Source organism: Psychrobacillus sp. NPDC096389 (assembly GCF_044762855.1).
Lineage (GTDB): Bacteria > Bacillota > Bacilli > Bacillales_A > Planococcaceae > Psychrobacillus.
The window spans coordinates 461,373-576,715 of record NZ_JBIWFB010000001.1; the positions used below are offsets into that span (position 1 = coordinate 461,373).

92 protein-coding genes and 1 pseudogene (2 of these 93 cut by a window edge) are annotated in these 115,343 nt (G+C 36.2%); 79 read left to right on the forward strand and 14 right to left on the reverse strand.

The features are described 5' to 3' along the window. The 8 genes from ACIQ38_RS02295 to ACIQ38_RS02330 all read left to right on the forward strand — a co-directional run. Positions 1–925, forward strand: the 3' portion of a protein-coding gene (locus ACIQ38_RS02295; protein WP_402817419.1) for a bifunctional aldolase/short-chain dehydrogenase. Its footprint begins 1,124 nt before the window's first position; the window shows 925 of its 2,049 coding nt (coding positions 1,125–2,049); its start codon lies beyond the left edge, outside the window; its stop codon occupies positions 923–925. A gap of 178 nt (positions 926–1,103) precedes the next feature. Next, on the forward strand, positions 1,104–1,829 hold the full coding sequence (locus ACIQ38_RS02300) for a (Fe-S)-binding protein (protein WP_402817421.1): 726 nt from the start codon (positions 1,104–1,106) through the stop codon (positions 1,827–1,829). A 2-nt stretch (positions 1,830–1,831) separates the two neighbouring features. Continuing rightward, positions 1,832–3,256, forward strand: a complete 1,425-nt coding sequence (locus tag ACIQ38_RS02305; protein WP_402817423.1) for a LutB/LldF family L-lactate oxidation iron-sulfur protein — start codon at positions 1,832–1,834, stop codon at positions 3,254–3,256. Further along, entirely contained in the window at positions 3,253–3,873 is a 621-nt protein-coding gene (locus ACIQ38_RS02310; protein ID WP_402817425.1) for a LutC/YkgG family protein, read from the forward strand. Before ACIQ38_RS02305 ends, ACIQ38_RS02310 begins: the two co-directional genes overlap by 4 nt. A gap of 119 nt (positions 3,874–3,992) precedes the next feature. After that, on the forward strand, positions 3,993–4,853 hold the full coding sequence (locus ACIQ38_RS02315) for an ROK family protein (RefSeq protein WP_402817427.1): 861 nt from the start codon (positions 3,993–3,995) through the stop codon (positions 4,851–4,853). Beyond that, the gene (locus ACIQ38_RS02320; RefSeq protein WP_402817429.1) at positions 4,837–5,031 is read left to right on the forward strand and encodes a hypothetical protein; all 195 of its coding nucleotides are present in this window, start codon (positions 4,837–4,839) and stop codon (positions 5,029–5,031) included. Before ACIQ38_RS02315 ends, ACIQ38_RS02320 begins: the two co-directional genes overlap by 17 nt. Before the next feature lie 408 nt (positions 5,032–5,439). Then, entirely contained in the window at positions 5,440–8,676 is a 3,237-nt protein-coding gene (locus ACIQ38_RS02325; RefSeq protein ID WP_402817431.1) for an immunoglobulin-like domain-containing protein, read from the forward strand. A gap of 491 nt (positions 8,677–9,167) precedes the next feature. After that, positions 9,168–9,344: a JAB domain-containing protein gene (locus tag ACIQ38_RS02330; protein WP_402817433.1), complete on the forward strand. Its 177-nt coding sequence runs from the start codon at positions 9,168–9,170 to the stop codon at positions 9,342–9,344. 18 nt (positions 9,345–9,362) lie between these two features. Here ACIQ38_RS02330 and ACIQ38_RS02335 read toward each other — a convergent pair whose 3' ends face one another. Continuing rightward, positions 9,363–9,713: a hypothetical protein gene (locus ACIQ38_RS02335; RefSeq protein ID WP_402817435.1), complete on the reverse strand. Its 351-nt coding sequence runs from the start codon at positions 9,711–9,713 to the stop codon at positions 9,363–9,365. A 137-nt stretch (positions 9,714–9,850) separates the two neighbouring features. Between ACIQ38_RS02335 and ACIQ38_RS02340 the strand changes: the two genes are divergently transcribed. The 15 genes from ACIQ38_RS02340 to ACIQ38_RS02410 all read left to right on the forward strand — a co-directional run bounded on the left by ACIQ38_RS02340 (position 9,851) and on the right by ACIQ38_RS02410 (position 41,170). Continuing rightward, positions 9,851–11,524, forward strand: a complete 1,674-nt coding sequence (locus ACIQ38_RS02340) for a DUF262 domain-containing protein (protein WP_402817437.1) — start codon at positions 9,851–9,853, stop codon at positions 11,522–11,524. Positions 11,525–11,536: 12 nt separating this feature from the next. Continuing rightward, positions 11,537–13,684 carry a GmrSD restriction endonuclease domain-containing protein gene (locus ACIQ38_RS02345; protein ID WP_402817439.1) on the forward strand — a complete coding sequence of 716 codons (2,148 nt, stop codon included), beginning with the start codon at positions 11,537–11,539 and terminating at the stop codon, positions 13,682–13,684. A gap of 351 nt (positions 13,685–14,035) precedes the next feature. Further along, positions 14,036–17,041 (forward strand): ATP-binding protein, encoded by a 3,006-nt coding sequence (locus ACIQ38_RS02350; RefSeq protein WP_402817441.1) that lies wholly within the window; start codon positions 14,036–14,038, stop codon positions 17,039–17,041. Continuing rightward, positions 17,042–18,127: a response regulator gene (locus ACIQ38_RS02355; RefSeq protein WP_402817443.1), complete on the forward strand. Its 1,086-nt coding sequence runs from the start codon at positions 17,042–17,044 to the stop codon at positions 18,125–18,127. Positions 18,128–18,265: 138 nt separating this feature from the next. Further along, on the forward strand, positions 18,266–21,730 hold the full coding sequence (locus tag ACIQ38_RS02360) for an immunoglobulin-like domain-containing protein (protein ID WP_402817445.1): 3,465 nt from the start codon (positions 18,266–18,268) through the stop codon (positions 21,728–21,730). Between the two features lie 451 nt (positions 21,731–22,181). Next, complete coding sequence (locus ACIQ38_RS02365) at positions 22,182–24,767, forward strand: bifunctional 2',3'-cyclic-nucleotide 2'-phosphodiesterase/3'-nucleotidase (protein ID WP_402817447.1); 2,586 nt, start codon at positions 22,182–22,184, stop codon at positions 24,765–24,767. Between the two features lie 724 nt (positions 24,768–25,491). Next, complete coding sequence (locus ACIQ38_RS02370) at positions 25,492–30,846, forward strand: S8 family serine peptidase (protein ID WP_483880205.1); 5,355 nt, start codon at positions 25,492–25,494, stop codon at positions 30,844–30,846. Positions 30,847–31,157: 311 nt separating this feature from the next. Continuing rightward, positions 31,158–32,642, forward strand: a complete 1,485-nt coding sequence (locus tag ACIQ38_RS02375) for a hypothetical protein (protein ID WP_402817449.1) — start codon at positions 31,158–31,160, stop codon at positions 32,640–32,642. A gap of 74 nt (positions 32,643–32,716) precedes the next feature. Continuing rightward, positions 32,717–34,267 (forward strand): stalk domain-containing protein, encoded by a 1,551-nt coding sequence (locus ACIQ38_RS02380; RefSeq protein WP_402817451.1) that lies wholly within the window; start codon positions 32,717–32,719, stop codon positions 34,265–34,267. Positions 34,268–34,665: 398 nt separating this feature from the next. Beyond that, positions 34,666–35,883 carry an Nramp family divalent metal transporter gene (locus tag ACIQ38_RS02385; protein WP_402817452.1) on the forward strand — a complete coding sequence of 406 codons (1,218 nt, stop codon included), beginning with the start codon at positions 34,666–34,668 and terminating at the stop codon, positions 35,881–35,883. A 21-nt stretch (positions 35,884–35,904) separates the two neighbouring features. Then, positions 35,905–36,921 carry an NAD-dependent epimerase/dehydratase family protein gene (locus tag ACIQ38_RS02390; protein ID WP_402817454.1) on the forward strand — a complete coding sequence of 339 codons (1,017 nt, stop codon included), beginning with the start codon at positions 35,905–35,907 and terminating at the stop codon, positions 36,919–36,921. Then, on the forward strand, positions 36,922–37,980 hold the full coding sequence (locus tag ACIQ38_RS02395; protein WP_402817456.1) for a dihydrodipicolinate synthase family protein: 1,059 nt from the start codon (positions 36,922–36,924) through the stop codon (positions 37,978–37,980). Between the two features lie 58 nt (positions 37,981–38,038). Further along, on the forward strand, positions 38,039–39,361 hold the full coding sequence (locus ACIQ38_RS02400) for a GTP cyclohydrolase IIa (protein WP_402817458.1): 1,323 nt from the start codon (positions 38,039–38,041) through the stop codon (positions 39,359–39,361). After that, positions 39,358–40,227: a Gfo/Idh/MocA family oxidoreductase gene (locus tag ACIQ38_RS02405; RefSeq protein WP_402817460.1), complete on the forward strand. Its 870-nt coding sequence runs from the start codon at positions 39,358–39,360 to the stop codon at positions 40,225–40,227. The genes ACIQ38_RS02400 and ACIQ38_RS02405 overlap by 4 nt, the downstream gene beginning before the upstream one ends. A gap of 100 nt (positions 40,228–40,327) precedes the next feature. Beyond that, positions 40,328–41,170, forward strand: coding sequence for an SLAP domain-containing protein (locus ACIQ38_RS02410; RefSeq protein WP_402817462.1), 843 nt, complete (start codon positions 40,328–40,330; stop codon positions 41,168–41,170). 699 nt (positions 41,171–41,869) lie between these two features. Here the strand turns inward: ACIQ38_RS02410 and ACIQ38_RS02415 are convergent. Beyond that, positions 41,870–43,555 carry a methyl-accepting chemotaxis protein gene (locus ACIQ38_RS02415; RefSeq protein WP_402817464.1) on the reverse strand — a complete coding sequence of 562 codons (1,686 nt, stop codon included), beginning with the start codon at positions 43,553–43,555 and terminating at the stop codon, positions 41,870–41,872. Positions 43,556–43,896: 341 nt separating this feature from the next. Here ACIQ38_RS02415 and ACIQ38_RS02420 point away from each other — a divergent pair, with 341 nt between their 5' ends. The 15 genes from ACIQ38_RS02420 to ACIQ38_RS02490 all read left to right on the forward strand — a co-directional run bounded on the left by ACIQ38_RS02420 (position 43,897) and on the right by ACIQ38_RS02490 (position 63,861). Next, a complete protein-coding gene (locus ACIQ38_RS02420; protein ID WP_402817466.1) occupies positions 43,897–46,146 on the forward strand; it encodes a 5'-nucleotidase C-terminal domain-containing protein in 2,250 nt (749 codons plus the stop codon). Positions 46,147–46,539: 393 nt separating this feature from the next. Next, positions 46,540–48,291 (forward strand): methyl-accepting chemotaxis protein, encoded by a 1,752-nt coding sequence (locus ACIQ38_RS02425; RefSeq protein WP_402817468.1) that lies wholly within the window; start codon positions 46,540–46,542, stop codon positions 48,289–48,291. A 743-nt stretch (positions 48,292–49,034) separates the two neighbouring features. Further along, complete coding sequence (locus ACIQ38_RS02430; protein ID WP_402817470.1) at positions 49,035–50,081, forward strand: YecA family protein; 1,047 nt, start codon at positions 49,035–49,037, stop codon at positions 50,079–50,081. Positions 50,082–50,577: 496 nt separating this feature from the next. Beyond that, the gene (locus tag ACIQ38_RS02435) at positions 50,578–51,720 is read left to right on the forward strand and encodes a hypothetical protein (RefSeq protein WP_402817472.1); all 1,143 of its coding nucleotides are present in this window, start codon (positions 50,578–50,580) and stop codon (positions 51,718–51,720) included. A gap of 917 nt (positions 51,721–52,637) precedes the next feature. Further along, positions 52,638–53,258 (forward strand): hypothetical protein, encoded by a 621-nt coding sequence (locus ACIQ38_RS02440; protein WP_402817474.1) that lies wholly within the window; start codon positions 52,638–52,640, stop codon positions 53,256–53,258. Between the two features lie 131 nt (positions 53,259–53,389). Beyond that, entirely contained in the window at positions 53,390–54,115 is a 726-nt protein-coding gene (locus ACIQ38_RS02445; RefSeq protein WP_402817476.1) for a YveK family protein, read from the forward strand. Positions 54,116–54,119: 4 nt separating this feature from the next. Continuing rightward, positions 54,120–54,830, forward strand: a complete 711-nt coding sequence (locus tag ACIQ38_RS02450) for a CpsD/CapB family tyrosine-protein kinase (protein WP_402817478.1) — start codon at positions 54,120–54,122, stop codon at positions 54,828–54,830. 64 nt (positions 54,831–54,894) lie between these two features. After that, on the forward strand, positions 54,895–55,662 hold the full coding sequence (locus ACIQ38_RS02455) for a tyrosine-protein phosphatase (protein WP_402817480.1): 768 nt from the start codon (positions 54,895–54,897) through the stop codon (positions 55,660–55,662). A 147-nt stretch (positions 55,663–55,809) separates the two neighbouring features. Continuing rightward, complete coding sequence (locus tag ACIQ38_RS02460) at positions 55,810–57,627, forward strand: polysaccharide biosynthesis protein (protein WP_402817482.1); 1,818 nt, start codon at positions 55,810–55,812, stop codon at positions 57,625–57,627. Between the two features lie 91 nt (positions 57,628–57,718). Then, positions 57,719–58,984 (forward strand): lipopolysaccharide biosynthesis protein, encoded by a 1,266-nt coding sequence (locus ACIQ38_RS02465; protein ID WP_402817484.1) that lies wholly within the window; start codon positions 57,719–57,721, stop codon positions 58,982–58,984. Beyond that, positions 58,971–60,185 (forward strand): O-antigen ligase family protein, encoded by a 1,215-nt coding sequence (locus tag ACIQ38_RS02470; protein ID WP_402817486.1) that lies wholly within the window; start codon positions 58,971–58,973, stop codon positions 60,183–60,185. Before ACIQ38_RS02465 ends, ACIQ38_RS02470 begins: the two co-directional genes overlap by 14 nt. Continuing rightward, positions 60,186–61,406 (forward strand): glycosyltransferase family 4 protein, encoded by a 1,221-nt coding sequence (locus tag ACIQ38_RS02475; RefSeq protein ID WP_402817488.1) that lies wholly within the window; start codon positions 60,186–60,188, stop codon positions 61,404–61,406. It begins immediately after the preceding gene. Positions 61,407–61,447: 41 nt separating this feature from the next. After that, the gene (locus tag ACIQ38_RS02480) at positions 61,448–62,077 is read left to right on the forward strand and encodes a sugar transferase (protein WP_402817490.1); all 630 of its coding nucleotides are present in this window, start codon (positions 61,448–61,450) and stop codon (positions 62,075–62,077) included. Then, positions 62,074–62,721, forward strand: coding sequence for an acetyltransferase (locus ACIQ38_RS02485; protein WP_402817492.1), 648 nt, complete (start codon positions 62,074–62,076; stop codon positions 62,719–62,721). Before ACIQ38_RS02480 ends, ACIQ38_RS02485 begins: the two co-directional genes overlap by 4 nt. Then, positions 62,722–63,861, forward strand: a complete 1,140-nt coding sequence (locus ACIQ38_RS02490) for an aminotransferase class I/II-fold pyridoxal phosphate-dependent enzyme (RefSeq protein ID WP_402817494.1) — start codon at positions 62,722–62,724, stop codon at positions 63,859–63,861. It abuts the gene before it with no gap. Positions 63,862–63,891: 30 nt separating this feature from the next. Here the strand turns inward: ACIQ38_RS02490 and ACIQ38_RS02495 are convergent, their stop codons facing one another. Together ACIQ38_RS02495 and ACIQ38_RS02500 are read right to left on the reverse strand one after the other, a co-directional pair. After that, the gene (locus ACIQ38_RS02495; RefSeq protein WP_402817496.1) at positions 63,892–64,068 is read right to left on the reverse strand and encodes an acyltransferase; all 177 of its coding nucleotides are present in this window, start codon (positions 64,066–64,068) and stop codon (positions 63,892–63,894) included. A gap of 328 nt (positions 64,069–64,396) precedes the next feature. Beyond that, positions 64,397–65,209 carry a DUF2599 domain-containing protein gene (locus ACIQ38_RS02500; protein WP_402817498.1) on the reverse strand — a complete coding sequence of 271 codons (813 nt, stop codon included), beginning with the start codon at positions 65,207–65,209 and terminating at the stop codon, positions 64,397–64,399. Positions 65,210–65,816: 607 nt separating this feature from the next. Between ACIQ38_RS02500 and ACIQ38_RS02505 the strand changes: the two genes are divergently transcribed. Together ACIQ38_RS02505 and ACIQ38_RS02510 are read left to right on the forward strand one after the other, a co-directional pair. Further along, the gene (locus tag ACIQ38_RS02505) at positions 65,817–65,972 is read left to right on the forward strand and encodes a hypothetical protein (protein ID WP_402817500.1); all 156 of its coding nucleotides are present in this window, start codon (positions 65,817–65,819) and stop codon (positions 65,970–65,972) included. Between the two features lie 73 nt (positions 65,973–66,045). Next, positions 66,046–66,555, forward strand: a complete 510-nt coding sequence (locus ACIQ38_RS02510) for a YdcF family protein (protein ID WP_402817502.1) — start codon at positions 66,046–66,048, stop codon at positions 66,553–66,555. A 645-nt stretch (positions 66,556–67,200) separates the two neighbouring features. Here ACIQ38_RS02510 and ACIQ38_RS02515 read toward each other — a convergent pair. Continuing rightward, positions 67,201–67,452, reverse strand: a complete 252-nt coding sequence (locus ACIQ38_RS02515; protein ID WP_402817504.1) for a hypothetical protein — start codon at positions 67,450–67,452, stop codon at positions 67,201–67,203. A gap of 225 nt (positions 67,453–67,677) precedes the next feature. On the opposite strand from ACIQ38_RS02515, the gene ACIQ38_RS02520 reads away from it, so the two are divergent. The 16 genes from ACIQ38_RS02520 (at position 67,678) to ACIQ38_RS02595 (ending at position 82,042) form a co-directional block, all read left to right on the forward strand. Beyond that, entirely contained in the window at positions 67,678–69,030 is a 1,353-nt protein-coding gene (locus tag ACIQ38_RS02520) for a TRAP transporter large permease subunit (protein WP_402817506.1), read from the forward strand. A gap of 12 nt (positions 69,031–69,042) precedes the next feature. After that, entirely contained in the window at positions 69,043–69,327 is a 285-nt protein-coding gene (locus tag ACIQ38_RS02525; protein WP_402817508.1) for a hypothetical protein, read from the forward strand. Positions 69,328–69,347: 20 nt separating this feature from the next. Beyond that, entirely contained in the window at positions 69,348–70,010 is a 663-nt protein-coding gene (locus tag ACIQ38_RS02530) for a FadR/GntR family transcriptional regulator (RefSeq protein WP_402817510.1), read from the forward strand. Positions 70,011–70,047: 37 nt separating this feature from the next. Then, complete coding sequence (locus tag ACIQ38_RS02535) at positions 70,048–70,983, forward strand: HpcH/HpaI aldolase/citrate lyase family protein (protein WP_402817512.1); 936 nt, start codon at positions 70,048–70,050, stop codon at positions 70,981–70,983. Positions 70,984–70,987: 4 nt separating this feature from the next. Continuing rightward, positions 70,988–72,181, forward strand: coding sequence for a CaiB/BaiF CoA transferase family protein (locus ACIQ38_RS02540; protein WP_402817514.1), 1,194 nt, complete (start codon positions 70,988–70,990; stop codon positions 72,179–72,181). Positions 72,182–72,479: 298 nt separating this feature from the next. Continuing rightward, the gene (locus ACIQ38_RS02545; protein WP_402817516.1) at positions 72,480–72,989 is read left to right on the forward strand and encodes a fumarate hydratase C-terminal domain-containing protein; all 510 of its coding nucleotides are present in this window, start codon (positions 72,480–72,482) and stop codon (positions 72,987–72,989) included. Between the two features lie 2 nt (positions 72,990–72,991). Beyond that, a complete protein-coding gene (locus ACIQ38_RS02550) occupies positions 72,992–73,849 on the forward strand; it encodes a fumarate hydratase (protein WP_402817518.1) in 858 nt (285 codons plus the stop codon). Between the two features lie 101 nt (positions 73,850–73,950). Then, the gene (locus tag ACIQ38_RS02555; RefSeq protein WP_402817520.1) at positions 73,951–74,835 is read left to right on the forward strand and encodes a DUF6282 family protein; all 885 of its coding nucleotides are present in this window, start codon (positions 73,951–73,953) and stop codon (positions 74,833–74,835) included. A 10-nt stretch (positions 74,836–74,845) separates the two neighbouring features. Further along, positions 74,846–75,568, forward strand: a complete 723-nt coding sequence (locus tag ACIQ38_RS02560) for a PIG-L deacetylase family protein (protein ID WP_402817522.1) — start codon at positions 74,846–74,848, stop codon at positions 75,566–75,568. Further along, on the forward strand, positions 75,565–76,263 hold the full coding sequence (locus ACIQ38_RS02565; protein WP_402817524.1) for a 4-carboxy-4-hydroxy-2-oxoadipate aldolase/oxaloacetate decarboxylase: 699 nt from the start codon (positions 75,565–75,567) through the stop codon (positions 76,261–76,263). Before ACIQ38_RS02560 ends, ACIQ38_RS02565 begins: the two co-directional genes overlap by 4 nt. Beyond that, the gene (locus ACIQ38_RS02570; RefSeq protein ID WP_402817527.1) at positions 76,256–77,164 is read left to right on the forward strand and encodes a DUF1932 domain-containing protein; all 909 of its coding nucleotides are present in this window, start codon (positions 76,256–76,258) and stop codon (positions 77,162–77,164) included. Before ACIQ38_RS02565 ends, ACIQ38_RS02570 begins: the two co-directional genes overlap by 8 nt. Beyond that, positions 77,151–78,203: a tripartite tricarboxylate transporter substrate binding protein gene (locus ACIQ38_RS02575; RefSeq protein ID WP_402817530.1), complete on the forward strand. Its 1,053-nt coding sequence runs from the start codon at positions 77,151–77,153 to the stop codon at positions 78,201–78,203. Before ACIQ38_RS02570 ends, ACIQ38_RS02575 begins: the two co-directional genes overlap by 14 nt. A 59-nt stretch (positions 78,204–78,262) precedes the next feature. Further along, a complete protein-coding gene (locus tag ACIQ38_RS02580) occupies positions 78,263–78,721 on the forward strand; it encodes a tripartite tricarboxylate transporter TctB family protein (protein ID WP_402817532.1) in 459 nt (152 codons plus the stop codon). A gap of 10 nt (positions 78,722–78,731) precedes the next feature. Next, a complete protein-coding gene (locus tag ACIQ38_RS02585) occupies positions 78,732–80,258 on the forward strand; it encodes a tripartite tricarboxylate transporter permease (protein WP_402817535.1) in 1,527 nt (508 codons plus the stop codon). A 4-nt stretch (positions 80,259–80,262) separates the two neighbouring features. Beyond that, complete coding sequence (locus ACIQ38_RS02590; protein ID WP_402817538.1) at positions 80,263–81,399, forward strand: MFS transporter; 1,137 nt, start codon at positions 80,263–80,265, stop codon at positions 81,397–81,399. A gap of 16 nt (positions 81,400–81,415) precedes the next feature. Then, positions 81,416–82,042 carry a GntR family transcriptional regulator gene (locus ACIQ38_RS02595; protein ID WP_402819567.1) on the forward strand — a complete coding sequence of 209 codons (627 nt, stop codon included), beginning with the start codon at positions 81,416–81,418 and terminating at the stop codon, positions 82,040–82,042. 670 nt (positions 82,043–82,712) lie between these two features. Here ACIQ38_RS02595 and ACIQ38_RS02600 read toward each other — a convergent pair. Further along, positions 82,713–82,964, reverse strand: a complete 252-nt coding sequence (locus ACIQ38_RS02600; protein WP_402817541.1) for a hypothetical protein — start codon at positions 82,962–82,964, stop codon at positions 82,713–82,715. Between the two features lie 257 nt (positions 82,965–83,221). Between ACIQ38_RS02600 and ACIQ38_RS02605 the strand changes: the two genes are divergently transcribed. The 4 genes and pseudogenes from ACIQ38_RS02605 to ACIQ38_RS02620 all read left to right on the forward strand — a co-directional run. Further along, complete coding sequence (locus ACIQ38_RS02605) at positions 83,222–83,881, forward strand: ABC transporter ATP-binding protein (protein ID WP_402817543.1); 660 nt, start codon at positions 83,222–83,224, stop codon at positions 83,879–83,881. Continuing rightward, positions 83,878–85,200 (forward strand): ABC transporter permease, encoded by a 1,323-nt coding sequence (locus tag ACIQ38_RS02610; protein WP_402817546.1) that lies wholly within the window; start codon positions 83,878–83,880, stop codon positions 85,198–85,200. Before ACIQ38_RS02605 ends, ACIQ38_RS02610 begins: the two co-directional genes overlap by 4 nt. A 163-nt stretch (positions 85,201–85,363) precedes the next feature. Then, positions 85,364–85,513: a YwzD family small protein gene (locus ACIQ38_RS02615; RefSeq protein WP_402817549.1), complete on the forward strand. Its 150-nt coding sequence runs from the start codon at positions 85,364–85,366 to the stop codon at positions 85,511–85,513. A gap of 52 nt (positions 85,514–85,565) precedes the next feature. Then, positions 85,566–85,688, forward strand: a pseudogene (locus ACIQ38_RS02620) (undecaprenyl diphosphate synthase family protein); the annotation flags it as partial. 89 nt (positions 85,689–85,777) lie between these two features. Here the strand turns inward: ACIQ38_RS02620 and ACIQ38_RS02625 are convergent. Both ACIQ38_RS02625 and ACIQ38_RS02630 read right to left on the reverse strand, forming a co-directional pair. Next, positions 85,778–86,497 carry an ATP-binding protein gene (locus ACIQ38_RS02625; RefSeq protein ID WP_402817552.1) on the reverse strand — a complete coding sequence of 240 codons (720 nt, stop codon included), beginning with the start codon at positions 86,495–86,497 and terminating at the stop codon, positions 85,778–85,780. Between the two features lie 30 nt (positions 86,498–86,527). Beyond that, on the reverse strand, positions 86,528–87,700 hold the full coding sequence (locus tag ACIQ38_RS02630) for a hypothetical protein (RefSeq protein ID WP_402817555.1): 1,173 nt from the start codon (positions 87,698–87,700) through the stop codon (positions 86,528–86,530). Between the two features lie 264 nt (positions 87,701–87,964). On the opposite strand from ACIQ38_RS02630, the gene ACIQ38_RS02635 reads away from it, so the two are divergent. The 3 genes from ACIQ38_RS02635 to ACIQ38_RS02645 all read left to right on the forward strand — a co-directional run bounded on the left by ACIQ38_RS02635 (position 87,965) and on the right by ACIQ38_RS02645 (position 90,895). After that, the gene (locus ACIQ38_RS02635) at positions 87,965–88,321 is read left to right on the forward strand and encodes a response regulator (protein ID WP_402817558.1); all 357 of its coding nucleotides are present in this window, start codon (positions 87,965–87,967) and stop codon (positions 88,319–88,321) included. Positions 88,322–88,448: 127 nt separating this feature from the next. Continuing rightward, positions 88,449–89,381, forward strand: coding sequence for a ketopantoate reductase family protein (locus ACIQ38_RS02640; RefSeq protein ID WP_402817561.1), 933 nt, complete (start codon positions 88,449–88,451; stop codon positions 89,379–89,381). A 209-nt stretch (positions 89,382–89,590) separates the two neighbouring features. Next, positions 89,591–90,895, forward strand: a complete 1,305-nt coding sequence (locus tag ACIQ38_RS02645; protein ID WP_402817564.1) for a PDDEXK-like family protein — start codon at positions 89,591–89,593, stop codon at positions 90,893–90,895. A 158-nt stretch (positions 90,896–91,053) separates the two neighbouring features. On the opposite strand, the gene ACIQ38_RS02650 is transcribed toward ACIQ38_RS02645, so the two are convergent. Continuing rightward, on the reverse strand, positions 91,054–91,668 hold the full coding sequence (locus tag ACIQ38_RS02650) for a TetR/AcrR family transcriptional regulator (RefSeq protein ID WP_402817567.1): 615 nt from the start codon (positions 91,666–91,668) through the stop codon (positions 91,054–91,056). 216 nt (positions 91,669–91,884) lie between these two features. On the opposite strand from ACIQ38_RS02650, the gene ACIQ38_RS02655 reads away from it, so the two are divergent. Genes ACIQ38_RS02655 through ACIQ38_RS02665 form a run of 3 tightly spaced genes read left to right on the forward strand, consistent with a single transcriptional unit; the run spans position 91,885 to position 95,614 of the window. After that, positions 91,885–93,195, forward strand: coding sequence for a GntP family permease (locus tag ACIQ38_RS02655; RefSeq protein WP_402817570.1), 1,311 nt, complete (start codon positions 91,885–91,887; stop codon positions 93,193–93,195). 17 nt (positions 93,196–93,212) lie between these two features. Continuing rightward, a complete protein-coding gene (locus ACIQ38_RS02660; RefSeq protein WP_402817572.1) occupies positions 93,213–94,106 on the forward strand; it encodes an NAD(P)-dependent oxidoreductase in 894 nt (297 codons plus the stop codon). Continuing rightward, a complete protein-coding gene (locus ACIQ38_RS02665; protein ID WP_402817575.1) occupies positions 94,103–95,614 on the forward strand; it encodes a CoA-acylating methylmalonate-semialdehyde dehydrogenase in 1,512 nt (503 codons plus the stop codon). Before ACIQ38_RS02660 ends, ACIQ38_RS02665 begins: the two co-directional genes overlap by 4 nt. A 153-nt stretch (positions 95,615–95,767) precedes the next feature. Here ACIQ38_RS02665 and ACIQ38_RS02670 read toward each other — a convergent pair whose 3' ends face one another. Then, positions 95,768–96,517 carry a helix-turn-helix transcriptional regulator gene (locus ACIQ38_RS02670; RefSeq protein ID WP_402817578.1) on the reverse strand — a complete coding sequence of 250 codons (750 nt, stop codon included), beginning with the start codon at positions 96,515–96,517 and terminating at the stop codon, positions 95,768–95,770. 134 nt (positions 96,518–96,651) lie between these two features. Between ACIQ38_RS02670 and ACIQ38_RS02675 the strand changes: the two genes are divergently transcribed. Continuing rightward, positions 96,652–98,109 (forward strand): amidase, encoded by a 1,458-nt coding sequence (locus ACIQ38_RS02675; RefSeq protein ID WP_402817581.1) that lies wholly within the window; start codon positions 96,652–96,654, stop codon positions 98,107–98,109. A gap of 184 nt (positions 98,110–98,293) precedes the next feature. On the opposite strand, the gene ACIQ38_RS02680 is transcribed toward ACIQ38_RS02675, so the two are convergent. The 3 genes from ACIQ38_RS02680 to ACIQ38_RS02690 are packed head-to-tail and all read right to left on the reverse strand — an operon-like array spanning position 98,294 to position 102,554. Then, on the reverse strand, positions 98,294–98,671 hold the full coding sequence (locus ACIQ38_RS02680) for a carboxymuconolactone decarboxylase family protein (RefSeq protein ID WP_402817584.1): 378 nt from the start codon (positions 98,669–98,671) through the stop codon (positions 98,294–98,296). Between the two features lies 1 nt (position 98,672). Further along, positions 98,673–100,307 (reverse strand): thiamine pyrophosphate-binding protein, encoded by a 1,635-nt coding sequence (locus ACIQ38_RS02685; RefSeq protein WP_402817587.1) that lies wholly within the window; start codon positions 100,305–100,307, stop codon positions 98,673–98,675. 21 nt (positions 100,308–100,328) lie between these two features. Further along, positions 100,329–102,554 (reverse strand): EAL domain-containing protein, encoded by a 2,226-nt coding sequence (locus ACIQ38_RS02690; RefSeq protein WP_402817590.1) that lies wholly within the window; start codon positions 102,552–102,554, stop codon positions 100,329–100,331. A 717-nt stretch (positions 102,555–103,271) separates the two neighbouring features. On the opposite strand from ACIQ38_RS02690, the gene kdgD reads away from it, so the two are divergent. The 8 genes from kdgD (at position 103,272) to ACIQ38_RS02730 (ending at position 110,979) form a co-directional block, all read left to right on the forward strand. Next, the gene (gene kdgD / locus ACIQ38_RS02695; RefSeq protein ID WP_402819570.1) at positions 103,272–104,195 is read left to right on the forward strand and encodes a 5-dehydro-4-deoxyglucarate dehydratase; all 924 of its coding nucleotides are present in this window, start codon (positions 103,272–103,274) and stop codon (positions 104,193–104,195) included. A gap of 17 nt (positions 104,196–104,212) precedes the next feature. After that, positions 104,213–105,673 (forward strand): alpha-ketoglutaric semialdehyde dehydrogenase GucD, encoded by a 1,461-nt coding sequence (gene gucD / locus ACIQ38_RS02700; RefSeq protein ID WP_402817593.1) that lies wholly within the window; start codon positions 104,213–104,215, stop codon positions 105,671–105,673. A 29-nt stretch (positions 105,674–105,702) separates the two neighbouring features. After that, the gene (locus ACIQ38_RS02705; protein ID WP_402817596.1) at positions 105,703–106,155 is read left to right on the forward strand and encodes a RidA family protein; all 453 of its coding nucleotides are present in this window, start codon (positions 105,703–105,705) and stop codon (positions 106,153–106,155) included. 43 nt (positions 106,156–106,198) lie between these two features. Continuing rightward, positions 106,199–107,170: an aminopeptidase gene (locus tag ACIQ38_RS02710; RefSeq protein ID WP_402817599.1), complete on the forward strand. Its 972-nt coding sequence runs from the start codon at positions 106,199–106,201 to the stop codon at positions 107,168–107,170. Positions 107,171–107,322: 152 nt separating this feature from the next. Then, positions 107,323–108,333, forward strand: a complete 1,011-nt coding sequence (locus ACIQ38_RS02715; RefSeq protein WP_402817602.1) for a TRAP transporter substrate-binding protein — start codon at positions 107,323–107,325, stop codon at positions 108,331–108,333. A gap of 14 nt (positions 108,334–108,347) precedes the next feature. Then, complete coding sequence (locus ACIQ38_RS02720; RefSeq protein WP_402817605.1) at positions 108,348–108,842, forward strand: TRAP transporter small permease; 495 nt, start codon at positions 108,348–108,350, stop codon at positions 108,840–108,842. After that, positions 108,839–110,146, forward strand: a complete 1,308-nt coding sequence (locus ACIQ38_RS02725; RefSeq protein ID WP_402817608.1) for a TRAP transporter large permease — start codon at positions 108,839–108,841, stop codon at positions 110,144–110,146. The genes ACIQ38_RS02720 and ACIQ38_RS02725 overlap by 4 nt, the downstream gene beginning before the upstream one ends. Positions 110,147–110,301: 155 nt before the next feature. Then, positions 110,302–110,979, forward strand: a complete 678-nt coding sequence (locus ACIQ38_RS02730; protein WP_402817611.1) for a FadR/GntR family transcriptional regulator — start codon at positions 110,302–110,304, stop codon at positions 110,977–110,979. Between the two features lie 233 nt (positions 110,980–111,212). Here ACIQ38_RS02730 and ACIQ38_RS02735 read toward each other — a convergent pair whose 3' ends face one another. Continuing rightward, positions 111,213–111,488, reverse strand: coding sequence for a DUF1292 domain-containing protein (locus ACIQ38_RS02735; protein WP_402819573.1), 276 nt, complete (start codon positions 111,486–111,488; stop codon positions 111,213–111,215). Between the two features lie 468 nt (positions 111,489–111,956). On the opposite strand from ACIQ38_RS02735, the gene ACIQ38_RS02740 reads away from it, so the two are divergent. The 4 genes from ACIQ38_RS02740 to ACIQ38_RS02755 form a co-directional block, all read left to right on the forward strand. Beyond that, positions 111,957–112,631, forward strand: a complete 675-nt coding sequence (locus ACIQ38_RS02740; protein WP_402817614.1) for a CAP domain-containing protein — start codon at positions 111,957–111,959, stop codon at positions 112,629–112,631. Between the two features lie 643 nt (positions 112,632–113,274). Continuing rightward, positions 113,275–113,874, forward strand: a complete 600-nt coding sequence (locus tag ACIQ38_RS02745) for a transposase (RefSeq protein ID WP_402817617.1) — start codon at positions 113,275–113,277, stop codon at positions 113,872–113,874. A gap of 102 nt (positions 113,875–113,976) precedes the next feature. Beyond that, positions 113,977–114,828: an STAS domain-containing protein gene (locus ACIQ38_RS02750; protein WP_402817619.1), complete on the forward strand. Its 852-nt coding sequence runs from the start codon at positions 113,977–113,979 to the stop codon at positions 114,826–114,828. 372 nt (positions 114,829–115,200) lie between these two features. After that, on the forward strand, positions 115,201–115,343 hold the 5' portion of the coding sequence (locus ACIQ38_RS02755) for a YifB family Mg chelatase-like AAA ATPase (protein ID WP_402817622.1). It continues 1,393 nt past the right edge of the window; the window shows 143 of its 1,536 coding nt (coding positions 1–143); it begins with the start codon at positions 115,201–115,203; its stop codon lies beyond the right edge, outside the window.

The window sequence follows — 115,343 nt, forward strand, 5'->3', positions numbered from 1 at the left end:
GATCACCGTCATGAAAGGCTCAGATGCACTGGGAGGATTCACGTCACTTACTGAAGCAGAATCATTCGCCATCGAGTACTGGCCATTAGAGCTATACAAACTATCACTTGCGCCAAAAGAAGCCGAGTTTTCTAGAAAAGTAGCATTCGTCACGGGTGGAGCAGGAGGAATCGGAAGTGAAACATGCCGCCTACTAGCATCCCAAGGGGCTCATGTCGTCCTCGCCGACTTAAATGTAGAAGGTGCGCAAAAAATAGCTAGTGAAATAAACGAAGCATACGGCGAAGGTAGAGCAACCGCAGTGCAGATGGACGTGACAAGCGAAGAACAAATCATTTCCGCATTTCAACAAGTAACCCGCACATACGGCGGAGTAGACATACTAGTAAACAATGCAGGTCTAGCAACATCTAGTCCATTCGAAGAGACAACGCTAAAAGAATGGAATCTCAATATGAACGTACTCGGAACAGGATACTTCCTCGTCTCCAGAGAAGCATTCAAACTCATGAAAACCCAAGGCATAGGAGGCAGCATGATATTCATCGGCTCCAAAAACTCCATCTATGCCGGCAAAAATGCATCCGCATACAGCGCAGTAAAAGCACTGGAAGTACATCTGGCACGCTGCATAGCTACAGAAGGAGGAGACTTCGGCATCCGTGCCAACTCAGTACTACCAGACGCAGTCCTACAAGGCTCAGCTATCTGGGGATCCAAATGGCGTGAAGAACGAGCAACTGCATACGGCATCGAACCAGATGAACTAGAAGAACATTACCGCAAGCGAACCGTTCTGAAAGAAAATATCTATCCAAGAGACATAGCCGAAGCAATCGTCTTCTTCGCCTCATCCAAAGCAACCAAAACAACCGGCTGCATGCTAACAGTAGACGGCGGAGTAGCCGCAGCTTTCACAAGATAATTGTTACGGGTGCCAGGCACCCGTAACAATCCTGTAACAAAACTCTAAAATCCAGATCAATCGGACTGCAAGTTCAACAAACAGGACACCGAGTCCCACAAAGCGACCCACCAGTCCAACAAACTCAAAAAAAGTCGCTTCCAACCGAAGCGACTTTTTTCAGAAAGGAAGAACGAACATGCGCGTAACTCTATTCTCCACATGCCTAGTCGACCTATTCCAGCCAAACGTCGGCATCGCAACGGTGGAACTACTCGAAAAACTAGGCTGCGAAATTGACTACCCAACTGGTCAAATCTGCTGTGGTCAACCCGCCTACAACAGCGGCTACCTTCACGAAGCAAAACCAGCAATGAAGCATTTGCTCGAAACGTTCCAACACGCCGAATATATCGTCACACCATCCGGCTCATGCGCACTCATGCTAAAAGAATATGAACATATTTTCCGAGACGACCCAATATGGCACACAATCGCCAAACAAGTAGCAGACAAAACGTACGAACTCACCCAATTCATCGTCCATGTGCTAGGTGTCACCAAAGTAGACACATCCCTACCAGGAAAAGCCGTATTCCACACATCATGCCACATGACCAGACTTTTAAAAGCAAAAGAAGAGGCAAAAACGCTTTTAAACAATGTCGATAATCTGGAAATAAAACCACTAAAAGGACAAGAACAATGTTGCGGTTTCGGAGGGACCTTCTCCGTCAAAATGGGGGATATCTCCGCCGAAATGGTCAAAGAAAAAGTAACCAACATCATGACTGCAGATATCGATTACTTAATAGGAGCAGATTGTGGTTGTCTCATGAACATAGGAGGTCGCCTATCACGCGAAAGCCAACCCGTCCAAGTGCTCCATATTGCCGAAGTATTAAACCGAGGAATGGAGGAATAACAATGTCCATCAAAATAAAGCAAGGACCATTCAAAAAACGTCTAGAATCCGAACTCCAAAATGACTTTATGCGTAAAGCCGTATCTAATGCCCAAGATGGCCTTGGAGCACGAAGAAACCTCGCAACCGAACAACTAGGCGAATGGGAAAAATGGAGAGAAGCAGGACAAGAAATCCGCCAACATACCGTAGACAATCTTGCGCACTACTTAGAACAATTCAGCGAGCAAGTAACGAAAAGTGGCGGACATGTCTTTTTCGCGAAAGACGACAAAGAAGCTACCCAATACATCCAACAAGTCGTACAACAAAAGAACGCCCAAAAAATCGTCAAATCCAAATCGATGGTCACCGAAGAAATCAGCCTAAACCAAGCACTCGAAGCGATTGGCTGTGAGGTGGTTGAAACGGACCTAGGAGAATACATTCTGCAAATCGACGATCACGACCCACCATCCCATATCGTCGCACCCGCATTACATAAAAAGAAAGAACAAATCCGAGACGTCTTCGTCGAAAAACTCGGCTACACAAAATCCGCCGATCCAGACGAACTCGCAAAACACGCCCGCTATACATTGAGAGAAAAGTTTCTAGAAGCTGAAGTCGGTATCACAGGCTGTAACTTCGGAGTAGCAGAAAGCGGCACTATCTGTCTTGTTACTAATGAAGGAAATGCTCGCTTAGTCACAACCATCCCTAAAACACAAATTACCGTCATGGGAATGGAGCGGCTCGTACCAACATTCGAAGATTTAGACATTATGGTTAGCCTCCTTACTAGAGCTGCTGTCGGCCAGCGCCTTACAAGCTATATCACGCTACTCACAGGACCGAAAAAGCAAGAAGAAATAGATGGTCCGGAAGAATTGCACGTCGTAATCGTAGACAATGGGCGCTCAAAAATACTCGGTACAGACTTTCAGGAAATACTACAATGTATCCGATGCGGAGCCTGTTTAAACGTCTGCCCAGTTTACCGTCATATCGGAGGACACTCATACGGCTCCATTTACCCAGGACCTGTCGGAGCAGTACTGACACCACTACTCGACGGATACGAAGACCATAAAGAATTACCATACGCTTCAACCCTTTGTGGAGCATGCACAGACGTCTGCCCAGTGAAAATACCGTTACACAATTTACTATTAAAACATCGTCAAAAAATCGTAGAAACAGAAGGAAAAGCACCTATTAGCGAAAGGCTCATGATGAAAGCATTTGGCTTCGGCGCATCTACAAACGCGGTATATACAGGTGGTTCCAAAATGGCAGCAGTCAGCCTCAAAATGCTATTAAAAAACAAACAAAAAATCTCGAACGGTCCAGGACTCCTAAAAGAATGGACGAACAGTCGAGACTTCCCAACACCTAAACAAAGCCGGTTCCGTGATTGGATGAAAGAAAGAGAGGAGACCCAATGACTAAACTAGCAAGAAAGCAAATAGAAGGTCCCGTATCGAGCGTCTACAGTGCAATCGAAACAAACTCTCTCAAACAAGTATTTATCGAATCGGCTAAACTAATCCGAGCAGAAATCATCGAAACAACACCAACCAATCTAATAAACGAATTAAATAATATAATAGAAGGAACTCCTGTAAATGAAATACTATCATCCATTCATGGAGCAACCGATTCACTAGAAACCTGGCTCGATAATAACACAAACAAATGGAATCCAATTCTTGGTGATCAAAACATCACCAATGCCGAACGAGCAAAAATAGGCATCACATACTGCGACCAAGCATTAGCAGAATCCGGCACAGTAGTACTCCTAAACGAAAACAACAAAGGAAGATCTGTCAGTCTACTTCCAGAAATCCATATCGTACTTATTCCAGTAGAAGTAATCGTCCCACGCTTAAAAGAAAGCATGAGGGACCTGCACGAACGCGTAAAACAAGGAAAGTCGATCCCATCCTGTGTTAACTATATAACAGGTCCAAGCAATTCCGCCGACATAGAAAGCTATCTAGTAGTCGGCGTACATGGACCTTTACGCACAATATATATCATCATTGACGAAGAAACATAACAATTTGTTTACAATAGAAATGAAAGCTTAATACTACAAAAAATTTTGACAAAAATAATGCTAAGACGATTTAACTAGTATATACAACTTTTCTACTCTATTAAAAAGGAGGCTTTAAAATGCTAGGATCTATAGAAGCAGGTGGTACAAAGATGAACTGTGCAATCGGCGATGAAAACGGCAATATCATAAAACAAGCACAATTCCAAACAACTTCACCAGCTGAAAACATGCCACAACTCACCAACTTTTTCATAGAAAACCGAGTAACAGCAATCGGAATCGGCGCTTTCGGTCCAGTAAGCATTGACCGAGAAAGCGAATTATATGGAACAATACTAGACACACCAAAACTAGCATGGCGCTTCTTTCCATTCCTTAAAACATTAAAAGATAACCTAAACATCCCAATCGAACTGCAAAGCGACGTAAACGTAGCCGCGCTAGGAGAAGCGGTATATGGTGCGGGAACTGAAGATAAAACCGTCCTATACATCACAATAGGGACAGGAATCGGCGGGGGAGTAGTCGTAAACAAACAATTCCTACCTACCGCCCAACACCCCGAAATGGGTCATGTATGGATTAAACGAATACCTAAAGACACAGCGCCAAGCAATTGCCCATTCCATACAGACTGCTTCGAAGGACTAGCATCCGGTCCAGCAATCGAAAAAAGGTGGAATACAAACGCAAAAAATCTCCCAGCAAACCATATTGCATGGGAGACGGAAGCAAACTATATCGCACAAGGGGTCTACCAAATGATGCTCGCCCACGCACCCGACCGTATTATCATTGGTGGAGGGGTAATGAAACAACCTCAACTCCTCCCGAAAATAAAACAAAACATGAAAGATCAACTAAATGGCTACACTTACTATCCAGCACTTGCTAATCTAGATGAAACAATTGTCTTACCAGCATTAGGGGAGAATGCGGGGCTGATCGGAGGATTAGTGTTTGCTTCTCAAATATAAAAAAACGCCTTCTGCATTAACAAAAGGCGATAAAATAAGAAAAGAAGCATCCGAAGTTCAGATGCTTCTTTTCTTGAGCGATAAAACGAAGGAAGTAGAAGGCTGCACACTAATGAATGTACAAACAAGTTTACGGCGTTACACGTCTGTAAGTAACCTTCTATACTGTACATCATAACATAAATTTTAAAAAATGCACGCATTTACACAAAGAAATTTAAAATAAATTAATTCATTAAGAGAAATCTACTATAATATTAAACAAAAAAATAGCAAGAAAATTCTATTTAACGAAAAAAACAAGTATGGGTAATCTAACCTTCTAAAAATGGTAATAATTATTCAGAAAAAAAGGTAGCATAAATTTTAATATTCCTGTAATATGGAACATGTAATAGAGTCCTTGGTGCTTTCAAAACATCATCCTCAAAAATAAACTGGTAATCTTTTAGGTTTCTAGTTGATTTTAACATAAGAGTTTTGTATACTCATATATTAGTTAGGGTGATGATATTGGACGCTATCAAGCGACCGGCGTTACACACTACAAAATTGCAACACACAAGCGAAGGGAGATCACAAGTTTATGAAGAAAAAAGCTATCAAAATTGCAGCTTCAACTGCAGTAGCAGCTTCAGCATTCGTTGCAGCAGCACCAGCACAACAAGCTGACGCAGCAACTAATGTAAAACAATTAGTAACAAACGCACAAAATGCAGGTACAGTATTAAAATGGGCTATCTCAGTAGAAGGTTCTGCTGATTACAAAACACGTCCATACGATCAATTCAATGCAGCTAAAAAAGCTATCGCAGCAGCAGAAGCAGCAGCAGCTAAATTATCTGTAGATGAAAAATTACAAGTAACAGCACAACTTGTTGAACCAAAATTACAAGTTTTCCGTGCTACATCTTATATCGATGCTATCACTTCAAGTGAAAAAATCGTTGACTTAACTGCTGATCTTAATGCAGCAATCACATCTGGAGATCTTGGTAAAGTAGAAACTATTTACCATGCAGCATCTTTCGAATACAAAACAAAACAAGCTAAATTACTTGACCGTGTATACGGACAATCTACTCGTGACGGTATCCGTAACGCTGTTAAACCAGCTATGGAAGCTTCACTTGAGTCAGTTAAATATGACGTTACAGTTAAAATGCACTTAGATAAAGCTTCTGCTTTAATCAAAGACAACAAGTTAGAAGAAGCTGCTGCAGAACTTGCAAAAGCTGACTACAACTTAACTCTTAAAGATGCGAAATTCACTTTCAAATCTCAATTAGAGAAAAGCTATGCTGATGTAGCAGCTTCACTTCCACTACAAGCAATTTCTGCTTCTGGTGATGGTAAAAACACTGTTACAGTTAAATTCTCTAAAGCTTATACATTAGATAAAAACCTTACAACTTTAGAAGCTGGTCAATTTAAAATCAACGGTTTAACAGTACAATCTGCTAAACTTTCAGATGACAAAAAATCTGTTATTTTAACAACTTCTACACAAAAAGCTGACACTGAGTACACTGTTACTTGGCAAGGTAAATCGGTTTCATTCAAAACTGCAGCTGTAGCTGATACTTCAGGTATTGCAGTTAACGAAACTGATGTAGCTTATGTTGAAGCTACAGATTCACGTACTTACAATGTTAAATTAACAAACACTGACGGAACTCCTTATGTTGGTCGTGTAACTGTTGACTTAAACCAAGTTAATAAAGATGGAAAAGTTACTGGTACATCTGCAGCGGTAATCACTTCTGTAAATGGTCAACCAATCACTACATCTGCTCACTCATGGACTGGTGTAACTGATTCTAATGGTAACTTAGTGTTCACAATTGCAGCAGCTTATAACTCAAATGCTGACACTACTTCAGTTACTTATGTAGAACCAAAACTATCTAAACTTGATGGCGACAAAAAGACTAAAGTTGCATCTGTAACTCACTTCTTCCAATTACAAAAAAATAACGTAATTGAAGAACTTACTATTACTGACCTATACGTATCTGCAGCTAACGACTATGTTTATGCAGAAGGTAAAAAATACAAATGGGATAGCAACGATGCATTCTTCATCCGTGGACAAAAAGTTTCACAAGAAGCATTCGAAGCTGCTCTATCAGATGGCGATACTTTAACAGTTGATTACAAAACTAATGCTGCTAACGTATCAACTTGGAACATCACAGTTGATGTAACTAAATCAGCAAACACTGGATTTACAAATCCTAAAGCTGACGTACGTTTCGACGGTTTCAACTATGACCTAAGTGGTAAAGGCCAAGCTGGAAACACTGTAAAAGTTTACCGTGGTAATGACTTAATGGGTACTACTACAGTAAATTCTGATGGTACTTGGACTCTAAGAGCAGTTAACTTAACTCAAGATTCTGCTAACGTATTTGAAGCATACCAATATGCTCCAGGTAAAGATGGAGTTAAAGGAAACAATGCTGAAAGCACAACACCAGCTAAGAGAACAATCTTTGAAGGTGCATTTGCTTCAACTGGAATCACTTTAACTGACAAAGGTGATGCTGGACTATCTGTTTCAGATGAATTAACATTCTCATTCTTAAACAATCCAGGACATGGTCATGAATTTAAAGAAGATTTAGAAGGTACTATCACAGTTAGCGATAATTTAAGCCGCAAAGCTGTATATGATGTTGAATACGTAAATGCTACTACACTTAAAGTAGTTAAAGTTGTATCTTCTGATAGAGGTTACCAACCTACTTCAGCACTTACTATCGAATCAACTACTGGCGTAGTTAACCAAGATGAACTTGCTTACAATGTATCAGTTTCTAAAGATAAAGGTACTGCAACAATTGGTTATGGCGTTGCAACTCCAGTTTCTGGTGCTGTTACATTTGAAGACACTGCTAACAAAGTAATTTATGTTAACAATGTTGCTTACGTTCTTGGAGCTGGTACTATCCTTAAAACAGCACAAGGTTCAGTTATCACAACAGGTGATGCAAACATCTTTACTGCTCTAGCTGTAAATGACGAAGTTTCAAATGTTACTGTAGCAAATGGTGTTGTTACTTCATTAGTAGGTACAAAAGTAGCTAGCCAAACACTTTTAGCTAAACCAACTGTTGATGCTATCGCAGCATTCACAAAACCTAATGCGACTCAAGCAGAAGTAAATACTGCAAGAGGTCTTTATGATGCATTAACACCAGCATTAAAAGACATTGTAACAAACTATGCACTATTAACAGCTGAAGAAGCTAAATTAGGTGGCGCTCAACAAGCAATCGTTAACTCAGATACTTCAGCGTTAACAATTGTTGGAGACTTGAATAATGTTGTTGCTGACTTAACATTAGCTGCAGCAGGTGTATCTGGTCAAACAGGTGTTACTTGGACTTCAAGTGATGCAACAGTAGTAACTAATGCGGGTGTTATAACACGTCCTTCATTCACTACTGGAGATAAAGCAGTTACATTAACTGCAACAATTGCATCTACTGCTGTTCCAACAGTTAAAACTACAAAAGTATTTAATGTAGTAGTAAAAGCAGCTGCAGCTACTGATGCTGAAAAAGCAGCAGCTGATCAAACAGCACTAACTATTGCTGGTAACTTAAACAGTGTAACATCTGACTTAACATTACCTACTTTAGGAGCACAAGGATCAACAATTTCTTGGGCAACTTCAGATGCTGCTATAGTAGCAACTGATGGTACCGTAGTTAGACCTAATGGTGCAAATGCTTCAGTTACATTAACAGCAACTATTACAAATGGTGCAGCACCAGCTGTAACTAAAGTATTCCACGTAACAGTTCTTGGTCAATAATCTTTAGATACCACGTTCTAAAATAATTCTGATAATTTGGTTTGAGAAAGCTAGGTTTTGAGGATGAGGAAAGTCTCTTGATCGAGAAATCGATTAAGAGGCTTTTCTTTATGTATAGATTCCTTCCTCTGATGTAAGAAATAATATTATAGTACGAACGATTTCTATTAATAGTTATCAGGAACTAAATGATAAATCTATTGTTAAGATTATCCGTTTCATACCAGTTATTAAGATTATATTAATATATTGAAATAATAATATAAGACCTAATTCCACTTAATGGAATGAGGTCTTATTTAAATTGGAGGAGAAAAGGGTATGAAGAATCAGCCATCAAAAAGAATCAATATCGTTAGTGTTAAATTAGTAAAAGAATCAAGCTTACTCTACTAGGAAAGAAATATCAGATCGCCTGAAGATGCGTACAAACTTATTAAACATTTCTTAGGGATTTTGACCGGGAAGCATTTATTGTAATTTCTCTTGATGTGGAAAACTCTCTATTATCAATAAATATTTGCCATGTATTGAGTTTGAATGCAAGCATCGTACATTCAAGGGAGATTATGAAATGCATTCTCTCGAACGCAGCTTACATTATGGTAGGGTATAATCATCCTAGTGGGAATAGCTCACCCTCACCGGAAGCCGTTTCAGTTAAATAGAGGTAAAAGCTTTTCTGATTAGCACAAAGAGTTAGTAGGAGGGCTATGATATTTGATAGGAATTTTAGCATTTCTTTTACAACCTTTTCCTTCAATGATATGCACTTCCTTCTCAACTAAGTCTACAGTTTGAAGTGAAAGTTCGATATATTCTCGGATTCGTATACTTGTATTCAGCATCATTACCACAACATAGTGAACAATGGGATGGTCAATTGCTGGTAAGAGTATATCTATTTCGTCTTTAGTTAGATGCGTTCGCTCTTTCTTAATAACTTTTATGCGATTCACCATAGCTATTGAATTCTTCTGTACGATTTTCTTTCGTAGTAAATAGTTATACAAAGAAATGATTCTCAAAATCTTCATCTTATATGAAGTCCAAGGTTCTAAAAATAGTGACATAGACTCAGAAAAAATGAAAATTTAGTAAATATGATTTATAATTAATGGGAAGCAGAAAAACAAACCTATATTGATTATGTAAATGGAAAAGGGGGATAACGGTGGCAAATGTAATTATGATGAAGTCAGTAAATTCGTTGTTGGATGAGTGTGCTTTTTTTATTCCATCTTATCAACGTGGCTACAGATGGGAAAAACAGCAAATTATTAATTTATTGGATGACATTAATCAATTTATGAATCAAAAACATGACGAAGGGATTTATTGTTTGCAGCCAATCGTTGTGCGTAAAACGGCAAGAGAGAATGAAGGTCTAACTGTATTTGAGGTGATTGATGGTCAACAGCGTTTAACGACAATCGCTCTTATCTTAACTTATTTAAATCAAGAACCCTTTTCGCTTGCATATGAGACAAGGCCTAACAGTGCACAATTTATTCAGGATATTAGACAACATGTTGCGAGTAATGACGTAGCAAACAATATAGATTTTTATTTTTTTAAACAGGCATTTGATACGATTTCTGAATGGTTTGCTCAGCCTCGGGAAAATCGTCGAACATTGCCAACAAAGTTCTTAATAACACTTGGTGAACAAGTACAAATAATTTGGTATGAAGTAACAGGGCAAACTGAAGTGCGTGAAGTATTTAGTCGTTTAAATAGCGGTAAAATTCCGCTTACCAATGCGGAACTTATCAAGGCGCTGATATTGTCAAAAACACCTGAAACGCAACAGTTTGAATTTGCTAATGAATGGGACCAGATAGAACGTCGATTACGACAAGAACGTTTTTGGTATTTTATACATACAAGTGATCCTTACTCGAGTCGAATTGAGTTATTATTTGATATTTATACTGACAATATTAAAAATAAACATCAGGATCAATTTTATACTTTTTATCGAATCCAAGAAGAAACCGATTTCGAAGCATTATGGTTAGAGATTAAGGAGTATTTAGCGCTTTTTGAAGAATGGTATGATAATCGTACTTTGTATCATTATATAGGTTATTTGACACAGCAACGTTCTATCGTAGATTATTTAAAACTATATAAAAAGGATTCAATTTTGACCAAACTAGATTTTCTTCAAGCATTGGAAAAAGAGGTTCGTGGTAGTATTGCGGGGATTAATATTCATGAGCTGACATATGAACCAAATATGAATAACTCGAAAATCAAACAAGTATTACTTTTATTTAATATAGTTACGGTTCTCAATCAGAAAAATGATGAGGCACGGTTTCCGTTCGACCGCTACAAAAAAGAAAGATGGACAATTGAACATATCCATGCACAAAACCCGATAGGTCTAACTAAAAAAGAGCTTTGGGTAGCGTGGATACAAGATACCATTTATGTACTTGAACAATTAAACACGCTAAACTCCGAAAATAAATATGATAAATTGATTGTGCAATTAAAGGAAGAAAAACAAGATGAAGGGTTAAATTTTGAACGATTTGAGGAATTATTTAGTAAAGTAGCACAAGAAACAGAAGAGGAATTTGGTATGGATGTACACGGTATTGAAAACTTAGTGCTACTAGATCAAGAAACTAATAGTGCACTTGGTAATCACTTTTATTCTGTAAAGTATGAAAGACTAATAAACTATGATAAACAAGGAAGTTTTATTCCCATTTGTACACGTAATGCATTTATGAAATATTATAGTGATCAAGTTGACCACTTTCAGCTTTGGAGTGAACAGGACCGTCAAGGATATATGAAGGCAATTGAACAATCGTTGGCCATTTTTCAGTAAAGGAGAAATTTTATGCAAACACCAACAACTTTTTGGCAATTAGTAAGTTCATATGAAGTAAAGATTCCATTGATCCAGCGTGATTATGCACAAGGTCGTTCGGATGAACGTACCGTAGCAATAAGAGAGGTATTATTATTGCATTTACAAGAGGCAATTCAAGGGAATCGTCAGGTGGATTTTGACTTTGTATATGGATCGGTAAATGAGGGAATTCTAACACCATTAGATGGACAGCAACGTCTAACAACCTTATTTTTATTGCATTGGTATTTTAGCGTAAAAGAAGATATAGATTTACATGATAAGTTACAACAGTTCAGTTATGAAACGCGTATTAGTGCACGTGATTTTTGTCGTGAAATAGTCAAAAATCCGATAGATTTTGAACTATTAATAGATCAAAGATTATCTAGATTCATTCGGGGAGAAAAATGGTTTCAACATCATTGGCTCCAAGATCCGACTGTAGAAGGCATGCTTATCATGTTAGATGCGATGCATGAACAATACTCAGAGATTGATGTTCCAGTTATTCCACTACTTCAGAGTGATAATTGTCCTATTACCTTTAGTTTTTTAGAACTTCGTCAATTCGGATTGAGCGATGAATTATATATTAAAATGAATGCGCGTGGGAAAGCATTGACTGATTTTGAAAATTTCAAAGCCCAATTTGAACAAATTTTAGAGGGAGAAGGTTTTCAAAAAGAGAGCAAAGAATTTTCTCATCTTTTAGATAGCAAATGGACAGATTTGTTATGGGGATATCGGGCATCGGATAATACAATCGACAAAGTATTCGTCAATCTTTTTAGCTTTATTACTTCCGCTTTAGCTAGTAAAGAAGTTTTAGAGAAAGACCCACGGATTTTTAGTGATACTTATTTACGTCCATCTATCTTAAAACGAATATATGCTAAAAAAGAAAATATTAAGTTTTTATTTGATACTTTGGATTTATGGAAAAATAAAGCTGATATTGAGAGGGATTTTTTAGGGATACAGCAGAAAATACCATGGCTATTTTATCAGACGAATTTGATCGAACTCTGTGTTAATAATAGACTTAGTTTAGTAGACCGTATATTATTGTACACAATTATTCAAAAAAAGCGTTATGGACAAGAATTTGATCTTGAAGATACTCTACGAATTATACGTAATCTAGTCCATCGTATTCGCCAAGCAAGTGCAGGGAAATACACTAGTAATTTACGTTTTGATTCAATCGGTCAAATTTTACGAACAATTGATAATCTTGTTTTAATGAATAAACCTGTATACGAAGCATTACAAACAATAAAAACAGCTAGTGGCTTCTCAGGAGCAAGTTTAGTACAGGAAAAAGAGAAAGCAGATTTAATTATAAAAAATCCCCAAATCAAGAAATTGTTGCATGAGCTAGAGGATATTATGCCACTTCATGGAGCAGTCCATCAATTATTGCCAGTTTTTAAAAGTTATCCAGATGAAACTGTGAAGTTAACAAAGGAGCTTGTAAAAGAAGATAAATTGCTCGCACGTGCGATGCTGACAATTGAAGATTATGACCTCCATATTGGATGGAGTAATCTTGGCTCACGTTATGTTCTGTGTGGTAGTATGTATCGTGAATATATTTGGACAAACAGTAAAGATTTATCAGGAATGTACAAGCAACTATTTGAATTACTGATCGCAACACCAAAAAATACAGTACGCGAACGGCTACTGTATTTAATTGAACATGAAAATACGGAACAAAAAACATCCTGGCTGTACTACTGTATTAAATATCCAACTATGCTGAAAGGAAATAATGTTTTATATGTTTTTGAAAATAGTAATGCAGATACTTTTCAAATTGAACGTTTAACCGGTGTCAATTTACAATCAGAACATATAAACCCATTTTATGATACTGTTATTCAACAAATTAATGATTCATCAATATGTACATATAGCCAGACTGTTGCTCGGCTTAGTGAAAAAAGTAAGTTAAAAACTAATTGTGGGATTACTTTTTGGATTTCGAATGGTAAGTGGCACTATGCAGGTGACGAAGATATTTGTGCATCGGTTGCATTGCTAGATGAAAACTTAGAGGATGTCGATTTTATTGAGCGAGGAGTTGCTTTAGTCAAGCATGCAAATCAAGTAGCAACCATATCTGTTTAGAATGAGGAACAATAATGATATCACAAGCAGCTATGGAATTTCTTCGATTGATATTCACAAATGTGAATTTGTCATGCCAACTAGTGAGCAGCGAATGGGCGTTTCACAAATATTTTGTTAAAGTTCTACAGTAATGTCAATGTTAAGCTACTTATAACCCATCTTTTTAATTAAAATCTTAACCTCGCCTAATGGTGGGGTTTTTTCTTTGCGTACCACATTCCTAACTCAAAAAATCATCAAAAAAATATTGTATAAAGCAGCATTTACACATACAATCAACATATCTAATAAGTACTTTTCAAGATAAATCGTATGACAAACAAATAAAATCCAAGGAAACAAAAAAGTATGAAAAAAAACTACATCAAAATCATCTCTATTATCGGCATTTTACTTATTTATGGACTCGCCTTGAGTTCAATCCTAGTTAAAGAAAAAACGATTGCACCAAAAGTAGTAAACGGTGTTCTAGATTTACGTAATTATGAGTTTAACGAAGCCGAGCCGTTAGAAATGAATGGCGAATGGGAATTTGTTCCTAACCAGCTATTAAACTCTCAAGAATTCCATAACCAAAAATCTTATTTAGTTCCAGTTCCATCGCTATGGACAGAAAACGACCTAGAAGGTAAAGAGGTACCCAAATATACGAGTGGTACGTATCGACTAAAAATTCTATTAAATAATCCACCAGAAGTTTTAGGGATAAAAACAAGTAATATTCGCATGTCTAATGCCATTTATATGGATGGAAAACTATTAGGAAACAGTGGATTTCCGGTAGAAGATTCTACCTATACACCTCATAACAATCCATATGTCTCTTATTTTTCTCCTGACGGGGAAGAAGTAGAAATAATTGTACAGGTTGCTAATTTTGATTATGCATCTGGTGGTGGAATATTAGGTTCTATTTATATTGGAGATCAAGATAGTATAGGAAAGCTTCGGGAAAGATCACTTGCTTATGATTGGGTAACGATTGCGGCTTTTTCTACCATGTTTATATACTTTCTAGGTTCCTATTTGCATGCAAGAATTGGGGTGGAGCAACTATTCTTTTCCTTATTTTGTTTTGCCAATGCTTTATATGCAGTCTCTCACGGAGAGAAGGTATTCCTGGAGCTCTTTCCTGCTACACCTTATGCTTTTTTCGAAAGAATTCAGTCAGTATCAAGTATTTGGATAGGTTTGTTTATGTTATGTTTTTTTCAATCATCTTTAAAGCAATTTACAAATAAAAGAATCGTAAAAATTCTTTGTATAGTTGGTATTTTGTTAACGGGTTCTGCGCTATTACCCGTTAAAATCAACTCTAGTCTACAAATTTACTATTCTCTTTATATTTTTATCAGTTTAGTGTATATCATCTATTTACAGATTATTGCGATATCCAAACGAGCTGTAGGATCCTCTTATTTATTCATTAGTAGCTTCACGATTTTTATTTATTTCATTGTTGGAACCCTAAATGTAACGTCAAATTATGCAATGAATTCATTGCCACCTTTATTTCCATTTATTTGTTTAGCGATGTTGTCCCTTTATATTTCCCATCGTTTCATGAATTCCTTTTTAAAGAAAGAGGAGTTGTCCAAAGCTCTTTTACGTGTAGATAAGTTGAAGGATGCGTTTCTTGCAAAGACTTCGCATGAATTTCGAACCCCTTTGCATGGGATTATAGCGATTTCCCAATCAATGCTGGAGGATAGAAAATCTTCCTTATCGGTTGGTGAAGAAGAGAAAATGGGGCTAATAGTCGGGACTGCCCAGCGTTTGTCTAATCTTGTAAATGATATTTTAGATTTTTCCAAACTGAAAGAAGGAGATCTGCGTGTTCGCATTACCTCTGTCGATTTATTTGCCATTACGCATGTTGTTGTGGAAACTTTTACGTATATGATAGATAAAGATGTGAAGATCATAAATCATGTCCAAAGAGGACAATTTGTAATGGCCGACGAGGATAGGCTCCGTCAAATTTTATATAATTTAATAGATAATGCGGTTAAATATACGATTTGGGGGAAAGTAGAGATTAACTGCTACGAACAGGAAGAAAAATTAGTTATAGAAGTTCGTGATACTGGCATTGGAATTGCTCCAGAAAATCTAAAGTTGGTATTTGAGCCTTTTCATCAATACAGCAATTCAACTGGGGGAACGGGTCTAGGTTTAAGTGTGACGAAAGAGCTTGTGCAAATTCAAGGTGGAACTATTACTGTAGATTCAGTTGTTAATAAGGGAACTACCTTTTCAGTTACGCTTCCTAAAGCAACCCAGTTCAATGAAGTAAAACAAAAAAACTTTTATCTTCCTATCCCTACGACTATAGAAAATAAAGGGAATAAAAAAGTGATTATTGCAGATGACGATCATGTGAATTTGAAAGTGCTCATAGATGTGCTAGTGACAGAGGGCTATTTCATCATTGCGGTGGATAGTGGAAAGTCAGTTTTGGAGCAGGTGAAAAAACATCCTGATGTCGATCTTGTTATTTTAGACATTATGATGCCAGAAATTTCAGGGTATGAAGTATGCCAGCAACTGAGGAAGTCTTATCAACCGGCCGAGCTTCCTATTTTAATGCTAACCGCTGCTGTACGACCAGAAGACATGATTGCAGCATTCCAATCTGGGGCCAATGATTTTTTACACAAACCATTGGATACATCAGAGTTGAAGACTCGAATAAGAAATCTACTACTAATAAAGGAATCATCAGAAAATGCAGTGAAAATGGAAGTTGCTTTTTTACAAGCGCAAATAAAACCTCATTTTATTTTTAACGTTTTAAACTCAATTTTATCTCTAAGTTATATAGATTTGGAAAAGTCACGTACCATGATTACAGATTTCGCTAACTTTATGAGGGGGAGTTTTTCCTTTGAAAATACACATAGTTTAGTGCCCTTGGAGAAAGAACTTTCACTTATTCAATCATATGTGAATATACAACGTACACGATTTCCAGATCAATTAGCATGGGAAGTACAAATGGAAGAAACACTCCATTGTCTTATACCCCCTTTATTGATCCAGCCTATTGTTGAAAATGCAATAGTCCATGGCTTGAAAATGAAGAAAGGTCAAGGAACTGTAATGCTCATGGTTAAAAAGGAAAATAATCTAATTGTTTTCCGCATAACAGATAATGGAACAGGAATACCTAATCAACAGTTACAACACATTTGGAACGTAGAGAAGAACAATGGAAGTGTTGGGCTTCTAAATATAGAAAAGCGATTAAAGTATTATGAAAATGCATCCATTCAAATAACGAGTGAAGAACGAAAAGGGACCATTGTGGAAATAAGATTCCCATTAATGCTCAGTGAAAAGGAGGGGTACTAAATGTTAAACGCTATATTGGTCGATGACGAAATTTTAGCTCTCCAACTATTAGAAGCAATACTAAAAGAAATAGGAGGAATCGAAATTATAGGCAAGTTTTCTAATCCATTAGAAGGATTGAAGAGTTTGGAAGAACACAAGCCTGATATTCTGTTTCTAGATATAGAGATGAAGGAAATGAACGGAATAAAGGTCGCAGAAAAATTTAATGCTACTGCTTCTCAAACGGATATTGTATTCGTTACAGCATATGATAAGTATGCCCTAGAAGCATTTAATGTTCAGGCTTTAGATTATATCCTGAAACCGATTGAAAAAAGTCGGTTGGAAAAAACAATCCAACGAATTCGGCAGAGTAGACAACGGCATGAACTTCCTTCTACTGAGATATCATTAAAAGCACTTTTCCTTGGAAGCTTCCAACTACTTGACCATCAAAATGAACCGGTCAAGTGGAGAACTAAAAAAGTAAAAGAGTTCTGTGCCTATCTCATCCATCAAAACAAACCTGTACACAGAGAAAAAATTATGGAAGAGTTATGGCCAGATCGTACGTTAGATAAAGCGTCGGTAGCATTGCACACAACTGTGTACCATTTACGAAAAGAACTAAAAAATCAAGGATATCATGATTCTGTCAAGTATGTAGATGAGCGTTATTCTTTATTGATAGAGTTAAGTAGCGATGTGCAGAATCTCAAGAAAATTTTGAGTCAAACACAAGTCAAAGTAGCTGATGTTAAAAAGCTAATAGATTTATATAGGAATCATTATTTAGCAGAAGAATATTATGACTGGGCAATGGAAGAGCGAGAGCAGTTGCAAAAAATGGTTGCCCAATTTTTAGAGAAATTCGTTGATACTTACTTTACCGAAACAGACAGTGTATTAAAAGAAGCTATTGAAAAGCTTATAGAAATGGACCCTTGGGAAGAAAGACATACAATAAAGTTAGTCCAGTTTTACATCCAACAAGGAAACAACCGTGCTGCGCTAGAAATCTATAATAGATATAAAACTATGCTTTGGAAGCAATTAGGAATAAAGCCACAGGAAGAACTAATAAATTTAATGAAAAACATATAAAAATAACCAAATCCACCTCGGCTTTGTCAAAAAGGTGGATTTTTTGTCGTTTTTTGTCAGCGATGTACAGAAAATGTATAGACTAAAGTGCTAGTATAACTCAAGGAAACTATTAAAAAAAACCTAGGAGGATATATTTTGAACACTAATAGATTAGTAGTATGGACCATTATTCTTATTTTTCAGTTATCTATCATATTAAGCGATGTTGGAATAGTAAGTGCAGAAGATTATGAAGAAGTAGAATTGACCAACGAAGAAATTGATCAATCATCAAGCTTAAATGAAGAAGATGGCTCCTCAACAATTGATTCGGAATCACCGGATGCAGAAACAGATGAGGAGATTGTACAGGCAGTGAAGGATACTTTAGTAATTGGGTATTCAGGGGAAGATAGTATGTCAAATACGACAAATAACTTAAATCTTCCTACATCAACTATTGAGGATGTTGCTATAAGATGGGCTTCTGATAAACCAGAGATTATAGCGATAGATGGCATAGTTAAACGTCCTAATTTTTCATTAGGAAATCAATTAGTTACATTAACAGCAACAATTTCTAAAGGAGAAGTGTCGGATTCAAAAGTATATCAAGTGACAGTACTAGCATTGGCAGAAAAAATAGCACCGATGCTAACTGCGGGAGTTGTGGAGCGCCTTTCTCCAACAACTGCCAAAGTAAAATTTGCATCAAGTAAAAGTGGACATTATTATTATGAACTAGTGAGAAGTGGAGACCCTGCTCCTGAGATAAATGTGAGCACCGAGGGAACTTCATTATCTACTGAGGAAGAAACGATTAACTTGTCTGATTTAGATGTAGCTACACAAGATGTTTATATAATCGTTAAAGATGATGACGGAACTTTTAGTGAAAAACTAATACTAGAGATTCCGGAGTTCAAGGAGATCACTAAAGATATAGGAAGACATGTGAAAGTAGGAAATGATGTTTTCCTAGGTGGGAAATATATAGAGGTAGGTATATCGAAAAGTGGTTCTTTTGGAACTGAAAGTAACGCACCCAATGGATTTCATCCAATTAAACGTTTAAACTTAGGGTTTGTTTTTGATGATGATGGCTTTGATATAGGAAATGCTATGACAAATGGTGACTACTTCTTACCTGGAGGACCATATGAAGGGTTTATCGTTGGTTATAATAATGGGGGAAGCCCATTTACTTATTTAAATGCTGAAAGAAGTGGTAGCATCAAAATACCAAGTGAGTCTATTGAAGATATATCCACTGAAAAAGTATTAGCAGCTAAAACTAGTGGTCATACTTCAGATGAAAAGTTAAAAGTTGAACAAACAGTATCATTTACTAATAACGATAAGTTTTTTAAAATGACGGTGCTAATCACTAATAATACGGAGAGTATTCTAAATGATGTACGGTACATGCGTTCTGTAGATCCAGATGTTGATTATGATATGGGGGACACTTTTGAAACTATTAATTCGGTCCCATATAATTATCCTAATGATACAAAATCTGTAGCCCTATCAAAAGGACCGGTAACTGGGAATGCACTAGTTTTAATGTCCACCGATTCAAGATCTAGAGCATCATTAGAAACAGTAGATCCATATTCCTTACAAGCATTTAATGATGACGGTATAATTGCAGAAAGTACCCGCGATACACGGATCGGCTTAACATTTACTCTAGGCAATTTAGCTCCGGGACAAACGGAAACTATAGAATACTATTACAGTTTGGATAGTGATATTGATAAAACAATCGAAGATATAGAGAATGAAGCGGGTCCCGGTATAACGGATGAAGAAGCAGTCGCAAATGAAGCAGAAAAATTATCTATTGGTTATGCAGAAGGAGACTATGACTCGAAAGTAACACAAAAATTAGAGTTACCGAAAACAGGATCGAATGGGACACAAATTAGTTGGTCTTCGGATAATCCTTCGTTAATATCACCGGAAGGTATAGTTAACCGTCCATCTTATTTAACTGGAAACTTTGCAATCGTACTAACTGCTATTATTTCAAAAGGGGATTCAATAGTTACAAAGACATTTAAAATCACTGTTTTAAAACTACCTATTACAGATGTGGAAGCTGTGAATATAGCCAAAGATAAGTTGGCTATAAATTATTCACCTGGAGACAGTGCACTCAATGTGAAAAATAAACTTTTACTACCAACAAGCGGACCAGAAGGAACAACGATTACTTGGTCAAGTAATCCCACTGGATCTGTACTTGAGGATGGTACCATCATTCGTCCATCTTCTATTGATAAGAATATTACCATTACAGCAACAATCAAAAAGAATGGTGTTACAACAACAAAAGATTTTCTTATAATAATATTGAAGAAACCAACAGTAAATGATGAATCCTCTTCATCTTCTAACACAGAAAAGATTGTCGTCGACGTTGATGGAAAAGATGGGACAAACCTAACGAAAACACCAATAACGCGTACGACAGATTCAAATGGAAAAGTGAAAGACCATGTTTCCATGTCTGAGGATATTGCAAAAGAAACTGTAAATAAGGCAAGACAGCAAGGTACTGATACTGCACGAATTATCATTCCAGACACGAATGACAAGGTTTCTGAAATAGTAGTAGAGATTCCAAAGTCAGCCTTAAAACAATTAAACGATGGAAAAATGAAGCTAGAAATAGCAATGGAAAACGCTGTAATTTCGATTCCAACTAATTCATTATCCACATTTAATGAAGATCTATATTTCAAAGTTATTCCGATCAAATCTAAGGAACAACAAAAGTTAGTGGAAGAACGTGCGAAGAAAGAGAAATTAATCCAAGATGTAGCTAAAAATCAAACGGTTCAACTCTTAGGACGTCCTATGGAAATTGATACAAATATGCAAAGTAGAGAAGTTTCTATTATACTTCCGTTAAAAGAGGGCTTGCCTTCTGATGCAAAAGCCCGTGATATAATGTTGGAAAATCTTGTAGTATTTGTTGAACATAGTGATGGGACAAAAGAAATTGTTAGAGGAAAAGTGGTTCCTTATCAAAAAAATACTGAGCTAGGTCTTGAGTTTTCAATCTCTAAGTTCAGTACCTTCTCAATCGTATACATGGATGGTGCAAAAGCGTTTTTTGACGGTAAAGGTTGTGGAACTGACACACTTTCAGCAAGTTCAATTGGTTGCTTGAGCATTAAAAAATCTGTACCTGTATATGAACTTGTAAACAATAGATTGAAAAAAGTTGATATATTGATAGAAGAACAAGCAGTTCCAGCATATGATAGCATTTCACCTATGCTTGGATTGGGCGGAGATATTTGGGTAGAACGAACAAACGCTATTCGTTATGAAACACCTTCGAAATCCATGCTAGACAAAAATGCCCTTACTGGGACAAGTCGACTAAAGCAAATATGGAAAGGTCTTGAGCTTCGTCCTGGTCAAATCGGTAAGGTCACTATTTTAGAAGATACTGTTATTTGGGAAAAAATCAATAAGACTAAAAAAATAGCACGTATTTTGAAAAAAGGTGAGCAATATCGTGTATATCGCTATGTTCCTGGAATGTATAGTATCGGGGACGGAAAATATGTAGTGCAAGGTGAACAGGTAATTCTACAAAAATAAAATAAACATTAATTTATCTAGTGAAAAGTTCGTGCCTTACGAGCTTTTCACTTCTTTTGAAAAAAACCATAAAGTTTCTTTATATAACTACTATCGGTTCGTTTTTTTACATAGTGTTTTTCACAGGGACAATACACTAAAGCAACAGCTGGAAAGTATCAAATAACACCCACATAGACAACAAAGTGGGTGTTATTTGATACTTTTTTATATGGACGCAAATCTTTATTACTAGAAGAACGTCCCTATGAAGTGAATACTCAGAATGGTTTGTTACACAGGGGCACTACAATGGTCCCGTAAGAGAAACCAACTTCTCCACAAGAACAACCATCCCAGTGTAAATGGGTATACTTTTAGTTTGCAAAAACATTACAATATTCACATTGTACCAAATATTTCTTTTGATTATCTTTAAATAGGGACGTTTTTACAAAATGGGAGGGAAATTATGAAGAAGAATACAGTGAAAAAGTCGGTAGTAGCAGTTGCTCTTGCAACGTCATTATTGGCTTCGACAAATGTAGGTTTTGCGAATAGCTCGTTACAAGATGTAGTAGATCAGGCAAGAAAAGACATGAAAGAGGCTGCTTATGCCTATGTTGTACCAGCTCAAAAGGGGAAAATTGCAATAAGTAAAGATTTATATCCTGCGTTAAATAAGGCAAAAGCAAATTATGAAAAAGCGAAGGCTGCGATTGTAAAATCGAATGCTAAAAACAAAAATGTACTATTAAAAGAATTAGAAGATTTACATAACGAACGAATTACAAAAGGAATCATCCCATATATTGATGCTTATAATTATGCGGACAAGTATTTAAATCCGATCTTGGCGGATATCAAAGTCGCGGAAGCAGAAAAAGACTGGGCGAAAGTGGAGAAATTATACCACCAATTATCTGTTCAGTTGAAAAGTCGTACTGCTATTCTTTATCGTTTCACTGGTAAAGCAGCAAGAGATTTGTTATTAGATCAATATAAAGAACCAGCGAATGCGAAACGAGACCAGTTGATGGTGCCGGTAACTATTTATATGAAAGTAGTAGAAGCGGAAAAATTAGTAGCTGCTGGTAAAAAAGAAGAAGCTGCAAAAGTTGTCGAAACGATTAAACCGTTACTTGATAAAGCACCTTCTACTAGTAGTTTCCCAATGATGAAGGAATTACTTGAAAAAGTAACGGCATTAAGTGCAGCACCTGCGGAAGAAAAAGACACGGTTTCTCTACGTATTTTAGGTACTTCTGATATCCACACGAACATTGTGAACTATGATTATTATAAAGATACGGTCTCTAATAGTTTAGGACTTGCTAAAACAGCTACATTGATCAAAAATGCACGAAAAGAAAATAATAACACATTATTATTTGACAATGGAGATGCGATTCAAGGTACTCCGCTAGGTTCCTATAAACAAGCAGTAGACAAGCTTGTTGATGGGGAAGAGCATCCTTCTGTAACAGCGATGGAGCTTTTAGAATATGACGGGGCTACTTTTGGTAATCATGAATTCAATTATGGTCTGGATTATTTAGATGAAGTAATGGATGACGCTAATTTCCCTTATGTAAATGCGAATATTCGGGATGCAGCAAATGGAAAATTATTATACAAACCTTATGTGTTAATCGACAAAGAAGTGGTTGATTCGGAAGGTAAAAAATCAACAATTAAAGTAGGAGTTACTGGAATTGTCCCTCCTCAAATTTTGAAATGGGATAAAACGAATTTAGAAGGAAAAGTGACTGTCGACGACTCTGTACAAGCTGTATCAGCAGTTGTTCCTGAAATGCAAAAAGCAGGGGCAGATGTAATTGTTGTGCTTTCCCACTCCGGAATGGGGGATGCAACACATGAAGTTGGGGAAGAGGATGTAACGTATTTATTGACAAAGATTGAAGGCATAGATGCGATTATTACGGGACATGCACATCAAGTATTCCCTGGAACAGTAGATGCTTCTCTGACAAATGTAGACGTCAAAAATGGAACGATGAATGGTGTTCCAGTTGTCATGCCTGGTAAATTTGGTAGCCATTTAGGCGTAATTGATTTGAAATTGAAGAAAGATGGAGACAAATGGAAGGTGGTGTCTTCTAAAGCAGAAGTGCGCACCATTGCAAAAGATGCAACGGATGTCGATCAATCCGTTGTGAACGCTGTGAAAGAAGCACATGAAGGGACAATTGAATATGTTCGACAAGCAGTTGGTGAGACTACTGCAGATATTCATAGCTACTTCTCTCAAGTGCAGGACGATCCATCTATTCAAATTGTTACAGATGCACAAACTGCATATGTGAAAGCAAAACTAAAAGGTACTGCGAATGAAAACGTTCCAGTATTATCTGCTGGAGCACCATTTAAAGCAGGAACAAGAAGCGACCCTGAGTACTACACATTTGTTCCAAAAGGTGAACTTGCTATTAAAAACGTAGCGGATCTATATCTATACGACAACACGGTAGCAACAGTGAAACTTACGGGAGCAGATGTAAAAGAATGGTTGGAAATGTCTGCAGGTCAGTTCAATCAAATCGATCCCGCTAAAACTGGAGAACAACAACTGATCAACACCGACTTCCGCTCATACAACTACGACGTAATTGATGGCGTGACATACGAAATCGATGTAACACAGCCGGCAAAATACGATGCAGACGGTAATCTAGTAAACAAAAATGCATCACGTATAGTAAACTTGCAATACGAGGGAAAACCAATAGACTTAAACCAAACATTTATCGTAGCAACAAATAACTACCGTGCAAGCGGAACATTCCCAGGCGTCCGTAATGCAACGGAAATTGAAATCCATCCAGATGAAAACCGACAAATTATCATCGACTATATACTAGTCGAGCAAACAATCGACCCATCTGCTGATGGTAATTGGAAATTCGCTGCTTTGCCAGCAAACGCACAAGTCGTATTCGAATCTTCTAAACAAGCAGCGACAGTACTCCCAGCAGATGGAAGCATTAAATACATCGGCGATGGTACGGATGGATTTGGTAAGTATTCAATTAAATAATGTCCCAAATAATATCCCTGTGTGAGAAACAATTCTGATATTTGACTACAATTTATACAAAAAGCAACAGCAAAGGTGAGAACTTTGGCGGTTGCTTTTTGTTTTGTGCGTGCCTGTGTAAGAAACAATTCTGACAACGGCTTGATATTATATAGAAACAGATGAGGTATATCCGCAGCTGTTTCTTTTTTTATTGATTAAACCTGCTGTTTAAAGAAGTATTCAGAGTAGTGTCTTGCACAGGGACAAAAACAATTAGAAAAACTAGAATTGTTCTCGGATTAGAACCTCTCTATCTTTTCTCCTCTCGAATATTGTAAACAAACGTCAAATTATAAGAAACCACTCTAATAATCTCCTAACAACACGTCAAAATTATTCATATAAAAGTAATTCAGTGTTCATGAACCCCATAAGAAAGTGAAATTTAAAAGAAAGTGATATATGTATCTATCTTCCCACTTATAATGAAAAAAATTTTAGTTATTTCCAGAATTGTTTCTTACACAGGGACACGTCAAAAACCAAAACCACCAAGACAAGTCATAGCAATAAGAACTAACACATACATTAAAAAAGTACTAAATAATGAGAGTTACTTTATATGTAACTCTCATCATTTACATAGGAAGGAAGCGATTAATATCAGAATGCATTAGCGATTGATCAGGAAAAACTTATCGATTTGAAGAGTAAGTAACTGGGGAAAAAGGGGAGAAACATGTTGAAGAAGAAACTAGTAAATAAGCTATTTAGCACATTCATGGTACTAGCTATGATATTTACGATGTTCAGTCCGGCTATAACCGCATCCGCTAATACAGATGTCAAGCCATTCAAACAGAACTTACCGGATGAAAGCAAGATGGAACTGAAAGCGGCAATTGCAGAACAACTTAATTTGTTGGATGGCGGACCAAAACTACACAATGAGCTACAAGACCTATCGGGTAACCAAGAAGTTGCAGTAATCGTACACTTATCTGAAAAACCAGTTGCCCTTGAAAAAGGGATAAACGAACTAAAAGGAAAATCATTTTCAGCGGCACAGGAAAATGAAGTAAGAAATAAAGTAAAAGCACAACAAACAACTGTAAAAAAAGAATTAACTGCAAAAAAAATTGCGGTGAAACAAGGTTATACATTTGATACTGTATTAAATGGCTTTGCCGCAACGGTAAAAGCAAGTGACCTCCCAAAACTACTTACTGTTCAAGGAGTTACTTTAGTAGAACCAGATACAATAGTTTATGCTTCTGAAGAACCACAAAAAACGAAACCGTCAAAACCTTCTACGATTAACAAAGATAAAATCGTAGATGCAAAAATGAATACAAGTATATCCTTCCTAGGAATTGAACGACTTTGGAATGAAGGAATTGAAGGACAAGGCATCAAAGTAGCAGTATTAGATACTGGAATCGATGCGGATCATCCAGAATTTGCAGGTATTTATAAAGGTGGAAAGAACTTTATCCCGAACTCATCTACCTATACAAAAACTCGTTCAGAAAATGATGCATCGGAAACTTCCCCAGTAGAACGTCCTGCTGGAACACCGGAATTTAATGAAAGAGGAAGTGCGTTTTATACTTCTCACGGTACACATGTAGCAGGTACAATTGCTGCAATTGGTGCGAATGAATACGGCATTAAAGGGATTGCACCAAAAGTAGATCTTTATGCTTATCGAGTGCTAGGAGCTTATGGAAGTGGATCCTCATCAGGAATCGTAAAAGCCATTGATACGGCGGTAATCGAAAAAATGGATATTATAAATCTTTCCTTAGGCGGGGGCGCTAACACTGAAACAGATGCTGGATCATTTGCGATAAACAACGCTATGATGGCTGGCACAATTGGCGTAATCGCTACTGGTAATGACGGCCCTAACCGCGGAACAATGGGAACTCCTGGGACAGCTCGTTTAGGTATCGCGGTTGGTAACACAACTAATCCAGAAACAATGTACAACGGACAAGTAAATGTAACAGTCGGTGACTATGACCTTACGAAACAATTACAGTTAATGGGTACTACTTTTGGTAAAGATTTAGGAACGCAATTGCAAGGCCAGTATGACTTAGTAGCTGTTCCTGGAAATGGGGAAGCTAAGGATTATCAAGGAATTGATGTGAATGGAAAAGTGGCATTAATCTCTCGTGGTAGCATTGCGTTTGTTGATAAGATTGACTATGCAAGAGAAAACGGAGCAGTTGCAACGATCATTCATAACTTTGCAGGAGGCACGAATGCACCAAATGCATCTGGTACATTCCTAGGAGACTCATTTGCATTTATTCCAACGTTTGATATGTCTCAAACAGATGGAGAAGCAATTCGTGCAGCGTTAAATGGAGGAACAGGAAAAGTTTCTTTTGGAAATTTTAACTCTACAGCAACCGTTGGAGATGAAGTCAATGATTCCAGTTCACGTGGACCGTCTACTCCAAACTTTGATATTAAGCCAGATGTAAGCGCTCCTGGTACAAATATCATGTCTACAATTCCTATGTACAAAGCAGATTTCCCAGAAGCTGTTTATGATGAAGCATATGATCGCAAAACGGGAACTTCGATGGCTACACCACATATAGCAGGGATTGCGGCTCTTGTAAAACAAGCGAATCCGGATTGGAATGCATTTGATATAAAAGTTGCACTTTCTAATACAGCTAAAGTGCTGAATAAAACAAAATACGATGTATTCGCACAAGGTGCTGGACGTGTAGACGCATACGCAGCAGCTCATCCAAGCGTACTTGCTTATGCAATTGACGAAGCAGTACTAGACGGAACTGGTGCAAAAGTTGAAAACTTAAAAGGGACGGTTACATTTGGTCCACAGCCATTAACGGAAAATCGTTCTGTCACCAAACAAGTTCTTGTAAAAGATGTGAAGGGCAGTGGAGGAGATTATCAAGTAACAGTTGATACGACAAAATCATTTGGCGATGCAAAAGTTACGGTGGATAAATCTTCATTCACATTGAACGGAGAGCAACTGTTAAATGTGCAATTGACTGCTTCGAAAGCGACAGCACCAAATGGATCTGAAATTCTAGGATTTATCCATATTAACGGTGGAGGTTCTGAAATCTCATTGCCATTCGCAGCTGATTTTAGTAACGTAGCAGCAGCCGCGGAAATTAAAGATATGAAAATTACAGAGACGGACCTTTCCTTCAATGGAGACGGTGTGAAAGATTCAGCTGTACTTTCATTCACGTTGACTGGTAATGTGACAACAAACTATATCGAGCTTTGGGATATCATGGATCCTGAAGGTGGAGAATACGGTGACGGCTATATTGGCTACTTACATGCAGGTTCTTCACTTGCAAAAGGATCTTATACACTGAATGTAGCTGGGCAATACAAACCATGGGGCACTGCACCTGCAACAACGATTCCAGATGGTCTATATACTATTGACTTTTCTGCGCAATCTTCTTCAGGTGTAATTGGTGACTATGTAGGACCGATTGTCGTGAAAACAACAAAACCAGAAATTGAAGGATCTGTGAAAGATGGAGTGGCAACAGGGCAAGTAACGGACAAATATATTGATTATAATGAAGAACTATATTGGTACGGTTTAGAATTTGATCTTAATGACAAGCTTAAAGCTTCTTATGTTGCAACAGTTAACGGAGAAACTTCTGCACCAGTACAGTTTAAATTAGCGCAAGATGGATCTTACTCATTCCCAGTAACAGCGGACACAGATTCTGTAAAAGTTGTTATTCAAGATGCTGCCGGTAATGTAGGAGAAACTTTAATTTATGAAAAAGAAGAAGCAATCGTTACGCTTTCTGTAAATCCTACAGCAGTTGATTTAGAAGTAGGTGGAACAGCTCAACTGGCTGTTACTGAAACTTCAACTCCAAAAGAAGGTGCTGCAACAAATACAGATGTAACAGATGCTGCGACATATGCAGTAGCAGATGAAAGCATTGCAACAGTCAAAAATGGATTAGTAACAGCAGTAGGAAAAGGTTCTACAATGATTACAGTTACCCACGGTACAAATGAAGTAACGGTAAACGTAACAGTGAAAGAACCAGTAGTAATTGTACCAGGAATTACATTAACAGCTAACACAACGGAGCTTGAGCTGTTAAAAGGAAAAGAAGCACAATTGAAAATTACAGAAGTAATAACAGCAGCAGATGGCAAAACAAAAACAACAGACGTAACGAAAGCGGCAACATATAAAGCTGCGGATACGAAAGTAGCTACGGTTAAAGATGGTTTAGTAACAGCTAAAGGCGCGGGAAGCACAACAATTACAGTTAAATATGGAAAAAATGAGCTTACTGTAAATGTTCTAGTAAACGAACTAGGGGTAACTCTAACTGCAAATAAAACAGAGCTTGAACTGTTAAAAGGAAAAGAAGCACAACTAAAAATTAAAGAAGTAACAACAACTCCAGATGGCAAAACCAAAACAATAGATGTAACAAAAGCAGCAACTTATAAAGTAGCTGATACGAAAGTTGTTTCTGTCAAGGAAGGGGTAGTAACAGCTAAAAATGCAGGAAGCACAACTATTACGGTTAAGTACGGTAAAAACGAGCTAACTGTAAATGTGAAAGTTACAGAATCAGTAGTGACTTTAACATCAAACAAAACGGCACTTACTTTAGAGCCAGGAAAAGAAGCACAACTGAAAATTATCCAAGAAACAACAACAGCAGATGGCAAAACGAAAAAGACAGACGTAACAAAATCGGCAACCTATAAAGCAAAAGGTAATATTGTTTCCGTAGAAAATGGTTTGGTTACAGCACTTAAAGCAGGTACTACAACGATTACCGCAAAATACGATAAAAACGAAGTAACGATAGATGTCACTGTGGTAGAACCAGTAGTTACGTTAACTGTAAATAAACCAGAAATTACACTAGAACCAGAAAAAGAAGCAAAACTAACGATTAAAGAAGTAATCACTTCTGCAGACGGAAAAACAAAACAGTCAGATGTAACAAACTTCGCCACATATACATCTAACGATGAAGAAGTGGCTACTGTAAAAAATGGTGTAGTAAGAGCTATTAGTGGTGGGGAAGCAACAATCACTGCTAAATATGGAAAAAACGAAGTAACTGTAAAAGTAACAGTTATCGCACCACAAGAAGTACTAACTGTAAACAAAACAGACATTTCGTTAGAGCCACAAAAAGAAGCGAAACTAACTGTTAAATTAGTAACAACATCAGCAGATGGAAAAACAAAAGAAAGAAATGTAACTTCAAATGCTACCTATAAAGTAGAAAATGGGCAAGTAGCTTCTGTAACAGATGGCGTAGTAAGAGCTAAAAATCCGGGAACTACTACTATTACTATTAAATATAACAATAGTGAAGCGGTTGTTAACGTAACAGTTATAGCACCAGAACTAACACTTGTTGCTGATAAAACACAACTTGACTTAGAACCAGGAAAAATAGGTAAATTGAAAATTACAGAAGTAAAAACAGCATTAGATGGAAAAACAACTCAAAAAAATGTAACAACAGCAGCTTCATATAAAACATTAGATAAGAATATAGCTACTGTATCAAACGGTGAAGTAACGGCTAAAAACGTAGGAAACACATCCATCATCATTAGCTATGGCGGAAATGAAATAACTGTAAATGTAACGGTCACAACACCAGAAGTGACACTAGTTGCAAATACTACACAAATTGATACCGAAGAAGGAAAAGAAGTACAACTAGCTATTACAGAAATCACAACAGCAATGGGCGTAACAAATGAAAAAGATGTAACAAAAAATGCGAAATATTCGGTAGATAATAAGGCAGTTACAGTTACTAAGGATGGTTTAGTTAGAGCACAAAAAACAGGCAACGCGTTAATTACTGTTAAATACGGTAAAAACGAACTGACTATTAATGTGACTGTTTCAGATCGAGCAATCATACTAGTAGTTCCAAATGCGGAAAACTTAGTACCTAGTCCAGAATCTTTCGCACCGGATTTCAAAACCCCGGAACCTGTTCCAGAGTATTACGTACCAAGTATTGAAACACTTATGCCGGGTGCAGGAGCAATTCCTGTCCCTGTGTGAGAAACAATTCTGACAATAGTTTGTGATTCCAAAGAAACAGCTGGACAATGTCCCAACTGTTTCTTTTTTTTGAGTAGTGGATGCTCTGTGTAAGGAAGTATTCAGAATAGTGTCTCACACAGGGATGTTACAACTAACATATGGAATTTTAGTCCTGCTATCAGTATAATAATAATCGTGGGTATTTTTAATCATGTAATACATAACCACACGAAAACATACAGGTCCAAGGTCTCTTACTGCGCTATTATTATGTAAGATAGATTAGAGTGGCTAATTTTTTGAATTGAAACATGATAGGAGCCAAAAGAATGAAGAAGAAATGGATAGTTGCCGCAGCTTTAATGCTAATCGTAGCTGGGTGTAGCAACGAAACAGAACAAGGAGAAACCAAGGAAGAAACAACGAAGACTGAAGTTGCCGAAACTTCAACAATAAAGGAAAAAGTTAAAAACTTAAAATCGGCTGATCTAACTAAACTAGAAGAAGCGATCCCTGCCTTAGCAAATGAAATAACCAATAAGCTTGAAACCATCAAATTGCCTGCCATACAAGAAGGTCAACAGAACAGACCTAACTCAAGCCTGAACATAGATGAAAATACTTTTAATCTATACATATCTTTAGAAGACAACAGCGCAGAATCACCGGGAATTCCATTGAATATTTACATACGAACTTTCGAAAAGAAAGACTATCAATTCTTTTTAGATGAAGGATATACCAAACTTGAGTCAAATCGAGAGTATTTAATTGCTCCTGATGGAAGTGAAAAAATTGTTTTCATTGATGGTGACTATCTTTATGAAATGGACTCCATTTCAACCATGATGAACTACGAAGGAAGTACATACGCTGTAGAACAATTATTGGACTTAGCAGATCAACTGAATACTGATTCTGCATACAAGCAATTTTTTGAAATTAATTTGGAAAACTATAAGTTACCTACTTATTTCTTACATGACGGGAAAGAGCCATATCGCTTGTTTGTAAACTATTCTGGTGAAAAGTATCCTTTTGAACTCGAAGAACAATCCCTACAGATTAGCAATAACACTATGAACTTCGAACAGTCTTCTCTTTACCCACATTATGAAGCTTACGGAGATGAAATAATTATTGATGAAAATGTTGGCTATTTAAGTTTTGGTGATGATGCAAATTTTGAAATGGTAAATGGAGAGCGATTGTACAGATTAAGTCTTGCTGTTACAGATGTAAATCAAACGACAGGGAGGCCATCGTATGCGGAAGTTCCAAATTGGCAAGAGGAACTAGCAAAGGTCATAGAAAGTTTAAATCTACCAAAGCAAGAAAGTACGACAAATGTAAAAGATACTTCTGAATATGACAAAGTGTTAGAAAGGCAAAATATAGAACGGGAAATGAGACTAGCTTTAATCAAAAAAGTCTACATCGAAACTACTCTAGTTGAATCTGTGTTCTTTGAAAGAGCCCTTCAATTCAGTTATTTAGGACCTGAAATTTCAGCAGGATATATGAAAGAGCAACTCTTTAAGAGATTTATAAGAGTTGATAAGGAATTTGAACAGATAAATCTCATGGAAATTAGTAAGACGCATATTGGATTGCTGAACGAAAAAGCGGAAGCAGCAATTGACGACTTATTTGAATTTAACATGATGAATCCAAATGAGGTCTTTTACCTACAAGAAGATATAGAAGGAGAACCTACGTATTATTGGATTTTACAAATGGAACAATCAGTCGATGGATATAAGGTGCTTAATATTTATGATACTGAAAATGAGATGTTTTTGACTGATTATTAATTTTGACCTGTCCCTGTGCAATGAAAAATTCAGAATTGTTTGTTGCACAGGGACCCTAAAAAAGGAGATATAAAATGAAGAAACTGTTCTTAGCAATTATTTTAGTATTTTCTCTCGTTGCGCCTACATTTGCGCACGCTGAATCTTCATCATTAGTAGTAATGGTGAATAATAAAGAAGTGGAGCGATTTAGTTCATTTACTAGTAATGGGACGACTTTTGTCCCTCTAAATGAAATTGCTGAATTGATGGGGGAAGAAGTAACTTCAATTTCATATCAAAAGAAAGTGATCATTCAAGGAAAGTCAGGATTTATAGTTAGCGTAAAAGATAATCAAACAACGGCAGTAGTGAACGGGAAACTCTATCCTTTGAAAACAAAAACAGTGGATGGTAAGCAGGTTGATGCCAAGGTAAAGTCTATTTATAAAGATGATCAAGTTTATGTTCCCATTGAATTTATTGCGTCTGGAAGAGGTTTGACGTATCCTGTAGAAACTGTAAATGAAGCTACTAAAACAACAATCCATATCGGAGAAATCCCAGCAGCAGTAAAGAATGCCATTAATAATAAACCGATAATTTTAAAAGTAAACAACAAGCAAGTATCAAACAAATTTAGTCCATTTGTTCAAAATGGCACAACATATGTCCCCTTAAATGAAATTGCAAAACAGATGGGAGGAAATCCTGAAACGTTTAAAAAGGAAGTACAAGTGGAATTAAATGGATTAGTTTTTGCCACTGTAACAGCTGATAAACCTACTGCCTCCATATATAATTCACAACTGGCGAGTAGAGATAGGACTCGAATTGTTCCATTAAAAACAAAAATAGTAAATGGAAATACTATTGATGTAAATGCAAAGGCCATTTATAAAAATAATCAACTATTTGTACCAATAGAATTCATCTCATCTTCTGATGGTTTGAATTATTATGTAGAAACCGTAAAAGGTAGTACCAAAACAACGATATACGTTGGCGAGTTACCTACAGTACTTGCTGAAACAATCGAGCAAACAGGCTATGCAACGAAATGGTCGATTGTTGTTCCATCACCTGGTGATTTTACAAATGTCACCTCAATAGTATTGAACCAACAAGTGTTCATTGATCAAGCGCAAGGAGAATGGTATAAAATTCGGATTGGTAAACAAAGCGGATTCGTAAAGAAAGACACGGTTAAAATAGGAAAATCTCCAGCTACAGGAAAAATGTATCCAGATGGATGGTTCGCTCCTACTTTGAAGTCAAAATGGAGTAAAGATCCTCGAGTAAACTATAAAACACTTGAAAAGGAATTAGGTTTTACAAAAGGTGGTACTACTTATCACATTTTTGGTGGTTATGGTATGCAAGTTGTTTATGATGGTTCGGCTTCTACTGAGGTTGGTATATCATTTTATCAATGGGAAAACAGTACGCTTAACCAATCTTATCGTATACCAATCGTAGCCAAAGAATTGTTTAAATTGTATTTTGGTAAAGATGCAGACCGCGTTTGGAATTATTTTAATAAAAATGATATCCCCGAAAATTTTACCGCTAATGGAAGAACGGTAAAAGCTCAATACGTGGAAGCGACGGGTTCTATTTATTTACAGGTTGGACACAAGAAATAAAAAAATCGTCCCCAAAAATCGTCCCTGAAAAATCGTCCCTGTGTGATAAACAATTCTGATAATTGTTTATAATTCTTAAGACACAGCTGAGGATATGTCCCCAGCTGTGTCTTTGTGTATCGCTATTCGAGAGTTTTCTCCCAATGTAATAGCTTTTCTATATAATGAGTTGTCAGAATAGTTTCATACACAGGGACAAAGAAGGTTTCCATCGCTAAATAAATTATGCTCCTCTAACGCTCACCTAAAAGACAGGTGGGCGTTATTTGTCGTTATAAGTAACAAGACGTAATAAATACTAATCAATTAGAGACGCATTAAGGTCATGTCATTAATACAAATCGTAAGTTAATATAATAATAGAGTATTCAGAATAATTAACTAGAGGGGGATTTGAAATGACGGACGGTACAAATGGTAAAAAGAAAAGTATTTTTAGTTATCTTGGTCCTGCATTAATTACTTCTGCATTAGTGCTAGGACCTGGGAGTGTTACTCTTTCTTCTAAAATAGGGGCAATTTATGGTTCTCAGTTAGTTTGGACGCTTGTTTTGGCAATCATTTTGATGATGGTTTATACAGAAATGAGTACGAGAATCGGTATAGCAGCGAAGGAAAGTTTTATAGGGGTCATTAAAGAAAAGTGGGGATTTTTTGCGGGGATATTGATAGGGATTGGTGCATTTTTAGTTACTGCATCTTTTCAGGCAGGTAACGCAATTGGGATTGGGATAGCAATATCTACTGTTACTAATATGAATGCGACTATTTGGATTGTTATCTTTACCTTGCTATCCATTGCATTATTGTTTGCCAAACAATTTTATACGATTTTAGAAAAAACGATGCTTATTTTAGTAGTTATTATGTTAGTTGCTTTTCTTATTACGGTCATACTGGTTCAGCCTTCGTTTGTGGATATATTTAAAGGTTTTATTCCGACTATACCTAAAGGTAGTATTGGTCTTATTATAGCGCTGTTTGCAACTAGTTTTTCTATTGTTGGTGCAGTTTATCAATCATATTTAGTGAAAGAAAAAGGATGGACGGTTATCGATGCCGATAATGGGCGAAAAGAGTCGTTTCTCGGAATTTTTCTTCTTGGTTTTATTTCATTTTTAATTATGATTACTGCGGCAACTATTTTAAAACCTCAAGGATTGGTTGTAAATGATGCTAGTGAAATGGGATTAGCATTGGAACCGCTTTTTGGAAGCTGGTCTACTTTTGTATTTATGCTTGGTTTGTTTGGTGCATCTTTCTCATCTTTAATGGGAAATGCCACTATTGGTGGATCTTTATTAGCAGACGGGCTCGGATTGGGAAATAACTTATCGAATATGAAAGTAAAAATTTTTATTATACTTGTCATGCTTTTTGGATCAGTGATTGGGATTGTGTTTGGGTCTGCGCCATTAAACTTAATCGTTTTCGCACAAGCGGTGACTATTTTTGTAGTGCCTTTCATTGCAATAGCTATTTTAGTTGTAGCAAATGATGAAAGAGTAATGGGAGAACTCAAGAATAAGTTGTTGAGTAATATTTTAGGGGTAATTGGATTGTTAGTTTTAATCTATTTGGCATTTAACAATATTAAGAATATCTTTTTTTCTTAAAGGATTTGAGGAGGACTTATGATGAAAACAGTGGAAGAATTAGAGAACTTAATGACAGAACCATCTGCAGCATTGATTGATGATATGTTAAAAATAGAAGGTAATATTATGATTTTAGGAATTGGTGGAAAGATGGGGCCAACACTTGCGGTTAAAGCCAAAAAAGCAATTGATAAGGCGGGGATAGATAAAAAAGTAATTGGCGTTTCACGTTTCTCCGATGGATCATTGAAAGAGGAGTTAGAGAGTTTAGGAATTGAAACGATTGCTGCGGATTTATTGGATGAAGAAGAGTTAAAGAAACTACCCGTAGAGAAAAATATAATTTATATGGCAGGTAATAAGTTTGGAACAACTGGTAATGAACACTTTACTTGGACTATGAATACGTATCTGCCGGGGAGAGTTGCAGAGCATTTTAAAGGTTCTAACATCGTCGTTTTTTCGACTGGGAATGTGTATCCACTAGTACCGGTTGCTTATGGTGGTTGCGATGAACTTCACCCCGTCGCACCAGTGGGGGAATATGGTCAATCATCATTAGGAAGGGAAAGAGTGTTTACTTATTTTTCTCAAAAAGATCATACTCCGCTAACAATATTCAGACTGAATTATGCGATTGATATGAGATATGGTGTTTTGCTCGAAATAGCAAAATCTGTTTATAATGAGACTCCTTTAGACTTATCGATGGGTCATGTAAATGTTATTTGGCAAGGAGATGCCAATGAATATGCAATACGTTCGCTTTTGGTAGCAAGTTCTCCTGCTACAATTTTGAATGTAACTGGTCCAGAAACATTATCCGTCAGATGGCTTGCCAATGAGTTTGGACGCTTGTTTGGAAAAGAACCGATTTTCACAGGGAAAGAAGAGGAAAATGCACTATTAAACAATTCTAGTAAAGCACATAAATTATTTGGATATCCAAGCGTTTCAATAAGAGAAATGATTGAATGGACAGCAGACTGGGTAGCGAATGATGGTGAAACGATAAATAAACCGACACATTTTCAAGAACGAAAGGGGGAATTTTAAATGACACTCTCCCATGAGTTAAAGGCACTTTTACATGAAGGGGCATTTATTCCGGCACATCCCCTTGCATTGACACATGACAAGCAATTGGATGAACTAGCACAAAGAAGATTGACTAGGTACTATTTAGAAGCAGGTGTTGGTGGAATTGCCGTAGGTGTCCATACAACCCAATTTGAAATTCGGGACCCCGCATTTAATTTGTACGAGACTGTTCTGCGACTGGCAATGGAGGAAGTGAAGCAAGCAAAAATAGAGCGACCGTTTTTAAAAATAGCAGGGGTATGTGGGGAGAAAGACCAAGCGATTGCTGAAGTGAAGTTAGCAAAAGAGATTGGTTACGATATGGTATTATTAAGTAACGGTGGATTGAATGATTATTCTGAAAGTGAACTACTCGAGCGTACAGTAGAAGTTGCAAAAGAATTACCTGTCTTTGGTTTTTACCTTCAACCCGCTGTTGGTGGGAGAGTTTTTAGTTATAATTTTTGGGAACAGTTCGCTAGTATCCCAAATGTAATGGCTATCAAAGTTGCCCCTTTTAATCGCTATCTCACATTAGATGTCATTCGGGCTGTCTGTGCTTCTCCAAGAACAGAAGAGATTGCTATCTATACGGGGAATGACGATAATATTATTGCAGATTTATTGACGTCTTATAATATTGAAATAGACGGAAAAAAAGTATCGAAACAAATTGTTGGTGGTTTACTTGGACATTGGTCTGTATGGACACACACAGCAGTAAAGTTATTTGAACAACTAAAGTTAGACCGTCGTCATGACCAAGTGGATAAGAAATGGTTTTCTGTTGCACAGGATGTGACAGATTGTAACTCAGCATTTTTTGATTCGAAAAATGATTTTAAAGGAAGCATTGCGGGAATTAATGAAGTGCTAGCTAGACAAGGGCTCCTAAAAGGCAACTGGTGTTTAATGGATCATGAAGTACTAAGTAAAAATCAGTCGGAAGAAATTGACCGAGTGTACGCAACTTATCCGGAGTTGCATGATGATGAATTTGTAAAGTCTTTTCTAATGAAGGAAAGCGTACGGTAAGAAAGAGGAAAAGACACATTCATTAGGGTGTGTCTTTTCCTATTGGAGGTGAAAATTCATGGAAACAAATATAAAGGTCGGAGTGATTGGTCCACTTTGGATTCGTGAGACACTCATACGATGTTTTGATCTTTTTCCAACAATCCTACCTATTTTCCGATTATCAGATGAAATTGAAGAAGCAAAAGATTTTACAGTGGAGCTAAGAGAATCCGTGGATTGCTTATTTTACTCTGGTAGAATACCTTACTTAGTCGCAAAAGAAGAAGTACCGATCGATGTACCTGCCTTTTATATTCCTTTAAAAGGATCAGGACTTTATCAGGCTCTTTATAAACTAAAAGGAAAAAATAATCTCGCCCATATAAGTTTTGATGGAATTCCAAATGAATATATTGAAATCGTTAAAAATAACTTGGAAGAAACATTTACTTATACTAATTTTAAAGACATTGTTTCTGTGGATAATGTGAATGGCATAGTAGATTACCATCTTAACAATATTGCAAAAGATACATCGACAGTTGTTATTACAAGCTTAAAATTAGTAAGTGAGTCGCTTACAAATAAAAATATAACAAATGAATGGTTAAAGCCATCTGAAGAAGATACTATTGTTGTGATTGAAAGAATGCTTTTAGCAACAAATCAGCGAAAGCAAAAGGAAATGCAAATAATACTAGGAAGAATTTTTATAGAAAATTCAGCAGTTAAGATGAATGAATTTATGACAGAGCATCAAGTCCAAAAAAGAAATCATGATATTTATCGAATGTTACTTCATTTTGCGGAGCAGATGAATGGTTATTTAACCGCTCTAAGCAGTGATGAATATTTATTCGTAACAAACCGTGGGGTATTTGAACGGATAACAGAGGGATATAAATCTCTTCCTATTTTAAATGAAGTAAAGAAAAAGTTAGGAGTCCAGCTGTCAATTGGAATTGGATTTGGTTTTACTGCACTAGAAGCTGGTTCCCATGCAAGGGTAGCTTTAACACAAGCAAGGGATAGTGGAGGTTCTTGTTGTTTTATCGTAAGAGAGGATCGAAGCGTATTTGGACCGATCGATATAATCGCCCCCATGAAATATCCTTTGGCCGTGACCGATCAACTATTAATTCATCAAGCGGAACTAACAGGAATGAGCGCAGCGAATATAGAAAAGACGATAGCTCTAATCAAACGAAAAAAGAAAAATGAATTCACCGCCCATGAATTATCTTCTGTTTTGGGAATCACACCACGAAGCGCACATCGTATCGTTCAATCATGGTTAGATGCTAGCTTAATAGAAATAATAGGAACAGAAAAAGTATCCAAAAGAGGACGACCACGACAAGTTTTTTCTCTATTAAATGACAAGGGGATGTACTTATGAATATCGGCTTAATAGGTTTGGATACATCTCACAGTGAGATTTTCACAAGATTGTTAAATGATCACCACGATCTACATTATATTACAGGTGCGAAAATAACTCATTCAATCCCCACGTATTCAAAAGATTTACCAATTAGCAGCAACCGATTTTCCAATTATTTTGAAATCGTAACAAATAAATATGAGGTCACACCAGTTGAGAACTTGGAACAATTTATGAATGCTGTTGATGCAGTTATTATTGGAACCGTAGACGGTAGAAATCATTTAGATTGGTTTAAGAAAATTGTCGCCTATAGAAAACCCATTTTTATAGATAAACCAATTGTGATGAGTAGCGTTGAGATGGGAGAATTGATCGAACTAACTAATAAACATAATACGCCTGTAATGAGCTCTTCGTCTTTAAGATTTTCAGAATCTGTCATGAAAGTCGCGAAGGAACCTAATATTCGTAGTGGTTATTTTTTCGGGCCCACTCCTTTACAAGTACAAATGCCAGGTTATTTTTGGTACGGTATTCACTTGCTCGAAATGGTAGTTACTATTTTCGGTTCCGAAGTTGAACAGATGAAACTGGAAGTACAACCAGATTGTGAATACCTTCATCTCCGCTTTACAAATGGCAAACATGTCCTCATTCAAGGAGAAGACGACTGGCATAACCGCTTTGGAGCAGTCCTTCATTTGCCTGATCAAGTACATCTATTAAAACTATGGGAAGAACAAAAACCTTATTATGCAGGACTAATCGAACATGTTGTCCAGTTTTTTAAGACGGGTATCTCACCGGTGCCGCTAAAAGAAACTGCGCAGATTATAGGACTTATTGAAAAGATTAACCGATTGAAAGGTATTAGTTGAGTTTTAAAGCGGTATAGAGCAGGGACCTATCCAATATGGCACTGTACAAGCATAGATGATATAATGGACGTACAGTTTTTATATTGAAGGGAATGTACGTATGTTTAAACCAACAAGAAGGGCCAATCAGCCAAAGTTAAACAATAGATTAAAAACAGTTTTAGAATTTAGTGAACACTGGGATATGGATCAACAAGAGCGTTACGTTTACCAATATTATCACAATAAATTAAAAGGTTTAGACCCAGACCAAATCAATATCCATGGTGTGAATTTGCATAAAACCGGTGACGGCTTTATCATGACGGCAATTATCCGCCATTCACTACAAAAGAAGTTAAACCTACAAGATATAAGATTAGTTGTGCGTGATAAAGAAGGAAGAGACTTGGCGCGTAAAGATTTTAGTATGGAATTATTTGGCGTGTTGAACTCTTTAAGAGCTCGTCCATGGTTATTCGAATTTGATAGCGGTTCTTTATTAGTTCCAGAAGAGGAAATTAAAGACCAAATGGAATTCGAAGTAGTTTTTGAGATGCAAGAACCTGTAAGATCAGAATTCTATTTACAACTCGATGCAAACTGGTCAGAACAATTATCAGATGAGCAAAAAGAAGATTTACAAAAAACGCTTGATTCTTTAGAGCCTATCCAAATGGAAACTATTTCTGTCTCTGCATTTAACTTAGCAGAGCAAGAAGATGGCGTACATGTAAATGTGCTAATCCGTAATACGTTCACGACTGTAGTAACACTTGAAAACTTACCACTTCAATTGTTCGATGCAAAAGGTGATTTAGTTGCACAACTAGGATTCCCACTAGCACAATTTGAACTAAATCCAAATTACGGTCGTCCAGTAAGCTTGTTCTTCCCTAAAGATGTATTCAAGAAAGAAAATCCAGACTGGTCTGATTGGAAAATTGAAGTAACTCCACAATAATAGTTGAAATCCTGCAGAGAATAATTTCTGCAGGATTTTTTGCTTGCTTGATGAAGTTATAAAATAGATTCTAAAATACTTACTATTTATATAACTTCATATTCATATATTTGTGCTCTTAGGACATCGAATATATAAAGAACCCATTGCATTTTGACCTACGTTTTGATGATTAATGCTTTTTTAGGCTCAATTATTTCATTAGTGGCTTTTGTTACCCATTTGGTAAGGGACTCCTTCGGAAAACTCCGACTCTCTTTTGCAAGATGGTGTTTTGCAGAAAAATAGGGCAATCGAGCTCGCGCAAAACCTATTGGACTTGCTCAATACAATCGGGGATCTAGCTGGTTAAACAAAATAAGTGATACATCATGAAAAGAGGCAATTAAATGGAAACGGAGGACCTGTTATACCCTGAATATATCCAATGAACAAATCAACAATGGCTAGAAGAAATATTAACTTACCCCAGGGGCTAAATAAAGCTGAAAAAGAAACTGAAATGCAATACAGTGGGTCTTTATTCTTTGGTAGAAGTCCGAAGTAGAGCTTCAGAAAAAACTAGATGTTTTGATAAAAATGATATCTAAAGTGTTCCTGATACACCTGAAAAATAATTTAGAGTAGTGTATTAAAGTCCGTCTTAAAAAGGAATCTTAATGATTAAAGGCCTCCTCAAACTATGAGAAGGCCTTCACATCATATTTTAAACTGTTGAATAATCTCTTGTAGGTTCACAGCCTGTTTGCTTAAATCGCTAGCGACTGAATTGATTTCCTCCATTGTCGCCAGCTGTTCTTGGACGGCAGCAGAGTTTTGTTCAGCTTGACTAGAAGCTGTATCTGATTGAGCAGCGATTTCTTGCACCGAAGCAACGACTTGCTCGGCACTTGCTGAAATTTCTTCCGTAGCAGCAGATATTTCTTCAATTTGACCGTTCATCGTTTGGACTGCGCTCACGATTGTCGAGAAGGCAGTGCCCGCGTCCTCAATGACCTGAACGCCCTGATCCACATTTTTCAGACTCTCCGAAACCGCTTGTTCAACGTTTCTAGTGTCATTTTGGATATTCATTGTCAGGTTGACGATTTGTGTAGCTGAAAATTTGGATTGCTCGGCAAGTTTTCGTACTTCATCTGCTACAACTGCAAAGCCTTTTCCATGCTCACCAGCTCGAGCTGCCTCGATAGCCGCATTTAAAGCAAGCAAATTCGTTTGTTCTGTAATATCAGTAATGACTCTTGTGATATTTTCTATTTCAATTGTTTGCTTACTCAATTGCTTGATTAACTCATTTGTTTGATAAGATGAATCGTAAATAAGACCCATTTGTTCCTTAGCTGACTTTACAGATTGTTGACTATCCCCTGCAAGCTTTTCTGTTTCTACTGCATTTACTAGGAGTCCTTGTGCAGATTCTGCTATACGTTGGACACCAGACGCCGTTTCTTCCATCGCCATTGAACTTTCTTTTGAGGAAGTTGCCGTGGTTTGAGCACCACTCCACATCGATTCCATATTGCTGCTTACTTCTTTAGAAGCTATTGTCACTTCTTCCGTGCTTGCAGATAACTCCTCCGCAGATGATGTAACATGAAGTGCATTATCATTTATACTGCCGATTAAATTGCGTAAATTTTGCTTCATTGTATTGAAAGAGTTTGCCAAATCTCTTAGCTCATCCTTAGACTTAATAACGATATCTTCTTGCGAAAGATCCCCCTCCGAAATGATGGATGTTGCTTTTGCAAGTCTTCTCACAGGGCGGGAAATAGTCCAGTTAATGACTGTTGCAATAATGAGTCCCAGTATTACATCTATAATAGTGCCTAAAATTAGTGTCCGCTTAGACATTAACGTCGCCTCTTCAGATACTTTCCGTTCCTGTGCAATATGCTCATCTTGATAAGCGACCATTCCTCCAGCCGCTTCGTTAATGACCCTATTAGCATCATTCACAACCGTATTGATCAATACAATTGCTTGCTCTTCCTGTCCCTTTTTTACGTGGTCAATAACTTTTGATACCTCCTTGTCAAATAAAGGAATAGTATCTTGTATTTCTTTAATAAAGCCTTTCATCTCTTTAGAAGAAACCATTGTAGATAATTCCTCGACGCGGTCTTTTAACAACTGCTGTCTTGTTTCTAAATTGGAAAGTGAAACTTCGTCGTTGCTTAAGACATAGGCTCTTGCAAATAATCCTTGTGATGCTACTTGTAGCTGAATGTCGCTAGCCAATTGCGACTGTTTAATACGATAATCGATCATATGTTGATATTCTTTACTGACTTTGTCGACCTGTATGATACTAGTGACAGCAAAAGACAGTAGAATAAGCAAAATGATTATGAATCCTCCATAAATTTTCTTTCCAATTGTCATATAACTTACTCTCCTCGTGATGTAGGTAAAGACAGAAGCTATTCTTCTTATACCGAATTTACCTTGCTATAAAATCTCTCTATATAACTTCTATCGGTTCTTACGTTTTACATTAAATAGGATATATAAATAAAGTTATTTCTCATATTTATTGGTCGAAAAATTTAAATTTTTCCAATAAGTGATTTATGCAACTAATAGTAGCAGGATTCCAAAACTAAAATTGGCTATTGGGAGTAAATATTTTGATAAGAAATACCACATTGAGAGGAAAGCACCAGAATGCTATACTTATTTAGTTAGTCTTAAAATTCAGAACAAAAAGGGGATGATTTTGGAAAATGGGTAAATTTAAAAAAAGCATATCAGTACTTGTGGTTGCGGTATTGATACTTGCAGCAGGGATTTTCGTTAAGCAAGCACCTGTAAATGCGCAGGAGGAAGAAAAGGAGATTAATATTACGCTCCTTGCTACATCAGATATTCATGGGCGTTTCATGCCATGGGATTATGCGATAGATGGTCCAAATTTAACGGGAAGCTTAACTCAATTACATACAATAATCCAAGGTATTCGTAAAGACAATCCGAATACTATCTTATTGGATAATGGGGATTTGATACAAGATAACTCCGCGGAACTATTCAATGATCAACCAGAGTCACCAATGACCGTTGCTATTAATGAAATGGGGTACGAAGCTTGGACATATGGAAATCATGAGTTCAATTTCGGCTTAGACGTATTGGACAAAGTTTCTAGTCAATTCAAAGGACCTAAACTAGCAGGAAATGTATATAAAGAAAATGGTGAACGCTATTTACCAGCATATACAATTATTGAACGGGAAGGCGTTAAAATCGGGATAATTGGTATGGTAACACCAATGATTACAGAGTATGAGAAGGGGACAAATCATCTAGAGGGATTAGTTGTAAAAAATCCAGTAGATGAAACTAAAAAAGCAGTGAAAGAATTAGAAGGTAAAGTAGATGTAATGATTGGCCTGATGCATATGGGGTTGGAAAATGAGAACGGCAATCCAGGAACGGGCGTAAAGGAAATGGCTAATGCTATTCCAGAACTAGCTGCAATATTTGCAGGTCACAATCATGTACTTATAAATAAAGAAGATGTTAACGGAATCCTTATCACAGAACCTAACAAATACGGAACACATATTTCACGAATCGATTTAACATTTGCTCGCCAAGAAGAGCAGCTGACATTAACAAATAAAGATGCTTCGACTATTCCTGTAAAAAACGAAGATGGAACATTTGTTGAATCTGATAAAGAGCTTGAAAAGATATTGAAGCCATATCATGAGTTTGCTCGCGCAGACGCTAATATTGAAGTAGCACAGCTTAAAGGAACAAATCTTGTTCCTAAAAATGAAATCAATGGAATACCTGCTGTACAAATTCAAGAAACACCTTTGTCCGACTTCTTTCATGAGGTGATGCTACACTATAGTAAGGCAGATGTAGTCGCGCATCAGATTGATAACGACAAAGCATTATTAGATATTGGTGCTATTAAGAAAAAGGATATTGCATATAATTATCAATTTGCCGGTGGGGAAGTATCGGTATATGAAGTAACGGGAAAAGATTTAAAAGACTATATGGAATGGGCTGTAGGTTACTTTAACAGTACACGCGATGGAGATGTAACAGTTAGTTTTGATAAAAATCGACGAGCATCTAAATATAGCACGAATGACTTTTTTGGAAATGTTAAATATGAAATCGATCTAAATGAGCAACCAGGAAATAGAATAAAAAATCTTCGTAAATTAGATGGAAAACCTATTGAGTTGGAAGATAACCTGAAACTTGGCATGAATGCGTATAGAATGGACTTTCTTCTGTCAAAAGGGCAGGCACTTGAAGGACGTAAATTTAACCTGGTTTGGTCATCAAAAGATGAAAGTGCATATGGAGAAACTGGAGGAACTATCCGTAATCTAGCAATTAGATACTTGAAAGATGAGATGAACGGTAATTATGAACCTGTAATCCAACATAACTGGAAAATAATAGGTGTCGATACAAATTCACCTGATCGTGCTGCTGTTGTTGAACTTATCAATAAAGGCATCTTAGCAATTCCTACAACAGAAGATGGCAAATTTACAAACATCGCCTCCATCAATGTAAATGATGCAATAACAAAAAAAGAAATAGAAGAGTTAACACAGAAAGCAAAAGTAGATTCAACCAAATTTTCTCCAGTGAAAACAACAGGAGACTTTTATCAACAGCTTGTTAAAGTATTGAATACTACGGTAGAAGAGAAAGAAAAAGGAATGGAGAAACCGGCGGAAGAGCCAACACCTCCAAGTAAAGCTCCAACAGAAAAATCAAAACCAGATAATACTAAACCGGTATTATCTAAAGATGAAGGAATTGTTACTTCTTATTTTTTAAAAGTTCGTCCAAAGCCATCCAACAATAGCAAACCAATTGGAGCAATCTCTAAAAATACCCAAATCACAATCCTAGGTGAAGAAAAAGGCTGGTATAAAATTTCTTATAAAGATAAAACTGGCTATGTTTATAGCCGATATATTAAAGTAGAAAAATAGAATAGCTTATCAATAGAGAAAGTAACCAAGAAAAGTTCTGGTTACTTTCTTTTTGTTTTGGAGGCAAAATTTCTCACAAGTCCATTTACATCTTCAAAAAAACTTCATAAAACTTTTCGAAATATAAATTATTTAAGAAAATCATACATTATCTATTGCACTATAGTATTATTGTATTTAGCGCATTATGATTTCTTATACCTATTTAATTTGTCGTATATTAGAGAAAAGGTAATGAATTTATAAGGGATACCAAAAGATTACTATATTGCTTTAAATTCTTTAGGTGATGGGAGAAAAATTATTTGAGTTTTTAATTTAAATAAGTTCTTTGGCTGAGAAAGAAACGATAATACATAATGCAAAAGAAATAAAAAAGGACGGTATTTTACAATGAAAAAAATAAAAGGTATGGCATCAATCAAAGCGAAGCTTATTAGTATTTCTATACTATTGCTCACGATTCCTTTGATTGTTTTAGGTGTTTTTAGTTATCAAAAGAGTGCCAGTAGTTTAAATAATACAGGGGAACAAATTTTAAAGAATAGTGTAGAACAGACTATAGAAATGATACACGTCTTAAATGAAAGCGTGGAAAATGGTGATATTACTTTAGTAGAGGCTCAAGAAAAAGTAAAGATTACAATGTTAGGTAACCTCAATTCGGATGGAACACGACCAATCAATCCTAATTTAGATTTAGGGAAGAATGGTTATATGTTTGTTTTAGATAGTGAAGGATTAGAACTTGCACACCCAACAGCGGAAGGTAAAAACCTATGGGAATCAGAGGATTCAAATGGTGTAAAATTTGTTCAAGAAATTATTAAAACTGGAAATGATGGCGGTGGTTTTATTTATTATGAATGGCCACATCCAACAAACGAAAATTTAATTGAAACGAAAGTGTCCTACTCTGAAACTGACCCATATTGGGGGTGGGTAATAAATTCAAGCACTTACTTAATGGATTTTAATTCGTCTGCTACGGAAATACTTAAAATTATCTTTGTTGTCATTGCTATTACCTTAGGTGTAGGTATATTAATTATTTGGTGGTTCGCAAACAGCATTGCCAATCCTATTAAAAAGGTTGTAACCCATATGAATCACCTTGCTGATGGAGATTTAACGCAAAGAGAGCTCCAAGTCAGCTCCAAAGATGAAACAGGTCAACTTGCTTCAGCAATGAACCAGTTGCAAGGTAATCTAGTAGAGGCTATGTCACGCATTTCTCAAAGTACCGAAACCCTATCAAGTCATAGTGAAGAACTCACTCAATCTGCGAATGAAGTAAAAGTCGGGACAGAACAAATTGCTACAACAATGCAAGAATTAGCTTTGGGGGCAGAATCACAAGCTAATAGTGCAAGTGATTTGTCTGCCATTATGGATACATTTGTATCGAGTGTTGTAGAAGCCAATGAAAATGGAGAAACTATTCATAAATCCTCTCATAAAGTATTGAAAATGACGAATGAAGGAAAGCAATTAATGGATTCTTCAAATGAACAAATGGGAAAAGTGGACCAAATTATAAAAGAATCAGTTATCAGAATCCAAGGATTTGAAGCACGAACAAATGAAATTGTAAGTTTAGTTTCTGTCATTAAAGACATTGCTGGTCAAACCAATTTGTTAGCCTTAAATGCATCGATTGAAGCAGCGAGAGCAGGTGAACATGGAAAAGGATTTGCGGTTGTAGCAGATGAAGTGAGGAAACTGGCTGAACAAGTGAATAATTCGGTTAAAGACATTACAATAATTGTAGAAAATACACAAAATGATTTCGGACAAGTAAAAGAGTTTTTAGATAACGGATATAAAGAAGTAGAAAAAGGGAAAGAGCAGATTCATCTAACAGGAGAAACCATTAACAACATTATGCTTTCGGTTACAGGGATGGTGGAAAGTATACAAACTATTTCCAACAATTTAGAACAGATTTCAGCGAATAGTCAAGAGATGAATGGTCAAGTGGAAGAAATTGCTTCCATTTCGGTAGAAGCTGCAGCTGGGGTGGAAGAAACCGCAGCAACCGCAGAAGAATCAAATAGTTCTATTGAAGAAGTAGCTGGTAGTGCAGAACAACTTGCAAAATTAGCGGAAGAACTGAATGTTATCGTTAGACACTTTAAACTTTAATAGATTGACAATATATACGAGGTCGTTGATTAAAAATTCAACAATCTCGTTTTTTTGGGATAGAATGCACTGATTAATAGGGATTGGAAAAGATAATCATTATCTTTAATGATTTAAATTAAGGAATTTTATATGAATTAGATAAACTTCGTATAACCAATTCGATGAATGTATTAATTCAAAAATGTTTTGTTTGTGAAGGCTTTTCCTTCTACTATCATTCATTAAGGATTCCTACAAACAATTCAAATCAGAGACAGAAGAGTTTATGATGAATCTTTCTATTTTTTGAAAGGCTCATTTTTCTCAAGTCGGTTGGTGTACGAATTGCATTAGACGATGTAGCAATTAGAATAAATATTGAAGTAAATGGAGTCTTCATTATTAGCATAATAAGTCACAGCATTATTACTTTTTGTTTTTTTGTATAGCTAGTTAGAATCGGATTGGGTAGTTTTATAGGATGACCTATTGTAAGCATTGAGAGTGAACCTATCTTTATTAATCTATGAAAATTGGGTAAATAATTCTTAACAAGACACTACATATACTGTGAAGGCGACAAAATCGAATTTCGAATACGACAATATCCTCCCAAACAAGACAAAACTACTCAGAACGTGACAACCCTTAAACACCGTATACATGTTATCCTATATAGTATTAGTGTTCTCCCTGTGTTAGACACAATTCTGAATAGTTTCTTACACAGGGAATGAAACAAAAGAAAAGGCGTGATAAAAATGACAGTAGGACGTAATGATCTATGTCCATGCGGAAGCGGGAAAAAATATAAAAAATGTCATGGTGGTGCAGCAAAAGTAGTCTCCATCCAAAAAGTAGTAGATGAAGAACTAAATCAAATCATCCGAAACTTTTATATAGAGTATCCAGAACAAAAAGATAGGTATCAGTTAAACATACTACTTAATAAATGGACCTCTAAACTAAAAGGTTTTTGGCCTATAAATCATATTGAAAAATTAGCGGTGGATTACTTTTTATTATTAAAACAGAAGGACATTTGGCAGAAGTATATAGAAAGACAATTGCAAAAAGCCGTAAGACCTTCTGTAAAAGAGGTCCTTGAGAAGTGGATGGGTCCGATGATGATTATAGGAGAAGTGACGAAAAGAGAAACGGAAACTGTCACGTTGAAGGAAATTATAGATGGCAAGGTTTATATATTGGATACATTAGGTGACACGTTCGGGGAAAAAGGAGATTATGTCATTGGTATGGTGTTACCGGATGCACGTAAAGGTGCGAATGCCCTTATGGTTGTTACTGGTATTTCATTTATGCCAAATTGGGTTTCGGATGCGGTGCAGAATGTGAAGAAGCTTGCCAAAAAGAACGGCTTAGATACACAAGCATTCTATTTGGAAAATATGCTAGGGTGTTTGGAATTAATAAGTAAAAGTAAAAAAAGCGACGTCAAAATGACTGAAAAACAAATAGAAATGCAAGGAATATTGGAAGATATGCTTATCAATAAAGGGGTAAAAAATGACGAACTGCTAAGTATATTTGGTGGTTATTTACAGGCCTCTTCTCCAAATCCTCGTAAAGCTGAAGCAGTAGCTGCAGGAGCATTTCGTTTTGGAAAGGAACATCTATCTTCACAACAATTCCCTTGGACAAATAAAGATATAGCCGAAATGTTTGGCGTTTCGACTTCGACCGTTCAAAAATACTTTGAAGAAATAGAAGAATTTTTCTTTTCTATGAGAGATAAATTAACGAACGAGTCGAATAAAAAGAATATTGCTTTGAAAATGGGAACGTAACCTAGACTTTCCTAATATAAAACTGAGAAATAATGATTCATATGGCAAGCGTTGAAACGAGACAAGAAACCGATATAAATGATTATCTAAGTAAAATTGTGAATAAACCATACAAACCAAAAAATTCACAAGAAGTTGCCCAATTGCAAATATATGAAGGCTACTTCGTCAAAATAAAAACTTCGAACTCAATATTGGGAAAATGGACAACAGTTAAACCCAAACAATGCAGACCTCCTTTTGTATTACAGGTGCGTACACAACCTAAGAACAATTCTGTTAACTACACAAGAATAATCTGAAAGTAACTAGGTTATTCTTGTTTCTTTTTGTTATTAATTGTAACTCCCATCTACTCATCACATATAATTTTAGTAAACTTTGTTGAAAACTATTAAAATTCTACGTTGAATAGTTTCCAAATCAATAGTAAGATTAAATTGTGGAAATATAATGGAAATTACTCGGTGATTTACCTAACAAAAGGGGGAGCAATATGAGTAAACGTTTTATTAAACAAACTACAGCGGCAGTATTGTTAACGACTTCTGTTTTGTCGTTTTCTTCGGTGGCATTAGGGGCAACTTCGGTTGATCAATCAGTGAACAATGTAAAAGCGGAACTGAACAAGGTGACTACGCATTATGTATATCCATCACTAGATGGGAAACTTGCACCAAGTAGCTCACTATACCCAGTGTTAAACAACGCAAAGAAAAACTATCAACTTACAAGAAGTGCCGTAGTTTCGTCTGACCTGTCTTCTGCACAAAAAACTTCGAAGTTAAAAGAAATCGACTCACTTTACAAGGAAAAAGTTTCAGGTGGATTAGTATCCTATATCGATGCATATAACTATGCAACAGAATATTTAGTGCCAATCATGAATGAAATTGAAGTAGCCGAAGCAAAAAATGACTTTTTGGCAGTGGAAAAAGCGTATCACAAATTATCCTACCAACTTAAAAGTAGAACAGCGATTCTATATCGTTTCTCTGGTAAAGCGGCTCGAGATCTTTTATTAGAAGAGTATAAAAAGCCAGCAGATGCAAAACGTGATGAATTAATGGTGCCAGTTACAATCTACATGAAACTTGTGGAAGTAAACGAATTATTGAAAACTAATAATACAGCAGAGGCTAAAACTATGTTTGCACAAATTGAAACTCTATCAGACCGTCTTCCAAATGCATCAACAAACAAGTTCGTTGCGGCATTACTAGAAGAGGTAGCTAAGGTGAAAGATGTTGTTGGTGATACTTCACCAGTTACACCATCCCAACAAGCAATCTTAAATGAAAAAGTAGCTAGCTTAGTAACTGCACTCAATGCAACGCTATCTGATCAATTAACAGCTTCCACGAAAGGTACTAATTCTCTTACCGTTACCGTAAAAGAAGACGTCGGACTAGCCAAATTTTTAGGAAAAGGATTCTATCAAACATTTACCAAACAATTAGGTGTAACCAAAGTGAATGGTAACAATCCTACATCTATAAAAGCTCTTGAATATACTGCAGCGGCATTCCCAGATGGTGCAGATTCATTAGCTGATTTAAAAGGGAAAACAGTTACCCTTAAAATTACTGTGGACAATGGCTCAGCATTAGACGTGGAATTTAAAATCTTGTTTGAGTAAGGCAATAATCCTTATGAATCACTTTCTTGTCAGAAAAAATTCCGCACTATTGTGACAGTTTAAAGCAATTCATTATTAAATATGTAAACACCAAATAACACTCTCCTTCTAGTCAGGAGAGTGTTATTTGGTGTTTATCTTTGATTAATCTCTTATCCAACGATACACCAAGAAGCATAGTAGAAACCTAAATCATCCATACGCTGCTGGATGATTTGTAAATTTTATTACAGGTGCCAGGCACTCGTACAAATCAGACACTATTCCGACAATTAAACGAAATCTATCTGAAAATAACCAGGCAGATCTTGTTTTTCTTTGTTTTTTATTAAGTTAGGGAAGTGATTTTGTATTTCACGAAAACCGCTAATATTTCAAATCCACCTCCAAATATATCCACAATCTTATCCAATAGTTCGATTGAAATTTATATTTCTCACAGCAATATCCCCAAAAATGTTTAACTCGCAAAAACTCGGGTAAAGAGGTGGAGTAGGCTGAAAATTATAAAAAGTTGAACGATCTACCTTCAATTCCAACAGAATACATAAGAAATCGGGTATTCACAAGAGTTGATATTCTTTTAGATAATCACTAAAGCAGGGGTATTATCCTGAAATGGATTGTTTGAAGAATAATTTCACAATTTACCCGTGACAAAGGAAAGGAGAAATATGAGCAAACGCTTTTTTAACAAACACTAGCAGCCCTTTATACCCTGCGTTAAATAGTACGCAGAAAAACTATCAACTTATTAGGGGAATGATAGTATCTTCAACACTATCTTCTGCACAAAAGAATGGGGATTTGAAAGAAATTGATATGTCCAATTAAAGGAGATTTATATGAGGAAACTTAAATTTTTTTTGATATCATTAGGCGTAATTCTACTAGGAGCAGGAGGTTACTTACTCTATATGTTCAAGTTTAAAGAGTATGAAGTAGCGGATGAAGCCGTAAAGGAAATTGTAGCGGATCCATATAAAGTTGAACTACCGGACGGAGGTACGATCTTTATAAACCAAAAAGGGGAAGTTATCGAAGAAACGGTTATTGAAAAGAATACTAATACAGTTACAACTAGTTCACCATCCAATTCAGACATGCTAGCTGGGAAGACGGCAGGGCCTTCCTCCAATACCACGAGTACTAGTAGCAGTACAACAAAAACTTCTACAGAGAAACCGACTGTAGCGACAATAAAAGGCAAATACAGACCAGCCTTAGAAGGATTAGAAACACAAGCGGATGATAAAATCAATGCGCTTGTAGGCCATGCAGTGGCTGAATATCAAGATAAGAAAGCAAGTGGAGAAAAAGTAGATTTTGGCTATTTCTACAATAAATACATGACTGCTGCAAGCGATTTAGAAGCGAATACAGATACTATTTTCCAAGCAGTGTTAGACGCAGTGGAAAAGGATCTCGCTGCAAATGGCTATGATAAATCTTATGCACAAAGTTTCAAAGATGAGTATGAAGCAACCAAAAAAGCGCGACGTGATAATTTACTAAGTAAAGCGCTTGGCAATCGTTGATTAACCAAAAATTCATTCGATACAATTCAATGGGATATGGCAATGGAACTTTGTGTTATACACAGTAATATAAATGGATACTATACTATGACAAAACTAATAGAAATGTATTTAAAGGAGTAATCGATTGAATGGAAGAGACAATAAGCCTCCAAGATCTATTTAAAACACTGAAAAAAAGATTATTATTAATCATTCTTATTACAATAATCGCAATCACTGTCAGTGGTGTGGTTAGCTTTCTATTCTTAACACCTATTTATCAATCTTCTACACAAATATTAGTTAATCAAGAAAAAACAGATATTACTACATTCAACTCCCAAGATATACAAACTAACTTACAACTTATTAATACATACAATGTAATCATCAAGAGTCCTGCAATTTTAAGTAAAGTAATAGAGGAATTAGATCTTAGTGCTACACCATCAGCACTAACCAATCAAATTACAGTGAAAAATGAACAAAATTCCCAAGTTGTTAATATTACAGTACAAGATCCTAATCCCAATATTGCAGTAGATATTGCCAACACAACGGCAACTGTTTTTCAAAAAGAAATTAAAAACTTAATGAAAGTAGACAATGTCAGTATATTGACTCCTGCTTTGGTAGGAGAAAATCCATCACCAGTACAACCGAACCCAATGCTTAATATGGCAATTGCAGCTGTAATCGGTTTAATGCTAGGGGTAGGAATAGCATTTTTATTAGAGTATTTAGATACTACAGTAAAAACTGAACAAGATGTAGAAGAACTATTAAATTTACCAGTACTAGGCTTAATCAGCCCAATCTCTGAAAAAGATATTCCAAAATCGTTCGTACAAGTTACGCCACGGAGAAAGAGGTAGTGAAATGGCTAGAAAAAAATCAAAGAAAAATACTATGCAGACTGCTGCGCGAAAACTTGTTACAAGTGTAAATACAAAATCTATTGTTTCGGAACAATTCCGAACACTTAGAACGAATATTAACTTTTCTATGCCTGATAAAGAATTGAAAACATTCCTTGTTACTTCTTCTTCTCCAGGAGAAGGGAAATCTACAGTAGCAGCGAATACTGCAGTTGTTTTTGCACAAGAAGGAAAACAAGTTCTATTAGTTGATGCAGATATGCGTAAGCCAACTGTTCATTACACCTTTCACCTCTCAAACACTTTAGGCCTCTCAAATTTATTAACACGCCAAGAGAAAATAGCGGATGTTTTGAGACCGAGTGAAATTGAAAATTTGAAAATATTAACTTCAGGTCCAATCCCACCGAATCCCGCGGAATTGATTGGATCTAAAACGATGGAAAAAGTAATGGAGGAATTAAAGAAAGATTTCGATGTAATCATTTTTGATGCTCCACCCACTTTATCGGTAGCTGATGCTCAAATACTTTCCAACAAATGCGACGGTACAATACTAGTTCTTAATTCAGGTGAAACAGAGAAGGCTGGGATAGTGAAAGCAAAAGAAGCACTCGTTTCTTCGCAAGCCAATATTATTGGAATAGTCCTTAATAATTTCCAATTACAGAAGGACCATTATTACTATCAATACTATGGAAATGCTGAATAATTAGGCAATTTCACCTTATTATTCTTTTTTTTGATTATCTTATAGGAAAAAGGGGTAATGAAAAGTGATTGACATACATGCGCATATTCTCCCGGGAGCAGATGATGGAGCTCAAACACTAACGGAATCGATGGAGTTAATCATGCAAGCCAAAAAGGAGGGCATAACAGACATTATTGCAACTTCACATGCGGACAATCCACATTACGACGTCACGAAAAACGTCGTGCTAGAAAAAATAGAACTACTAAATATAGAAATGAAAAGAAACAATCTATCTATTAATATCCATTCAGGGCAAGAAATAAGAATAGGACAATCTACTATTGAAAAGTTAAAAAATGGAGAACTTCTTACGCTAGCAAACTCCAAGTATATATTAATTGAGCTACCGACTGGGGGAATACCTGCTTATTCAGTTCAGATAATTCAAGATATTTTGAAGTTGGGCAAGGTACCAATTATTGCACATCCAGAAAGAAATCGAGCAATTGCCGAAAATCCAAATAGGCTGTTGAAACTGATCAATCATGGAGCACTAGCTCAAATTACTGCAGGTAGTCTCGCTGGTCATTTTGGCAAAACGATTCAGAAACAATCACTTCAATTAGTAGATGCCAATCTGGTGCATACATATGGTTCAGACGTTCACAACACGAAAACGCGTCCATTCCTCTTTGACTCAGGTTTAAGGTACTTGGAAAAATACAAAAGACTCGATGCTGTTGATATTTTTCTCGAGAATAATGCAAGAATTGTAGAAAATGGGGAGGTGATAATTTTGGAGCCGAAAGAACTAGAAAAGCCTAAGTGGTGGAAAATATTCGCCTAATATTATCAAACTGTATATTTTCTGATAGGTAACCAATCAAAGAGAATTGCTCGTTATAAGAAATTCATAGAACCGATCTATTCCAAAATGTTTATCATTTATGGAAATTACTATACATATTTGTATAAAGAATGGGTGGGTAGCTAGATGTCATTAAGAAAAAGAATGTCGATGTTGTTTTTTGTCGATTCTTGTATCGTTTTATTTTCCATATATATCGGCTATTTTTTATTGCATCCTATCGAGAATCCTTTCACAGATACTTTTTTATTAATCAGTTCGCTTACGATATTTTTAGCGCATCATGCATTTGCCATGTATTTTGGACTTTATCGAAAGGTATGGGAGTACGCATCGATAAGAGAATTGGTGTCGATTTTTAAAGCTGTGACATTTTCGATTATCATAGTTGCAATAGTGCAGTTTTTCGTAAGGGGTGATGTACTTTTTCGTGCATTATCGATAACATGGATGCTGCATATTTTACTTATTGGAGGTTCAAGGTTATCGTGGAGAGTTTTTCGGGATGCATATATGTCAGGAGAAAAGTGCAACGAAAAAAGGAAACGCACCCTCATCATTGGCGCTGGCTCTGCTGGAACGATGATTACTCGACAATTGCTGAAAAATATGGAGTCACCGCTAACACCTATAGCATTTTTAGATGATGACTCGACAAAAAAAGGCTTAGACATATTTAATATTCGAGTATTAGGTGGAACCGATATTATTTCGGATGCAGTAAAAGATTTGGAGATTGAGCACATCATCATTGCTATTCCATCACTCGATAAATCTACAGGTGCAATGCTCATGCAACAATGCTTAGATACAGGAGTTAGAACACAAATGATGCCACTCATTGAAGATTTACTGACAGGCAAAGTATCTATCAATGAAATAAGAGATGTGAAAATAGAAGATTTACTTGGACGTGACGAAGTAGAACTAAATATAGAATCAATCTCTACAAAACTGACAAACAAAAAAATCCTCGTAACCGGAGCGGGCGGCTCCATTGGTTCAGAGATTTGTCGTCAAGTAGCAAGATTCAATCCAAAACAACTGATTCTACTCGGTCACGGCGAGAACTCTATCTATACTATAGACATGGAACTTCGTAAAAAAGTTCCATCAAATATAGAAATAATTCCAGTTATCGCAGATATCCAAGATCGGAATCGCATCTTCGATATTATATCCGACTACAAACCAGATGTAATTTATCATGCTGCAGCTCATAAACATGTACCACTTATGGAATACAATCCAATGGAAGCAGTCAAAAACAATATCTTCGGTACAAAAAATGTCGCCGAAGCCGCAGACATGTTCGGTGTAGAATATTTCGTCATGATTTCAACTGACAAAGCAGTAAACCCACCGAACGTGATGGGTGCAACAAAGCGTTTTGCTGAAATGATAGTTCAGAATCTTGCGAAAGAAAGTAAAACAAAATTTGCAGCAGTACGATTTGGAAATGTTCTCGGATCTCGAGGCAGTGTTGTCCCACTGTTTAAAAAGCAAATTGCAGCTGGCGGACCAGTAACCGTAACAGATCCAGAGATGTCCCGCTATTTTATGACTATCCCAGAAGCATCGAGGTTAGTCATTCAAGCTGGCACACTTGCAAACGACGGTGAAGTATTTGTCCTCGATATGGGAGAGCCAGTGAAAATTGTAGATTTAGCTAAAAATCTAATAAGATTATCGGGATATAACGAAGAGGAGATCAACATTTACTACACCGGATCTCGCCCCGGAGAAAAACTTTATGAAGAGCTATTAAATGAAAATGAGATTCAGGAACAATATATTTTTCCCAAAATACACATTGGAAAAGCTAGCCCTATAAGCGGAGTGGAGTTGGAGTATGTATTGAATAAATTAAAAGGTATGAAGGTTGATGAGATGAAAGAGTTACTAATTGGATTGGCAAATAATAAAGTATCTCAATTTATGTAAAGATATTTTCCAGAAATGTTCTTGATTCTTAGCTAAATACAACCATGTTTTAATGAGATAAAAATATTAATAGAAAGTAATGAGTACTTTCATGAAGAATAAATTTATAAAAAATGTAATTACGATTGCCAAGGGAACAGCTATTGGTCAAATTATATTATTTGCAGCTTCTCCGCTTTTGAGTAGACTGTATACTCCAGAGGAATATGGAATATTAGCTACTTATACTATATTTATCTCAACATTAAGTATACTTTCTACATTAAAACTTGAACTTTCTATGCAGACAGAAGTAGATAATACCAAAGCATTTTTTCTTATTAAGATAGCACTGTATTTTAACATGTTATTTTCCATAATTTTATTGTTACTTTTCTATACTTTTAATGAAACTTTATGTGAAGTCTTTCAAATATCTCAAGAATATTCTTGGTTTTTATACCTAATACCTTTTGGAGTATTTGCTTTGGGGTTAAATAAGATTAACTCTAGTCTATATATAAGAAATGGTGAGTTTAATAAACTAAAGGACTTATTCATTTCTAACTCCATTATTATGGTCTTAATACAAATTGGATTTGGTATTTTGAAAATTATTCCAAGTGCTTTGATAATTGGAGATGCTAGTGCTCGATTAGTTACAAATATAAAGGCTTTCTATGCTAATGTTAATTTTCGAAAAACTGGAAAGATAAATATCGAATCTTTAAAAAGGGTAATGGTAGAGAAAAAAGACTATATGCTTTTTTCTACTACTTCAGAATTTTTTTATATCCTTGTAAGCCAGTCTATACCATTTTTAATAGTATTATACTTTAATCCGAAACTTGCAGGTTTCTATGCATTTGGAATGAAAATAGTAAACGCACCAATGGTTCTAATCGGTAAATCTATTTCTCAAGTGTATATTTCAGAAATTCGTACTATAACAGATAACTTAGGTAAAATAGAAATTCTCTTTAATAAAATTGTAATGAAGTTATTTTTAGTTACGTGTTTACCTTATGTATTACTTTTAATTTTCGGTTCCGGCATTTTTTCTTTTATTTTTGGATCAGAGTGGGAATATTCAGGGAAATTAATGAGTATCATGTCCATTTTATTTTTAATAGAGATAGTTGTTTACCCGCTGATGGTGACTTTGGAAATATTAAATAAACAAAAAATTCTCCTTGTATGGCAATTAGTTAGAGGGATACAAACTTTTTTGGTATTTCACTTATTTTCCAAAATTAGCTTGAGTTTGGAGAGTGTATTAATAACAATCTCTATTTCACAAGGATTATTGTATATTTTTATATTCTTTTATATGAAAAATCTTCTAAAGGAAAAGGTTAAGAAAAATGAATACGCATAAATTTATTAAGTCATTCCAAATGATAATTATTGTTTTAATCCTTTTCTCAGGAAGGACAAGTCTCGGATTATTTGAAAGCATCCCCATATACCTTAGCATTTATGGAATGGGAATATTGATTTTATTTATGTTAATACTCCAAAAAAAGGAATATGTCATCTCAGCGCCAGTCTATTCTTCACTATTGTTTATTTTTTCTATAGTTTTGATGCTAGGGAACTATCTAACCGCTAGTGAATATGGCTACAATAAAACAATAGAATTTGTAATTTATGTGTTTATACTCAGTATCATTATAGATAATTGTCTAGAAACTAAAATAGATATTATAAATTTAATTAAATCTTTCTATTATGTTTCAATTGTAATTTCTATTATTTCTATAACAGTTGGTCTACTTACAAATACACTCACAACAGAGCGTTTAACTTTTTTAGGTAGTGGACCTAATACATTCAGTAGAATGATCTTCTATGGATTAATAGCTAATATCTTTTTAGTTTTTGCTTCTAAGAGAAGTGTATTTAAATTCATTAGTATATGGATATTCTTGACTGCAATTTTATTTAGTGGAGCGAGACAGACGATTCTGGGTTCTATTATATTTATAATATTTTATTTGTTAATAGTGATAATTGTTCAAAAGAAAATAGATAAGAGCAGACTTTTAAGGCTATTTTCGTTGCTTATGATTTTGATAGTTCCAATTATCTTTTTTTGGACAGTCATACAAGAAAATAAGTACTTTCAAAGATTTCTACTATTATTCTCCGATGAAAAAGGTGATTCTTTTAATATTAGAACATGGTTATTAGAACAAGCTATATTAAAGGGAAAAGAGTCAATCCTCTTTGGAAATGGAACGGGTGCATTTGAATTGAAATATCCTGAATATATTTATCCTCATAATGTATTTGCAGAAATTTTTATGGAGAACGGTTTAGTTGGATTGTTAATATTAATTTTGATAATAATGTATCCATTAAAAATATTAATAAAGAAATATAAATTGGTTTTAAAAGAAATAGATGTTCACCAAATAACTGCCCTTGTAGTTATGTATTTATTTACCGTATATACAGCGCAAATATCTGGAGATTTATTTGATAACCGTTGGATATTTTTAATAGGATTAATAATGTTAAAATATAATTTTTTATTTAGCAAATCAATATATGGTGAATTTAGAAAGGGAGATTAAATGATTATATGGATATTAAATCACTATGCAATCTCTCCAAACTCTATTGGAGGAACTCGTCACTTTGACCTTGCCTATGAATTAGTGAAAAGTGGACATAAGGTGAGAATTTTTTCTTCCTCTTTTAATCATTTTGAAAAAAAAGAAACAGTGAAATACACGTCAGATTTTTATAAAGAAGAAGTAATTGAACAAGTAGACTTTACTTGGATTAAAACACCCTCATATATTGGTTCATTAAAAAGAGTTATAAATATAGCGGTATTTTCTATGCGATTGAGCAAAGTTTTAAACGATTATTTAAAGATTGAAAAACCGGATGTAATAATAGGCTCGAGTGTGCATCCCTTAACACCTATTATAGGTTTTAAAAAAGCTCAGAAAAATAATTCATTATTTTATTTTGAGGAGCGAGATTTATGGCCGCAAACTTTTATTGATTTTGGTATATTGTCTGAAAAAAATATGCTTTCTAAAATACTTTTCAAAATGGAAAAACACCTTTATAAAAATTCTGATAAAGTTATATTCTTATTTGAAAATGCACATAAATATGCTTTGACAAAGGGCTTGATGAAGAGTAAAACCATATATTTACCAAACGGATATAGCACACAAAGAGTAACTTCAAATACTAAAAATAATGAAATAGAAAAAATATTAATTCCTTTGAAGGGAAAGAAAATTTGTATTTATATTGGAAGTTTTGGTGAAGCCAATCATATGTTTCCTTTGTTTGAATTAGCCCAAAGTATGAAAAATGAAGAGGATTACCATTTTCTATTTATCGGTGATGGTTTGCACAGAAATTCATTGATTGAATTTGTAAAAAAAACGAAACTAAAAAATACTACAATACTCAATCCGATATCGAAATCTGAAATACCGTATATTCTAAGCCATGCTTATTGCGGTCTAATATCGATGAAAGACTCACCTCTCTATAAATGGGGATTTAGTATGAACAAAATATACGATTACCTTTCCATAGGTTTACCTATTATTATGTATTCTAGTTTAGAGAGTGTAGGGCATTTAGAAGAATCAAAAGGGATATTTCACTCAAATTCGATCGAACAATTAAAAAATATGTTAATAAATGCAACTTATTCAGATAGAGAGCATATAAAGAAATTTGCTTTCGAAAACTATTCATGGGAAGTCCTGAAAAAAAAATTATTGTTAGAAATAAATGAAGATTTAATGTCAAAAAAATTTTAAACCTACAAGAAATAATTACAAATGATAAATGAGGAAAAGAAATGAAAAAAAATATTAAAAATTTAGGAATTAAATTTAAACGAATATTTGATTTTACAGTCAGTTTCATTGCCTTGATTCTTTTGTCACCAGTAATTGGAGTAACTTCTATACTGATATATTTTAAGATTGGTTCCCCAGTATTATTTAAACAAGAAAGACCTGGATTAAACGGTCGCTTGTTTAAAGTTTATAAATTTAGAACTATGACAGATGAGCGGGATGAAGCAGGGGAGTTGCTACCAGACCATGTTCGCTTGACTGTATTTGGAAACTTTTTAAGAAAGATAAGCTTAGATGAACTTCCACAGCTTTGGAATGTATTAAAAGGTGATATGAGTTTTGTGGGACCGAGACCATTATTAGTGGAATATATATCTTTATATAATGAAAGGCAAGCAAGAAGACATGAAGTTCGTCCTGGTATAACTGGTTGGGCTCAAGTTAATGGGAGGAACGCAATCTCATGGGAAGAAAAGTTTGAGTTAGATATATGGTATGTAGATAACCAGTCTTTTTTGCTAGATTTCAAGATTTTACTTGTGACTGTGAAAAAAGTATTTATAAAGGAGGGAATTAACGAAAAAGGACAAGCTACGATTTCAAAATTTCAAGGAAATAAAATTGATTGAGAGTTGGTGGCATCCTGGAAAAGATTATCTTAATTGGCGACAGTGGACATTCAAAAGTAATTGAAGATTCGGTGAAATCTCGAGGCGGATTGGTTATCGCTAAGTTAGATGACAAATATCAAAAGAGTATATATGAACATCAAGTTCTAAAGGGACCGATTAATCGAATAGAAGAAATTCTTGAAGATGATATTAGAGTTGTAATTGCAATTGGCTCAAATTATATTCGAAAGCAGTTAGTGGAAAGATTAGCACTTCCATTGGAAAAATACGCGAAGGTAATACATAAAAGCACAATAATAAGTGATTCTACGGAAATTGGTTTCGGAACTGTTGTAATGCCAGGAGTCATAGTAAATGCAGATGTCACTATTGGAAATCATGCGATAGTTAATACTAACTGTGTAATTGAGCATGACTGTATTATTGGAAATTATGTTCATGTCTCTCCGACAGCAACCTTAACGGGAAATGTAGTAGTTGGAGAAGGAAGCCATATTGGAGCAGGTGCCACGGTGATTCCTGGAATTGAAATAGGTTCTTGGACTAATGTTGGAGCGGGAAGCTCAGTTATTTCAAATATTGAATCTAATACTACTGCTGTTGGAGTACCAGCAAAAGTAATTAAGAGAGAGGTTTTTTAAATGAGTAATCGAATTTTATTGTCTTCTCCACATATGGGAGGGAATGAACAAAAATACATAAATAAAGCGTTTGAAACTAACTGGATAGCGCCACTTGGACCGAATGTGGATGAGTTCGAAAGGGAGTTAGCAAAATACGTAGAAATTGCCGATGCTGCCGCAGTAAGTTCTGGTACTGCAGCAATAGATTTGGCATTAAACATAATCGGCGTTGGTGCAGGGGACGTTGTGTTTTGTTCTAGTTTAACTTTTGTTGCTAGTGCAAACCCGATTATTTACCGGGGGGCAACTCCAGTATTTATCGACTCAGAGTTCGATACTTGGAATATGTCACCCCAAGCATTAGAAAAAGCTTTTATAGAAGCTAAGGCTAAGGAAAAACTACCTCGAGCTGTTATAATAGTTAATTTATATGGTCAAAGTGCAAAAATGGATGAATTATTAAAGGTGTGTAATCAGTATGATGTCCCCATTATAGAGGATGCAGCAGAGTCGCTTGGTTCTATGTATAAAGGACAAAAAAGTGGAACGTTTGGTGCATTTGGTATTTATTCGTTCAACGGTAATAAAATTATTACAACTTCAGGAGGGGGGATGCTTGTTTCAAATGATGTGGAAGCTTTGAAGTATGCTCGTTTTTTAGCTACTCAAGCCCGTGATGAAGCAAAGCATTATCAACATAGTACAATTGGTTACAATTATCGTTTAAGTAATGTACTTGCAGGAATTGGACGTGGGCAACTGGAAGTTTTAGATGAACGAGTAGCACAGAAACGTGCAATCTTCCAAAGGTATGAAAATAGCTTGAGTTTAATCGAAGGTATTTCTTTTAGTCCTGAGTTGCCAGATACTTTTTCTAATAGATGGTTGAGTGTAATGCTCTTAGACCCAGATAAGGTTAGCATTTCATCAAATGATCTTTTAGAGGTACTAGACGCTGAAAATATAGAAGCACGTCCAGTATGGAAACCACTTCATCTACAACCTATTTTCAGGAATTGTGAATTTTTTGCATATGACGAAGAAGAAACAGTGAGTGAGATTCTGTTCGCCAATGGGCTTTGCTTGCCCTCAGATACTAAGATGACTGCTGAGGAGCAGATGAGGGTAATAGATGTAATTGTGAATACCATCATGTAGAGGAGATAGTAATATTGTGACTGACTGTCTTTAAAAATCAAACTTTTTGATATAGTGACATCCTTCACAGGCAACTCCTATTTGTTGAGCTGTTTCGGGATCTTTAAAGTAAATTTCATCGAATCCACAAATTTCACACTCCATTATGTGAAAAATTTTACGGGGACCGAGAATATTATCTAATTCTGAATCAAAATCGGGCTGCAAGAGTTACGCCTCCTAAGATAAAATAGGTTAAGTTCTTACTTAAAAGTTGTTGCATCATAGAAAAGAGGATTTACCTCAAGTATTGATATGTACAAGCATTTAAGATGTTGAACTTAAAAATAAGGATAAATAATATGTTGGATTTCTATTAAATAATATCATATAAATTGTAAATTAATAAGTAAAATATATAGTTTATTTTATAATATAAAGTCCTATTGAACTAATGAATATATTTTAATTAGGTTCTAAAGATTTATGAAGTTTGAATAACATATAAAAACAGCAGCCAAATTAAGTCTACTGCTGTTTTGTTTATTAAATACTATTAAGGGTTACATGATGCTAGTACAGTGGAGAAGTAATCTAAATCTGGTCTATTGGGCTCTAAATTCCAAAGTGCTTTCTTTTTAGCAAAATCAAAGTGGCAATCAAATTGATCCTGCATGCCATCGGAATTGTACCAATTTATATTACTGTAATGGATAGACTTTATTTTGTCCCAGGCATCTATTTTTATTACTTTATTCAGATCAGAATTTATCGAACTATTAATGTCATTTTTTTGTGTCAGGCTTAATGAAGTAATTCCATTTCTATTAATCCATTCACTTTTATTGAAATATGTAGAGAAAGAGGTCGCATTTATCTTTACTTGTATATGGACCATTTCCGAAAGATTTTTTGTCTTCACCTTAAGTTCCAAAGTGTTATCATTTATAACGGTGGATATCAATTGTGCCTTTCCGTCGTTATTTACTAGCTCTGCATGAATAATCCCTAATGAACGATTATTCTTATTGTAAATATTTCCAGAATTGAAGGTTCTTCCTAATTCATTTTTGTATAAAACAACAAATTCACCTTTATTAAGTTCAATTGGTACCTGAACTGTAGTTTCTGCTACTGAAGGAATAAGTGAAATGTTAAGAATTTCACTTTCATCCTTAATTACTTTACTGTATAAATTTGTTTCGAGATTTTCTATTTTAAAATTAGAACTAATAGTAGGTTTTCCAATTGCAATATTATTATTCTCTTCTGTTAATAAATTAGTTGCTTTTTCACTTGCCCTAACGGATGTTATTTGACTAAAACTAATAACTAGTAAAAGTATAATTAGTCCAGTTGTTATTTTCATACATAATCTCTTCATTATTTTTATTTTCTCCTAGCTGTTCTTTTTACTTTTCACTATATATCCAGCGGCAAGCTCCAAGTCTCTCTAATTTACAGATAATCTAGATTTACGTGGAATGGAATAGACAAAACTTTAGCAGATACAAATTACCTAATTCAAAACGTGCACTCCTAACTACTTAATAGATCTTTAGTATTATTTTGGTGAACGAAACAATAATATCATTTTCCTATAAAAGTGTCACCATAAATATTCCTTTTTCTAAAATAGATTTCAAATGGTTGGAATTAAATGTAAGGGTTATGTGGAGGCTGATCTACTATATTTAAAGATTAGTCAAAGTTAACCAAGTTGACCTTAGAGATGGTATTAGTGATAGTGTTCTCCTCACGGCAAGTCAATATCAAGTCATGGAGGAAATTTCTTGAGCAAAATACTTAAGTGTTAGACATTATTGGTAGGATGATATAGCGGAAGTAAAATTTAATAGAGTTTTATTTTTCATAGTATATTTGTTGAAGTCAAGCACGCATAGGATGTTAGTATGGTGGATATTTTTATATTTAAGAGGCAGGATGTTTGTTATGTTTAAAAGGAGGAATCCTACTTGAATAATATTAAAGCAAACGGAAATTTTGTTCAAAAGATTGGAGACTCAAAGCGAACAGTGGCTAATTTACAAAGGAGAATTTGTATGCGCTTGAGAAAAGATCAGAATAAGAGGAAAGAAGATTTAGTGGAACTTCGTGGTTTCAATGTTTAAGAAAAAATGGATAATCTTTGTAGGGATATTATTATTACTGGTAGCCTTTAACTACGCTGGAGATTTTCTCGTTGTGAATGAAAAACCAGTAAAATCAGATGTCATCATAGTTTTAAGTGGTGCTGACGGGCGTTTAGAAAAAGGTTTTCAGCTATATGAGGAAGGGTATGCCCCTAATCTACTGTTATCCAATGGAAGTGTTGAAAATCTTTATGAACGGGCACTAGAATTAGGTGTACCTGATGATTCCATTTTAATGGAAGTGAAATCAGACAGTACGTTGGATAATGCTGTTTTTTCGAAAGAGGTAATGGAAGAGTACAAGTTTGAGTCTGCAATTGTAGTTTCTTCTAGCTTTCATATGAGGAGGGCTAAAGTATTATTTGATAAAGCATTCCGAAATAGTAATATTCGATTAACTTATGTGGCTGAGGAAATGAATGCATATAACCCTAGAGGATGGTGGGCAGAGAAATCGAATCGAGATATTACGTTTAGAGAGTATATTAAGCTGTTTGGAAATTTGTTTGGATTTCATGGATCGGAATCAAAAGAGCTTTTGGATAAGTTGGAATTGCGATAAGGAACGAGAAGTGTCGTTGTGTAAAAAAGTACTTTACTTTTCTAATAATAGACGACAATTTGCATGTCTGCATTTATTTTAGATCTTTGATTCTAAAGTAATTATTAGTAAGAAGTAATCAGTGATTTCAATGTTTGATTAGTGATATTTATTAACGATGCGTCTATAACAGTGCTATTAGACGTACCCTCATTGAAGCATTCATTCTACAAAATTTTAGGGATTGGCGAAGTTAATTATGTACATGCAGCGATGATTAGTAATATTTTCGGGGATATCTTGTCGAAACTATTCGAAAAAGAAGGTAACTTTAAAAAGGTTTTTAGGGATAAAAACGCATCTCTGTTTTAGAAATAAACAAAGCTGGGATTTTTAGAGATTTTATTAGTACTTCAACCCTTTCTCCCCCACTATGATACATTTAAAAAGTATACTAATGCACAAGAAAACATCCCTCGCTGTAGTAAGTAGGGGGATTCTCGCAAACAAATTAGTTTTTGACACCGCCAACTTAACTGTAAGGGTTATAGAGGTAGGTGCGTTTGAGCGCTTTTTTCTTTTAATATATGCCAACTATACGTTAATAGACAAAAATTCAATGAAACAAGCACTCTTCACTCATATAAAGGTGAAAAGTGCTTTCGTTTAATTGTTTGCATCATGCGTCGAATCGTTTATTGAACCCTCCTCTTGCATTTCTGCATCTTCGTTTTCTTCAATTACCTCCACATCCTCATCATTTACTTCGTTCTCAACATCAGCATCGTTTTCCCCATCATCTTCAATCACTGGATCATTTATTTCAATTTCTTCCACGTCTGTATCGTCGTCACCACATGCACCTAACATAAGTAAAGACGTTAATGCAAAAGGTAAAGCAATCATTCTTCTTTTCATCATAATTACCTCCTAAATTTTTATTAGTAAGTTGTCCTGATATATATGCACCTTATTTTAAAAGAGTTAAACTTTGGTCGACAAATAGCAACTTTTCCTAATCAGGTCACAGTATTGGAGATAACTTCAAACGAAAAAAATAATTTATTGACAATATTCAGTCAATATTGGATAATTGGTTCATCCAATTATCCAAATAATAATTTTGAAAAAGGGGTGAATGTTATGGGAATTGGTTTTATTGCGTTGATTGTATTTATTTTACTGATCATTGTTTGGACAACAATGCTTAAACGAAGTATTGGTGAAGCGATGATTATAGGATTTTTTGTAACCGCTTTATTTGGCGGAACAAATGCATTGAATATGATGTGGGATGGGATTGTATTTGGTGCAACAAATGAAGTTTTATTTGCAGCGTTAGCATTTGTATTTATGGCTTATGTCATCGATAAGACTGGGATTATTACATTACTTATCAATATTCTAAACTCTCTATTAGGTCGAGTACCTGGTGGTCCAGCACATGTTGATACAGCTAGTTCTACAATTTTCGGACTAATTTCTGGATCTGGTTCTGGTAATGCTGCTACAACAGGATCAGTAACTATTCCTTGGATGATAAAATCTAAGTGGCCACCTGCATTAGCAGCAACCGTTTGTGCGGGTAATGCTGGATTGGGGATTGCATTACCTCCTAGTAGTTCGATGTTTATATTATTAGGTTTTGCTCCAATTGCTGCCATAGTATCTGAAGGTGATTTATTTTTTGCTCTTTTGATCGGTGGTCTATATCAAGTTTTCTATCGAGTCATATTAACTTTTTGGTTCGTGAAAAAGCATAATATACAGACCTTTAAAAGCGATGATATTGCACCACTAAAGAAAACATTTATTATGGGATGGAAATCATTATTTATTTTCTTTGGAATTTTGATACCGCTTACAATTACGATTGGACCGTTTGCTGAACTTCTAATGGCAAACCCCAATATTGGTGAAGGGGCAATCGACAGTATTTCTTTACTAGTTTGGGTACCTGTTTTAATTACATCTATCAGCATGATCATTGGTTATAAAAAATTGCCGAAATCTTTTTCAGAATGGAATACTTTTTTGCATGGAGCTACAAGTAAATTTTCTGTGATTGGTGTATTGTTATTATTTGCGTTTGCGGCAAGCGAAAATTTAAAACAATTAGGCTTAAGTGAAGATCTAACATCCATGTTAGCAACATTACATTTGCCTTCTTGGCTAGTCATTGTCGTTGTAGGTGCTTTAATCGTATTAGTAGCCGGACCATTATCCGGTACTGCAACACTGACAGCTATTGGACTTGTTGCTTTTACAGCTTTAGTTTCTGCAGGTGTACATCCTACATTAGCAGTAGTAGCAATATTAATGTTTGCTTCAACGGAAGGTTCTTCACCTCCTTCTTCAGCACCAATTTTTATTGCCTCGGGTATTGCGCAAGCTGAACCTGGTAAAACATTTTCACCACTCATCTTCTACTATGTAATTCCTGTTTTTTTAATTGGCGTATTTATTGCAATGGGGATTTTACCAATACCAGTATAGGAGGAATTAATAATGATGAAAGTTCTTGATAAAATTTTTATATTTTCTTTAATTGCTTTTCTAAGTCTTGGAGCAATTCTAGTTTTTAGCCAAATGGCAGGATTACTTTTCCAACAGGGAGAGTTAATTATCAAAGTAAACGATTTATTAGCAAAGCCAGCGTTTATTTTGAGTTCGATTGCAGGTGTACTTGGCTTTATAATCCCTGCAATCAAAAATAAAACTTCCAATATTTTATCCGAAGAAGAAATGGAAGAACAAATTATAGAGACAAGACATTCAGGGGTAAATGTATAGTTGTCAAAGGAGTCATCAGTATGAAAATCCAACATCAAAGATTGTATGAACAAGTCATTTCTTATATCCAAATAAACACGGAAAAAAACAACTTCAAAATCGGTGAGAAATTACCGACAGAAAGAAGTTTTGCTGAGCAACTAAATGTTAGTCGTGGTACGTTACGTGATGCTTTTCGAGTATTAGAATCAAGAGGCATTATTGAAACTAGGCCAGGCGCAGGACGCATTCTCATTAAACCGGTTGATTCCATTATTTCAGTTGAAGAAGATATTTTAAAAGAACTAAAAAAATCTGAAATTCTTGATCTATTAGAAGCGAGGGAGCTTTTGGAAGTAGGGATGTGTACATTGGTATGTGCACGAATTACAGATGAGGAAATCCAAGAAATTGAAGACTTATTGAAGCGTCAAAAAGATGAAGATGATTTCAGTTCATCTACCTACTTCCATTTGGCTCTTGCCTCAGCTTGCAATAATCACGTGTTAGAAAACTTTATTAAATTGAATATGCAACTTATTAAAGAAGTACGCGATCAAAACTTTACAAATAAATTACATCAAACACATGCAGTTGATGAACATTTAGAATTATTAAGCGCAATTAAAAAACGGGATATATTAAAAAGCGAACAGGCTGTACGTCGTCACTTTGAACATATGCGAAAACGACTCCATTTATAAATTAAAGGAAGCACTTTTAAAAAGGGGGAAACTTATTATGCTGCATCCTCACCGATCAAGACTTATTATGCCTATAATAAATGAAAAATTTGTCCAAAAGGCTCCATTACGCAATGCGGATATTATTGTATTAGACTTGGAGGACAGTGTACCGTACACACGCAAAATAGAAGCCCGTTCGTATTTATCAAATGGGATTGAAAGTGCCTCTAAGGGTGGCAGTGCGGTATATGTACGTGTGAATAACACGGAAGAACTTATATGGGATGATATTCTTGCATCTATCTCTCCCTTATTAACAGGGATCTATGTACCTAAAGTGGAGTCGGTCGAACAGATCAAAAAAATCGACACCTTTCTTACGAATGTTGAAATTCAACATGGTCTCAAAAGTGGTTCAATCCTATTAGCTGTTTTAATCGAAACAGCTAAGGGCTATATGAATCTAACCTCCATTTTACAGAGTAGTAATCGAATACAATCTGTATCTTTAGGTGCCGAAGATTTTGTAGAGGATCTACAAATGAAAATAAATAATTCTACTGCGGAGGCACTAAAAAATATTCGTATGCAAATATGTATTGCGGCTCGTGCTTATAACGTAGTACCGATGGGTTTAATGTCGAGTATTGCAAACTATGCAGATTTAGAAGAGCTTACATATAGTGCACGTTTAGCTTATGAACATGGTTTTGCTGGTAATAGCTGCGTTCATCCATCAAATGTAGAAATATTGAATAATGCTTTTATGCCAAATGCTGAAGAAATAGCAGAAGCTAAGCAAGTGATTGAAACCTTTGAAAAGGCAATCCAAGAAGGGCTAGCTGCCATTAAATTCAATGGAAGAATGATTGATATGCCACATTATGAAAAAGCTAAGCGTATTCTCGAACAATATGAAATGTATAGGCAATACGAGGAAATGAAACAAGCAGCTAAAATGCACTATGAATCTCAAATGAAGGGAGTGTGATCCAGTGTCGCCGCTACAAGGATTAAAGATTTTAGATATATCTACCATGTTAGCTGCACCATGGGCTAGCACATTCTTAGCAGATTACGGTGCGGAAGTAATCAAAGTAGAACATCCTCAGAACGGGGATCATGCAAGAAAGTATGGTGCTCAAAAGGAAGGTCAAGGTTTATTTTGGAAAACACTTAATCGTAATAAAAAAGGCATTACTCTAAACTTAAAAACATCGGAAGGAAAAAAAATTTTTTTACAATTAGTAAAAGACACAGATGTTGTTGTAGAAAACTTTCGACCTGGAACGTTGGATAAATGGGGATTAGATTGGTCAACATTACTAGAGACAAATCCTAAATTAATCTTATTACGCATTACAGGCTTTGGGCAAGAGGGACCTTATGCAAAACGAGGTGGCTTCGGAACAGTTGCTGAAGCTATGAGCGGATTTACTTCCGTTAATGGCGAAAAAGGTGGCAGACCAACTTTGCCAGGCATGGCACTAGCAGATGGTGTGTCTAGTATTTTTGGGGCACTTTCTATTATGATTGCACTCTATGCACAGATAAAAAATGGTGTTGAAGAAGGACAACAAATTGATATCAATTTATATGAACCATTAATGCGATTACTAGAACCACAAATTACAGCTTATGATCAATTAGGAAGAATCCCTGAACCTATTGGTAATAGTAGTTTGCAAACTGCCCCAAGGAATACCTATTTAACAAAAGATAATACATGGGTTGCCTTGTCTGGTTCCACACAGTCAATTGTAGAAAATATTTTCCGTGCCATTGGGCGAGAGGACTTAATTAACGATCCGAAATTTTTTACAAATGAACAGCGCTTAAAAAATGTAGAAGAACTAGATGGAATTATAGGCAATTGGATTAAACAGTACTCTTATGTAGAAGTTGTTGAGAGTTTTAGTAAAGCTGGCGCAGTTGTAGGTCCTATGTACAATATTGCTCAATTATTTGAAGACCCTCATTATCAATATAATGAATCCTTTATAAAGGTGAAAGACAATGACTTTGGGGAAATGCGTGTTCCAAACGTTGTGGCAAAGTTTTCAAAAACGCCAGGCACGGTACGCCACCTAGGTCCCGATAAAGGACAAAATACCGAAGAAGTTTTAAAAGAAAAGGTCCAATTATCAGATGAACAGATACGAGAACTCAGAAAGATGGGTGTTATTTGACGTTACGGTTACTCTATTTAAATTGCCTCTTATTCCTGTTTGTTTTTTGTATTTGAATTTGGTTGGTAAATCCTCAGTACAAGGATATCTCTATACACTAGCAAGTAATCAATCCTTATAGATTCAAAGGAAGGAGCTGTTCAGAAAGTCGGTATACACTAACTATCTGCAACGGCTTCTTTTCTTACCAACTTTTCCAATGATAAACTCAAATTTACTCATTTCTTTCTCAAAGAATGCCCACTAGCGTTGAATAAGTTAAAAATGTAATTATACAACCTTGCGAGGAGCTGATGGAGTGGAATTACAGATACCAAATCCGTTATTAGATGTAACAATGTTAAACCCAGGGGATTTGTTAGAGCTAACAGGAAAAATATATGTGGGAAGAGATGCCGTTCTGCCAAAGATTGTAGAGCTTTCTCGTGGAAATGGTCTAGAACAAATGAAGATTGATTTGCAAGGATCTGTAATTTTTCATTCAGCTGTTAGTGTAGCAGGAATTGGACCAACTACTAGTAATAAAGTCGAAATCGAAGAGAGTATTGTCCCTTTATCTAAAGCTGGTGTAAAAATTCATCTTGGTAAAGGTGAGATTATGCCAGAGACAATTAAAAGACTAAAAGGAGAAAACGCAATCTTTGCAGTAATCCCTCCTGTAACAGCGTTAATTAAAAGCAAAGTAATAAAAGTTAAAATGGTTGCATTTCCAGAACTAGGGATGGAAGCGTTTCACGAAATTACGGTTCAAAAATTACCATGTATGGTTGCTGCAGTTAATGGTGTATCAATTTATAAGGAGAGATAATGATGATTATAGGGGAACGAATCATACAGGCTGCGAAAGAAGCTGTTATAGGTGCTAGCAGTAGGTTCCGGGAAGATCAATTACAAGCATATTACAAAGCATTAGAAATTGAAGAGGATGAAAAAAGTAAATGGGTGTTAAAGCAAAATATAGAAAATGCCCTTCTGGCGAGTTTAAATCATTCTCCGATCTGTGATGATACAGGAATTCCTCATATTGTATTGTCTATTGGAAACGATGAAGTTGTACCTGGTAAAATTCAGAGCTACATTCAACAAGGGATTAAAGAGGGATTAGCTGAACTACCTGGTAGGCCAATGGCAGTTATAGGAAACGAAATGGAACGACTTGGTCAAACTTTAGGTATGTATGATGATCCAAGCAAACTTGAAGCGGCACCTGTTCTGTTAATGGAACATCAAGGAAAAGGGATTAAAATTACTGTACTTATGCTAGGGGGAGGCCCAGAAATAAGGGGAAAAACCTATCGAGTTTTTCATAAACATGATGGACAAAATGTCATTAATGAAGTGATTGGTTGGATTAAAGAAGGCGTAAGTAAATTAGGATGTACGCCTGCTGTTCCATTTGTTGGCATTGGGCGAACGCATTTTGAAGCAAGTTCATATATGCTACGGGCAATGTATGAAGCGAACTTTAATCATCAAACAGACATTGAGCAACAGATTGTGACGGAGATTAATAAAGAGAATGTTGGATCTCTAGGGCTTGGTGGAAATATTACAAGTTTGGGTGCTTTTGTTCGGATTGCTCCCCAGCGTGCTAGTGGTGTACGTATCGTATCAATGCGTTTGGGATGTTCTATAGATCCCCGGAGACACAGTGTTTGTTTGGAATAATCAGAAAAGTGTTGACATTGAATAAATTGAATGTTTAAAATAGAGTTACAGCATTGTTCAACAATACTGTAACTCTATTTTAAATTCAAGGGGTGTAGGGAATGAATGAGGAGTTATTAGAAGGTGCGTATGATTTACATGTTCATACAGGACCGGACTTTTTATGTCGTAAATTAGATGACTTAGAAATGGCAGAACGTATAAGAAGTTTAGGGATGAAAGGATACGCTATTAAATCCCATCACAGTTCAAGTGCGGGAAGAGCAAAATTAATAAATGCGCTTTACCCTGAAATTGAAGCAATTGGTGCACTTTGTTTAAATCACGCAGTAGGTGGTTTAAATATGATTGCTGCTGAAATGGCCGCCCGTGATGGTACCAAAATTATTTGGATGCCCACATTTGATGCGAAGAATGAGCAGGATGTTTTTGCTTTAAATAAACCAGAAAAACTTCCCCATTGGGCGAAGATGCAAATGGAATTGATGGAAAAGGGGAAAGCAAAAAAAGGAATTTCAATTTTAGATGGGGACAGTATAAAAGAAGAAGTAAAAGATATTGTTGAAATTGTTAAAGAGTATAACCTTGTGCTAGCAACAGGACATCTAAGTCCAAAAGAAATTTATGCTTTAGCAAAATATACAAATAGTGAAGGATTTAATAAGTTGGTGGTTACTCATCCTAATTTCCCTTCTATTAATCTTTCAAAAGAGCAACAAAAGGAACTTGTTGAATTAGGTGCGACAATGGAATATTGCTTCACTACACCAAACTCTAAAAAAGTAACATGGGAACGAGTATATGAAGAATTGAAGTTTGTTGGTGTAAGAAATGCCATTTTATCGACAGATTTAGGGCAACCAAACGGTATGTTTCCGGATGAGGGATTGTTACTATTTATTAATAATCTGATTGAAAACGATTTCACCAGACAAGATGTTCAACAAATGATTGTAACTAATACATCGCAACTAATTACAGTATAGGAGTGAGATTATGAGTTCAAAAGTGTTAGTAGTAAGCGCCCATGCAGCTGATTTTGTATGGCGTGCAGGTGGAACAATTGCAAGTTATATCGATCAAGGTGCAGATTTACATCTAGTTGTTTTAAGTTACGGAGCACGTGGTGAATCAAATGATCTTTGGAATATAGAAAACCAAACATTAGAACAAGTGAAAAAGATACGAGATGAAGAAATGCATGCAGCGGCTACTGAATTGGGTGTAAGGAATATTGAAATGTGGGATTTTGAAGACTATCACATGTTTATTGATGATGAACGAATGTTTAAGCTAACGAAGAAAATCCGTGAAGTGGCGCCAGAAATTATTATTTCTCACGGACCTAAAGATGCATTTAATCCGGATCATGAGACGGTGCATAAGTATGTATTCGATGCAGCAGTACTTTCCACTTCTAATGGCGTTCGCATTGAGGGAACAAAAACGGCTAAACAAGCAAAAATATTTTGCTTTGAACCGCATCAACCAGAAATTAGCGATTTTGAAGTAGATGTTATTGTTGATATTACAAATGCATTTGAAAAGAAAGTAAAGGCAATGAATTGCTTTAAGGCTCAAAAACATTTAATAGATTACTATGGATGGAAAGCACAACTTCGTGGAAACCATGCTCGTAGATGTTCTGGAAATAATGCATTCAAGCAAGCAGAAGCTTTTTCTCGAGTCTTCCCATTAGTTAATGGGGAGTTAATATGAAAAAAATTGTACTTGATATTAAACGACCTATAAAAGAGCATGTGGAAATTATTGAAACTTTCGATGTATCCACCGTATATGAAGCACAAGGTAAGAAAGGGCTTGTTTCTGATGAACTGCACTCTATTTTACCTGGTAAAAGAATTGCAGGACCAGTTGTAACAGTTGTATGTAAGAGTGGGGATAATTTGATGATTCATGCGGCAATTGAAGCCGTAAAACCAGGTGATATCGTTTATATCACGACTGATGAAAAAGAAAGTCGTTACGGTATGTTGGGGGAATTAATTATAACAGCATTAATGAAGCGAGGCGTAAAAGGAGTAATAACAGAATCCGGGATACGAGATGTCAAACAGATACAAGACATGAATTTCCCGATTTGGACGAAATATATTACTCCCAAGGGGACTACCAAAAAATATGGAGGGTCCGTTAATGTACCTATTGAAAAAAATGACGTGGTCATTAACCCTGGAGATATTCTTATAGCAGATGATGATGGTGTTGTTGTTATCCCGAGATTATCTGCTGAAGAGAGCATTGAAAAAACGAAAGTACGTATGGCTAAAGAAGTAGGTACATTAGAAAAGATTAATAGTTTGCAATTAAGTCTAGATTTCTATTCTTTACGTGAGGTTTTAGAAACTGAAGGTGTTGTATATGAAAAAGTGCCGGAGGAATCGTATGACTAAGTTAGGCTTTATCGGGTTTGGAGAGGCTGCCGCTAGTATATGTAGTGGATTGAAAAATGTTGCAAATGTTGATGTTTTTTCATACGACATTGTTTTAACTATGGAATCACATCGTGAAAGAACGCTCGCACTTATGAGGGAACAACATGTAAATCCCTGTGACACACTCGCTGAATTAATAAACAATACTGATATCATATTCTGTTTAACGAGCGCTAAATTCGCAATAGGGATTGCACAAGATGTAGCAACCATTGCAAATAAACCGGTGACTTATATTGATTTGAATTCTGCTTCTCCAGGGCTAAAGAAGGAAATAGCTAAGGTATTTGAATATACAGCTGTTCAATTTTTAGATGGCGCTGTTATGGAATCAGTACCCCCTAATAAGCACCGTGTACCTATATTATTAAGCGGTGCAAATGCACATGAGACGGCTGTTATACTAACGAATTGCCAAATGAAAACAAGTGCTATAAGTGAGCACGTTGGTGATGCCTCCTCTATCAAAATTACGCGAAGTATTTTTGTGAAGGGTTTTACAGGTTTACTGATCGAAACTTTACAGGCAGCTTCAAAAATGAATATCTTACCACACATTACAGACTCTATTAATCAAACATTTAAGAACTTCGATCTCGAACAACTAGCAGAAAAGTATATACCACGTACCGCAATCCATGCAAATCGCCGGGCTTTTGAAATGCAAGAGGCAATGATGATGATGGAGGAATTGTCCATTCGAAATGATTTATCAAAAGCAACAAAAGAAAAACTAGAATATATTGCATCTAAGGAGTTAGATGTAATCTATCAACATGAAGTTCCTGCATCATTTCAAGTTGTCATTCAAAAATTAAATGAGATAAATGAGGAGGATTTAGAAGATGAGAAAGTTTAACGGTATATGGTTCTTTTTAGTTTTAACTTTTTTGCTAGTTGCATGTAGTGATAAAACAGAGCCAACTGAAGTAGAAGCTAGTGATTCCACAGAGACTTCAGCCCCTGTAGTAGAAAATACTTCAACATATCCTGAAAAACCTATTACAATGGTTGCTCCTTCAGGTGCTGGTGGTTCATGGGATATTGCAGCGCGTTCCATTGTAAGCGCTTTAGAAAAAACATCCATTGTAACAGAACAAATGAGTGTTGAGAATGTACCAGGTGGAAGTGGTGCTGTATTCATGGCAACTTATGCTACGAAAGATATAAAAGATGATTACAAAGTGTTCGTTAACTCACCTTCGTTATTAATTAATAACTTACGTTCTGAAGCCAATAGTCCATATGGTCATAAAGATACAACGCCGCTTGCACAATTATTTCAAGACTATGGTGTAATTGCTGTTCAGAAAGATTCACCCTACAATGATTTACCTAGTTTACTAGAAGATTTGAAAAATAATCCTTCAAAACTATCGATAGGTGGAGGATCTTCTGCAGGTTCCATGTGGCATTTAAACTTTGCTTTATCAGCATACAATGAAGGAGTAGATATCACGAAATTAAAATATGTTCCTTTTAGTGGTAACGGTGAGTCTATGACTGCATTATTAGGTAAGCATGTTGATGTACTCTCTAGTGGAGCTTCCGACGTTGCACAGTATTTAAAAGCTGGGGAAATTAAGGTACTAGCTTTAAATGCACCAAAACGTTTAGATGGTGACTTTGCAGATGTTCCAACATTACAAGAATTAAATATTAATGGTGATTTTAGCATCTGGCGTGGCGTATTTGGTCCTAAGGAAATGTCTACTGAAGCAAAAGATTACTGGAACGATGCTTTAAAGCAACTTTCCGAAACACCAGAATGGCAACAAGAAATGAAATCTAACGGTTGGGAACCTGCGTATTTGGATGCTGATTCATTCAAAACAGCTTTAGATGAGCAAAATGAAACGATTCTTGAAGTATTAAAAGTAATGGAAATGGCTCAATAGTTAAAAGGGGCTTCTGAGTTAGAAGCCCCTATTTTCTTTCAAACATAGGGGGAAATAAAATGACAAGAAAAGTAGATAGATATGTTAGTATCGTTCTAATCATTATTGGCATTTTTATTGTATATGAAAGTTCAAAAATTTCATCCATGGCATTAGGTAGTTCAGTTGGTCCAAGGACTTTTCCATTAGGACTTGGCGTTTTGATCATCCTATTAAGCTTGCGTTTACTATATGAATCTTTTAAAAAGGAGTATGTAGATATTGATAATAGTTCATGGAATTTTAAGAAATTCTTTTTATTTCTAGCTTTATTAATTATCTACATAGTTGTTTTTGAAAAAATAGGCTTTGTTGTTAGCACATTTATTTTCCTTTTTGTCGCATTTCAAATTATGAAAAAAGGCAAAATAATCTACTCTTTTTTAATTAGTTTTGCATTTTCATTTGGCATTTATTATATGTATGTTGAAGTACTTCGTGGAACATTACCAGGTTTTCCGGAATGGTTAGGATTATAGGGGGGAAAAAATGGGAACATTATCATACTTACTAGATGGATTTTTAGTAGCGCTCACTTGGCAAAATCTATTGTTCGCTTTTTTTGGTGTATTGATCGGGACGATGGTAGGTATTTTACCTGGAATTGGTCCAACAAGTGGGGTTGCCTTATTAATTCCAGTAACCGCTACCTTAACTGCAGGTTTAGTTCCTGAAGCTGCTGCCACAAGTGCCATTATTATGCTTGCTGGTGTATATTATGGCGCAATGTATGGGGGGTCAACAACTTCCATTTTACTTAATACACCTGGTGAAGCATCTTCCGTTGTAACAGTACTAGATGGGTTTCCAATGGCAAAGCAGGGGCGAGCAGGTGCTGCCTTATCGATTGCTGCAATCGGATCATTTTTTGCGGGTATTGTTTCCATTATTGGACTTATTTTAATAGCAAAGCCATTATCTAATTTTGCTTTAAAGCTTGGTCCGGCGGAGATATTTTCCTTAATGATTCTAGGTCTTTGTGCCTTAACAGGATTAGCAGGTAAGTCTATGACGAAGGCATTGTTGATGACAACCATTGGATTGTTTTTTGCAACTATAGGCGTCGACCAAGTTTCAGGGGTAGCCCGATTCACATTTAATATTCCCCAATTGTTTTCAGGGGTTGAATTTTTGACGATGGCTGTGGGTTTATTTGCATTAGGAGAAGTGTTTAGTTATTTGATCGAGCGATATAACTCAGAAAGAATGGTTGCAAAAATCACCCGTATTTTTCCGACAAAACAAGATTTAAAAGATAGTGCGGGTCCAATTACTAGGGGTTCTGTATTAGGTTTCTTTCAAGGTATTGTACCAGGAGCAGGTGCGTCGTTAGCCTCGTTTTTATCTTATATTTTAGAGAAAAAAATAAGTAAGAATCCTGAGAAATTTGGTAAAGGTGCAATTGAAGGGGTGGCAGGACCAGAAGCCGCTAATAATGCTGCATCTGGGGGGGCGTTAGTACCTTTATTAACATTAGGAATACCTGGATCACCTACTACTGCTGTATTAATGGGTGCATTAATTATGTATAACATTAAACCGGGTCCATTATTATTTGATGAAAATCCGCAAGTAGTATGGGGGTTAATCGCAAGTATGTTTATTGGTAACTTCATGTTACTCGTATTAAACATGCCCCTTGTTCGTATCTTTGCAAAAATAATTGAAACGCCTCCAAAATATTTAATACCAATAATCGCAGCGTTTTCTATTTTTGGTGTATATGCCGTTCAACTATCTATTTTTCAACTTGGATTACTGGTATTTTTCGGTTTGATGGGTTATTTCTGTGGGAAGTTTGATTATCCGATTGCACCTATGGTACTTGCACTAGTTCTTGGTCCGATGATTGAATATAATCTCCGTAGAGCATTGACGATTTCCGACGGTTCTTTCGCTATTTTTGTAAATAAACCTTTATCAGCGATGTTTTTATTGATTGCATTATTGTGGATTGCTATTCCATTTATAATGAAAATGAAGGGCAAAAAAGTGATTGTTAACGAAGAAGGTTGATCAATTGAAAAATAAGCTAACGGTAGTATTCTATGTGACACTGTTAGTCAATATTATTTTATATAGTGTAAAAACTACTATATCAATTTACGCTGTAGAGCAAGGTGCTACTATATTAGAGGTAGGTTATTTAGCATCTATTAATGCTTTACTTCCCTTATTGTTTGCTATAATAATAGGAAAGTATGTGGATCGTTACGGAAGCAACTTCTTTTTAAAAGTGGGCTCTCTTCTGATTCTTATTGCCTCCCTTTTACTGTTTAGTCAAGTATTCTTCGTGTTATGCATTGCTAATGCACTATTTGGCCTATCGCAAGTAATGGTTGCTATCTCTTCTCAAAATGCAGTAGGTGTGGTAGAGGAAGGGAAACAAAGAAATTTCGCTTCCTTAACTTTGTATTTGTCATTAGGTCAATTATTGGGCCCAATTATTAGTGGATTACTACTGCAATGGACAGGTTTTTACATTTTATTTATGATACATGTCGTATTAGCACTCTGCACCTGTGTGCTACTATTAGTATTATTGAATAAGAAAAGTTCATTTACATCGAATTCATCTCCAAAATATAGATTAATGGATTCAATGGAATTACTAAAAATATCAAAGATGCCTGCTTATATCTTGATTTCTGCATTTTCGATTTTGTTTCGTGAAATATTTGTTGTATTCTTTCCGCTTTACGGAATAGTTTTGGGGCTCTCTGCAATTCAAATAGCTATGATTATTAGTGCACAAACTGCAGGGATGATTGGAGTCCGCTTTTTTTTGAAATTTTTCATCACAAAATTTCAATTATATCCATTCGCTCGATTATTAATTGGTTTTGTAAGTGCAATAATGATTTTATTAGGAATTGGTAGCTCAGTGTTTTTGTTAATTATGTTATCCTTTTTGATGGGGATTGCGATTGGAATTCTTCAACCTGTATCCATGATTTTAGTGGATGAGATATCTCCAGAAGAACGAAAAGCGGAAATAGTGGGTTTAAAGTTGGCTATAAATCGGCTATTCCTATTAGCTATACCTACATTATTAGGAATGGTATCTGCTGTTGTAGGTGTGCATGTCTCATTTATATTGACAGGCATAACTTCGTTGGGATGGTTTGCCGTGAGCTTTAAAGAAAGAAAGAGGTAGATATATAGTGAGTTCAATGGAGAAAGCATATCAATATTTAAAAGTAAATATTTTAAATGGGCAACTACGGCCATCTCAAAAAGTTATTGAAACCGAACTTTCAGAACAAATCGGTGTAAGTAGAAATACAATAAAAAAAGCCTTACTAAAACTTGAACAAGAAAATCTTATTACAATGGAAAAAAATAAAGGGGCGTATGTAACATCTTTTACACTACAGCAAGTCCTAAATTATTTAGAGATTCGTGAGGAGCTAGAGGTTCTAGTTGCAAAACATGCTTTAGTGAATATAGGACCAAATATTGAACATCTTCATAAATACCTACTAAACATGAAAGTTTTTGTAAAAGAGTCAAAGTTAGATGAATATTCAAAAATGAATAAAGCTTTCCATCAAATAATCTATGATGCATCGAATAAACCTGAAGCGGTTGATATGATTACGGTCATTAAAACGCAATTACAACGACATGATTTTCGAACAATTTTAGTTCCGGGGCGCATTCAAAGTTCACTTGAAGAACATCAAAATATTTATGAAGCATTAAAAAATAAAGATGAAGCAATGCTCGAAAAAAACTTACGATTACATTTAAGTCAAATTCGAGATACCATAAATCAAAATTATAATTTGTTTGTTTAATAACTAGGCTGTCTCAAGAGTGCTTCTTTTGAGCGGCCTTTCATTTTTTTCAAAAATGAAAGACTCCTCTTTTTTTTGTGCTATTTTATGGATAAATTAGTATATTACGCCTGTCACCTACGCAATTCTTGCATCTAAAAAAGTAGTATATTAAAATTGCATTCCTACTATGTTAAATAGATAGACAATAAAGTTTTGTATCATTTCCATAATCCTCTGTTGGTTGTATACAATTGACACTAAATAGAAATTCCTCAAATAATCTTTCGGAGATGCTTACTAGAGAACAAGAAAACCACCCCGTGACAAAGAAGGTGGTCCTCGAAAAATAAAACAGGTTTTGAAGACCATAATCCTGCTGGTAGAGTTTGCAAAGGGAAGAGCATTTAGTACTTCACTCTTTTGATAAGTGTCCATTATAAATCAAAGTATATACACCTCAATGAAAACAACCACTTTGTTGAAAAAGCTTCCCTATGGTTAGGTAAGCGCCAAGCCCACCTTCTAAACTCCATTTAGTAAAAAGTAAACGTCAATTAATTATCCACATAGTTTTCAGGTAGGCATTATTTGATGTTTACTCGTCTTACATTAAGAAGATAGGATATATTTTACAGATATATGAAGAAAAAGAACTCTTCACTCATATAAAGGTGAAAAGTGCTTTCGTTTAATTGTTTGCATCATCCGTCGAATCGTTTATTGAACCCTCCTCTTGCATTTCTGCATCTTCGTTTTCTTCAATTACCTCCACATCCTCATCATTTACTTCGTTCTCAACATCTGCATCATTTTCTCCATCATCTTCAATCACTGGATCATTGATTTCAATTTCTTCCACGTCTGTATCGTCGTCACCACATGCACCTAACATAAGTAAAGACGTTAATGCAAAAGGTAAAGCAATCATCCTTCTTTTCATCATAATTACCTCCTTAATTTATTAATTAGTAAGTTCTCCTAATCTATATGTACCTTATTTTTAAAGAGTTAAACTTGAAGCGACCAATAGCGACCTTTCATAAACGTGTCCCTGTGTAAGGAAGTATTCAGAATCGTTTCTTACACAGGGACATGTTTTAGGTTTGTCGAACGACGAAAAAGGGAACAGAAAAAGAGAAAGTTCTGGAACAGTACAATAGATAAACCTGTATTAGTGGGAATGGAGGTTGTTGGTGGATGATTGAACTTCATGATGTTCGTAAGTATTATCGTTCGGGAAGTGGGAAGGTAGAGATATTGCGTGGAGTGAATTTGCGCGTGGAGCGGGGCGAGTATGTAGCGATTATGGGGAAGTCTGGATCCGGTAAAAGCACAATATTAAATATGCTTGGCACGCTGGATTTGGTGGATTCGGGTACATATGAGTTATCAGGGAAATTGGTACATAAGATGAGTCGTGGACGTCGTGCACGACTTCGAAATGAAGAAATTGGTTTTGTGTTTCAGCATTTTCAATTAATACCGAATTTGTCGGTGTATCAAAATGTGCTCCTTCCGTTAACTTATGGACATAAGCGTTTGAGAAGAAAGAAGTCTCGTGTACTGGCACTTTTGGATGAAATGGGACTCTCCGATAAGAAAAGTCAAAAACCGGATCGTTTATCTGGAGGTGAAAAGCAGCGAGTGGCAATTGCCAGGGCACTCGTCAATGAGCCGGGGCTGATACTAGCGGATGAACCGACTGGAAGCTTAGATGAAGAAACGACGGAAAGTATATTAAGCTTGTTTGACCGTGTACATAAAAAAGGAGCAACGATTGTTGTCATTACGCATGATGTCGAAGTAGCAGAACGAGCAGACCGCATTTTGCGTTTGCAGAACGGGGTGCTCGTATGAAACTATTGACTGCATTTAAACTTGCTTGTTTCGGATTATGGTCGAATCGCTTTCGTGTATTGTCTGCGATGATGGGCGTAGTGATTGGCATGTTTGCGGTCATTGTACTGACTGCGATTGCCATTGGTGTGAAAGATACATTGATGAAGCAAATGGGGAGTCTCGGTGCGGAGCAGATTTTAGTATTACCTGGAAGAGTATTGGATACGGCAAATGGTCAGAAAGATTTGCTGAGCGGACTGACAAATGTGCCAAGTACATTGACATATGAAGATGCAAAAGCGGTAGAGGATGTGCCGAATGTCAGGTCAGTGACACCGCATCTGGAGACCATAACCGTAACTAAATATGAAGATAAAAGTGTGCAGACTGCCTTGGTCGGTTCAACTGATCAGTATAACCGCATTCAACATGCGAGGCTTTCGGAAGGACGTTTTTTTACGAAGGAAGAACAGGCCGAAGAAGCCAAAGTGATTGTGCTTGGTAATAATATTCACGAGGCATTGCTTGGTAAACAGGAAGCTCCGGCTGATAATGGGGAAAGCTCTGAGAAAGCGGTAGAGAAAAAGCCATTGTGGAAACGCATGCTTGATAAATTATTGGGTGGAGGTGCTTCAGCGGAAGAGCTATCGTTAGTCGGAAAAAAAGTGACAATTAATGAAGAGGACTTTGAAGTAATCGGTGTGTTAGCACCAAATGCAACGCTTGGATCGAGTACGGACAATAACGTAATCATACCAATTGAAACTGCGCTTGCTACGACCGATATGAAAAATTTAACGAAAATGGTTGTAGAAGCATCCAGCATTGAAGTAGTAGATGAAGTGGATGCTGCAGTGTTTAATGCTATAAAAGCTCAGCATACTGAAATAGATTTCAGTGTAGTAAAGCAAGACCAGATGCTTGGTGCATTAGGTAAGGTCACTACTATTTTGCAGTTGATGCTGTTCGGGATAACGGTAACTGCATTATTGATCAGTGGAACTGGAATCATGAACGTAATGGTCATGTCCGTACGTGAGAGGACACGCGAAATCGGTATTCGGAAAGCTCTGGGTGCAACAACAGTCGAAATACTGGGGCAGTTTTTCTTTGAAACGGTGCTGTTATGTGTTATAGGAGGCGCAGTTGGTATTGGGCTCGGCATTGCGTTTATAGAAGTATGGAACAGTAACATCGAGTTATTTGCACTCGTCTTACCGATGTGGGCAGTGAAGTTAGCTTTGTACACATCAATTGGAATAGGAAGCTTATTTGGGATATATCCAGCGCTCAAGGCAGCAAGGATGAATCCGAGTAAGGCGCTTCGTTTTGAATAGTTAGTGGTGTGTTTCTGACTTTATTGGAATCCATTTATTTATGCATTTAAAAGTTTCTAATTATTTAGAATTTATAATCAATTAGTTTTTGCTATAAAATATTATTATTCTATTTTTACCAACAAATACAATATATAGTGAAAATTTCAGGAGGTTGAGTTGCATGTCAACAGCGGAATTACAAGAAGAATTCAAGCGCATTTTAGAATATGGCTATCGTCGTGGAAATGAAAATGATTCGATTAAAACAAGTGAATTTATAGAAGAGCTATCCGAGCAATTAAGAAAAATGCTGGATAAGAATGAAGTTTAATAAGGATGAAATAAGAGAAATGACTACTAAATAAAAGAGCGGTCTTTTTAATATCAAGCTAATAAAGAGGAATTCCGCTCAATTTGAGGGGATGCAAACGGTGAAGAAAATTACTGGATTCGCCAATGATGTAGGCATTAAAACCTTAACTCTATATGCATTTTCTACGGAAAACTAGATAACGCGTCCCTGTGTAAAAAACAATTCTGAATTGTTTTTTACACAGGGACATCTTTTATATACAAAAATTCCTTAGCGTACCAGTTATCCACATAAACACTTAGGTGTAATTGGGAACTGAATAGTAATTGTTGTTCCTATATTTTCTAAGCTTTGAACAGTAAGCGTTCCACCATGATTTTTAATAATTTGATGACAAATCATTAATCCTAATCCCGTCCCATTATCTTTGGTGCTATAAAAAGGTTCATCTAATTTATAAAGCAGATCAGCTGGGATACCGATACCTTCATCAATCACTAGAATCGTCATCTGATTTTCATTCAGTTGGTGTGCTTCTATTAAGATTTTTCCACCATTCGGCATCGCTTCCATTGCATTTTTAAGTATATTCATATAGACCCTTTGTAATTTATAAGCATCGCCCACGATAATCGGATTAGATAAGTGAATGTCCTGAATGAATTCAATATTACGAAGCTTAGATTCTGGATAAGACTGCATGATTGCATCACAAAGAATATTTCGCATATCCACTTCTTCAAAAGTACATATTGGGTGATTGACCGAAAGTAATAAATCACTTACGATTTCTTCTACCCTTTCGATTGCTTGCATAACGACTTCCAATTGATCAGTTGTTTTCTCCTGCAGACCTAACTGTGCAAAACCTTTAATGACTGTTAGGGGATTCAGTATTTCATGAGAAATCCCAGCTGCAAGTTGAGCGACCATATTTTGTTGATCCTGACTGTGCATTGTATAATCCGCTTTTCTCTGACCCATTAATTTTTTCATTTCCATATAAATTCCTCCACTTTTATAATGTTTGTTTTACATTTTTAAAAATGGAGATTGTAGTGGTGGCCTTCCAGGTGGAGCATGAGTCCATTGAACCTTGGCGTTCTCATCGTTGTGTATCCATTGCCTACCCTTTGTAGATATAAATTTGAAAACATCGATTGTTACCACGGAAAGTGAATCACTTTGTCCTCCTAGTAATAAAATTAGTGACGCCGTTGCTGGAGAAGTTACCGTAATGATTGCTGTTGGAAGAATCCCCCGCGTATTGTTCGATTCCGATGGATGACTAGAGTTGTAGACAGTTTTCATGTCCTTTTTAGGATTTACAATTTGCTCAACAACTGAAAATTCCTTAACAATCGTATGTCGTTCTTTAGAAGTTTCTTCTGATTTAGAATCTACGAAAAGTTTATCCCCGTCATTTATTACCATCTCAATCTCATTATATTCTTCTAAATTACTAGTTTCATCTTGCTTAACCAATTCAACTGTTTCTATCTCAGCTAGTAAAGTTATAACAGGTAATGATTCTGATGGATTCGAATCGAAATTGCCATCCTCGATAATAGTCTTTTCTTCATTCTGAATGATTTCATGCGGAGGATTCATTATTTTATCTTCTGAATGAACAATGTCATTATTTTCGACAACGTCATCTTTTGAAGGACCATTCGGAATTTCTTTATTTCCATTAACAAGTTCCCTCGTTTTTTCAACCAAGTCTTGTACAGAAGACGTTGTTTTCTCGACAGTTTTACTTACTTCATTCACGATCGGCGTAACTACAGGAATGGGTGGCAATTCGTATACAACCGAATTTACTGTATCATTGACCGTATTAGTCACTCCAGACGTTGTTTTTGACAAAGTTTCTGTAACTGTTTCAACTAAAGTGGTTACACTGTTTTCAACGGTCTTATTCAGCAAATTCCCTGTGTCCTCTATGCTAGATGTGGTAGGTTTACTTAATGGTTCGGACAAATCTGTTGACGTTTGCAGTGTAATATTGACTGATTCTTGTACAACTAGTTCAATCGATTTCGTTGTATCTGTCAATATACCCAATAACCCGTTTGGAGATTTTCTTTCTTCTTTGCTATTAGTAGATTCCGAAGTTGTACCTATATTTTCTCCATGGACAACGGTAGGTAAAACAAAAAATAAACAGCAGCACGCTATACATAGAAGAAAGATCTTCTTCAATTGATTCACCTCCTTCCCTTTTAATTATTAGAAATATTATAACATTCACTTAATTTGAGGGGTAGGAATTAGAGAGGATAGAGTCTTCACTAAATTGTGTCGAGAGATTTCCACAGTTTTTAATTTTTTGTGCAATATGGAATAGATAATTTGTTCAGAAATTGTTCATATCGAAAAGCTATGATTAAATCGATGTCTTTTTATATGAAGAAACTAGAGAAAAAATATACAAATTTAATTTAAAGTAAAAAGGAGAGATTATAAATGGCGAGAATATTAGTAACAGATGATACAGCATTTATGCGTACCCTTCTTAAGGGGATGTTGACAGAACTTGGGCATGAGGTGGTAGGTGAGGCGGAGAATGGTAAGGTTTCAGTTGAAAAGTACGATATACTCCATCCAGATATAGTAACGATGGACATAACGATGCCCGAGATGGATGGATTAGAGGCTTTGAAGGAAATAAAAATGTATAATCCAGAAGCAAAAGTAATTATGTGTTCAGCCCTCGGACAAAAAAGATTGGTGTTGGAAGCAATTCAAGCAGGAGCAAAAGATTTTCTAATAAAGCCATTTATGAAAGAACGTGTTGAAGAAGCATTAGCTAAACTGTTGTAACGATGGGGAAATAAGTAAACGTTAAATAGTTTCATATTATTTAACATCCAATCATGAAATAGTTTAATTAGGTTGAAATAATGTTAATATTTAGAAAGGTGTGTATTAATAGAGGGGGAGATATGCAATGAAAAAAATTAATTCGGTATCATTAATTGGGCTTGGTGCAATTGGAGCGGCTTATGGAACAAGACTACATGATAGTTTAGCAGGTTCATTTCGAATTATAGCAAACGATGAACGCATTAAAAGATATGAGGAAACGCCATTTCAGATCACTGGAAAGGAATATCGTTTTAACTATATAACTCCTGAGACGAAAGCAGAGCCTGCTGATCTCGTTATAATAGCAGTAAAAAATGCAGAGCTGCCGCAAGCACTCGATGATATAAGGAACCATGTTGGCCCGGATACAATAATCCTTTCATTACTAAACGGAATTTCTAGTGAGAAAGAAATATCCAAAGTATACCAAAACGCACCTATTCTTTACAGTATGTGTGTAAGTATTGATGCTGTAAGAGAATCCAATCATATTACATTTTCGAGTCTAGGAAAGATTTGTTTCGGTGAAAAAGACAATAGATTATCAGATGATGTCCTTGCCGTTAAAGAATTGTTTGAACGAGCAGATATTGCATACGAAATTCCAGAAGATATATGGCGGTCTATGTGGTGGAAGTTTATGTTAAATGTAGGTGCCAATCAAGTATCGGCCATATTGCAAGCGCCCTATCGTGTCTTCCAAGAAATACCTGAAGCCAGTCAATTGCTGTATTCAGCTATGTCTGAAGTTGCAGCTATCTCTGAAAAGGTCGGAGTTAATCTTAATCAAGAAGATATTAACAGGGCTATTGATACTGTCAAAGCACTTTCACCAGATGGAAAAACTTCCATGCTCCAAGATGTGGAAGCTGGCAGAAAAACAGAAGTAGAGTATTTCGGTAAAGAAGTTTGTGAAATGGGAAGGAAATATGAGATTCTGACACCAGTAAATGAGCAGCTTTATTTGATGCTACATGTTATTGAGGAAAAAGCTAAGTTGGGGAAAACTGTGTAAATAAGATGATAAACACTCTCATAATTATTTTTAAAAAGGAATCTCCTTGTAGGAAAACAGTAGATTCCTTTTGTACATACATAATAATCAGAGAAGATAGTAGTTATTTATTAATGGCAAATACACTATAAAAAAAGTTGATGAACTTGTTAATACGCTTGCTGTTTTTTCTAAGACTAGACGTTTATAGTGCGAAGGGGGAGATTTTATTGAAATCATCAATTTGTCCATGCTGTGGGGGAGAGTTGGTAGAAGATGCTTGGGAAAGCATTAGAAATAGGGAAGATGGTGGGATTGTAATAGATGTTTATCCCGCCTATACCTGCAAAGATCAATGCGGATTTGTAAAGCAAAAGAAAGAAATTCCTGAAGTGATTGCTCAGCAAGGAAAAGACCGACTATTATTGTTATATTCCAATCAACAAGCAAGAATTTTAGATGTGCTCGATTTGGTTTTATGGCCACCGATGCATGTTGATTCACTGCTTTCCAAAGACTATTGGGAGGAATACAATGGCGATTTTAATATTGAGGAACTAGTGGGAAATGCCCGGGATAGCCGTTCAGCATCTCTTGAAGCACCTAATTTGTTTCAGTTTGCAACAAGTGAATTGTCACAAGATGCTTTTTTATGTTGGCTGATGTCTTGGAGTGAACAACCTTATCGCACTTTGGACCGACCATTACATGAAGCTGCAATGGAGTTCATTGCTGTAATATTTAATGTACATAATATTCCTGTTCCTGTGATTGAAACCATTATCATTAAGCGTCAATTTAAATCACTAGATATTTTAGCAATTATCAATGATACATATGCCATTTTAATAGAAGATAAAACATATACAAAAAACCATTCCAATCAGCTTTTGCGCTATCGTGATGCCATCAAAATAGAGTACCCAACTCTAATTCAATTGCCGATATATTATAAAATTACTGATCAGAGTCATTATCAATCAGTTATTAATGCAGGTTATGTACCATTTAAGCGAATAATGATGTTAAGAATATTAATTAATGGAATAAATAAGGGGATAAAAAATACGATTTTCCTTGATTATTATCGGCATTTGCAAAAGTTAGAAGAAAGTTATTCCGCTAATCGTACAAAGCGTGTCGCAGAATGGGATGCTTACGCATGGCAGGGATTTTATCAAGAGATTCAGAAAGAAATAGATGGTGATTGGGATTATGTATCTAATCGGTCAGGTGGATTCTGGGGTTTTTGGTGGGAGTCGAAGAAACAAAAAAACTATTATATGCAATTAGAACAGGAAAAACTTTGTTTAAAAATCGTTGTAGAAGATGGTGAGAACAGACAGAAACTTCGAGAAGAGGCTATTAGGGAAATTCTTTATGAATCGGAACTAAATAGTCTTCGGTTGAAAAAGCCAACCAGATTAGGAACCGGGAAAACAATGACAATTGCCCAAAGGACTGATTACATTCAATTGAATTTAGATGAGACAGTAAATATTCAAAGAACTATTGATGAATTGAAGAAATATTAATATGTCCCTGTGTAAGAAATAATTCTGACAACAGGGTAAATGATAGTTAGAAAAGGTGCCAGATTCCGAAGAAATTCAGAATCTGGCACCTTTTAGTTTATTTGAACATGAAAATATTCAGAATTGTTTCGTACACAGGGACATTTTTAGGGATATCTTTAATCCTCCCGTTTACCAATCCCATCAAAAATCATCGTAACAAGCACAGTGATTTCTTCGACAACATCCAATTTATTTTGGAAGATAATCCAGTCAAACACAGCGGATCTCATGCATCGAGTTAGGTTGTGGAGCAGCTGATCTTTTTCCCATGTAGAAACAAAATCTCCTTTTTCTAGCCCTTCATCGAGGTAGCTTTCTATCAATTTGTATATCCGGCGCTCGGGGTCAACTAAGTAATGCTTTTCATCCATTGTACGTGCTAACGCACTCATATATAGGGTACGAACAAAATCTACGCCTAATTCATCGCGTAAGTAGGTCATCTGCGCTTGATAAGCAAGAAGGATTTTTTGTTTTACGGTATATGCTGGATTTATTTTTTCGGGAAAGCTCTCGTAAAAGTTGTCGATGTCTTTGAATTTTACAGTGAAGACATCATATTTAGAATTGAAATGTGTGTAAAAAGCGCCTTTTGAGACATTGCATTTTTCGACTATTTCATCGATTGTGACATTGTCAAATCCTTTATTACCAAACATTTCTAGAGCAGTATCTAATAATAGTTGCCGAGTTTGCTGCGCTTTTATTGCTCTTTGGGAAGATGGTTTCATTTATCTATACACTCCTTCATTAATTGAACCTATCATATTTTGTAAATAATTCAAAGACTATTATTAGCGATATATAATTCAAAAAACAAAAATCAGAAAATATTAAATTAACTGTTTACAAATAATATTCTTTCTATTAATATTTAAGATACTAAGGTATCTGACTTTGGTATCTCAAACTTTTTACATGGCTCAAAGGGGAACAGGGGGAATAAAATGGTTATTGCGTTTATCGGTTTTTTTCTGGGGCTAGGGTTACTTATGTATTTCACGATGCGGGGGATGAATATTATCTTCGCAGCATTGATTGCTTCCGTTGTAGTCGCTTTGACTAATAATTTGTCTTTAGAGAAAGCGCTTACAGAGAATTATATGGCGGGGTTCACCGGCTATTTTGCTAGTTGGTTCCTTGTATATTTGCTAGGGGCAGTGTTTGGGAAAATCATGGAAGAAACCGGAGCAGCCAATTCTATTGCGAATTGGGTGAAACGAGTAATTGGTGCAAAGCATGCGGTTTTTGCGGTTGTAGTAGCTTGTTCGGTTATGGCATATGGTGGTGTGAGTGTGGCAATTGTAGCATTTGCTGCCTATCCCATTGCTTTGTCATTGTTCCGAGAAGGGAATATTCCTCACCGGTTTATCCCTGCTGCAATTGTGTTCGGATCGATTTCATTTACGATGACCTCACCAGGATCACCGGAAGTACAAAACTTGATACCGATGGAGTTTTTTGGAACGAAGCCGACTGCTGGTGGCTGGGTTGCTGTAGTTGTCGCTATTTTCATTATAGTGTTAGGAAGTTACGCGATGAAGTTTATGGTGGACCGTGCAATCAAGAATGGAGAACAATTTGATGCACCGAAAGCTGTCATGGAGAACTTGAGTAAGCTTGAGGCAGTAGAGCGTAAATTGCCGCCTGTATTTTTCTCCATTTTACCGCTTGCACTTGTGGTTATTACGCTGAACGTTAGTGCACAGTTTATTTCTTCGGTAGGGGCCGCTTTACTAGGATTGTTTGTCGGCTGCGCAGTCGGACTGGGAACGATGTATAAATACTCCGATCAATACCGGTCGATGTTTACGAAAGGTGCAGAAAACGCGGTCGTTGCTACTGTAAATATTTGTGCAGTAGTTGGATTCGGTGCAGTAGCACAACAAACGGCGTCTTTTCAAATGATTGTTGACGGACTTGTAGGACTTCCGGGTATGGAATACATTGGGCTAGCAGTTGCGGTCACAGTGATTGCAGGAATTACAGGATCAGCATCAGGTGGTCTTGGAATTGCACTTCCGATTTTGGCTCCGATCTACAATTTACAAGGCTTGGATCCAAACGCTATGCACCGAATTTCCGCACTTGCTTCCGGGGGGCTGGACTCATTGCCTCATAACGGATATATCGTGACGACAATTCGGGCAGTCAGCAATGAAACTCATGATAGGGCGTATAAACCAATATTTGTAATTAGTGTTGGTGTTTCGCTTGTAGCACTTGCATTGGCAATTATCTTATATTCAATCTTTTAAAAGGAGTGGAATAAATAATGGAAACAATCGGTTTTATTGGACTAGGCAATATGGGATTACCTATGACAACTAATTTGATCAAGGCAGGCTACACCGTTTACGGGATGGACGTTAAGGAAGAGATACTGCAAAAGTTTACGGAAATTGGAGGTAAAGTTGCGCGGTCAAATGCTGAACTTGCAGGGCAGACGAAAGTGATTTTGACTAGTCTGCCGACACCTCAAGTTGTAGAGGCAATTTATACAAAGCCAGGAGGGTTAATCGATACTGCGGCACCGGGCACTTTATTGATTGACTTCAGTACAGTGGATCCGAAATTAAACGATGATATCGCAGCCCTTGCTAGCAAAAAAGGTCTAAATTATTTAGGGGCACCAGTAAGCGGTGGAGTCATAGGAGCGGTGCAATCAACATTGACGATCATGGTCGGGGGGACAAAAGACAACTACGAAAAAGCACTTCCGCTGCTCAATGTGCTTGGCAAAAATATTTTCTTGCTTGGCGATTCACCTAGTGTCGGCACCCGCATCAAATTGCTGAACAACTTGATGATTGGATTTTATACAAAAGGTGTCGCGGAAATGTTAGTGCTAGCAGAAAGTGTTGGTTTGTCGTTGGATAAAGTGTATGAAATATTAAATGTCAGCTATGGACAAAGTAAAATCTACACACGTAATTATGCGGAGTATATGAAAAATGAAGATTACCAGCCAGGTTTCTCCATTGATCTGTTATTAAAAGACATGCGCCTTGCACAGCAAATGGCTGTACAAGGAGAAGTGAATTTGTCTGTGACAAATCAATTAATAGAGGAATATGAACAAATGTCTCAGGATGGGTTCGGACATCTAGATATTTCAGCAGCTTATTTATCAGAAGTTAAAACAAATAAGAAGGAGGAAGTATTATGACAACAATACAAGAAGTACAAAAACTATCACATTTTATCGGTGGAAAAAAGGTAGAAGGAACAAGCGGACGTTTTGGGGAAGTTTACAATCCATCAACTGGAGAAGTGATTGCTGGAGTGCCACTTGCATCGGCTGAGGAAACAAAAAAAGCAATTGAATTGGCGAAAAAAGGGCAAAAAGAGTGGCAAGCTAAATCAATCGCTAAAAAAATGGAAGTAGTATTGAATTTCCGCAATTTGCTGTCTTCTAGACAAGAAGAATTGGTCGATATTGTTTGTTTAGAGAGCGGCAAAACGAAAGCGGATGCTCTAGGTGAAATTACTCGAGGATTGGAATCAGTGGATTTGGCGCTGAGTGCACCTCATTTATTGAAAGGTGAGTATTCGGTCAACGTAGGCGGGGATATTAACGCATTCTCAACGAAAACTCCTTTGGGCGTAGTAGCAGCAATTGCACCTTTTAACTTTCCTGTGATGGTGCCAGTAGCGATGACCTCTATGGCCGTGGCGGTAGGAAACTCGGTGATCTTAAAGCCTTCTGAAAAAGTGCCGCACTCTGCACTATTTATCAGTGAATTATGGGCTGAGGCTGGGCTTCCGGAAGGCGTTTGGAGTGTAGTCAATGGAGATAAAGAAGTTGTTGATGAATTGCTGGAAAATGAAGATGTCAAAGCAATTTCATTTGTAGGATCAACTCGAATTGCTGAATATGTTTATCAAACAGGCACTAAGCATGGCAAGCGCGTTGCAGCATTCGGAGGCGGTAAAAACCATATGATCATTATGCCGGATGCTGATTTAGAACAGGCTGCAACTGCTTTCTTAGGAGCCGCGTATGGTGCAGCTTCTCAACGCTGTATGGCAATCTCGACGGCAATGCCAGTAGGGGAGGAAACTGCAGAGAAATTCGTGGCTATCTTAAACGAAAAAGTTAGAGCTTTAAAAGTCGGTCCTTACACAGACGAACAAGTCGATTTTGGACCAGTTATTTCTAAAGAAGCTAAGCAAACAGTATTGACTGAAATAAATAATAGCATAGAAGAAGGGGCATCCCTAGTCATTGATGGACGCAATCCCGAAATCTGTGAAAGCTCGGAAGGTTATTATCTTGGACCAACTTTACTAGATAACGTTACTCCGGAGATGAAAATCTATAAAGAAGAAGTCTTCGGTCCGGCAAGAATTGTTGTACGTGTACCGTCGCTTGAAGAAGCCATTGATTTGGTCAACAAGCACGAATTAGGCAATGGTGTTACAATCTTCACAAACAGCGGAGCAGCTTCCCGCAAATTCACTAACGATATCGAAGTGGGCATGGTTGGTGTGAACGTGCCGATTCCAATCCCTGTTGGCTACTACAATTTCGGCGGATGGAAACGTTCGAAGTTCGGAGAAGGTCATATGTTTGGACCAGACACAGTTCGTTTCTTCACGAAAAACAAAACGGTTTCGGAACGTTGGCCAGAAGACCAGTTGGAGCAGGCGTCTTTCTCGTTCCCGAGTAATTGATAAAAACGCGTCCCTGTGTAAGAAACAATTCTGACAACAGGATAAATATTAACTAGTAAAGGTGGCAGATTCCGAAGAAATTCAGAATCTGCCACCTTTTAGTGTTCCTGTTCTTAAAAAGATTCAGAATCGTTTCGTTCACAGGGACATTTTTTAATTCATTTTGAAAATGCGATAGCATAGCTCTGTACGATTCGTCACATTTAGTTTTTGATATAAGTTCTGCAAATGTTTTTTGACTGTGTTGATACTTATAAATAGGATTTCACTAATCTCTTTGTTTGAGAACCCCTGTGTTACAAACTGTATGATTTCTCTTTCTCGTGCTGTCAATTGTTCCTCTTTTTTCTCATTGGCATTACCTTGAGAAAGGGCAGTATAAGCATTAAAAGCGCTTTCAATAGGTTTTATTAATAAGCGTAGTCGATTTCTATCCTGCTCACTAAAGTAATTGTCGCCTTCTTTCCTAATCAACCCAATTGCACCCACGATATGATTTTTATTAAAAATATAGATACCGATTTTATCGATATATTGGTGTTTAAAGAAAAACTCTTTGTAAAAATTCGTTTCAACAAAATTTGAAAGGGACATGACATCTTCTACTTTTACGATATGTGTGTCAGTTCTTACGGAAAGATTTTTTGGAATTAATACATCTAATGGTTGAAAAAACTCAAGGTACTCGCTAATTACACTATCTTCGATGTTATTTAAGATTGGATCGATTAAATCGCCCTGTTTATTCGGTATCCAAAAGATAGATTCCGTATAACCTAGGATGTCGGAAAGAGCATTTAATACGGTCTTGCGATAGTGAATAGGATCATTGAGTTCAGGATCAAAAGCAATAAAATCTAAACATTTAAGAATCTTACCGTAATCTCCCTTAGTTAACTGCAATTAATCTCCCTCCATCATTCTTTTTTCAATCGTATCATTTATAGAAAATTCGTTCAATTGTGAAAATACTATTCTTTCGGGTAATAGTTTTATAATTCTTCCTCATTCATACTGAACAAAAAGGAGGAAAGATAATGAATATTTCAGAGTATACAACTTACGACGGTCTAGGTTTGGCCGAACTGGTTAAAAAGAAGGAAGTTACACCTGAGGAGTTAGTAAATACCTCCGTAAATATCATAAAGGAACTTAATCCAACATTAAATGCTGTTGCATCAATTGTTGAAGAAAAAGCACTCAAAGAGATAAAAACAGGTTTGCCAAAAGGCCCCTTTGAAGGAGTCCCATTTCTCATTAAAGAGCTTGTTCTTCATGCAGAAGGAATTCCTGTTAACATGGGAAGTAAACTAGCTGAGGGAATTACATTTCCAGTGGATAGTGAATTAATGGCTCGTTTTCGTAAAGCCGGGGTTGTTACGGTCGGAACAACGACAACTCCAGAGTTTGGTTATAATGCTGCTTCCGAAGCAACACTATATGGCAATCCAACTGTAAACCCTTGGGATACGAATCATAGCCCTGGAGGTTCAAGCGGTGGTTCTGCTGCCGCGATTGCTGCTGGTATTACCCCACTTGCACATGCGAATGACGGTGGTGGTTCTATCCGTATCCCTGCATCCTGTAGCGGGCTTGTTGGTTTAAAGCCGACCCGTGGGAGAATTCCGTCTGGCCCTTTCAATAGCGAACCCCTGAATGGAATTGCAATTGAATTTGCTTTATCTAAAACTGTGAGAGATACGGCAACACTTCTTGATGCGGTTGCTGGTCCAGATATCGGATGTTATGGTTGGGCAGAACCACCCGCAATGCCATTTGCAGAAGCGATAAAGAAAGCACCAAAACCTTTAAAAATTGCTTGGACGGGAAAACCAGCCTCAGGTGTCCCTGTGGATGAAGAATGTCTTCGTGCTTTAAAAGAAACAGTAGCCCTTTGCGAGGAACTTGGCCATACAGTTGTGGAAGCTACTCCTCAATACGATGTGGAGAAGTTTAGCATGGCCACTGTCCGTATTTGGACAGCAAATATTTATCATATGATTAATGGAGCGGCAGCCCTATCTAATCGTATACCGAGTGAAAAGAATATTGAGGCTGCTATCTGGGCTTGTTATCAATATGGTAAAGAGATGCCTGCTTCTCATCTATTAGAAGCAATTGATACAAATGCTGCAGTTTCACGAGGAGTCGGACATTTTTTTACGGACTATGATGTTCTTTTATCCCCGACACTTGCAACGCCACCAGCGCCAATCGGAATGTTAAATTCAAACAATCCTAATATCAATGCTGTTGAGTGGACGGAACAAATTTTTACGTACGCACCATTTACGAATCTGTTCAATGCCACAGGTCAACCATCCATCTCTCTACCACTTGGATGGAGTGATAAAGGCTTACCGATTGGTATGCAATTTACTGGAAGGTTTGCTGATGAAACCACGCTTTTACTACTTGCTACACAATTAGAAGAGGCTAGACCCTGGAAAGATAAAATACCTTCTATTCATGCTTCCAATCTAATTAAGTCTTAAAAACGAAAACGCGTCCCGAAAACGCGTCCCGAAAACGCGTCCCTGTGTAAGAAACAATTCTGACAACAGGATAAATGCTAACTAGTAAAGGTGCCAGATTCCGAAGAAATTCAGAATCTGGCACCTTTTAATGTTTCTGTTCTTAAAAATATTCAGAATTGTTTCGTGCACAGGGACATTTAAGTTATTTCTCTATCTCCTTAAAAATCTCTCCAGCGATTCCCATTGCGTGAACAGCCTTTGGAAAACCGACGTAGCCGGCGCAGTGGATGATAATCTCTATTATTTCTTCTTTAGAAAGCCCAACGTTTAGGGCTGCTTGTATGTGTACTTTAAGCTGATCGAAAGCTCCTTGTGTGATAAGTGTTGTAAGTGTAATGATTTCCCGAGTTGCGTAGGAAAGCGTTTTTCGAGAATAAAGATCTCCAAAGCCAAAAGATACGATCATGTCCCAAAGGTCAGGAGATACTTTTTTCATTTCTTCCATGCCATTACGGACTTCCTCGGAAAATAATTCTTCCATTGCTTGTTTTCCTAACTCGTAGCGCTTGTCATTTTCCATCTTACTGCCTCCCCATAGTTGGTGGTATTTCCTGTTCATCTACTAAAGCTTCAATTACGATTGGTTTATTTGTTTGCTCGATTTTATGTAATGCTTCTTTTATTTTCTCGGTTAAATCAAAAGGGTTATGACAGGTATAAGCTTCTAATCCCATCGATTCGGCAAAACGTTTTGCATCAAGCGGAGTCTCATACACGCCACCGATAGACGAACCGATCATTTTTTGCATCCCTTTTTCTACCATGTCGAGTCGTCCATTATTCATAACGACGAATAGGACAGCGGAGTTATAATTGTAAGCCGTTGAAATTTCGGTACCGTGCATGAACATACATCCGTCCCCGACTAGACATACAATTGTTTCTTTAGGTGCTGCTAGTTTTGCGCCGATCGAATAACCAATTCCGTTGCCCATTGCACCAAATATATCATCAAAGAAGAAGGTCCCTGGTTTGTATATATCAAAATGTTTAATTCCATAAAAAGAATGGCTTCCGTCATCCCCAAAAATAATTGCGTTCTCTGGTAGTGCATGACGCATCGCTCGTAACACTTGGACTGCAGACATGCGTTCTCTAGGTTTATTTTTTTCCAGCGAAATAGATTCGATTGGCATTACAAACGCTTCACTTTCGGTTTTTGGTATATCTTTTAAAATAGCTGTCAGGTTCAACTTGATATCGCCAAGCACTGGGGTAGTTGCAACTTGAATCGATTTTCCGATAAAAGTTGGATCATAATCGAAGTGAATGACATGCTCGGGAAACATCGTTTCTATTAGTCCAGCTGTGGACATATCACTTAGTTTAGAACCGATGACGAGGAGTAGGTCAACTTTCTCCAATAAATACGCGGTAGCTTCTTCTGTACCGCCTAATCCGAATGCGCCGAGTGACAGCCTATGATTAGAAGGGAATGTCCCTTTTCCTCCAGGAGTCGTAATGACAGGCATCTTCCAATGCTCTGCGAGATGCTGTACTTCTTCATACGCGCGACTTGAATGAACGCCTTTTCCTAAGAATAAAAGGGGACGTTTAGCCATATTTAGTTTCTCAATCACTTCACCTGTTTTAGGTGAAATCATTTCATATGGCGCTGGTAACTCCAATTGGAACGGTTCAATTTCTTCTAGCAAAACATCAAATGCAATAGATAGATGCACTGGTCCTTTTACACCAGATAACGCTTTTTCTAAGGCATGCTCTAGGTAGGTGTGTAACATATCACCTCTCTCTACGCGTGCACTAAATTTCGTTATAGATCGAAACATATCTACAAGATCCGCACCAAAAAGACTCGAATCTTGTCCCATTGCTTTTCCGGTATCCCTCATCGAAGGGTGACCCGTGATGATTAATAATGGTAGATTAGAGGCTTTTGCCTGTCCAGCAGCTGTAAGTAGGTTAGTTCCACCAGGTCCGGATGTCCCCACTGCGACTCCAATTTTCTGGTTCATTAATGCATATCCGGTCGCTTCAAAACCTGCTGCTGCCTCGTGTTTACTTAATACAAATTCCATGTCGTGGCGTAATATCTCGAATAGTATAGGAGATATGGCCTTTCCTGGAATACCAAAAATATGGTGAATTCCCCAATGTTTAAAATTCGATACTAATACAGATGAAGCTGTTGTCATGTTTTTAGTGCCCCCTTACAGTCAAAGTTGTGTCAAATATATTTTCTCAATTTCATCTACTGGGAGTGGCCTACTAAAGTAATAACCTTGTGAGATTTCACATTGATGATTTTTCAGAAATTCAAGCTGTTCTCTTGTTTCTACCCCTTCTGCAATTACCTCTTTCTGTAAATTATGTGCTAATGAGATAATTGCTTTGACGATGACTGCATCTTTCTCGCTGTTCATCAATTCTCTAACGAAGGATTTGTCGATTTTAATATAATCAATCGGAAAACTTTTAAGATAATTGAGCGAACTATAACCCGTTCCGAAATCATCGATACTGATACCGATACCTAGTGATTTTAGTTGTTCTAATACATGAATGGCGTATTCGCCTTCCATTGCCATATATTCAGTAATTTCGACAATGACATATGCCGGATCAATAGCTGTACGTTCGAGGACATTTTCCATAAATGAAATGAGATTGCTTGTTAGAAATTGCTGGGTTGATAGATTAACGGACATTGTTATAAGGGGCATGTGGGCATCGTGCCATTTTTTGATTTGTGAACAGGCCTCTTCGATAACCCATTCGCCAATTTGCGTAATCAAACCATTTTCTTCTGCCAGTTTTATGAATTTTTCTGGGGGAATCAAACCTAAGGTCGGATGTTGCCAGCGGATCAACGCTTCCAATCCAACCAGATTGCCGCTATCGATATTGATCTGTGGCTGATAATGAAGAACAAATTCATTATTAGTTATTGCTCTTCTTAAATCGACTTCGAGCATATATTCGTTCGTCATGACATCTAATAATTCAGAGTTATGCACGACATAGCGATTTTTCCCTTGAGATTTTGCTTGGTACATCGCATTATCCGCGTAGACCATAAGCTGTTCCTTTGATATAGGATAGTCGGGATAAAATGCCATCCCGATACTCGCTGTCGTATGTAATTCTTTGTTACCCACATAAAAAGGTTGTTGAAACAGTTGAAGTATCTCTTCCGCTTTTTTCGTGCCATAATCCGGGTCGACAAAATCTTTCAGTAGAAAAACAAATTCATCGCCACCCATTCGAGCGAGTATATCCTTTTCTCCTAGACAACTACTTAAACGTTTACTTACCTCAATCAGAAATCTATCTCCAAAAGAATGATTAAAATTATCATTAATAATTTTGAAGCGATCGAGATCTAGGAATAATACGGCTAAATTTCTATGCTGCCCTGCATTTATTTCATGAATGATCGTTTCTATTTCCTTATTAATAAATCGTCTATTCAGTAGTTTGGTTAAATCATCATGATAGGCTAAGTAGTTATATTTCTCTTGTAGTAAATAACGATCCGAAATATCCCGAAACTGTCCAAAGGCCCCAATCATTTTGTCTTCTTCATAAATTGGTTGTGCATCGAATAGGCAGACAATAAGGTTGTCTTCCTCGTCTCTAAATTTTAATTCTTCATTTTCTATTATTTTTTCTTGTTCCAAGACTTCCTTGAAATATTCTCCCGTAAGATGGGATTCCTGAATATTTCTACCCATCACCGAATCTCTGCTATTATTTGAAATCTTTTCAGCAAAACTATTAAACTCCGTAGTGATTCCTTTTTCATCTGTAATGACAATTCCATTTCTAGTTCTGCTCAACATGATTTGATTCATAATATTAAGCTTCTTATTTTGTTTTCTTAATAACAGTTCTCTTTCGATTGAATCAACTGCTTGGGATAGCATCGTCAGAAAAAGTGGGTTTTGAAACTCGATCGGCATCATGATGGACAAACTGCCAAGTAAATTATCGTCATCTGTATAGTGAAAGGCCGTCCCATAACAAGCAATACCATGAAGAAAGGTATGATAATGCTGCTCACCAACCAGACTGATGGGGTGCTTTTGTTGCAAGGATAGACTAATCACATTCGTCCCTGTATCTTCTTGAATGAATAAGCTGCCAGGACTTATCCCAAATTGTTCGATAGTTGACTTAATGGTCTCATCACCTTCTATTTCAAGAAGATAACCAGTTGCATCCGACACAACCACAAGAATTGGCGTTCCTTTTAAAGAATGTAGTAGCTTATTGGAGAAAAAGCTCACGACTGAAAGTATTTCACTATATGATTTTCGCTTCTCCTCGAACTCCGCTCCGCTTAAAAAGGTCTTCGGTCTCGATACTTCATGAGGATCCATCCCAGCTTCTAAACACATCTTCTTAGATTCTGTAATGTAGTAAGGTTCTGTAGTATTCATGTTCTCCTCCTTAAGCTTTTATATATAATACATACCCTAGTTTCAAAGAGTTAATATTTTTAGCGACAAGAAAAGGAAATTCGTTTCTGCTGTGGATAAATTACTAGAAAATGAGCAGTAGAAAGAATTCCCAATAATATTAACTTTACCGCAAAATATTATTAAATTCAATGGAAAGGAATTGTAAGGGGAAGAGCTTACAAGCCTTGCCAATATTGCTGCATGGGTGCTGAAATGCTATCGGAATTTAGAAGAAGTTCTGATAATTAGGATAAATTTTTATTAAAAAAATCGAAAAAGCATTCTTCCAATGTTTATATAGATAACCAAGTTAAAAGTCATTGTTTTCTAGATGAATAAGAAGTCTTAAAAAAGAAACGAAGTATCAAAATAAAGAAAGAATATCAATTTAGGGTTATAGTGGAATTATTTTTTAGAGATTGTTATACCCGGAGACATATAATTTAAAAAGTAATGATGCACAATTAATTTCTATATAGTTTCGATTTTCATTCTCTCCCTCAAGTATTGAAACCTGCATTGTAGCCATTTCTCGAAAGCGGAGAAGTGGTGCTTTTTTGTTCAAAAGTAATATGAAGATACTTATATTATTTAATTTTCTAAAAACGTTTGACATTACAATATAATTGTCTTACAATAAAACTTATAGAAAATTATAACTATTATATTTACTAGAAGGGTGGAATTTGTATGACAATGAGAAAGAGGCAAGCACCGAAAGGAATTTTAGGATTTCCAGTGGCACCAATGGATGAGAAAGGGAAACTAGATTTAGATGCATTGGGGAAGAATATTGAATTTTTAATAGAAGGAGGTTTAAGTTCTATATTCGTCGCATGTGGGGCAGGCGAGTTACATGCAATTAGTAATGAAGAATATAGGTCGATGGTGGAAATTGCTGTGAAAAAGACACAAGGAAAAATTCCTCTTTATACAGGAGTAGGTGGCAATATTTCACATGCTATAGAACAAGCTAAAATTTCGGAAGAGCTAGGAGCGGAAGGTTACTTAATACTGCCGCCATATTTGATTGATCCTTCACAGGATGGAATTTACGATTATTTAAGAACAATTATCCAAAGTACGGAGTTGAACGCAATCGTCTACCAAAGAGATAATTGTATTCTAGATTCGAAGACACTAGTCAAACTATGTGAACTTCCACAACTTGTAGGGTTTAAAGATGGTGTTGGTAATATGGAGAATAATACGGAATTTACACATCTAATTGGGGATCGATTGGAATGGGTGAATGGGATGCCATTAGCAGAAGTAACAATGGCTGCATATGTGAACTTAGGTTTTACATCATATTCTTCTGCAATTTCCAACTATATACCACATATTTCTGCTATGTATTATGAGGCACTTTTAAATGGAGATAAAGAAGTTGCACATGAATTGCATGAAGACGTCATTCTACCTATTCATCGAATTCGTAAACAGAAAAAGGGCTATGCAGTTTCACTTATAAAAGCGGGCATGCAAATTGTTGGTTTGCCGGTGACAACGAATGTTAGGGCACCAATTGCTTCTGTTGAAAAAGATCATTATGAACAATTGAAGAAAGTTATTGACCATGCATTGGAAAAATATCCTGTTCCATCAAGAGTAATATAATAGGAGGTTCCTTTTAAATGACAGCCAAAACTAAAACGAAAACATATTTAAATTATATAAATGGTGAATGGATTGCTTCAGAAACAGGAGAAACTGCTGAAAGTAGAAATCCCGCAAACAAGGATGAAATAGTTGGACTTTATCAACTATCTTCTATTAAAGACTTTGACCATGCCGCTAGTTCCGCAAGAAAGGCGCAAAAAGCATGGCGTAAACTTCCCGGAAATGTAAGAGGTGATTATTTACTAAAAGCTGCGGCTATTTTAGAAGAGCGTATCGAAGACGTAGCAACTGCCATGACGAAAGAAATGGGTAAGACATTTACAGAGGCAAAGGGAGAAACTGCACGTGGTGTAGCAATTTTACGTTATTATGCAGGTGAAGGTATGCGACCTATTGGTGATGTCATCCCTTCTACTGATAGCGAGGCATTAATGTTTACAACTAGAGTACCCCTTGGTGTTGTTGGCGTTATTACACCTTGGAACTTTCCGGTAGCTATACCGATGTGGAAGATGGCTCCAGCACTTATTTATGGTAATACAGTCATTATTAAACCAGCTAGTGAGACAGCAGTGACTTGTGCAAAAGTGATTGAGTGTTTACATGATGCAGGAATACCAGTGGGTGTTCTAAATATGGTGACGGGTTCAGGTTCATTGATTGGAACAGAAATGGTCAATCATGCAGAAATAGATGCCATTACATTCACAGGATCTAATATAGTAGGTAAACAGCTTGCACAAACAGCTATTTCGAGAGGTATCAAATATCAACTTGAAATGGGTGGAAAAAATCCAGTGATCGTTGCGAATGATGCAGATCTAGACTTAGCAGTGGAAGCAACGATAAGTGGTGGATTAAGATCATCAGGTCAAAAATGCACAGCTACGAGTAGAGTTATTGTCCAACAAGATGTTTATGAAGAATTTAAAGAAAAACTTTTAGAAAAAGTGACGGTCATTACAGTTGGTGATGGCATGGAAGAAGGAACATGGATGGGACCTTCCGCAAGTGAAAATCAATTGAATACAGTGCTCTCAGCCATTGCTAAAGGTAAATCAGAAGGGGCTACACTTCTCTTTGGAGGAGAAAAAGTAGAAAAAGAAGGATTGAATGGGTATTACGTTGAACCGACTGTGTTCGAAGACGTAACATCCACTATGACTCTTGCACGTGAAGAAATCTTTGGGCCGGTACTTGCGCTTATGAAAGTTAACACAATTGAAGAGGCACTTGAATTGGCAAATGACTCGGAATACGGTTTAAGCGCTTCTATTTTTACGACAAGAATCAGTAATATGTTGTCATTTATTAATGAAATGGATGCTGGATTGGTGCGTATCAATGCAGAAAGTGCTGGAGTTGAATTACAAGCCCCATTTGGCGGGATGAAACAGTCTAGCTCTCATTCGCGTGAACAAGGTCAAGCTGCAAAAGAATTTTACACAGCCATCAAAACAGTGTTTGTTAAATAAAATGTAAGCGCTACAATGGAGGTATAATGATGAACTATGAAGAAAATTTAGAAAGTAAAGGATATAAACTTCCTATACAAGCAAATAAGCGTATTTTTGAAGCAGGGGTCAGAACAGGAAACTTGATATTTGTAAGTGGGAATGCAGCGAAAGTCGAAGGTATATTAAAATATAAAGGACTCGTAGGTGACACGGTTACATTGGAACAAGCTCAAGATGCAGCTAAAATTGCTTTCGTGAATTGTTTAGCAACAGTTCGAAATATGATGGGTAGTCTGGATTCTATGAAGAAGATTGTTAATATTAAAGGTTATGTGGCAAGTACGCCGAATTTCACTGACCAACCGAAAGTGATGGATGAAGTATCTGCATTAGCAATCGAAGTATTTGGCGAGATAGGAAAACATAGTAGAGTTTCACTTGGAACATCTTCACTTCCAGAAGGAACACCGGTAGAAGTGGAGATTGTTGTTGAAGTGTAATGATTGAAACTTATATAAATTACTAGAATAGGAGAAATGACTGATGAAGAATATGAACGACCTACCATTAGGTATCAAACAGTTATTTACGAGTATTACGCATTTGAAAGAAGGAGAAAAAGTACTTATCATTACGGATGATGATAAAAGAGAAATTGGTGAATTTGTTTATGAGCATGCAAAACGTTTTTTTGAAACTTCCATGATTGTTATGCCTCCGACTGAAGGGCATGGTGCAGAGCCGACAGAAGCTGTTACTGCTGCGCTGAATAACTGTGATGTTGCATTTGGTGCGACGACTTATTCCTTGTATCATACAAAAGCACGCTTAAGTGCAAGTAAAAATGGGCGATTACGTTGGATTGGGCTTCAAGACTATGCGCTTCATATGTTCGAAGAAGGTGGATTAACTGCAGATTTTGATGAGGTTACACGAGTTGTTAATCGAGTTGCCCCTTTTTATAAAGGTAATACATTTACACTTACAGCTCCAGGTGGCACTCATATGGTTTGCAGCATAGAAGGAAGAGAGCCTGTGCTAGATCATGGAACAGCAACTGTACCTGGATCTGCTTCGTTTCCCCCAAATGCAGAAGTTGCACTTGGACCAGTTGAAGGAACTGCGAATGGTGTATTAGTATTTGACGGAAGTATCCCACATCCATTGTTAAATTTAATTGAAGAACCTATTACATGCACAGTAAAGGAAGGTTTCATAACGGAGATAACAGGGGGACGTGAGGCAGATATTTTACGTAAGATGTTAGCTGAGTTTAACGATCCAACAGTTTATAATATTGCGGAGCTTGGACTTGGTCTCAATAAAGAAAATTTCTTATGCGGGCATATGGCGCCGGATGAAGGATCATTTGGAAATATCCATATTGGTATTGGAAAGAATTTAAATTTTGGCGGACATGTCGATTCACCTTTGCATTTAGATATGATTATCAAAACTGTTACGTGTAATATAGATGGACGAGATATTATGAAAGACGGAGCATTGCTAGTTTAAGAAGTTTTGAGCAGAGAACTCTTGGTATTCTACTTATATTGCATAAGGCAAATTAGGTATACCAAGAGTCTATTTTCGAGAATACATTTACTAATAAAAGTAAGCGCTTTCAAATATTTGTATATTTAGAATAAAGAGAATGAGGTGATTAAATGAAAAAGAAACATAAAATTACAGCCGTAACACTTTTACTTATATTAGTGATAGTACTAGCCGGATGTTCTGCTTCAGCAAATGTTGATACAAATAGTAAAAGAATTATAAGTGTTGCGACAGTACAGCCTGAAAGTCATGCGATTTACCTAGGATTGAAAGCATTTAAAGAATATGTAGAAGAAGAAATGGGAGATAAATTCGAAATCAGACTCTTTACTAATGGTGTAATTGGAGGGAATTCGGAGGCACTCGAATTGTTACAAATGGGATCACTCGATTTGGTAGCTACAAGTGGAAGTAATTTAGAAGCTTTTGCAAATGAATATAAGATTTTTGGTTTACCTTACTTATTTAATGATGAAGATAGTTTCCGTAAAGTGATGAACAACGAAGAATTTACAGATGTGATATATAATTCGACAGCTGACAAGGGAATTCAAGGAGTGGCTTGGTTTTCCAATGGAGTAAATAATTTTTACGCTTCAAAGAAAATAGAAACACCTGATGACTTAAAGGGAATGAAGATTCGCGTTCAGTCTAGTGAGGCAAATGTGAAACTCGTACAAGGATTTGATGCGGCAGCTGTTGTCATGGCTTACGGTGAAGTGTATACAGCTTTACAGAACGGTGTCATTGACGCTGGAACAAATCCTGAGATGGCACTTGTTGATATGAAACATGGAGAAGTGGCAAAATACTATTCACGCACTGAGCATCAGATTTTTACCGATATGCTTGTTGCAAATACAGACTTTTTAAATTCACTTACGTCTAAAGAAAGAGAAGTCTTCCAAGAAGGATTTAAATTGAGCAGTCAAGTATCTAATGAAGCATGGGATAAACGGATTTCAGAGGTGACAGAAGAAGCGACAGAGATGGGGGTAGAATTCATCACAGTGGACAAGCAATTATTCGAAGAAATACAAAAACCAATAAAAGAGGCATTATTAATATCCAATCCAGAATTACAATCACTTTATGACAAGATTCAACAAATCCAGAACTAAAGAAGGTGTATTTTATGGGAAAAGTAAAGAACATAATGGATAAGGTATTATCTGCTGCTTGCGCCGTGTTATTGTCTTTTATGACGCTACTTGCAACTTATCAAGTAATTTCACGATATGTTTTTAGCAGTCCAAGTACGATGTCTGAAGATCTGCTGAGTTATTCTTTTGTTTGGGTATCCTTGCTTGGTACTGCGCTAGTATTTGGTCAAAAAGATCATATGAAACTAACCATATTTTCAGATAGATTAAAAGGGATTAATCAGTTTTTTTTATCGATCTTTACCGAGCTACTCATCATGTCTATCGCGATAATAGTCTTTTTGTTTGGAGGTACACAGGTTGTAGGCGTTGGTGCAATACAAATTTCTCCTACATTGAATATTTCTATGGAATGGATTTATATTGTGCTTCCAATAAGCGGCGTGTTGATAGTGGTCTACAACTTCATTAATATTATCCAATTAATCCAACAATTTAAGGTGAGCAAAAAGGAGGGGATTCTATGAGTGTAGCAGTAACAGCGGGGCTATTGATTTTTTTTACAATTGTCATTCTATTACTTCTCGGTATTCCAATTGGAATAGGACTCATTGTTGCATCGATACTAGCAATCACCCAAGTATTAGGTTTTTCTGCGGCCATTCCGTCATCCGCTTTGAAATTGTTTCAAGGTATTAATATATTTACTTTATTGGCCATTCCTTTCTTTATATTTGCAGGTAATATTATGAATAAAGGTGGTATAGCAGTCCGGTTGATTAACTTAGCAACCGCATTGACTGGCAGGATACCAGGATCACTTGCGCAGACGAATGTAGTTGCAAATATGCTTTTTGGATCTGTATCTGGTTCTGGAACAGCCGCGGTATCTGCAATGGGATCTATTATGGGGCCAATTCAAAAAAAAGAAGGCTATGATGAAAATTTTACAGCGGCAATTAATATAGCAACCGCTCCTACAGGATTATTGATACCACCGAGTACTGCATTGATCACATATGCTTTAGTTAGTGGGGGTACTTCAGTAGCTGCTCTTTTTCTTGGTGGTGTGATTCCCGGTATTTTATGGGGGTTAAGTTGCATGGTCGTTGCGTTCTTTTATGCAAAAAAGAAAGGCTATGTTGGTAAAAAGCAAATAACTTTAAATGAATTCTTAAAAGTTGCACTCGATGCAATTCCAAGTTTATTACTAATTATTATTGTCGTTTTTGGAATTGTTGGAGGTGTTTTTACTGCAACAGAAGGCTCCGCCATTGCAGTTGTCTATAGTTTGCTGTTATCTACACTATTTTATAAAACAATCAATTTCAAAGAATTATATGCTATTTTGATAGAGAGTGCCAAGTTGTCTGCAATAATTATGTTTTTAATCGGTTCATCTAATATAATGGCTTGGGTTATGTCGTTTACTGGAATACCAGACATGATGGCAAACTTAATATTAGGAATTTCCGATAATCCAATAATTATTTTGTTAGCTATAAATATTTTATTGTTGTTCGTTGGCACATTTATGGATCTAACACCGGCAATCTTAATTTTCACTCCAATATTACTTCCAGTTTGTTTAGCATTAGGAATGACTCCTTTACATTTCGGTATTATGCTTACGTTTAATCTTTGCATAGGCACTATTACACCACCTGTTGGGAATATTCTCTTTGCGGGTATTAAAGTATCGAGTGTGAAATTGGAAAGGGTTATGCCGCAACTGCTTAAATTTTATGTAGCTATTGTTGTTGTTCTTTTACTTGTGACGTATTTTCCATGGTTTTCAACATTCCTACCGTCTTTAGCTGGGTTAAGTTAAAATATTTGAAGGAATGAATGATTAAAGGGGGAGAATGTGGTAATAATAATGACTTCCCTCTCTTTTTACATAGGATTGTGCAATTAGTCTGGTATTTTAGTGTATAATTATTATATAGAAAATCACGATTTTTTTTATCGAAAGGAGGGACTCTAATGAAGGAGCATACAATGGACACCATCCGTAGGAGTACTTTATCGCAGCAGGTGATAGAACAAGTTATTTATATGATAACGAGCGGTCAATTAAAGCCAGGCGATAAGTTACCGTCTGAAATGTCTTTGATGGAACAACTGGATGTAAGTCGTCCAGTACTACGTGAGGCGCTGGGCTCATTGGAAACACTAGAAATTATAACAAGAAGACCTCGGAGTGGGACATTTGTCAATGATAAAGTGGGAAGCAGTCCGTTCAAAGCAATGCTCGCATTGTCCATTAATAATGTCCCTGCTGTTATAGAAGCACGAATGGCTTTAGAATTGGGACTTGTCACCATTGCAGCTGAAAAAATATCCGATGATCAACTTGGAAAAATAAAAGAAACAATTGATAGAATTCAAGAAAATCCCAATAGTGATTATGGAAAATTAGACAAGGAATTTCATCGGCTTATAGCGCAAAGTGCAAATAATCCTGTAGTCGAAGGGATGATAGACTCCCTTCTTATCACACATGAAAAAACAGATAGCTTGATAACGTATCGTGAGCCTACTATTACAATTGAGCATCATGTAGCTATATATGATGCATTGAAGAAAAGGGACCCTCATGAATCGTTCAAACAAATGTATAATCATTTAAGATATGTCAGGAAGAAAATTTTAGGTGATTGAAGTATTCTAATGATAAATAAAACAATTATAATTAATTTTCATTATTATGAATCATAAAAAGTATTGGAATAACTTCGACTGAATATTCATAACAAAGCGGCTGAAAGTTCATCTTCAGCCGCTTCTTTTTGTAAAAGTTATACATCCTTAATTCATGACCAAACAGGGTAGACTATTTGAGTATCTTATTTGTAAAGATAATAATGGAGATTTTCAATATTTGTGTTATGCTCCTATTCCTCGTCTTCTGTTACTCCAGCTTCCAGAAACGCCGCAGATACTTTTTCAAATTCTTCATCCGTTTCGATCTCCGCCAAGTCTTCTCCATCAATCACTTGGAAAAAGAACACATCCATGTCTTCATCTGTTTCTTCGTTTACATCTTCCACGAATGCAACAGCTGCATACTCTTTATCTTCCATCGTTAAAAGACCAATTACTTCGATTTCTTGTTCGCGATCATCTTCATCTAATACCGTTAGGATTTCTCCTATTTCAATGCTTCCCATTTTTTCTTCCATTCACAATTCCTCCTATTTGTTGGGTTCTTCTTTCTACCATTCATTTACCCACTAAAACTTACGGTTACACTTAGGCAATAAATTTTTTGATCAAGTTTGCATCTATAGTATTTCACATAGCTCCATTTTTATTCGTTATGTCCCTGTGTAAGAAACAATTCTGTCAATTCAATGCTAAATAAAAAACGTAAATAACACTCACCTAATGAAAAAGGTTAGTGTTATTTGTCGTTATATCATTAAGTAGTAATCTCTTTTAAGCATATATTCAAAACTGTCAACAGTATTCTAGATGAAATAATTAAACATAGAGGATAAAATATCCATGTTTTTTGTTATAGAACAGTTGTTATAAATGGTTTTTCCATTCGCTCTGGATTCACTGGAATATTTTATAGTAAAAAAATCTCGCATTCTATGTTTATACTGATGGAGCACAAGAAGGAGGAGAAGAAAATGAATAAAAATTATTCATTACTAGTTGGAGTACTTGCGGGAAGCTTGCTATTTTCCACACATTCTGTAGAGGCATCTATGACTACTGGAAATTCAAATACCACTTCAGAAGCAAAATCTCATGAAACACACACATGGAAATCTCCATATCAATATAAATATAATTTCAATAATTCTCAGAAATACAGCCATAATGCTTCAGAGGAAAATGAAGTATCTGAAGAAACACCAGCTGCGGAGAAACCAGTTACTCCAACACAACAACCATCAGGAGAATCAAACAATGAAAATGTACAAGTTTCTTCTGAAATTCAACAAGTTGTAGATTTAGTAAATAGTGAACGTGCAAAAGCTGGACTAAAAGCACTGCAAATCGATACTAAACTAACAGAATCAGCACAAGCAAAGTCACAAGATATGAAAAATAAAAACTATTTTTCTCATACGAGCCCAACATACGGCTCACCATTTGACCAAATGAAATCTTTTGGTATCGAATATAAATCAGCGGGTGAAAATATTGCCATGGGTCAACACGGTGCAACAGAGGTAATGGACGCATGGATGAAATCACCTGGACATAAAGCAAATATCTTAAATCCATCTTATACACATATCGGAGTAGGTTTGTCTGATAGTGGAAATTACTGGACACAACAATTTATTGGGAAATAAAAATGAGTAATAAATAATAGAAGTAAAAAAGTTTCCGTCTTTGGCGGAGGCTTTTTTTCTTTTTCATAAATATTGAAAGGAACTTACCGCTCTCACTAGCATTGCAATATTCAAAAATAAGTAAAGTATAAATAGAAAATTTTTATTGAAACTACTAGTTGTTGTGGACTATTCGCTTATTGAGCAACTTGCCCAAAAATAATTGTGTTGGAATTGACGGGCTCCAATTTGCTCTTGTACTCTTTCATTGGTAAGCATGAATATATTGCGCAGGAGGAAGTTGAGGATAATGGTTTCGTAGTAGAGCAAGTGACGCCTGGTTTTAAGTTGGATTGGTGTACTTCATTAATAGCAAGAGTAGTCAGCGGATCAAAGAGGTGAGAGGTTTAATAATTGGTTATGATTCTATGTCATGCACAGGGAGCTACTCGAAAAATAATTTTCAAATCCATTTTACCTCCAAAATGGATTTCTTAGCTAAATTGCCTCTGTTTTAAGTCTTCAAAATTCCATTGTCTTCTTTTTAAGACAATTTACTTCTTAGGGTGACTCGTTTAGGCTAGGGGAAGGTCCCTGTGCAAAAAACAATTCTGAATAGTTCTTTGCACAGAGACGTTATATCCTAGGAAAGTGAGGCAACACATTGACAAGAAAAAGAAATTTTAATCTTGATTCTTATTATCACGTCATCATGCGAGGCAATAATCGACAACCCATATTTGGGTCGCATCGAGATAAGCTTGAGATGATGCGGATATTCCACTATGTTTATGACAAGAGTCCTTTTGAAATCCTCGCCTATTGTTTCATGACTAATCATTATCATCTCCTTATCAAATCACATAGAGACCCACTTAGCAAAATTATGGCACTCCTTAATAGAAGGTATAGTAGCTCGTATTCGAAAAGATATAACCATGTCGGTAGAATCTATCAGAGACGCTATTTTGCAAAAAAAGTGGACTCACCGATCGGATTGCTTACCGTCAGTAACTATATTCATCGCAACCCCATAGAAACAAAGCAGTTAATGGTAGAACGTTTAGAATGGTACCCATATAGTTCCTATCCATTTTACTTCGAAGAAAATAAACCTGCTCCTCCCTTTTTAAATAGAGACGTTTTAAAAAAACATTTACCGGCTACGTTTGAAAAATCTAATGCGGGCTATTGTAGCTACTGTTTAAACCACAGACCTAGAGTAGAGGCAGACGAAAGAACATCAACTGTGTACGAAACGTGATGAAAAGTCAGAATAGTTTGGTACACAGGGACATTACCATTTTCCATTCAAAACATTTATACTTAAAGAAGCAATGCTTTAACTAAGAAAGAAGGAAATAAATTGAATTCGATTAATAAAGAACTTTATGAATATCTAATTGATAATTCCAGAAATATTACTGAAAGATGGTTCGCTGAAAAAGACAGTTTTACTGGTGCTTTTTATTCCAATAACTCGAATCCACAAATAGATCAAATATTATTAGAACAACATGCGCTGACTATAAAGACCGTTGCATCTGCATTTCTAGAGGATAAGGATTCATTAAAGGAACAACAAGTATTATGGGCTGACACAGTGGCTAAAAGTAGAATTGAAAATAACACTCCGATACATGAAGTGATAGAGGCTTTGAATAAAACACGTGAAACAATATGGGGATATGTTGGTCTATTTGCAAAAGAACAAGATGAGCTAGTGACCAAAACAAATATTCTTAAATGGAGTGTATTATTTAATACAGCTTTTGATCAACTTATCTATCTGTTATCTGAAAGATACTTTGAGTTGTCCCATAATCGAATGACTGCCCAACAAAATTTGATAAATGAATTGGGTACACCGGTTATTCCAATTTTAGAAAGAGTAGCCGTACTACCAATTGTAGGTGACATCGATACGAATCGTGCAAAATCATTGTTACAGGAAGTGCCACAAAAATGTTCAGTACTTGGAATCGAACACCTTTTCATTGATATTTCTGCTGTCTCCATTATGGACACAATGGTAGCCAATGAAATGTTTCAATTGATGGAAATCCTCAAATTACTTGGCATCCAAACTTTTATGTCAGGTATTCGTCCAGAAATAGCGCAAACTTCCATTCAGTTAGGACTTGATTTTAGAAGTATACCGACATTCAGTTCGCTAAAACAAGCTTTGTTTATTACTGGTGTTTATAAAAATATTTAGTAGGATTATAAGCTGCCCCTTATTTTGGGGACAGTTTTTTAAAATATGTCCCTGTGCGAGGAACAACTCTGATAACTTAGAGAAGAATACGTAAAAAGCAGAGAACATTCACCGGACGAAGCGGTGTTTGTTCTTTTTCTGTCTTTTTGCACATAAAAATTCAGAATTGTTTCACACACAGGGACGTTTCAAAGCGAAGAATTTAATTTTGAGTTGAAAAAAAGGCTTTAAATGTAATTTTAGATCCATTTTTGCATTGAAAATGAAATTGTTGTGTTTATAGTTCATTTATGACAATTTACTTCCAAATAATAATGTTGTATGGTGGACAAATAGCGTGATGTGAAGACTATGAAAAGAAAGTGGGGAGCAATGATACACAATTATGTCTATAGTGTTGGTATGCAGGGGCTTAAGGGACAAATTATTCGGGTGGAGGCGACGGTTTGGGATGATAAGGAGCAATGTATTATTATTGGTTTACCGGATGCCTCGATTAAAGAATCGAAAGAGCG

What these genes read in the sequence shown, in the direction of transcription:
- ACIQ38_RS02335 (WP_402817435.1), bottom strand. Translation starts at nt 9,713, where the DNA reads ATGAAGATTTTGAGAATCATTTCTTTGTATAACTATTTACTACGAAAG.
- ACIQ38_RS02665 (WP_402817575.1), top strand. Translation starts at nt 94,103, where the DNA reads ATGACAACAATACAAGAAGTACAAAAACTATCACATTTTATCGGTGGA.
- ACIQ38_RS02690 (WP_402817590.1), bottom strand. Translation starts at nt 102,554, where the DNA reads ATGAATACTACAGAACCTTACTACATTACAGAATCTAAGAAGATGTGT.
- ACIQ38_RS02615 (WP_402817549.1), top strand. Translation starts at nt 85,364, where the DNA reads ATGTCAACAGCGGAATTACAAGAAGAATTCAAGCGCATTTTAGAATAT.
- ACIQ38_RS02600 (WP_402817541.1), bottom strand. Translation starts at nt 82,964, where the DNA reads ATGAAAAGAAGGATGATTGCTTTACCTTTTGCATTAACGTCTTTACTT.
- ACIQ38_RS02315 (WP_402817427.1), top strand. Translation starts at nt 3,993, where the DNA reads ATGCTAGGATCTATAGAAGCAGGTGGTACAAAGATGAACTGTGCAATC.
- ACIQ38_RS02680 (WP_402817584.1), bottom strand. Translation starts at nt 98,671, where the DNA reads ATGGAAAATGACAAGCGCTACGAGTTAGGAAAACAAGCAATGGAAGAA.
- ACIQ38_RS02355 (WP_402817443.1), top strand. Translation starts at nt 17,042, where the DNA reads ATGTTAAACGCTATATTGGTCGATGACGAAATTTTAGCTCTCCAACTA.
- ACIQ38_RS02500 (WP_402817498.1), bottom strand. Translation starts at nt 65,209, where the DNA reads ATGAAAATAACAACTGGACTAATTATACTTTTACTAGTTATTAGTTTT.
- ACIQ38_RS02595 (WP_402819567.1), top strand. Translation starts at nt 81,416, where the DNA reads ATGGAGAAAGCATATCAATATTTAAAAGTAAATATTTTAAATGGGCAA.
- ACIQ38_RS02435 (WP_402817472.1), top strand. Translation starts at nt 50,578, where the DNA reads ATGAGTAAACGTTTTATTAAACAAACTACAGCGGCAGTATTGTTAACG.
- ACIQ38_RS02530 (WP_402817510.1), top strand. Translation starts at nt 69,348, where the DNA reads ATGAAAATCCAACATCAAAGATTGTATGAACAAGTCATTTCTTATATC.
- ACIQ38_RS02390 (WP_402817454.1), top strand. Translation starts at nt 35,905, where the DNA reads ATGAAAACAGTGGAAGAATTAGAGAACTTAATGACAGAACCATCTGCA.
- ACIQ38_RS02470 (WP_402817486.1), top strand. Translation starts at nt 58,971, where the DNA reads ATGAATACGCATAAATTTATTAAGTCATTCCAAATGATAATTATTGTT.
- ACIQ38_RS02655 (WP_402817570.1), top strand. Translation starts at nt 91,885, where the DNA reads ATGGTTATTGCGTTTATCGGTTTTTTTCTGGGGCTAGGGTTACTTATG.
- ACIQ38_RS02705 (WP_402817596.1), top strand. Translation starts at nt 105,703, where the DNA reads ATGAACTATGAAGAAAATTTAGAAAGTAAAGGATATAAACTTCCTATA.
- ACIQ38_RS02710 (WP_402817599.1), top strand. Translation starts at nt 106,199, where the DNA reads ATGAAGAATATGAACGACCTACCATTAGGTATCAAACAGTTATTTACG.
- ACIQ38_RS02605 (WP_402817543.1), top strand. Translation starts at nt 83,222, where the DNA reads ATGATTGAACTTCATGATGTTCGTAAGTATTATCGTTCGGGAAGTGGG.
- ACIQ38_RS02310 (WP_402817425.1), top strand. Translation starts at nt 3,253, where the DNA reads ATGACTAAACTAGCAAGAAAGCAAATAGAAGGTCCCGTATCGAGCGTC.
- ACIQ38_RS02610 (WP_402817546.1), top strand. Translation starts at nt 83,878, where the DNA reads ATGAAACTATTGACTGCATTTAAACTTGCTTGTTTCGGATTATGGTCG.
- kdgD (WP_402819570.1), top strand. Translation starts at nt 103,272, where the DNA reads ATGAGAAAGAGGCAAGCACCGAAAGGAATTTTAGGATTTCCAGTGGCA.
- ACIQ38_RS02345 (WP_402817439.1), top strand. Translation starts at nt 11,537, where the DNA reads ATGCAAACACCAACAACTTTTTGGCAATTAGTAAGTTCATATGAAGTA.
- ACIQ38_RS02460 (WP_402817482.1), top strand. Translation starts at nt 55,810, where the DNA reads ATGTCATTAAGAAAAAGAATGTCGATGTTGTTTTTTGTCGATTCTTGT.
- ACIQ38_RS02385 (WP_402817452.1), top strand. Translation starts at nt 34,666, where the DNA reads ATGACGGACGGTACAAATGGTAAAAAGAAAAGTATTTTTAGTTATCTT.
- ACIQ38_RS02350 (WP_402817441.1), top strand. Translation starts at nt 14,036, where the DNA reads ATGAAAAAAAACTACATCAAAATCATCTCTATTATCGGCATTTTACTT.
- ACIQ38_RS02635 (WP_402817558.1), top strand. Translation starts at nt 87,965, where the DNA reads ATGGCGAGAATATTAGTAACAGATGATACAGCATTTATGCGTACCCTT.
- ACIQ38_RS02300 (WP_402817421.1), top strand. Translation starts at nt 1,104, where the DNA reads ATGCGCGTAACTCTATTCTCCACATGCCTAGTCGACCTATTCCAGCCA.
- ACIQ38_RS02395 (WP_402817456.1), top strand. Translation starts at nt 36,922, where the DNA reads ATGACACTCTCCCATGAGTTAAAGGCACTTTTACATGAAGGGGCATTT.
- ACIQ38_RS02570 (WP_402817527.1), top strand. Translation starts at nt 76,256, where the DNA reads ATGACTAAGTTAGGCTTTATCGGGTTTGGAGAGGCTGCCGCTAGTATA.
- ACIQ38_RS02625 (WP_402817552.1), bottom strand. Translation starts at nt 86,497, where the DNA reads ATGGAAATGAAAAAATTAATGGGTCAGAGAAAAGCGGATTATACAATG.
- ACIQ38_RS02560 (WP_402817522.1), top strand. Translation starts at nt 74,846, where the DNA reads ATGAGTTCAAAAGTGTTAGTAGTAAGCGCCCATGCAGCTGATTTTGTA.
- ACIQ38_RS02580 (WP_402817532.1), top strand. Translation starts at nt 78,263, where the DNA reads ATGACAAGAAAAGTAGATAGATATGTTAGTATCGTTCTAATCATTATT.
- ACIQ38_RS02660 (WP_402817572.1), top strand. Translation starts at nt 93,213, where the DNA reads ATGGAAACAATCGGTTTTATTGGACTAGGCAATATGGGATTACCTATG.
- ACIQ38_RS02520 (WP_402817506.1), top strand. Translation starts at nt 67,678, where the DNA reads ATGGGAATTGGTTTTATTGCGTTGATTGTATTTATTTTACTGATCATT.
- ACIQ38_RS02525 (WP_402817508.1), top strand. Translation starts at nt 69,043, where the DNA reads ATGATGAAAGTTCTTGATAAAATTTTTATATTTTCTTTAATTGCTTTT.
- ACIQ38_RS02410 (WP_402817462.1), top strand. Translation starts at nt 40,328, where the DNA reads ATGTTTAAACCAACAAGAAGGGCCAATCAGCCAAAGTTAAACAATAGA.
- ACIQ38_RS02740 (WP_402817614.1), top strand. Translation starts at nt 111,957, where the DNA reads ATGAATAAAAATTATTCATTACTAGTTGGAGTACTTGCGGGAAGCTTG.
- ACIQ38_RS02375 (WP_402817449.1), top strand. Translation starts at nt 31,158, where the DNA reads ATGAAGAAGAAATGGATAGTTGCCGCAGCTTTAATGCTAATCGTAGCT.
- ACIQ38_RS02730 (WP_402817611.1), top strand. Translation starts at nt 110,302, where the DNA reads ATGAAGGAGCATACAATGGACACCATCCGTAGGAGTACTTTATCGCAG.
- ACIQ38_RS02715 (WP_402817602.1), top strand. Translation starts at nt 107,323, where the DNA reads ATGAAAAAGAAACATAAAATTACAGCCGTAACACTTTTACTTATATTA.
- ACIQ38_RS02515 (WP_402817504.1), bottom strand. Translation starts at nt 67,452, where the DNA reads ATGAAAAGAAGAATGATTGCTTTACCTTTTGCATTAACGTCTTTACTT.
- ACIQ38_RS02445 (WP_402817476.1), top strand. Translation starts at nt 53,390, where the DNA reads ATGGAAGAGACAATAAGCCTCCAAGATCTATTTAAAACACTGAAAAAA.
- ACIQ38_RS02305 (WP_402817423.1), top strand. Translation starts at nt 1,832, where the DNA reads ATGTCCATCAAAATAAAGCAAGGACCATTCAAAAAACGTCTAGAATCC.
- ACIQ38_RS02405 (WP_402817460.1), top strand. Translation starts at nt 39,358, where the DNA reads ATGAATATCGGCTTAATAGGTTTGGATACATCTCACAGTGAGATTTTC.
- ACIQ38_RS02425 (WP_402817468.1), top strand. Translation starts at nt 46,540, where the DNA reads ATGAAAAAAATAAAAGGTATGGCATCAATCAAAGCGAAGCTTATTAGT.
- ACIQ38_RS02420 (WP_402817466.1), top strand. Translation starts at nt 43,897, where the DNA reads ATGGGTAAATTTAAAAAAAGCATATCAGTACTTGTGGTTGCGGTATTG.
- ACIQ38_RS02575 (WP_402817530.1), top strand. Translation starts at nt 77,151, where the DNA reads ATGAGAAAGTTTAACGGTATATGGTTCTTTTTAGTTTTAACTTTTTTG.
- ACIQ38_RS02490 (WP_402817494.1), top strand. Translation starts at nt 62,722, where the DNA reads ATGAGTAATCGAATTTTATTGTCTTCTCCACATATGGGAGGGAATGAA.
- ACIQ38_RS02550 (WP_402817518.1), top strand. Translation starts at nt 72,992, where the DNA reads ATGATTATAGGGGAACGAATCATACAGGCTGCGAAAGAAGCTGTTATA.
- ACIQ38_RS02725 (WP_402817608.1), top strand. Translation starts at nt 108,839, where the DNA reads ATGAGTGTAGCAGTAACAGCGGGGCTATTGATTTTTTTTACAATTGTC.
- ACIQ38_RS02735 (WP_402819573.1), bottom strand. Translation starts at nt 111,488, where the DNA reads ATGGGAAGCATTGAAATAGGAGAAATCCTAACGGTATTAGATGAAGAT.
- ACIQ38_RS02650 (WP_402817567.1), bottom strand. Translation starts at nt 91,668, where the DNA reads ATGAAACCATCTTCCCAAAGAGCAATAAAAGCGCAGCAAACTCGGCAA.
- ACIQ38_RS02365 (WP_402817447.1), top strand. Translation starts at nt 22,182, where the DNA reads ATGAAGAAGAATACAGTGAAAAAGTCGGTAGTAGCAGTTGCTCTTGCA.
- ACIQ38_RS02440 (WP_402817474.1), top strand. Translation starts at nt 52,638, where the DNA reads ATGTTCAAGTTTAAAGAGTATGAAGTAGCGGATGAAGCCGTAAAGGAA.
- ACIQ38_RS02480 (WP_402817490.1), top strand. Translation starts at nt 61,448, where the DNA reads ATGAAAAAAAATATTAAAAATTTAGGAATTAAATTTAAACGAATATTT.
- ACIQ38_RS02555 (WP_402817520.1), top strand. Translation starts at nt 73,951, where the DNA reads ATGAATGAGGAGTTATTAGAAGGTGCGTATGATTTACATGTTCATACA.
- ACIQ38_RS02565 (WP_402817524.1), top strand. Translation starts at nt 75,565, where the DNA reads ATGAAAAAAATTGTACTTGATATTAAACGACCTATAAAAGAGCATGTG.
- ACIQ38_RS02685 (WP_402817587.1), bottom strand. Translation starts at nt 100,307, where the DNA reads ATGACAACAGCTTCATCTGTATTAGTATCGAATTTTAAACATTGGGGA.
- ACIQ38_RS02430 (WP_402817470.1), top strand. Translation starts at nt 49,035, where the DNA reads ATGACAGTAGGACGTAATGATCTATGTCCATGCGGAAGCGGGAAAAAA.
- ACIQ38_RS02450 (WP_402817478.1), top strand. Translation starts at nt 54,120, where the DNA reads ATGGCTAGAAAAAAATCAAAGAAAAATACTATGCAGACTGCTGCGCGA.
- gucD (WP_402817593.1), top strand. Translation starts at nt 104,213, where the DNA reads ATGACAGCCAAAACTAAAACGAAAACATATTTAAATTATATAAATGGT.
- ACIQ38_RS02535 (WP_402817512.1), top strand. Translation starts at nt 70,048, where the DNA reads ATGCTGCATCCTCACCGATCAAGACTTATTATGCCTATAATAAATGAA.
- ACIQ38_RS02720 (WP_402817605.1), top strand. Translation starts at nt 108,348, where the DNA reads ATGGGAAAAGTAAAGAACATAATGGATAAGGTATTATCTGCTGCTTGC.
- ACIQ38_RS02400 (WP_402817458.1), top strand. Translation starts at nt 38,039, where the DNA reads ATGGAAACAAATATAAAGGTCGGAGTGATTGGTCCACTTTGGATTCGT.
- ACIQ38_RS02325 (WP_402817431.1), top strand. Translation starts at nt 5,440, where the DNA reads ATGAAGAAAAAAGCTATCAAAATTGCAGCTTCAACTGCAGTAGCAGCT.
- ACIQ38_RS02465 (WP_402817484.1), top strand. Translation starts at nt 57,719, where the DNA reads ATGAAGAATAAATTTATAAAAAATGTAATTACGATTGCCAAGGGAACA.
- ACIQ38_RS02585 (WP_402817535.1), top strand. Translation starts at nt 78,732, where the DNA reads ATGGGAACATTATCATACTTACTAGATGGATTTTTAGTAGCGCTCACT.
- ACIQ38_RS02675 (WP_402817581.1), top strand. Translation starts at nt 96,652, where the DNA reads ATGAATATTTCAGAGTATACAACTTACGACGGTCTAGGTTTGGCCGAA.
- ACIQ38_RS02475 (WP_402817488.1), top strand. Translation starts at nt 60,186, where the DNA reads ATGATTATATGGATATTAAATCACTATGCAATCTCTCCAAACTCTATT.
- ACIQ38_RS02640 (WP_402817561.1), top strand. Translation starts at nt 88,449, where the DNA reads ATGAAAAAAATTAATTCGGTATCATTAATTGGGCTTGGTGCAATTGGA.
- ACIQ38_RS02380 (WP_402817451.1), top strand. Translation starts at nt 32,717, where the DNA reads ATGAAGAAACTGTTCTTAGCAATTATTTTAGTATTTTCTCTCGTTGCG.
- ACIQ38_RS02415 (WP_402817464.1), bottom strand. Translation starts at nt 43,555, where the DNA reads ATGACAATTGGAAAGAAAATTTATGGAGGATTCATAATCATTTTGCTT.